Source organism: Deefgea piscis, assembly GCF_019665785.1.
In the GTDB taxonomy this organism is placed as follows: Bacteria; Pseudomonadota; Gammaproteobacteria; order Burkholderiales; family Chitinibacteraceae; genus Deefgea.
This window is the reverse complement of record NZ_CP081149.1, coordinates 2,419,610-2,534,952: the sequence shown is the minus strand read 5'-3', so window position 1 is coordinate 2,534,952 and position 115,343 is coordinate 2,419,610. Positions and strand designations below refer to the sequence as shown.

Below are 115,343 nucleotides of genomic sequence, written 5' to 3'. Positions count from 1 at the left end.
CAAGTGTTTATGGCCATGGGCACACAGTGGCGTATCGGCATGAATGGCAAAACGGGATTGGATTACAACGTCATACCCATGATGGAGCGGCGCTTTAAAGTCGAGCCAGATCAATCTGATGATCTATTTGAAGCGCTGCAAGTGCTCGAAGTGGAAACCTTAAACATCTGGTCGGAGCAAAACAATGGCTGACAATAATGTAACCATCAAAATCAACGCCGATGCGGGGGGCGTAGAGCGTGAAGCGCGTAAGGCATCGACTTCGATCAGCGATATGGCGCGCGGTATGGCCGGTAGCTTCACTGGTTCAGCAGCCGCTGCGGCTAATTTAAATGGCAGTTTAGGCCAAATGGCCAATTCAGCCAGCGGCGCGTTTGATGTTAAAAACATCGGCCTTTTCACTGCCTCACTGGTTGCTGCCGGTGTGGCCGCAGTCGGTTTGGCGGCAGGTTTTGGCGTCGGTAAATTAGTCAGCGTCGAGCGCGAGTTTGGCACGCTCAATGCCCAGCTTGAAACCGCCACCGGCTCGATGGATGCCGCTAAAGCCAAGTTTGCTGAATTAGAGGGCTTGGCCGGCACATTGCCCGAGTCGCTGCAAGACGTGGTCGGCGGCTTCGTTAAATTAAAAAACTTGGGTTTAGACCCTTCGTCAAAAGCCATTGCCAGCTACGCCAATACCGCTGGTGCGCTGGGTAAATCACTCAATGAAATGATTGAGGCCGTCGCCGATGCATCAACTGGTGAGTTTGAGCGCCTCAAAGAATTTGGTATTAAAGCCAGCAAACAAGGCGATAGCGTCAAACTGACGTTTCAGGGCGTAACGACCACCGTTAAAAATAACGCCCAAGAGATCGAAGGTTATCTGCGCAAATTAGGTGACGTTACTTTTGCCGGTGGCGCCGAAAAGCGCATGAAAACCCTAGAGGGTGAAATCTCTAATCTTGGCGACACGTGGGATGGTGTCTTTCGCAAAATCAACGGCGCAGGCGTCGGCAGTATGCTGGCAACGGGGGTTAATGAAATCACTGAAAGCCTAAAAAGTGCGGGGGTTGAGTTAGAAAGCGCAGCATCGAGCTTTAGCGGATGGGTGCAAGACAACGCCGAATCATTAGGCCGTGTTTGGGAGCAAACTAAAGGCTTGGCGGGTGATTTGTGGGATGCGGGTAGCGCGATTGTTTCGTGGGGCGCAGGTTTATCGGATGCGTTGGGTGGTGTTGATGTGCTGGGTTTCGCTATTTTTAGCGTGCGCCTAGGGGTGGCTGGCATCATTGACGGTTTCAATTTAGTCAGCGCGACTGTCGTTGGTATGGGCGGTGTTTTGATCGATGCGTTGGTCGCGCCGATTAATGCCGCGCTGCAAGGCATTGGCAATTTAGCCAGTGGTTTTGCCAAAGTTTTATCCGCTGGCGCATCAGTGGCCAGTGTCACCGGCGCGGATAGCATCGCGGCGGGATTTAATAAAGCCAGTAGTGCAGTCGGTAGCTTTAGCGTCGCCACGCTGGATGTGAAAAAAACCCTGGGTGGCTTAGGCCAAAGTGCGCGTGATTACGCCGATGGGGTGGTTGATTCATTTGGACGTGGTGATACGGCAACGCAGCGTTTAATCAATGGCAGCGATCTTGCCACCGAAGCGCTTAAAAAAACTGGCAAAGCCGCTGATGATGTCACTCAACCAATTAAAAAAACCGCCGATGCTTCCGATGCCGCCGCTAAAGCGATGAAAAAGGCCGCCGACGCGGCTGAAAACTTCGGCGCCTCACTCAGTAAGCGCCTTGCTGAAGACGGCCTTGATGAGTTCGGCAAACTACGTCTTGAAGCTGAAAAAATCGCCGCGCCGCTTAAAAATGGCGCTGTGTTGTTGGGGGCGTGGAATCATCAAATCGACCAATTAATGAGCGCTAAATTCGCGCGCGAAGAGATTGATCGCCTCAGTAAAGCCTTTGCCGATGCGGCCAAAAGCAATGCCGAATTAGTCAATTCAGCACGCGATGAAGCCGAACAGTTTGGTTTGAGCAAGGTGCAAATTGCTGAATTAACGCTGGCCAAAAAAGAATTGCTGCTGGTTGAAATGCAGCGCGAAGCCAATATGGGCGCGGGCATCAACAGCATGGACAATGAGCAAAAATTGCTCAAAGACCAGATCAAAGCAATGAAAGAAGCGTTGGGCTTTCAGCGTGATCTCGAAGGCAAAGAGGTCACTGCTGAATGGATTAAAAACCAAGCCGATGCCGCCCAAAAAACTCGCGATGAATGGCAAAAAACCAGCGACAGCATCAGCACATCGATCACCGATGCACTGATGCGCGGCTTTGAAGATGGCAAAGACTTTGCCAAAAACTTCAAAGACACACTGGTCAATATGTTCAAGTCCTTGGTCTTGCAGCCCATCATCAAAATGGGCGTGCAAGGTGGGCTTAGCGCTGTGGGGCTAGGTAGCTTAGCAGGTACGGCCAATGCCAGTGCCGGTGGCGTTAATTTAGGCGGCATGGATTTAAGCGGTCTCATTACCAAAGGAATCGGCGGTATCGCTTCTTTAGCTGGCGCTTCGGCATCCGGTATCGGCGGTATTGCCGCTGGTGCGTCAGTAGCCGGGCAAGGGGCGACACTCGCCGCCTCATCAATGGGCAGCTTGGCATCATCACTCGGTAGCGTGGCCTCAACATTGGGCACAGTGATGCCTTATGTCGGTGTGGCCATCGCCGCGTATACCATGTTTAAAAAATTTGAGGGGGGCGAAACCCGTAGCGGTACTGATTTGGCGGTGGATGCCGCAGGCAGTGTGCGTAAAGTCCAAGGCCCATCGGGCGGTGATTTCACGCAGGGCGGCGCGGCGAATCAGTTGTCAGCAATGGTCAGTAACGTGAACGGCATTTTGGCGGCGACGGGTTCGCAGCTCAAAGTCGCTAGCGGTTATGGCGCGCTTGAAACCAGTAAAAACGGCAAGGGCTTTGCGTATGCCGGCGGGGTGTTGTCGAATGGCGTTGGCTTTGGGAATGTTGGCGATAACGAGACGCTGCGGCAAGTTGGGCGCGGCAGTAAAACCGCCGAACAAGCCGCCGCTGAATACACTGCCCGGATTAATGATGCGATGGTGTCAGCCATCGCCGCCAGTGATGCCCCTAACGCGGTTAAAAAAATCATTGCGAATGGCGGCGCATCCGATGCAGTGATTGCCGCTATCGGTGAGCAAGCCAATGCAGTGGCAGGATTTGGCGCGGTGATTGGTTTACTGCCGATGGCGCAATTGTCGGCATTAACGTATGACGCTAAAGCAGGGTTACTTGGGTTTGCCGGTGGTTTAGAAAACCTGACTGGCTCGCTCAAAACGTATTACGACAACTTTTATACCGACGCTGAAAAATCCGCGAATGTCACGCGCAACATGACGGATGCGCTGAGCGCAGTTGGGGTGAAATTACCCGAGACTCGCGAGGCGTTTCGTGCGGTGGTTGAGGCGCAAGACTTAACCACAGAGTCGGGGCAAAAAGCCTATGCCGCTTTGCTGGGGGTGTCGGGCGCTTTTGCTGAATTACACCCGATTATTAATGCTGTCGATGAATCTGCGACTGCAGCCGCAGCGGCACTCGAACTGCAAAATCGGGCGGCTAAAAATGCGGTTGAAATTGCGACTGAGCGTTTTAATTTAGAGGGCCAGTTATTGGCCGCTCAGGGCAACACCGTTGCATTGCGTGAGCGTGAATTAGCCGCGATTAGTGCCAGTAATCGCGCTATTCAAAATCAGATTTACGCCTTGCAAGATCAAAAGGCGGCGACTGATGCGGCGATGACTGCGCTTGAGCAATCAGCCAATGCGGAAAAAGCCGCTGTTAAATCGACGCTCGATGGGCGTTTGGGAGTGTTGAACGAGCAAAAAAATGCTGAAGTTTCGGCATTTGAAGCGCAAAAGGCGATTATTGCCGCGCAAAATTCCGCGCGATTAGAAATGGCCAGCGCGCAGCTCGATGCCCAAAAAGCCGCTTATCAAGCCCAGATCGACGGGGCTAAATCGGCATTAAGCGCCTTAAAATCGGTGTTTAATGGCATTCAATCCGCAATTGATCGTTTAAGCGGCAGTCAGCAAGATTTGGCCGACATGCAGTATGAGCAAGCCAAAGCGGCGGTGGCTGGGGCTTTGCAGGCGGCCAAGTCGGGCACATTTACACCGAGCGATGCACTCAATCAGCAGCTAGACGTTGTGAGCCGCATTGATGCCAATCGTTTTAGTAGTGCCGCTGATTTTGCCCGCGAGCAGTTAGTCACGGCGGGGCAGTTGCGCGAGTTGGGCAGTCTGGTCGACGCCAAGATCAGTACGGCAGATCAGCAGGTGGTTTTACTTGAGCAATCGGTAGCCGCGATTGAGTCGCAAGGTCGCGACATGAAAGCGGCTTTTGAAGCCAGTGCCGCAGCGCAATTCACGCAGCTGGAAACGCAGCATAAAGACAATTTGGGCAAGCTTGATACGCAAATCGGGCTAGCGCAAAACCAATATGATGCCGACATTACGCGGCTCGATGGGATTGTCTCTGCTGCTCGCGAGCAGCTTGAAATCGCACAAGGCACTTGGACTGAAACCAAGTCGCTCAATGCATCGACGCAAGCGTTTAATGCGTCGCTCGCGGCTTTGCTGGCTCAGCAAGCGCAGCGTAGTGCGGCTAGTGATGCGCGGTTGGCCCAATTAGCCGCACTCAATGCCGAACTAATCAGAGAGTTACAAGGTTTACGCAGCGATCAAGCGGCGCAAAGTCGCGCTATCGCCGAATCAACGCAAAAAACCGCCAAGGTTTTAGCGCGCTGGGATGGGGATGGTCAACCTGAAGTGAGAGCCGTATGAGTTTAAAAATTGTACAGCCGCTCGTGCTCAGTGACGCGACGTTAAGCAGCAGCTCGGTACCGGAAGCTGATTATCCGGTATGGGCTGCTGCCACCGCGTATAGCGTAGGGCAGCGGGTGATCCGTGCGGCCACGCATCGGATTTATGAGCGCGTGGCCGCAGGGACTACCGCTGCTTTGCCCGAAGTGGACAAGCTCAATTGGATTGATGTTGGGCCGACTAATCGCTGGGCGATGTTTGATCAAGTCAACAGCACTAAAACCGTCAAGGCGGGGTCGATTGTGGTTGAAATCACCCCCGCCAAGGTCATCAACACGGTGGCGCTGCTCAATGTCGAAGCCGAATCCGTACTGATTGAGTTGATTGATCCGGTCGATGGGGCGGTATATAGCCGCCAAATTCAAATGCTGGATAACGGCATTGTGACCAGCTGGTGGCAGTGGTGTTTTGCGCCGATTAAACGCAAAACCATGGTGATCTTAACTGACTTGCCTGCCTACGGCACTGCCAAGATTCGGATGACCATCGCCAATTCGGCAGGCAATGTCGCGATTGGTACTGCGATTGTCGGCGTGCAAGTTGAATTTGGTGAAGGCATCGAAATGGGGGCTAAAGCCGGGATTCAGGACTTTTCGCGCAAAGAGCGCGATCAGTGGGGTAATTTTGTGCTGACCGAGCGCAATTTTGCCAAGCGCGGTGTGTGGCAAATGAAGGTACTCAATACCCAAATCGACGGCCTAATGGATTATTTATCCACGTTACGCGCCAAGCCCTGCTTATTTATCGGTTCCGAGCAATATAGCGCCACGGTGATTTATGGCTTTTATAAAGAGCTCGATATTGTGATCGCCTACGCCACTTTAAGTGAATGCAATTTAGAAATTGAGGGGTTAACTTAATGTCAGTTCCCGTTATTCCCACCTTACCCGCTGCGCCTTCGCGTGCCGACTCGGGCTCGGTGTTTGCAGAAAAAGCCGACGCTCATGTTGCCGCATTAGCCGGCTGGACCGCTAAAGCCAATGAGCTGGGTGATTTTCTGAACACCACTGGCGCCGAAGTCGCTGCGGATGCTGCAGCGGTCGCAGCTCAAGCTGATGCCGTGCAGTCTGCTGCGAGCTTGGCCAGTGCCGCCGCTGCAGCGGCACAAGCCGCAGCAGGTTTACCGCCCACGGCGCAATTTGGCCAAGTGCTGCATACCGAAGGGCTAAGTAATGTCATTAGTACCACGACCCAACTACAAACGGGCCGCGCGTATGAGTGCGACACCTCAGCAGCGGCTTTTAGCGTCCCTTTACCGCCAAATCCAAATGTCGGTGATTTTGTCTGGCTGAATGATCACTTAGGCACATTCGCAAAAAACAATTTAACTGTTTTGCGAAATGGCAAAAAAATCCTTGGTAAAGCTGAGGATTTTATTGTGGATCTGAATTATTTAAATTGCGCGCTAATCTATATTAGCGCCGCACATGGGTGGGCCATTAAATGAGAGCTAGCGCACTATTTGGAACTGGCGGCACGCCTCGCGCCTGCGGGCAATTACCCGTTTTTGGGCGCGGCGAATTTCGTATTTTCTTCAAAACCACGCCATTTGTGATCCCTGCTGGCGTGTCATCGGTACGACTCCGTGTTTTTGGCGCTGGCGGTGGCTCAATTGTCGCTGGTGCAGGCGGCGGTGGCGGTGGTTTCGCCATGGGCGTATTCGACGTGGTCGAAGGAGCAAGCCACACAGCAACTATTGGACTTGGCGTGGTTAGCGGTACGGGTGGCACGTCTAGCTTTGGTGCGCTGATTTCTGCAACCGGCGGTACGGCTGGCACGGCGACGGTTGGCGGCACGGGTGGCGTCGGTGTTGGTGGTGATTTTCAAGCTAACGGTGGCAAAGCGGGTAATGCTGCAGGCTCTGGCGGTGGTGGCGCAGGCTCGCAATTAGGGCGCGGCGGCAATACCGGCGCAGGCGTTTGCGGTGGCGGAGGGGTATCGCCGATGGGCGATGTGGCCGTGGGTGTAAGTACTGGTGGCTCAGCGTTTGGTGGTACGGATGCACACGGCAAATACAATAATTCAACCTCGGCACTTAGCGATTTATATAACTTACCGGTTATAAATTCACGGTTTTTGAGTGATTTTTTAGGTGGAGGTGGTGGTAATGGCAATCAAGTGAAGGGTGGTGTTGGTGGCGGTGGCAGCGGCGGTACTGGTGGTTATACGCAAGGCGGTTCAGGTGGCGCTTTTGGCGGTGGTGGTGGTGGCTCATCTAATGGCGACAGTGGCGGCATCGCCGGTGGCTGTGGCGGCAACATTGCTGGTCGCGGTGGTGACGGCCTAATCATTGTGGAGTGGTGATATGAAAGCATTAATCGAAAACGACATCGTTGTAGCAGCGTCAAATAATCCAGACCAAGACTTTCATCCGACACTCGCTGAAAAATTTATTGTTGTGCCTGACCATATTCGGCAGGGCTGGCGGCTGGTGAATGGTCAATGGCTTGCACCGCTAACTAACATCCTGACGTGGGATAACGCCAGTCGTGAGTATTTTCAAGTCGATATTGGCGCGTTTTACGACCGGTTCGGTAGTAGCAAATTAGACATTCTATCGAGCACCGATCCGCTGGTGATGGCCGTGGTGCGTGATTCGAGTGTGCGCCAGTACATCGATCTTAAAAACCCTGACGTTTCGGCTGGGGTGAACGCCTTGGTTACAGTTGGCTTGTTAAATGAAGCGCAAGCCGCAGCGGTAATCAATCTAGCAACCCAAGAAAACGAGCGTTTTGTTAAGGGCTTACCACAACCTGCTTAGTCGCCATTGCAAAACCAATAACCCGCCAAGATCAAAATGGCGGGTTTTTTTACGCCCTTCAAAAAGGAATCGGCATGCAAGAAGAATTGAAATCGTTTTGGGAAACCCTAGCGTTACTGTTCGTCGTTGGCGCCATTGTGCCGATTGCTCGGGCGCTCGCCAGTGCTGCACCGGACAACTGGCGCATGGTACTGGGGCGTGCGGTGCTCAACGGCATTTTGTCAGTGTCGGCGCTGGTGGTGTTGTTGTGGTTTTCGCCGCCATCGTTGGCGCTGGTGGGGGTGGCGTGCGCATTAGGTACGTTGGGCCAGTCGGGCGTCGAGCATTGGGCGCGGTTATTTATCGAAAAGCGCGGCTGGATTAAATCACGCAGCGACGATGCGGCTCAGTAAGCCAGCCGCATTGATACGCTAAATCAAACCACCCGCCACGGTCGCAGTCGGCGGGTTTTTTTATAGGAAAAATCATGTCGAGTCGAGAGCTCAAAGACTTACACGCCAGCATTCGCACGCTGGCAGCGCAATTTGTGGCTGAAGCCAATGCCACTTTGCAGCAGCAAAACCCAGCGCTCGAAGTGCGCTTGGTCTGCACTTGGCGGCCACAAGCTGAGCAAAATGCTTTGTATGCCCAAGGGCGAACTAAGCCAGGGCCAAAGGTGACATGGGTGACGCAAAGCGCGCATAACACCGATTTACCCGATACACCGGATGGCGACGCTGAGGCGCTCGATATCGGCGTATTTGAAAACGGTAAATACCTGCAAGGCAACACCGCCCGCGAGTTGGGGTTTTATTTAAGACTAGGACCGATTGGCGAGCGCTTTGGTCTGGTGTGGGGTGGGCGCTGGCAAACGCCTGATTACCCGCATTTTGAGCGCAAAGAATGGCGAACCGCAAAATAATCCACAGCGGCAGTGGGTAAGCCCAGCAAATCCAAGCCAAAAAGCTTGGGTTTATGGGCTTTGCACTGCATTGCACAAAAAGGTATCGAACGAATGTTCAAAATCTCTTTAATTCCTCTGCCCTACAAGATTTTAATTGGTCTTGTTTTATTGGCGGCGATGTCTGGCCTCGCTTATCGGCAGGGCTATCAGTTTGCCGATAAGGCATGGCAACTCAAGGACGCCATCCGCATTACTGCTGATGACAAAGCCAAGCGGCAAGCGAGTGAACTCAAGCAACAGCAAGCGCGTCAGCAAGCCAATCAAATCGCCGCGCTCGATGCGGCGTATCAACAGGAAATCGATCATGCAAAAAATGAGAATGAGCGTTTGCGGCGTGATATTCGCGCTGGCGCTATCCGCTTGTACGCAAAATCCACCAGTCCAGCCGGTCTCGCTATCAGTTCAACCGCCGCCAGCGGCGCTAATGCAGCCGCGATCTGCGAACTTGACCCAGCGACTGCTGACGACATTATCAGCATCACAAACGATGGCGACGCCGCAATCGAGCAATTGAGCGGTTTACAGGCCTACATCAAAACGCTGCTGCAGTTTTAAATAAAGGATTTCAAATGACTCAAAAACTCACCGACGCGCAAACTCGCGCGATCAAGTTTTGGAATAATCTTGAAAAATACCCTTTGATCGGCGATGTGGCCACCGCGCTGGGTGTGTCGCGGCAGGCGCTGGAAGCGATCCGCTTACGCATTCGCGCGGTTGACCCTCAGGCCTTAATCGAGCGGCCGCGTGTGGCGCCACAAAAAAAGCTTGAGGCGGTGAATGATCCAATTGCGCCAGCTGCACCGATTGCACCGGCGACGGTTGATGCCGAAGTGCGCACGCTGCGCGCTCAAATTAAAGCGATGCAAGCTGAAACGCTCGACGCTGATTTTATTAAGCGGCAAATCATCAAGCTGGCTGAAACCAGTATCGAGCCGCCAAACTGGCTAGTGAATGCACCGCAAGAAGAGGGCTCGCTCGGTGTGCCGACGCTATTCGCTAGCGATTGGCACTGGGCTGAGGTGGTCGATCCGCGTCAGATCAACGGCTGCAATGAATACAATTTAGAAATCGCCCATCGCCGCGCTAAAGCACTAATCGATAAAACCATTGGCCTGCTGCGTAACGAATTCACGCGGCCTTGTCATCAGGGTATCGTCTTTGCGCTCGGTGGCGATATGGTGTCGGGCGATATACATGATGAATTAATGGCGACCAATCAATGCGAAATCATGCCGACGGTGATCGATCTGCTAGAAATCCTCGCTTGGTGCATCAAAACATTGGCTGATGAATTTGGCGCGGTATTCGTGCCGTGTGTGTCCGGTAATCATGGCCGCAACACACACAAAATTCGTGCTAAAGGGCGCAACTTCACGTCATTCGATTGGCTCACGTATGTGATGCTGAGCAAACTATTCGAAAACGATAGCCGCGTGACCTTCCTGATTCCCGATGGCCCCGATGCCTACTATCGTGTTTTCGGCACTCGTTACTTGCTCACGCACGGCGATCAATTCCGTGGCGGCGACGGCATGATCGGCGCACTAGGACCAATCCTGCGCGGCGATCATAAAAAGCGCGGCCGTAATGGCCAGATCGATATGAGCTATGATGTGATGCTGCTCGGCCACTGGCATCAATATATCCACCATCAGCGCGTGATCGTTAACGGCTCGCTAAAAGGCTACGACGAATACGCTTTCGCTAACAACTTCGGTTTCGAGCGCGCGCGTCAAGCGCTGTGGCTGACGCACCCCAAACACGGCATTACATTCCCATTCGCGGTCAACGTCGACGACCAACAAGGCGAAATCGTCACCGACTGGGTGAGTGTGCCAGACACCCAAGCGGCATAGTTATGTCAGAAACCGAAGCCGCCGCCCTCGACATTCGCCTGGGCGAACTGATTGCTCTTGATCTAAAGGGGGAACTAAAAGACCGCACCGAGCTGATTCAATGCGCTGATGTTTGGCATCAGCTTTGGCTGGGGATATTGGCTGAAGATAGAAGCGGTATCGCCGATAAGGGTGGGCGCTATGTAACAAGCCAAAAATAAACCAAACCCACTCGTCATTTAGGCGGGTGGGCTTTTTTCGTTTCTGGGGCTGGTTTTGCGGTTTATTTGGGGTTTGTAGCGAGTGTTTGCGCTAAGTTGTAGTAAATTTTTGCAACTCAGTATTTTTGATGCTTCTAGTTTGTTGATTTATATGGTTTAAATTCTTGCAGTACACCCGTCGAGCATTGGCGCAATACAGAAGCGGCGGGAAGGGGTATTGGGTGTTTGAATTGACATTGCAGTATTTATATCGCGGTAGTGTCGGGCCAAGCCCTGAATCTGCATCATTTTACGCGTTTGCCGTCGCGCTGGCTTGTTTTAGTCAATCAGCGGCTTAAAGGGCGCTTGGATGCGGCGGGAAATAGTTTGATTGCCTTTCGTTTTATGCCGAGTATTGCCAGTGATCAAATATTGCTGAAAGCATCGCTGCTTTCCCTCTCCCTTGATGGAAGAGGGCGTAGGGTGAGGGTGAAACTACGGAGTGCAGCTCAACACCCCCATCCCAGCCTTCCCCCATCAAGGGGGAAGGAGCTACAGTCGAGCGAATCCAGCGTTTGCGTTGTAAGGTATCAACACAAAATTTGCACAAAGTCTGAATAAAACAAATTTATTCGATGTATAGCCATCCAGCCCATGCAAATCATGGCTTGTAGTCAAATACATCTATAGCAAAGCGATTTTTGCGTAGGGTGGGTTAGCCCTTGGGCGTAACCCACCAATCCAACACCAATCACCATCAGCGCCGCCATTCGCTGCTGCTGATTGAAACGAAGCTCACCGCAGCATCCTGCTCCGCAATCGCAAAGTACCAACAAGAAAAACTTGGCAATAATCAAACAGTACCTTTATTGGGTGAGTCATTTTCAATTATTAAATTGCAAGCACAAGATGACGAATGGATATTGCCGTACCATGCAGTCGCACTAGTGCACGCCTTAAGCCTCGATAATTGAATAGGAAGGATAAATGCAATTCATAGAAAACGGCCCAGACATTCCAGATGAGTTGCTGCAGGCACACGAGGATGGTCGTGTAGTTTTTTTTTGTGGCGCGGGCATTTCCTATCCGGCAGGCTTGCCTGGGTTTGGGGGGTTGGTAAATAAAATCTACGAGCTAATTGGTGAAGATCCTAGTGAAATTGAGGCTATGGCATTGAAGCGTCAGCAGTTTGACTCTGCACTTGATCTCTTAGAGCGGCGTATTGTGGGCGGGCGTTTAGCTGTTCGTAGTAAATTGGCTCAGGTATTGAAGCCTAAGCTACGTCGCAAGGGTGCTATTGATACGCAGTCTGCATTGTTGAGGCTGGGGCGTAGTCGTGGAGGTGCGCTGCGGTTAGTTACTACCAACTTTGATAATCTCTTTGATGTGGCGGCCAAACGCACGAGTCAAAAATTTCAATCTTACGCAGCACCAATGCTGCCAATTCCAAAAAATAGCCGATGGGATGGTCTGGTTTATTTGCATGGTCAACTGCCTGAAAAGGCGGATGAAGCGACTCTAAATCGTTTAGTTGTCACCAGCGGTGATTTTGGCTTGGCCTACCTGACTGAACGCTGGGCTGCCCGCTTTGTGAGCGAGTTATTCCGCAACTATGTGGTTTGTTTCGTGGGTTACAGTCTCAATGATCCGGTGCTGCGCTACATGATGGACGCATTGGCCGCTGATCGAATGCAGGGGGAGTTCACGCTGCAGGCTTGGGCGCTAGGTGATGTTGAGCCGGGGCAGGAGCATCGTAAAACTATTGAATGGTGCTCCAAAGGCGTTAGACCTATTCTCTATAAAGTGCCTGTTGATAGCTACGACCATTCGGCGTTACACCTTACCTTGCATGCTTGGGCAAATACTTATCGTGACGGAGTACAGGGTAAAGAGGCCATCGTTGTAAAGAATGCACTGGCTCGACCACAGGAAAGTACGCAGCAAGATGATTTTGTCGGTCGAGTGTTATGGGCCTTATCGGATAAATCTGGATTGCCAGCTAAATGTTTTGCCAATTTCAATCCGGCACCCTCACTTGACTGGCTGTTAGAACCCTTTTCTAAAGACCGTTTTGGGTGTGTTGATCTGCCACGCTTTGGTGTGTCGCCGAGCCGTGATTTAGACGGCAAATTTAGCTTTAGTTTAATTCGTAGACCAGTTGCTTATGATCAAGCTCCACGCATGGTATTGGCTTCAAGTGCCTTGCTAGGGAGTCAGTGGGATGACGTGATGCGTCATTTGGCTATTTGGCTCATACGTCATTTGGGCGACCCTAGGTTGATACTCTGGATAGCTCAAGGTGGAGGCCGGATACATCATGAATGGCGGGGTATGATTGAATTGAAGCTGAATCATTTGGCATCCCTAGAGAGAGAGGGTAACACCGCAGAATTAGATGAAATCCGGTTAAATTCACCCCAAGCTATTCCTGGCTCTTTGATGCGAACATTTTGGCACATATTGCTTAGTGGACGATTAAAATCAAAAAGACTTGGGCCTGATCTTTATGCTTGGGCTAAACGGTTAAGGCAAGAAGGCCTTACTTTTACGTTGCGCCTAGAATTGCGCGAACTGCTTGCTCCGCAAATCATGCTGAGGGAGTCATCTCGTTGGAGTGACGACAGCGAGAGTGTTGACGAGCGCACGCGGTTCAAACAATTGGTTAATTATGATCTCGTACTGGCGGCTGATCACGTCCATTTAACTCTGAGTGAGTTGGCTGATAATGCTGACTGGACATTAGCTTTGCCGCATCTGTTGGAAGATTTTCAGCAATTGTTGCGCGATGCACTGGATTTGTTTAAAGCGTTGGGCAATACGGATGAGCATGTAGATCGTTCATATCTTTATTTGCCCTCTATTGCGCCACACAAGCAAAATCAAGGTTTTGACGACAGGGCCAGTCTGATAGAGCTGTTGCGTGATTCTTGGCTTGCGCTTCGTGTCAATGACTGCCCGCGCGCGACGAAAATCGCGCTCATGTGGTTCGAGCTACCATATCCCATATTTAAGCGTCTGGCCCTGTTTGCCGCCAGTATGGAGGATCGCATTTTGCCAGAGCAGTGGGTCGATTGGCTTTTGGCTGATCGCGCGATGTGGCTATGGTCTACAGAGACGAGGCGGGAGGTGTTCAGGCTATTTGTTTTGCAGGGCCAACAGTTGGGTGAGTTTGATCAGAACCGTCTTGAGTCCGCAATTTTGTTGGGGCCGGATACGTTTCGGGGTCACTTGGACGATGGAGAGTTGCAGAAGTTGGTGGCCCACTCTATCTGGCGTCATCTTAGCAAGCTAAAAGCGTCGGGCCTCAATCTGGGAAAACTTGCAGCAGAACACTTGGCAGAGTTATCCGATGAAAACCCTGAATGGCAGTTGTCAATCAACGAGAGTGATGAGTTTTCATATTGGACAGGTGGGGTCGATGATTTAAGTCGCGATGATATTTGTGATGATGATATAGCACCCAGAAAGCGGGGCGAACTTGTTCAGTGGTTAATTAAACCACCCAAAAAACAATGGCCGTTTGGGGAGGATACTTGGCGCGAGGTTTGCCGCAAACATATGTTGAATAGTTTGTTTGCTCTGTGTGAACTGGCGCGTGATGGAGTGTGGCCAGTTGAGCGATGGCGTGAAGCGCTGCAAGTTTGGAGCGAAAAAGGGATGGTGCTGCGATCTTGGCATTATGCCGCACCCTTAGTTAGTCTCGTGCCTGATAAGCAACTTCAAGATGTTGCTCACCAATTGACGTGGTGGATGATGACTGTATCTAAATCAATCAATCAACATGAGGAGATATTACTAGATTTATGTCGCCGTGTTTTGACTCTGCCACTAGAAGCAAGTACGGGCATTTTAATTAATGGCAAACCGATTAATGAACCGGTAGAGGAAGCCATAAACCATCCCGTAGGACATGTCACGCAGGCGTTGATTAATCTTTGGTTTAAACGTAAACCTAACGATGGTGATTTGCTTGCAAATGAGTTCAAATCCTTATTTACGGAACTTTGCGATACAAATATTGATAGGTTTCGTCATGGACGAGTATTGCTGAGTTCGAGATTAATCGCTGTATTCCGAGTGGATCGAGATTGGACTGAGCAATATTTATTGCCACTATTTTGTTGGACTAATCCTGTTGAAGCAAAAGCAGCTTGGGAAGGGTTTTTATGGTCGCCGCGAATTTATCAGCCTTTATTGATTGCTTTTAAACCCCAGTTTCTTGAAAGTGCTAGTCATTTCGCTGATTTAGGAAAGCATCGGCAACAGTTTGCGGCTTTCCTGACGTATACAGCGTTAGAAACGCCGTCAGGTTTTACTTCCGAAGAATTTAGAGCTGCGATTAAAAGCTTACCACCAGAGGGGCTGGAGGCATGTGTTCAGGCACTTCTGCAAGCTCTCGGAGGTGCTTCTGAGCAGCGTGAGGAGTATTGGAAGAATCGTATCCTGCCGTATTGGCAAAACGTTTGGCCCAAATCGAAAGAATTTGTAACCCCACGAATTTCTGAATTATTGATCCGGTTAATTGTTGCGGCAGGGGATGAATTTCCTTCTGCGTTTGAAACTTTAAAGGATTGGCTCGGCCCTGTTGAATATCCGAGTTATATAATTCGCACGCTCTTTGAGTCGAGTTTATGTAAGCAATTCCCTGAGGAATTGTTGTTTTTACTTGATGTTATTATTGGTGATCTAAAGTATCTCCCTAGCGAATTGGAGCAATGCTTGGAGCACATTAAACAAGAGAAACCGATACTTGAAAAAAGTGATAATTTTATACGACTCAATGATTGCGTACGCCGTACTTTATAATTGAAGAGATTGAAGTCACAGATTTAGTAAACTCAAAGCTGGCTACGTTGCCAGCTTTTTTGTGCCTGCTCGGCTTGTTGGTCGATTCTTTGGTGAGGTCTGCGCACGAAGCGTGGGGCTTTGGCGCTGTCGGTGAGGCGGATGGCGGGAAAGGGGCGTTTGTTGCGCGCAGCTTGGCAAGCAATGGTTTTGAGTGCTATTTAAAAAATCCGGCCAGCAAATTCAAAAGCGGTAAATCCGCCAGCGTTGATTGATTTATTGATTTGGCCTTTTTTATAGGGATAAATCATGTCGAGTCGCGATCTCAAAGATTTGCATGTCAGTATTCGCTTGCTGGCTGAGCAGTTTGTGGCGGAGGCTAATGCCGCTTTGCAGCAGCAAAATCCGGCGCTTGTGGTGCGTTTGGTTTGCACTTGGCGGCCGCAATCTGAGCAAAATGCTTTGTACGCGCAAGGGCGAACTAAGCCCGGGCGTAAGGTAACTTGGGTAAGGCACAGCGCACACAATACCGATTTGGCCGAAACACCGCATGGCGACGCTGAGGCGCTGGATGTGGGGGTGTTTGAGAACGGCAACTATCTGCAAGGCAATACCGCCCGCGAATTGGCTTTTTATTTATGCCTAGGCCCAATTGGCGAGCGCCACGGTTTGGCTTGGGGCGGGCGCTGGAAAACACCCGATTACCCGCATTTTGAGCGCAAAAAATGGCGCACCGCACGCTGATGGGGCGCAGCAGCACTACACCACTGATTTGGGCAACAAAACTGATTTAATACGTACTATAATAGTTTTTATTGTATTTAATGACTGCTATAGCATGACTAGAAAACTTCTTCCGGTTGATGGTGCGGGTAAAAATGCGCTGGCCGAGTTGGGCAATCGCTTACGAACACTGCGTATTATGCGCAGTGATACGATGGCACAAATGGCGCAGCGCCTTCAGTGTTCATTGTCGACTTATGCTGCGCTAGAAAAGGGTGAAGCAACGACTCAAATCGGGCTATTGGTGAATGCTTTAGGTATTTTAGGGTGTTTGGATAGCCTATCGGCCGTTGCGCCCGTGCCGGTGGAATCATTGATCAAATCCGAAGCGATGCGCAAACGAGTGCGTAAGGTAAATCCAACGCTGCCTACGGATGAGGAGATTGATTTCTGATGGAATCTACACGTCACTACAGTTTGCTTTTGGGTGGGTATTTGCCTGAAGCAATTGCGCCGATATCGGTGGCATTACTCAAAGTGGAACGGCAAGGTGTTGTTGAAAGTGGCACGCTCAGCTATGGGCGGCAATATCAGCAAAATCACAATTTTCGCTTCCATCCCGATCCGGCTTTATCTTTGGCGATTAATCATTTGCCAGCCAAAAGGATGCGGGATGGTGGTGCATTGCCACCTTACTTGAAAGACTCACTCCCTGATGCATGGGGGCGCCTCGTTTTGGCTGCTGCTAATCAGGGGGCAGCCCTAGATGACTACGCGATGTTGTCTTGTACTAATCAACATCGCATTGGTGCTTTGGTGGTCATCCATGATGAGCCTCAGTTGCAGGCTGAAACGCCCCAGTTGTCATTGGATGTGCTGTATGAAATGGCGATGGCAATCCAATATGGCAAAGAAGTGCCGGTAGATATTCGCCGACTGTTGACGCAGGGGGGCTCATTGGGTGGCGCCAGACCCAAGGCCAGTATCGCTGATCAAGGCGCGCTATGGCTGGCTAAGTTCCCGCTGCGAGAAGATCCTTTCAATATTGAATTGGCCGAAGCAGGCGCAATGGCATTAGCAAAATTGTGCGGCATACAAACCGCAGAATTTCGCTGTGTTGAAATCAACCAAAGAAAAATTTTCTTAATCAAAAGGTTTGATCGCATAACGAGCCCTGATGGGGAGCAACGCATCCATTTTCTATCTGCGGCGGGTTTGCTCAATGTGGCCTATGAGTCAGGGCAGGGTAGTTATGTCGAATTGGCTCAAGCAATAAACCGTTTTGGTGCGAACCCTAAGCAAGATTGCCAAGAATTGTTTCGGCGAATGGTATTCAATATTTTGATCGACAATACGGATGACCATATTAAAAATCATGGTTTTTTACATGTTAGTGACAATCAATACCGGCTAGCGCCTGTTTATGATATTCACCCCCAAGGTACACATCTGCAATATATGGGTATGCCATTGGTGAATGAAAATACTTCACCCAGTTTGGTACAGTTGCTCGCAGAAGCGCATAATTTTCATTATCAAAGAGATGAGGCCAGCAATGTCGTGCGCGAATTGATTACAACGGTGAGTCAGGCATGGCGAGAACAATTGGCGGATGCCGGTATGAGTGATGCTGATCTGCGATATATAGCCGCGCATCTTGATCCACTTCACGCTCGATGGAGGGCGATGGATCAGGCAATATAAGCGCTGAAAGTACCGTTATTCTAGGCCCAATTGGCGAGCGCCACGGTTTGGCTTGGGCTGGGCGCTGGAAAACGCCAGATTACCCGCATTTTGAGCGCAAAAAATGGCGCACCGCACGCTGATGGGGCGCAGCTTTGTAGTCCAAAACATCACTCAAATTTGCGCTAGATGGGGGTTTTAAATCCACAAAAGCTGAGGTTAACGCTGTGGATAAACGGTAGATAAGCCACTCAAACCCAGTGCCAGTGCGGCTTATAGCGCGTGAGTAAAAAATAATCAAACAGTCCTTGCTGGCTCGACAAACTATCATTATTGCACCGCAGCACATTGATCCGGTGTGAGTTGGCTCGTTCTCATTGGGTAGGGAAAGGTGTAGTGCTTTTGCCGCATTATTCGCTTTTTGCAAATGGCGACCGATACGGTATTTAGTTCTAGCCTCGGTGTTGTCATGATGCTGACTCATGCTTTGCGCGATGGCTTGCGCGGTACGTTGGGTGGCATTCTTGGAATTGCGTTTGATACGCGATGCACCAGAGGGCGCATTGACTTGGCGATGTGATTGCTCATGCCATGCAGTGCTGCCAATGATGGCTATGTTATCTATTAACCCACGCCGCGCAGCGGTGATGATGCAACAGTTAGCACGCTTGGATACTTTTTATCTGTTACGGTTTTTTAAACCCGCTCGATGATTGGAGATGGTGATGGAATCAAGAATCTTTCCGGTATCAGAATATATTCGGCCATCAAACGGCGAACCCATACGCTCTGTGGTTCTGGAGACGAAAGACGCAGTGGTGGTGGTTTGGCACGCCCATCCTGGGCAAGAAATCGCCGCCCATATTCACCCGCATGGCCAAGATACTTGGACGGTGATTTCCGGAGAGGCAGACTATTACCAAGGCGGCGGTATTGTTGCGCAACTCAAGGCTGGAGATATTGCCATTGCAAACCCTGGGCAAGTGCATGGCGCTGTAAATACCGGCCAAGTGCCTTTGGTATTTGTCTCCGTCGTTGCACCGGGCAGCGCCGGTTTTGCTTTGGCGGAAAAATAGTCTTTTTCTGCTCAACAGGGGCAATCAGGCTGCGTTAGCTGGGTATATCTAAAAAACCTGGGGCGCTTTAAAGCCATTCATTCGATATTCAATCAAAGGGGGATTAGTGATATGGAAAATACCGAGCAAAAAAATATCATCGCGATTCTAGAAAAAATATTAGCCAATCAAGAATTGCAAATACAAAGACAGTTTGAAGCAATGGATTTACAGAAAAAGCATTTTGAAAATAGCCGTCCCTTGTTAGAGCAGGCCAAAAAAACGCAGCAAAAAGCGCAGTTATTGTTTTATGGTTTGTTGGCGATTACTGCGGTGTTGTTATGTTTGATTTTTTTACTGTAAATCGTGCGGGAACGAGCAAAAAGATGCGGGTATAACAACCGGTCGCTTCATTTTGCAACTGAGTGCGAAACAGTGTGTCCAAGTGCTGGTTATGCTGGTAGCGCTGCGCTCTAATAGTGGCGCGGCGGTTTGTCTGATGAGCCTGTGGGTTTGTGTGTTTGAGGTTGGATAGATGCAAAAAACGCTGTTGATTTTAGGGGCAACTGGTGCGGTGGGTCAGCAATTATTGCAGCAGGCTTTGGCGCACGCCGATGTAGCGCGGGTGATCGCGCCGACACGGCGCGCTTTAACGGCGCATATTAAATTACAAAATCCGATTGTCGACTTTGATGCGCTGCCGAATGACGCGGCATGGTGGCAGGTGGATGCGGCACTCTGTGCACTGGGCACAACGCGCAAAATCGCTGGCTCGGCGGTAGCATTTCGGCGCGTTGATTACGACTACGTATTGCAGGCAGCCCAGTGCTTGCATCAGGCAGCAACGCCAACTTTGGTGTTAAATTCCTCATTGGGTGCCAATGCACAGGCTAGCGGTTTGTATCTGCGCACCAAGGGCGAGGCTGAACGCGATGTGCGCGCCTTGGGCTTTCGCTCGTTGACTATTGTTCGGCCGTCTTTGCTCGATGCTGGCGTACGCCCCGATCGACGCCGAGCAGAAGAATTCGGCTTATGGCTCAATCGGCATTTTGCCGGCTTTATTCCGGCAGCGTGGCGGGCGGTGAAGGTGGAACGCGTCGCCGCGAGCATGTTAGCAGCGGCACTCAGCGCAGCGCCTGGGGTGAGTGTGATTGAGTCGGCGCAAATGGCGAATCAGGATTGATTTTTGGGCTTTGATGCTGGGCCGAGATTGCTTTTCTGCGGTATTGAGTTTGCGCATAATCAAATGAATGGATGTTGTTGATTATTTACCCTCTACCTCGATTGGGTTAGGGCTTTGCTGCGGGTTTTGGTGCAGATCAAGCTCAATGCTGAGTTTATGCTGAGGTCATATGCGGGTATTTGCTTAGCTAGGGTGAATGCTGGGATTTTACTGCGGATTGGCGCTATTTCTTTGGTGGTAGGTTTTTGCTTTTGGCGCCCTTGGGGCGCTTTTTTTTTGCCGTATAGTTGGCCGCATACCGCTGAAAGTAGGGTGCGGCTGGCAAATGAAAGGAAAAAAATCATGGCAAAAAGTGCGGTGTTAACGCGTTGGGAACCGGAAAATCCGGTGTTTTGGCAAGAGCAAGGTCAGTCGGTGGCCAAGCGCAATTTGGCGATTTCGATTCCCTGTTTGACTTTGGGTTTTGTGATTTCAGTGCTGTGGAGTGTGGTGGCGCTGAATTTAAATTCTGCTGGCTTTAGTTTTAGTAAAGAGCAGTTGTTTATGTTAACGGCGTTGCCGCAATTGTCGGGTGCCACGCTGCGGATTTTTTACTCGTTCATGCCTGCACGATTTGGTGGGCGTAAATGGACGGCGATTTCAACGGCGCTGTTGTTGATTCCGGCGCTGTGGCTGGGCTTTGCGGTGCAAGATCCAACGACGTCTTACACCGAGCTACTGGTGATTGCGCTGCTGTGTGGTTTGGGTAGCGGCAATTTTGCTAGCTCGATGGCCAATATTGGTTATTTTTTCCCGACAGCAAAAAAAGGCTCGGCCAATGGTTTGAACGCTGGCTTTGGTAATTTGGGCGTTTCTTTGGCGCAATTATTGATTCCGTTGGCGATCACTTTGCCCTTGTTTGGCGCTTTTGGCGGCGAGGCGCAAAGTTATCTTAAAGAAGGCGCAGCGCAATCACTTTGGTTGCAAAACGCGGGCTTTATGTGGGTGCCATTGATTGCGATCGCGTCAGTGGCGGCTTGGTTTGGCATGAATGATATTGCCGATGCGCGCTCGTCGTTTGCTCAGCAAGCGGTGATTTTTCGCCGCAAACACAATTGGCTAATGTGCTGGTTGTATATCGGTACTTTTGGCAGTTTTATTGGCTTTGCGGGTGCTTTTGCCTTGCTGACTAAGTCCTTGTTTCCAGATGTTGCTGTCATGAAATATGCCTTTTTAGGACCGTTGATCGGGGCATTAATACGGCCAGTGGGCGGTATTATTTCCGACAAAATTGGTGGTGCGAAGGTTACTCTACTTGTGTTTATGGCGATGGCATTTTCTGTGTTGGGCGTGTTGGCGTTTTTGCCTGAGTTGGGCGTCGATGGGCAGTTAAGTGGTGGTTCTTGGCCAGGCTTTTTTGCCATGTTTTTATTGCTGTTTACCTTTGCCGGTTTGGGTAATGGCTCGACGTATAAGATGATTCCAACGATTTTTGCCACGTTGAGAATGCGCGAGGCAAAGGGGAGCGATGAAGCGGCACAAAAAGCGGCGCGCTTGGGTGGGATGCAAGAATCAGCGGCAGCAGCGGGCTTTATTAGTGCGATTGGTGCCTATGGTGGTTTCTTTATTCCGCAAAGCTTTGGTTTGTCGATGCAAGCCAGTGGCGGCCCCGAGTTAGCCTTGTACGCGTTTATTGCTTTTTATGTGAGCTGCGTGTGGATGACTTGGCGTTATTACGCTAGCCCAAAAGCTGAATTGCCTTGCTAGTACGTATTGCCATCTAGGCTTTGTGTTTTTTGGCCTAGAGGGCAATACATCGAATAGATATACGATGTTCAGAATATGTGTTGATGGATTTAAGTGCCTGCGGCACCGCTGTTTACAGTCGCAGTCCGCGACGGGGGCTTACTTTCTTTGTGTCGCCAAAGAAAGTAAGCAAAGAAAGGCGACCCGAGCGCGCATCGGTCCCCGATGCCCTCGATTGTCGTGAGCCAAACGGTAAAACTGTTTGTCTCCCTTCCGCACTCGGTGCGCTTGGACGGGTTTTTAAGCCCCAGCCCAACGAGCGCGGCACAGCATCAACACCAAAACTGAGCATCACCAATAGATGTACGGCGCTGATAGGGCGTTGTGCGAGTCGATTGTGATGGATTGAAATCACCCGATGATGGGTGTGAGGAGTAGAAATGACGAAAACGCGTATCGTTGTCGTGGGCAACGGGATGGTGGGACACCGGTTTTTAGAAGAGCTGTGCGATAAAGGCAATGCCGCTGATTTTGACATCACGGTGCTGTGTGCTGAGTCGAGAACGGCGTATGACCGGGTGCATTTGTCATCTTATTTTTCGCACCACACCGATGAAGATTTGTCTTTGGTGAAACCGGGATTTTTTGAAAAAAATGGCATTAAAGTTTGCGTCGGCGAAGCGGTGAAGCATATCGATTCAGCGCAAAAAATTGTGCTGACCAATAAAGGCCAATCTCTCGCGTATGACAAGCTGGTGCTGGCGACGGGCTCGTATCCGTGGGTGCCGCCGATTCAAGGTAGCGCGCATCATGAATGCTTTGTATATCGCACCATTGATGATTTAGATGCGATTGAAGACGCTGCCAAATCAGCCAAAAGTGGTGTGGTGATTGGTGGTGGATTATTGGGCTTGGAGGCCGCAGGTGCGCTTAAAGCCTTGGGCTTGGCAACGCACGTGGTTGAATATGCGCCGGTATTGATGGCCGAACAGCTCGACCGTATGGGCGGCGAAATGTTGCGCCGTAAAATTACGGCGATGGGTGTAACGGTGCATACCGGTAAAAACACCACTGACATTCAAATGCATGGCGGGCAACACGCTGCGCATCGCTTGGTATTTGCCGATGGCAGTCATTTAGAAGCCGATGTGATTGTGTTCTCGACCGGGATTCGCCCGCAAGACAATTTGGCTCGCTATGGCAAACTGGAAGTCGCCGAGCGTGGTGGTGTGGTGATTAATGATCACTGCCAAACGTCAAACGCGGATATTTATGCCGTTGGTGAATGCGCAGCATGGCAGGGGCAGTATTTTGGTCTGGTTGCACCGGGCTACAAAATGGCGCAAGTGGCGGTGGATCATTTATTGGGCCGTGACAATGCCTTTACCGGCGCCGATATGAGCGCCAAATTAAAATTATTGGGCGTTTCCGTTGGTAGTATTGGTGACGCGCAAGGGCGCACGCCCGGTTGCCATAGCTATGTATTCCAAGACGATCAAGCTGGGATTTATAAAAAAATCGTCGTCTCACAAGATGGCACTACGCTATTGGGTGCGGTGCTGATTGGTGACGTGGATGATTACGGTCAATTATTGCAAATGATGCTGAACGCGATGCCCGTGCCCGAGCATCCAGACGCATTGATTTTGCCTGCTTATGCTGGGGCCAAACCGGCGTTGGGCGTGGATGCCTTGCCGGCATCCGCAGTGATTTGCTCGTGTTTTGATGTAAGTAAACAAAAAATTGCCGATGCCGTCGCGGCGGGGCATCACACGCTAGCAGCGATTAAGGCTGAAACGGGCGCAGGTACTGGCTGTGGCGGCTGTGTACCGTTGATTAGTCAGGTGCTGAATGCCGAATTGGCGCGCAATGGCGTTGAAGTAAAAAATCATTTATGCGCGCATTTCCCGCATTCACGCCAAGATTTGTACCACCTCATTAAAGTCGCTGGCGTAAAAACCTTTGACGAAGCGATCGCTCAGTTTGGGCATGGCTATGGCTGTGAAACGTGTAAACCGACCATAGGCTCGATTTTGGCCAGTGCGTGGGGCGACTATGTTTTGTCGCCAGCCAATACGCCGCTGCAAGACACCAATGATGTGTTTTTGGGCAATATGCAAAAAGACGGCACGTATTCGGTGATTCCACGTATGGCCGGTGGCGAGGTGACGCCAGAAGGCTTGATGGCATTGGCGGCAGTGGCCAAAGACTACGGTCTGTATACCAAAGTCACCGGGGCGCAGCGCATTGGTTTGTTTGGCGCGCACAAAGGTGATTTACCCGTGATTTGGTCGCGCTTGATCGACGCTGGTTTTGAAACTGGCCAAGCGTATGCCAAATCATTACGGATGGTGAAGACCTGTGTCGGCAGCACTTGGTGCCGTTTTGGCGTGCAAGACAGTGTGGGCTTGGGCGTTGATCTTGAGCATCGTTATAAAGGGATTCGCACGCCGCATAAAATGAAATTTGGCGTATCCGGCTGTACCCGCGAATGTGCTGAAGCGCAGGGTAAAGACGTTGGCATTATTGCCACGGACGCGGGTTGGAATTTATATATATGTGGCAATGGCGGGATGAAACCGCGCCATGCTGATTTACTGGCGTCTGATTTAGACCGCGAGACTTTATTGCGCTATCTCGATCGCTTTATGATGTTTTACGTGACAACTGCCGATAAATTGCAACGTACGGCCAGCTGGTTATTAAGCATGGAAGGCGGTGTGGATTATCTGCGTTCGGTGATTGTTGACGACAAGCTTGGGATTGCCGAGCAATTAGAGAACGATTTGGCGAGTATCCGCAGTCAATATCAGTGCGAATGGAAAACGACATTGAGCGATGCCGATCAATTGGCGCGTTTTGCCCACTTTATTAATAGTGAAGCGCACGACCCGAATGTGCAATTTGTGCCGGCGCGCGAGCAAATTCGCCCAGCACAATTGGACGAGCGCAAGGTCATTGCCATTAAGCCGATTATTTAAGGCGCAATATCGCTCAGCAGTGGGGCGTCGACATCGATTTGGATTCGACGCACTCGCACTGATTGGCGAGCGAAAGGAGAGAATAATGAATTGGAATACAGTCTGTGATTTGAATGCCATTTTGCCCGGTACTGGGGTGTGTGCCTTAGTGGGCGAGCGGCAGTTGGCGATTTTTCGGCCGTATGCCGATGAGCAAGTGTTTGCGCTGGATAATATTGACCCTTTTGCTGGGGCCAGCGTGTTATCGCGCGGTCTGATTGTTGAGCACGACGGCGAGCTATGGGTGGCAAGCCCACTTAAAAAACAACGTTTTCGTTTGCGCGATGGCGTTTGTTATGAAAGCACCGAGCGCTCAATTCAAAGCTTTGCCGTTCGGGTGCTTGGCCAGCAGGTTGAAGTGCAAATCTAAGGGTTAAGCAGCGTAAAAAAACCGCCATGCGATTGATTCTGCATGGCGGTTTTTATTTAGGCGATGACTTGGTGATAGGTTTCTACCTGATACGACTCAACCCATTGCGGCATGATGTGATGGAAATAATGTTGAATGGCCGGTTTGGCGCAGTGCTGCTCAAACGCGGCAAGATCGACAAATTTTTCGACAAAAGTCATGCGGCGTGGCTCATCGCGGCTGATATTGAGCTCGTAACGAATGCAGCCCGCTTCGCGGCGCGTATCGGCAATCAGGTCTGCCAGCGCAGCCAGTAGCTCGGTCTGATGGCCTTCTTTGGCTAAAAAGCTCGCCACACAAACCAGTTGCTGTGTGTTGACGACATAATTCGATTCAGTTGAGTTAGACATGGATTTTTATGCGGTGGATTTGAATCCACGCATTGTACGCACACGCTACCATCGCGGCCAATCTAGTGAGTTGAGGGCGTCGGTAGCGTATGCATGGTGTTGTTCAGATTACGTGCTTGTGGTTTTAAGTGCCTGCGGCACAGCATCAACACCTGATCTGAATATTGCCTGAATATGGGTATCTAGCGCTAGGCTTTATATCGAATCGATATCATCGTTATACCCGTCAAATTCATCTGCCTCGCCCACGACTTGGTAAATCACGTTCAGGCTAAATCCTCGGCTGGCGAGGTAGCGTAGCTGTTTGCCGCGTGCTTGATGATCAATCGGTGCCGCTTTGAATTTTTTTTGCCAAACCTGCCGTGCGGTGTCGATTTCATTATCGATGGCTTGCAGTAGGGCGCTGGCGATGAGCTCGGCGTTCACGCCTTTTTCTTGCAGTTCATGCCTTAATCTTTGCTGACCATAGCGTTGGCTGCGAAAGTAAACCCATTGCTCGGCAAAGCGCTCATCCGATTGCCAGCCGCGTTCAATAAAATCATCGAGTACGGCGTTAATTTCTTCTGGGTTGACGTCTGGATAGGCTAGCGCTAATTTTTGCGCTAGCTCTTGTCGGGAATGGTCGCGTCGGCCAAGGTATTGCAGCGCTTTATTGCGAATTGAAACCATGATGTACTCTTAAATCCTCTTTGCTGGCGCACTAAAAACAACAGCCCCACCTAAAAGGGTGAGGCTGTTTTGGCGTGCTGGCGCGAGTTTATTCGCCTAGTTCGTCACCATTATCCATTTCGATGGGTAATGGTGCACCGCTGAGTTTTTCTCTGACTTTGCGCGCGATTTCATCGGCCACTTCAGGGTTGTCTTTCAGGTATTGGCGTGAATTTTCCAAACCTTGGCCAATTTTATTGCCGCCATAGCTATACCAAGCACCGGCTTTTTCGACGATTTTGTGCGTTACGCCTTGCTCGATGATTTCACCTTCGCGGGAAATCCCTTCGCCATACATGATGTCAAAGTTAATCACGCGAAATGGTGGCGCAACTTTGTTTTTGGCGACTTTCACTTTGGTTTGGTTACCAATGATGTCTTCGCCTTTTTTGACTGCGCCAATCCGGCGGATGTCCAGACGAACTGAAGCATAAAATTTCAGCGCATTACCACCGGTGGTGGTTTCAGGGCTTTGGCCGGGCATCATATTGCCAATTTTCATGCGCAATTGGTTAATGAAAATAACCAATGTATTGGTGCGCTTGATATTGCCAGTGAGTTTACGCAGTGCTTGGCTCATTAAACGTGCTTGCAAGCCAACGTGAACATCGCCCATTTCGCCTTCGATTTCAGCTTTTGGGGTGAGCGCGGCTACTGAGTCGATGACGATGATATCCACGCCACCTGAGCGTACCAACATGTCACAAATTTCTAGGCCTTGCTCGCCAGTATCTGGCTGAGAAATCAGCATGTCAGAGACATTGACGCCGAGTTTTTGGGCGTAGATTGGATCGAGTGCGTTTTCGGCATCGATATAGGCAGCGACGCCACCGAGTTTTTGTACTTCAGCCACGACATGCAAGCACAGCGTGGTTTTACCTGATGATTCTGGGCCAAAAATTTCGACGATACGGCCACGGGGTAAACCGCCGACACCCAATGCTAAGTCAAGACCGAGTGAGCCAGTGGAAACGACTTGCAGATCACTTTCAATTTGATTGTCGCCCATTTTCATGATGGCGCCTTTACCAAACTGACGTTCGATTTGCGCTAATGCGGCAGTGAGCGCTTTGCTTTTATTGTCGTCCATGAAGTGGTTCCCAGTGAATTAGATTGAGTTGGCTTATTATAGAACAATCGTTCTTTTTTGCAAGCGTTCTGTGCGTGATTTATGCCGACTGTGCAATGCGGCTGTCTGGCAAGGTAAAATAAAAGGTCGCGCCTTCGCCTAGATTGGACTTCACCCAAAGATGGCCATTGTGGCGGCTGATAATGCGCTGCACGACGGTGAGGCCGATTCCCGAGCTGCGCGGCTCGTTTTGTGAGCGAAAAAAAGGTGTAAATAAGCGTCTGGATTGCTCAGGATCTAGGCCAAGACCTTGGTCGGCAATATAAAAAACCGGCTGTCCATTGATGGTATTGCGGGCAAATGTAATGTTGATGGCTTGCTCTGGCTTGGCAAATTGCCAGGCATTTTCCAAAAAATTGTACAGCGCAATGCGCATTAAATGCCGATCAGCAACGGCCACCATTTCGGCTTGGATGTGCAGGCTGATTTCTCGCTCGGTTTGCAATAGGCTGAGTTCTTCCATAATGTCGTTGGCCATTTCACTTAGGTTGATCTCTTCTGGCCGTAATTCATTGCGTGAGAGCTCTTGCAGCATCAGCAAATCATCGATGCGATTGCTCATGGTTTGGGTGCTGCTGCGAATGCGCAGCAGATAATTGCGGGCGTTACCGTCGAGTTTTTCGCGGTAGTCATCGATGAGCACTTGGCTAAAGCCATCAATCGTTTTGAGCGGCGAGCGTAAATCTTGCGCGATCGAGGCCATTAAAATTTCTAGCTCATGATTCACCGTGACTAAGGCTCGAGAGCGGCTTTCGACGACTTCTTCTAAATGGTGGTGATATTGTTCCAGTTGTTGCTCATTGTGCTTACGAGCTTGGATGTCAAATAAAAAGCCCTGTAAGTGCGCTTGGCCATTTTGATCTAGGCTGACGGTGGCAAAAAAATGCACCCAAATGGCTTTACCACTGGCCGAGAGTAATCGGCATTCAAATTCATGGGTTTGCCCCAGTATCATCTTGTCGGCAAATAGCGGGTAGGCGAGGTGTCGATCATCGGGGTGTAGATAGTTGCTTAAAAAAGCTTCGCTATACCAAACCGCAATCGGATAGCCCAATAGTTGCTCGGCTTGCGGGCCAACATAGGTAAATCGCCATTCATCTGGGCGGGCGTCCCAAGGAATAATTCGCGTGGATTCAACTAAGCGGCGAAAACGATCTTGGCTAACGCGCAGCGCGGATTCAATTTGTTTGCGGCTAATTAAATCGGCTTCGAGCTGCACATTTTTTTGCTCTAAAGTGCCAATTAAATCATGTAAGGCTTGCCGAGTGCTTTCTAAGGATTGGCCTAAATGCCCTAATTCATCATGGCGACGCCAGATAAATGCTTGATTGAGCTGACGATCTGCCAGTCGTTGCGATTGCACGGTGAGTTTTTTAAGTGGCCGTAAAATACGCGAGTTCAGTAAGAATAAAATCAAGGCCAAGCTCAAAACAACTTGTACGATCACAGCGAGTAAGTAAATTTGTAATTTTCGCTTGATGTGTTGCGTGCTAATGCCATCAGAAAACTCAACGGTGGCGATCCCAATGGTATTGCCTTGTTTGATGACTGGGCGCGAAAGCGAGGCGGTATGACCTATTTTGCGCTCAGGCTGATTGGCCGATAAAAATGGCCCAAGTTTTTGATCGTTAATGGTAATGCTGACGGTGCGCTCGTCGCTCATTAAGGAATCGAGCAAAGGGCGCGCTGATTCTGGGGCCAGATTCCAAAGGGGTTCTTGCATACCAAGAGCAAGGACGTCGGCGATACGTTGCTGGTCACGCGAGATTTGATTTTGGGCGGCTTGCTGCTCGTACCGCAGGCCGATATAACCGGTGATGGTGGCGGGCAAGCATAGGCCAATCAAGATCGCGAGGATGACTGCGGAACGTAAAGACAGATTCATTAATGCATTTTCTATGGGTGGCTTGCTAATGGCATACAGTTTAAAGCAGACCACTCAGATTACACATGCTTGCGGCATTTTTGCAGTCTGTGTCCAACACTTCTGGTTTTGATCTGCAACATTAAAAATGCATAATCTAACGCTGACGAACGGTAGTACAGGGCATAATGACTGACAAATAGATCGCCTTGGGAGGATGTTCGATGCGTGTCATTATTCTTGGTGCTGGTGTGATCGGCGTAACAACCGCGTGGTTTTTAGCGCAAGAAGGCCATGCAGTCACGGTCATAGAACGGGCACAAGAGCCCGCGCGCGAAACCAGCTATGCCAACGGTGGGCAAATCTCGGTGTGCCATGCCGAGCCGTGGGCCAATCCCAAAGCGCCGTGGAAAACCTTGCAATGGTTGGGCGAAGAAGACGCTCCGTTATTATTCCGATTAAAACTCGATTGGAATCAATGGCGCTGGGGCTTACGTTTTCTTGAGCAATGTACCAAGGCCAAAGCCAAAGCCAACTTACAAAATTTAGTGCGACTGGGCTTGTATAGTCGCGAAACATTGCAATCGGTACGGCTGGCCACTGGGGTGGCCTATGATCAGCGCACCGAAGGGATTTTGCATTACTACACCGACATCGCAGAGTATGAATCGGCGATTCCAGCAGCGGCCTTAATGCGCGAAGTGGGCTTGGATCGGCAGGTCAAAACGGCGGCAGAATGTTTGGTGATTGAGCCGGCACTGGCGCAATCGCGTTACCCCATTGTGGGCGGCACTTATACGCCCAGTGATGAATCGGGCGACGCGCGAGAATTTACCAATCAATTGGCCGAGCGCTGTATGGCGATGGGGGTTGAGTTTCGCTATGACTGCAGCATTGAAGCCTTAGAGCGGGTAGGGGACGATGTGAAAGCGGTGCGCGTTATCAGCGAAGAAAACGGCGCTGAACGCTTGGAAGCGGATGCGATTGTGGTGTGCTTGGGGAGTTACAGTCCGATTCATTTGCAGCCCTTGGGAATTACCTTAGATATTTATCCTGCCAAGGGCTATTCAGCAACAATTCCGGTGATCGACCCGCAGCATGCGCCAACGGTAAGCTTGACCGATGATGGTTATAAATTAGTTTTTTCTCGCTTGGGTGATCGTTTGCGAGTGGCCGGAACGGCTGAATTTAATGGCTATAACTTGGATTTAAATGCGATTCGTTGTAAAGCCTTGATTGATCGAACCAGCCAAATCTTTCCGGAAGGGATGGATTATGCTGCGGCAGAATTTTGGACCGGTTTACGTCCGGCAACGCCGGGTAATCTGCCATATATTGGCCAAACTCGATTCCCGAGTTTATGGCTCAATACTGGCCACGGCACGCTAGGTTGGACTGAATGCTGTGGCTCGGCAAAAGCCATTGCCGATTTGATCGCCGGCCGCCAGCCTGAAGTAGATTACCCATTTGTAAAGGGTATTTAAATCTGAGTATTGTGGCTTTTGGGCTAGGTGGCAATACCCATCGTTACGATGGCGTTGTTCAGATTACGTGCTTATCGTTTTTTAAGTGCCTTCGGCACATTGCTTTACAGTCGCAATCCGCGACGGGGACCCTCTTTATTTGACTCGTCAAAGAAAGAGGGGGAAAGAAAGGCGCCCCGAGCGCGCATCGGTCCCCGATGCCCTCGATCGTCGTGAGCCAAACGATAAAACCATTTGTCTCGCTCCTCACTCGGTGCGCTTGGACGGGATTTGAAGCCCCAGCTCAACGAGCGCGGCACAGCAAACGCCCGATCTGAACATTGCCATTACGATAAGGCAGTCAACGATATCAGCCGTTTTTCCGACCTGAATGACTGTATTTTTATACGTAAAAAAACCATCTCAGAAAGATCGGAGATGGTTTTTTTATTGCCGAATCAATTAAACCGCAACAGGCGCTTTAATCGCTGGGTGGGGATCGTAGCCTTCGAGGGTGAAGTCAGCAAATTCAAAGTCGAATAAATCGGTTTTAGCCGGATTGAGCTTCATCGTTGGCAAGCTGCGTGGCGAGCGTGACAGCTGCTCTTTAACTTGTTCAAAATGGTTGCGATAAATATGGCAATCGCCGCCAGTCCAAATAAAATCACCCGGTTGTAAATCACACACTTGCGCCAGCATCAATACCAAGGTGGCGTAAGACGCGATATTGAATGGCACGCCTAAAAATAAATCGGCGCTGCGCTGGTACAGTTGGCAGGATAATTTGCCGCGCTGATCTGGATCGTCTTTTTGCGCCGGGGCCACATAAAATTGGAAAAAAGCATGGCAAGGTGGTAGCGCCATGTTTTCAATTTCACCGACATTCCACGCTGAAACGATAATTCGACGTGAGTCAGGATTGGTTTTTAATGCTTTGATCACATCGGCAATTTGGTCGATATGGCGGCCATCACGCGTTGGCCAGCTGCGCCATTGGTAGCCATAAATGGGCCCCAAATCACCTTCAGGGCTGGCCCATTCGTCCCAGATTTTAACGCCATGCTCGTGCAGCCATTGGATATTGGTGTCGCCACGTAAAAACCACAGTAATTCATTGATGATGGATTTAAGGTGGGTTTTTTTTGTGGTGACTAAGGGAAAACCTTCGGCCAAGTTAAAGCGCATTTGATGGCCAAAAACCGAAACGGTACCGGTGCCAGTGCGATCTTCTTTGGCTACGCCTTGATCGAGTACGTGTTGCAGTAAATCTAAATATTGGCGCATCGCGGCAGCTCCAGCAATAAACCCTGCTGGCGCAGGGTTTGAGAATGAGTAAATGAGGATGGATTTTACAGGACAGTGGCGTTGGTGTCTGTGTGATCTATTTCGGTACTCAAAGGTAAGGTAATAATAAAGCGCGCCCCGTGGCCAAATTGGCTTTCGCAGCGAATTTCGCCATTCATTGCTTCAATCAGCCGTTTTGAAATCGACAAACCCAATCCGGTCGTGTGTTCGCCGCCCGTGGGGCGCGCGGAAAGGCGGCTAAATTTTTTGAATAACAACACCATTTCATGCGGCGCCACGCCCGGACCTTGGTCGCTCACGCAGATTTCGATGTGATTGCCGATGTTTTCGGTACTAATGACAATCGTGCTTTCATGCGGCGCATATTTCACCGCATTAGAAATTAAATTATCCAAAACTTGCCACAGTGCCGAGCGGTCGGCGGTTAATCGCAAATGATTGCCTTGATAATGACAATGCTGTTGTTTATGCGTGAGCCTTTCTTGCCATTCATTCATCACGTCTTCAATTAAGGCATCGATGGCAATGGGGGCAAAAACCAGCCGAACGGACCCAGTTTCTAGGGCGTTGTGATCGATTAAATTGCCAATGATATTTTGAATGCGTCCGGCCAATTGATTAATGCCGCTTAGGCGGTTTTGAATTTTCTCGCTTGGCCATTCGTGCAGTCGATCTTTGAGTAAGACTGACATGCCTTGAATGCTGGCGACGGGGTTTTTTAAATCGTGCGCGGCAATGGTGAGTAATTCATTTTTTTCATGATTAAGGTATTTGAGCGCTTCATTGGCCGCTTGCAGTTGCAAATTACGACTGGCTAATTCTTGCGTTCTTTCATTGACTAGTTCTTCAAGATGATGGCGGTGTGACTGCACTGTCTGTGCCATGTCTCTAAAACTGCGTGCTAATTCACCAATTTCATCGTCGCGATGCGTGTCGAGTTCGGTTGAGGTTTTGCCGTTGGCTAACGCTTGAATTGCATTTTTAAGTCGAGTGAGTGGCTTAATAATATCGGTTTTGAGAACCCAAGCTAATAAACCTAGTTCTAAGGCGAGGGCGATCATGCCGAGTAATAAAATAATACTGGCTGATATTGCGGCTTTGGTTTGCAATATTTTTTTTGGGTAGACCGTCACAAATAACCAATTGGTGCTTTTGATTGGCGCAATACCTAGCCAGCTTTCTTGATCTTTAGTCTCAATAAAACGATCGAGTGGCTGAGCGGTTTTGATGACCGCAAATAAGTCCTTGAGCGGGGTTGAGCTATTGGCGACTTGGAATTTACCGTGTTGTTGCTGAATTTGCTGCATGTAATTGGGGTGAGAAATCAAATGACCATCACGGCTGATAATAAAATTATAAGTACCAGGAATATTCACTGTATTGGTGCGGGTAATTAATTGCGTTAATAACACGTCTTGACCAACGCTACCGATGTATTTACCTAAGTAATCAATCGGCGTAACAATCGATACCATCCATTCCAAAGCTTGTTTATCGTAATAAATGCCAGTCCATTGGCTGGTTCTTTGTGGATTAGCTGCCGGTGTAGCAATGATTTCCGGTTCGACAGTTTCAGCAAAATCGGCCAGTGAGCCACTGCGCGCGTAATTGAGCTGTGGCAAATACATTAAATTGGCATCGGAAATATTCAGATCAATAAAAGTATCGTAATAGTTGTTGCTAAATGCTGGTCCATATTGTGAAAGTAAGTCATAGGCTAAAACCACTTGGCGTTTAAATTCGGGCGAGCGCTTGGCGGTGGGTAAGATGGCAATGGTGGCGCGATGTTCAAAATCATCTAATTCATATTTAATACGCCACATGCCGTCTTTATCTTGGCGTAATAATTGATCGAATGCGGCGCTGGCATTGGTATTTTGTTCTAAGCCGTAGCGGCGGATGAATTCATCACGAACCAGCCGCGTATTGCCTTCGGCATTAATAAATAGACTGCTTTCAATTTGGCTGCGAGCGTCGATATATTTAGCTAAATGAATCAGCGCTTCTTCTTGTAAGCGCTGGTAGCTGTAGTAATAACTAATCGCTGAAATTGCAAACGCCGCTAAGGTAATGCGCAACGCCATATTGCGCAAAACGCGACGAAATAAATGACCTGATGATGAATTGAATATCCGCATGGCGCGACAATACAATAGTCTTTTGCATGAGGGAAAACAATTAGAACAATGGCATTGGATATGTTGGTTTTTTACGTAAAAGCGCGCGTATCACACTGCGTTGATATGCTGATGATGGCGTATGTCCGCTAGATTGTTTGGCATAGAAGCAGCCAATTTATTCTGGGCGGACAATCTCAATGTAACGAATTTGAGTGACTTCGAGCTCTTCGACCCCAGTTGGGGTGCGTAATAAAACGACATCGCCTTCTCTGGCTTTGAGTAAGGCTCGAGCTACGGGCGCCGTCCAGCTAATGTGATTGAGCGTGAGATCGGTTTCATCCACACCGACGATGCTAATGGTTTCGCTGTGACCATCTTCGCGCTCGTAGCTGACGGTGGCGCTAAAAAAGACTTGGTCGGTGTTTTCTCGAGTGCAAGGGTCGACGACTTCGGCGATTTCTAAGCGTTTGGTTAAAAAACGAATACGGCGATCAATTTCGCGTAGGCGGCGTTTACCATATTGATAATCGGCATTTTCTGAACGATCACCATTACTTGCTGCCCAGTTGATTAGGTGGGTGAGCTCGGGGCGCTCTTTGGTGACGAGTTGATAGAGTTCGTTTTTTAGGCGTTGCCAGCCATGTGGCGTGATGTAGTTTTTGCTGCCTGAAGGGATGATTAAATCCGCAGGGATTACGTCATCATCGTCGCCAGTGGATTCGGTGGTGAATGCTTTGCTCATAATTTATCTTGGGTATAGTTCGCTAGGCTTTATCAATTAAAACCTAGCGCTAAATACCTAGCTTTTTACCTGACCCATCATTGTGAGGCCAGCCCATTTGGTTGCAGCCAAAACTTCGGTTTCTGAGAGTTCGTAAAACTCACCGCGTTTGAGACGACCCGGCAAGCTAAACATACCAAAGCGAATCCGCGTTAGACGGCTAACCATGATGTTGAAGTGTTCAAACATCCGGCGAACTTCACGGTTACGACCTTCTTTGATCACCACGTGATACCAGTGATTGCTACCTTCGCCGCCACGATCTTCGATTCGGGTAAAGTGGGCTTCACCGTCGTCAAGTTTTACGCCTTGGGTGAGCTCTTTCATTTGCTCTGGGGTGAGCTGGCCATGAACGCGCACCGCGTATTCGCGTTCAACTTGAAAGCTCGGATGCGTCATCCGGTTGGCCAATTCGCCAGAGGTGGTGAATAGCAAGAGGCCGGTGGTGTTAAAGTCCAAACGACCAATGGCAATCCATTTGCTGGAATAAACGCGGCGCAAACGATCAAAGACGGTTACGCGGCCTTCTGGATCATCACGGCTGACCAATTCGCCTTCTTGTTTGTGGTACATAATGATGCGCACCATACGGTCTGGCCATTTAAGCGCCACACGTTTGCCATCAATACGCACTTCATCGCCTGGGCTGACTTTGCAACCCAATGTGGCGATACGACCGCCGATGGTGACGCGTTCGGCTTCGATGACTTCTTCCATATCACGGCGTGAACCTAGGCCGGAATAAGCCAAAACTTTTTGTAAGCGATCATCGTCAATTTCGGTGCTAGCAAGACGTTTTTCGCGCAAGATTTGCTGAAATGCTAGCTCTTGTTGTGAGCCTTGGCGTTGCTTCATGCGTTTGGCGCGTTTGACGTTTTTATTGCTTTTATCACCATGGTGAACAATGGTGGTTTGCGTGGTTTCTGCTGCTTCAGTTGGCGTTTTGATGCCTTGTACTTCGCGAGCGCCAGTGGTTTTGGCGATTGCTTGGGCAATCATGCGGCTCATGCCAACGGTGGAATTGCCACGCTTACGCGTACCGGTGGCTGGCGTTGAAGAGCGCCCAGTGTCGGGCAAGTTTTTGGCGCGATTACGCGCGGCTTCGCTCGCTGAGACGGGTTTCTTTTTAGTTGCGCCAGTTTTAGCAAAAGGCGTTTGCAACGGTTGAGCAGCGGATTTACCACGACTGCCCGCCTTATTGGCGCTTCGTTGCTGGTCGGCAGCACGGCCTTCACGGATCGCGGGCTGCGGACGGCGGGCTTTAACTGTTTTCATCGGGCATTCTTTCTTTGTTCTATAAGCGTTAATTATAACTGGTTTACTTTATCGATGCTGATAAATGCCAATGGCCGCGCTAGGCGGCCATTAGACTGGGTTTGCTGCACTTAGTTGGCCGTTTTTAAAGTAAAAAACGCAATGCCGCCCAAGCTGGTTAAGCCAAAATTAAAGACTTGTTGGTCGAGGTCTTCATCACTTTCTGCTAATTCGAGTTTTCTTTGAATCTCAAATAAAACTTCTAATTCTTTAAACCATTTAAGCAAGCGGGTATTTTGATTGAGGTAGCTTTCAATTTCGGCTTTGTTTGGATGATCGCCAACGACTTGAATTTTACCTTCAGCAGCGCTTTGTAATTGAAAAGCAGGAGGTACTTTCACTGAGGTATAGGCTTGTAAGTGGCTGGCTAAATCCTCACCAAAGCGACGTACTTCGCTGGTTGCATTTTGGGTTAACTCAGAAAGCTGCATGCCGGTTTCGGCGTCTGGGCTGCTGCTTAACTGCGCAATATCCAAAAGCGCAGTGCCGAGTTGGTCTCTCATTGCTTGGGGGGTCTCTGTAGCCACAGTACAATCCTCTCTGCTTAGAATAATTTTCATGCCGTAAATCTAGACGTTTTGCGGCGGATCGGTAGTGTAAAAGTTTACATTTGTTGATCTAAATGAGTGCTTGTAAACGATAAATTAATGCCAGTGCGTCACGTGGACTGAGCTCGTCCGCATTGATGTCTTGTAGTGCTTCGACAGCGGGGTGCAATTCAGGTTCAGCCACGTAGTCAAAATTATTGACAGCAAACAAATCAGCTTGTGGCCCATTTTGTAAGCTATTTTGTTCTAAGTCCAGTAATTTACGTTTGGCTTGACGAACTACGTCACGCGGCACGCCGGCTAGGCTGGCCACGGCTATCCCGTAGCTTTGTGAGGCAGGGCCTTCTTGGACGGCGTGTAAAAACACGATTTTGTCTTTGTGTTCAACCGCATCCAAATGCACATTGCTGACTTGCGGGTAGTCTTGCGCGAGTCGAGTCAGTTCAAAATAGTGTGTGGCAAATAGGGTATAGCTGCGATTTTTTTCGATTAAGGCGCGAGCGATGGACCAAGCCAGTGCTAAACCATCAAACGTCGATGTGCCACGGCCAACTTCATCCATAAGCACCAAGCTGTATTCATTGGCATTATTCAAAATATTGGCGGTTTCAGTCATCTCGACCATAAAGGTCGATCGGCCACCGGCTAAGTCATCACTCGCCCCAATACGGGTAAAAATACGATCGACTCGGCCGATTTGGGCGCTTTGTGCTGGCACGTAACTGCCGATGTGCGCCAGCAAAACGATGAGGGCCACTTGTCGCATATACGTCGATTTACCACCCATATTCGGGCCGGTAATTAGCAGTAATTTGCGCGCTAAATGGAAGTCGGCACTATTGGGGATAAAGTCATCAATTTGCGCTTCGACCACAGGGTGGCGACCGGCTTCGATGTGTAATACCGCGTCGTCACAAAAGTGCGGGGCAATATAGCCGCTCAGCTCAGCGCGCTGTGCTAAGCAAACCAGTACGTCGAGCGTGGCCACTGCTTGGCCGGCCAGACGCAGCGTACTGAGGTGGATTTGCAGCGCTTCGATAAGGCCTTCATAAAGCTGTTTTTCCAGCGCCAAAGCTCGCTCATTGGCTGACAGGACTTTTTCTTCAAACTGTTTTAATTCCGGCGTGATGTAACGCTCGGCATTTTTCATCGTTTGCCGACGACGGTAGTCTTCGGGTACTTGGCTTAGGTATGAGTTGGTAACCTCAATAAAAAAGCCCGCTACCCGGTTATACTCCACGCGCAAGCTGGCAATGCCGGTGCGTTCGCGTTCGCGTAATTCCAGCTGGGTAAGAAAGTCACCACAGTTGCTTTGAATATGACGTAACTCATCCAGATCGCTCGAATAGCCATCTGCAATTACGCCGCCTTCACGAATTAATACGCCCGGTTCGGCTTGAATTGCCGCTTGTAGCAAGCTGGCAATGGCGGGTTCTGCATTCAATGCGGCTGCTAAACCGCGAAATAAACCCGTGTGTGGGAGTTGATCGGCCAGTTGCGGCAATACCTGCAAGCTGCTGCGTAAACTCGCTAAATCACGAGGGCGGGCGCTGCGCAGTGCAATGCGGGAAACGATGCGCTCGATGTCGGCGATTTCACGCAGGACTGGATACAGCGTTTCGCAACGCGCTTGCTCAATCAGCGTGCTAATGGCGTCTTGCCGTTCGATAATTTTGCTGTGCTGACGCAATGGATGATGCAGCCAATGCGCCAAGAGGCGCGAGCCCATGCCTGTTGCGCATTGATCAAGTAAAGAAAACAGCGTGGGTGCGGTTTCGCCACGAATGGTTTCGGTAATTTCAAGATTGCGCCGTGTGGCGGCATCAAGCTCAATGTATTGCGTGGTGCTTTCTACCCGTAGACCATCGAGTGCCGGTAGCGAGCCACCTTGCGTGCTGCGAACGTAATCGAGCAAGGCGCCAGCAGCGCCGAGTGCCAGCATGTCGTTGCTCACGCCAAAGCCGCTCAAATCATGGACGCTAAAATGCCGGCTTAGATTGCGCTGGGCGCTGTCGTTTTCAAATTGCCAGCCGGCAATCCGCCGCACCGGAATGCGTAGTTGATCGAGTAGCGCCAGCTCAGTGCCTTCGGGGACTAAGATTTCAGCCGGGCGCAGTCGCTCTAGTTCGGAGCTGATTTTTTCAACGTCAGAATCCATCAAAGCAAAGTCGCCCGACGCCAATGACAGCCATGCCATGCCCAGTTTGCCTTTGACAAAACGTAGCGCTAACAGGCGGTTTTCTTGTTTGTCGTCCAGTAGCGCCGCATCGGTCAAGGTGCCCGGCGTGACTACGCGCATGACTTTACGTTCGACTGGCCCTTTGCTGGTGGCTGGATCGCCAATTTGTTCGCAGATGGCAATGGATTCGCCGAGTTTGACCAATTTAGCCAGATACGGTTCGAGCGAGTGAAATGGAATGCCGCACATTTTGATTGGCTCACCGGCGCTACTGCCGCGGGTGGTGAGGGTGATATCGAGCAAGCGCGCCGCTTTGACCGCGTCCTCATAAAATAACTCGTAAAAGTCCCCCATGCGATAGAACACCAGTTTGTCGGTGTGATCGGCCTTGAGTGAAAAATATTGCGCCATCATGGGCGTGTGGGTTGGGGCGGCGGACGTTTTGCTGCTTTTGGCCATGATGTGTTCCGTATTACGAGTATATGAGTGGACGTCTTGCTTGTAATGCTTTAGCGGGCAATACCCAAGTTGGGGTGATTGGCTTGCCAAATGGGCAACCAGCCGATTTGATCGGCGCCAACTTGAAAATCAGCGTGAACGCCAAGACCGGGCACGGCGGCTAGTTGACCGTTAAGGTAAATCAGCGGCGTCGTTTCGCGCAGCCAAGGCGCAATCCCCAGTGCTTGGCAATGGGCTTTGAGTGAGCGCGTTGGACGATTGGCTGCCAGCCTGAGGCTTTCGCCACCTGAGCGACCGGCAATGCGATAGCCTTGCTGTAAAAAGCGTGGATCGATACCGTGCTCTGCTTCAATCCAGCGTAGTTCACCATGCCAATCGGCAATCTGCGGCGCGTCTTGCCATTGGCGATCTAGTTCGGGACCCGGATTTAAGCTGGCGCGAGTGATATGCAATGCGCCACGATAGCGGCGAATCGCGGCATTACGCCAAACTAGCGCTGGGCAAGTGTCGCTGGCCGCGTCAAAAGTGACGCGCAATAATTCATCAAAAGCACGTAATTCAAGCGTGATGCCGTGGGTATCTAGCCAATGATGTAAGGCATTGCGTTGCCGCGCAGCGCTGAGCTGTTGAAATGGCGCAAGTTGCAAAGCTTGCTCTTGCATGCAGAGAACGAGGTCTTCTTGGGCACGCTCTAATAAAATGGCTGCAGCATCGCCTTGATGTATTGCGCTACGCGCAATAGTTGCTATGGCTTTGGGGTTAATACCCTCAAGTAAAGGGATGAGCTCATGGCGGATTTTATTGCGTTTAAAGGCCGTATTTTGATTGCTTTCATCTTCCACCCAAGCCAACTGATGGGTATTGGCGTAGTCCAGCAAGGCCGAGCGTGGCAACTGCAATAAGGGACGTAACACGTCGGTATTGGCGTTCAGCGCCCGCAAGGATTTCATTGCCGACAGGCCCGCTGGGCCGCTGCCGCGCAGCAAATTGATTAACAGCGTTTCGCTTTGATCGTTTTGATGGTGGGCGAGTACGATGGCATCACAAGCTTGCTCAGTAAACGCACGATAACGCGCGGTGCGGGCGTTGCTTTCAACGCCGAGTCCAGTATCTTGCGATACGTTGACGTGTGCGATCTGGCATGGGATGTGGAGTGCTTGGCAAAAAGCGCGGGCATGTTCGGCCCAAACGTCAGCATTGGGCGATAAACCGTGGTGAACATGAATGGCGCTTAAACTAAAGCCCAGTTCAGCTTGTTGTTGACTGAGCCAGTGCAGCAGTACGCTTGAATCCAATCCTGCCGAGAAACCCACGCATAAGCGGATGGGAGGGCTGGATTGAAAACGGGGGCGTTGGCCCCCGTTGCAGCAAAAGTCACGAAGGGCGGCTGATGCGGCAAGCCAGCCCTCGTGATTGAATGTCGTTTTAGGCGACGGATTCTTCTTTAAATTTGCCATATTCCATTAGACGCTCAAAGCGATCATCGAGAAGTTGATCAATCGATTTGGCTTGTAAGTTTTTAAGCCCATCGGCAATTGATTTTTTCATTGCGCTCATCATCAGTTGATAATCGCGATGTGCGCCGCCAACCGGCTCATTAATTACTTTGTCGACCAAACCGAGTGTTTTTAAGCGTGTTGCGGTGATGCCAAGGGCTTCGGCCGCATCGGAGGCACGTTCGGCGGTTTTCCACAAAATAGTGGCGCAGCCTTCAGGAGAAATCACTGAATAAGTTGAATATTGCAGCATTTGTACAATATCGCCGACGGCAATCGCCAGTGCACCGCCCGAACCGCCTTCACCGATAATGGTGCAAATGGTCGGGACACGAAGTTTGGCCATTTCAAATAAATTGCGACCAATCGCTTCTGACTGTCCACGCTCTTCGGCGCCGATACCCGGGTAAGCACCCGGGGTATCGATAAAGGTGATGACAGGAATGTTGAATTTTTCTGCCAATTTCATCAAACGCAATGCCTTGCGATAGCCTTCTGGGCGTGGCATACCGAAATTACGCATGATTTTTTCTTTGGTATCACGCCCTTTTTGGTGGCCGATGACCATGACACTTTGACCATTAAAGCGAGCCAAACCACCAACAATGGCCAAGTCATCGGCAAAAGCGCGATCACCGTGCAATTCTTGAAAGTCAGTAAAAATACCGGCGATATAGTCGTAGGTATACGGACGCTGCGGATGGCGCGCCACTTGAGAAATTTGCCACGGCGACAGTTTGGCGTAGATCGTTTTAGTGAGCTCTTGGCTCTTTTTTTCTAAATGCGAAATTTCAACTGAGATATCTACTGCCGAATCGTCCTGCACGTAGCGCAGTTCTTCGATCTTGTTTTCGAGTTCGGCTACAGATTGCTCGAAGTCGAGGAAGGTCGTTTTCATGCTCTTCATACTCCAGAAGCGCCACTTACAAATAGCGCACGCGCGCAACTAGCCAGTATGGCCAGCGCGTAAAATGGCGCAATCATACAGCAAGCACGGCCGCACTCCAAGATGCCAGCGGCTTTGTCGTTGTCAATTGCCGATGGCGTCAGTGCTGTGTTAGGCATTGCGAAAAACAATATCGGCTTTCACGTCTAGTTTTTGTAAGCCTTTGCGACTTTGCAAATTAATCACCAAAGGCGCATTGGTATTGGCGCTAATGGCTTGGCCTTCAGGGCGCGACAAAATCAAAAACAACTTGGCATCATTGGCGGCGGTTAAATCAATTTGCTGGCATTCCTCGTCCGACAAAGTCAGGGCATAATTGAGTCCCAAACGCTCGGTTTCTACTAAAGTAAATAACACGGTAGCATCGTCGAGTGATTGCAGCCACAGTACTTTAGGGTCGGGCTTTTCTTCGTGGAGTAGTTTGTAATTTTTGCAGTCTTCAAAGCCGGGAATGCCCAGCGGAAACTGAATAATGGTATCGGGGTCGACTTCAATTTGGCCAAAACGGCTAGGATATACTTGCATTTAACGGGCTCCGCCAAGAATATGAAAGGCTAGACTCCTAGAATAACGTATTCATTCTTAAAGTGGTTGGCTTGGGTCTATGCTGTTGTAATTTCAGGTGGCTTGTGTTTTAGCGTTTACTGATAAACAATTGAATTACTAAAGAATTTCAAACTTGCGTCGATAATTGGCATAATGGAAGAAATTGAGTGTGCGCCATTAAATTGGCATAGGAAGCAATCATGAAAATTGACAACTCTGGCAAGCCTCTGGCGAGCGTGACCACGCGGCCACTAGAAGGGCGCACGGCAGCGAAAGCAGAACAAACTGCGGAAAAAAACAGCGTTAGCATTAATCCTTTGGCTGCTCAGCTCTCTAATGCTGCCGGTGTTGGTAAAAGCGATTCCCCTTTTGATACCAATAAAGTCGAAGAAATTCGCCAAGCGATTGCCGAAGGTCGTTTTGCAATCAAGCCTGAAGCGATTGCAGACGGTTTATTGTCTAGCGTGAAAGCACTGCTTGCGCGGCCATGATGTCTACTCGTGATTTAGACCAAGCCATCACCATTGAGCTGCTCGAAGTTGAGCGGCTTGTGGCGTTAATGCAACGAGAACAAGATATTCTGACGACGCGTCAGTTTGATCAAATTAATGATTTACTCACATTAAAAACGCGTGCAGTTCAGCAATTAGAAATCGCAACGCAATCTCGCATGCAATGCGCGCAGCAATTGAATTTACATACTGCATCGCAACTGAATGATTATTTGTCGGTAGATAGCAAAATCGGCCCGCAATGGTGGCATTTACAACAGCAAGCCAAGCTGGCGGAAGTGCTCAATCGCAGCAATGCTCAACTGGTGCAATGCCATGAAGATGCCAATCGGCATTTATTAAGCTTGCTATCGCAAGAAAAAAACCAGGAAATTGCCTATAGCGCCAATGGCCGGTTACGCCATCAGCAAACTTTAGGCCGCCCACTCGATCGCGCTTAATTGCCGCTTGATTTATGGTGTATCCCGTCCCATCTGCCTGCTAAATTCATCTCTGTTATATCCCTTGTTTTGCCCGCTTAAAAATCAAACCGTTGGTGCCCGACGGTTTGATCATCACGATGTTGCCTTTTGGCTAAACCTCCCTTGTATTTACGCTGCCCAATCTATGTTGTGAGCGATCTCTGTGCTGCTATTGATTCGTCAGTATTCATTATTACCATCATTAATTACTGAAACCAAAAGCTAACGTAAGTATAAAGTTGGCATGTGTTTACGGTTTTTATTTTAAATATCGTTTTTTTTTGTAAATAATCGGTAGCGTGATCGCGCGCGTTCATCAATTTAAAGGTGGGTGTGATGCGGCGATGGCTATTTTGTAAACATGGACGATGATTAAACATCACTCACAATTGAAATAAGGAGTTGGTGATGACGATGACGCCGATTGCACCACGGGTGGCTTTATTTATACCTTGTTTTATTGATGCAAGCTTTCCTGAGATCGGGGTTGCCACGCTGCAATTACTCGAGCGTTTGGGATGTATTGTTGAGTATCCATTTAATCAAACCTGCTGCGGTCAGCCGCTCGCCAATGAGGGCGATCAAAAAAATGCTGCGGCTTGTGAAGCATTATTTGTGCAGAACTTTGCAGGTTACGACTATATCGTCGGTCCATCAGCTAGCTGTATCCATCATATTCGGCAACACTTGGACGCCATCGAACAAACCACTGAAGTGACGCAAGTCAGAACGCATGCGTATGAATTGGTCGAATTTTTGCACGATATATTGCAAATACGCGATTTTCCTTGGGCATCATTCCCGCACAAAGTGGCCTTGCACAATAGCTGTACTTCATTACGCAGTCTGCAGCCACCGTTGGCATCAATGTCAGAAATTCGTGGGCCGGCTTTTTCTAAACCTAAAAAATTATTGGCCAATGTGCCTGGTATTGAGTGGGTTGAGTTAGAGCGCGCCGATGAGTGCTGTGGTTTTGGTGGCTTGTTTTCGGTTTTTGAGGAGGGCGTGTCGGCCAAAATGGGGTATGACAAGGTCGATGATCAACGACGAGCTGGGGCTGAATATATCGTTTCTGCTGATATGAGTTGCTTAATGCATCAAAAAGGCTGCGCGCAGCGTTTGGGTTATGGACAAAAGTACATTCATATTGCCCAGATATTGAATGGAGATACAGCATGAAACCGGTAGATCAGTCGGCCGCTGCGGATGTATTTATCGCCGATGTGCAGCATGAACGTTTTCATGATCATCATTTGTGGGACTTAAGAAAAGGGCGTGATCAAGAGCGAGATCATATTCCTGAATGGGAAACACTGCGCCAGCTCGCGTCTGATATTAAAGCGCATACGCTCACGCATTTGGCAGATTATCTCGAAGAGTTTGAACGCAACGCAACGGCCAATGGGGTGCAGGTGCATTGGGCACAAGATGCCCAAGAGCATAATCGCATTGTTGGCGAGATTTTTGCGGCGCGGCAGGTTAAAACCGTCATTAAAAGTAAATCGATGCTCACTGATGAGTGCCAGATGCGACCATATTTGGCCGAGCGCGGTATTACGGTGATTGAATCGGATTTGGGTGAGCGTATTCAGCAATTGGATGATGATCAACCACCGAGTCATATTGTGGTGCCGGCAGTGCATAAATTGCGGGGTGATGTTGCCAAATTATTTGCTCGCACCATCAACTCTGATCCCAATAATGACGATCCTAAAGTGTTGAGTGAGGCAGGTCGGCAAAGCCTGCGACCGCACTTTTTAGCTGCCGATGCGGGAATGACCGGGGCCAATTATTTAATCGCAGAGACGGGTAGTTTTGTAGTGTGTACCAATGAAGGCAATGCCGATATTAGCGCCAATTTGCCGCCTTTGCATGTCGCGTCAGTCGGGATTGAAAAGCTGATTCCGCGGATTGAAGATCTGGGGGTGTTTATTCGCCTGTTGTCGCGCAGTGCTTTAGGCTCGCCCATTACGCAATATACCTCGCATTTTCGCGCACCACGCGATGGCGGTGAAATGCATATTGTGTTGGTCGATAACGGCCGTTCGGCGCGGTTGGGGATGGCTGACTTTTGGACTTCACTCAAGTGTATTCGCTGCGGGGCGTGTATGAATACTTGCCCTGTGTATCGGCGTAGTGGTGGTTTGAGTTATGGCAGTGTGTATCCAGGGCCCATTGGCGTGATTTTAAATCCTGCGATTGATTTACATCGCTACCGTGCTTTGCCCTATGCATCCACCATGAATGGCAGTTGTACTAGCGTGTGCCCAGTCAAAATTAATATCCACGAGCAAATCTATCAGTGGCGGCGAATTATCAGTGAAAAACAAGAGCTGCCGCTCTTGCGTCGAGGTGCGCTCGATGTAGCGGCTAAAGTCTTGGCGAGTCCAGCATTATTTCGTCGTGTCATTGCTGGTGTTGACCAAATTAGTCGTGAGTTTCCTCGGGCTCTGATTTATAACCCGCTTAATGCTTGGGGCTTGCAGCGTGAAATCCCCGATGCGCCGAAAGCCACATTTCATCAGTGGTGGGCTAAAAACCGAGGAGCAGATCATGAGTAGTCGCGATATTATTTTGGCGCAAGTACGCGTCAATCAACCGCCAGCGAGTGATTTACCCAAAGTGCCGTTGTTTGATGCTGATTTGCCAAGCCCATGGCCGCAATTTCAAGCGAGCTTGCAACGAATGGGGGGGCAAATTTTAGATTGCCCTGAAGGTGTGCATTTGAACGCTTTGCTCGCCCAGCATTTTCCGCAAGCTAAAATTATTGCTTCAGTCGTTCCCGAAGTTGTTGGTAATTTTAATGTTTTGCAAGGCGAAGATCCGCATCGCTTGGCAGAGGTTGATGTCGCCGTCGTGCGCGCGCGTTTTGCTGTGGCTGAAACCGGCAGTGTTTGCTTTACCGAGCAAGAATTGGTGATTAATGCGCTGGCGTATCTTGCCCAGCATTTGGTGGTGCTACTGGATGTAAATGAGATTGTTGGCAATTTGCACCAAGCGTATCAACGCCCTGAGTTTCAAATGGCCCAGTACGCAGTCCTGCATAGCGGGCCTTCGGCCACTGCCGATATCGAAGGTACTTTGGTGCACGGCGCACAGGGCGTGCGTTCATTGTCGGTGATTGCTTATCAACGCACACCCTGTGTGGTGTGATTAAACTCACCCAAGATCAAAACTATGCTGACAGCCGTGTTCGGTATTAAGCTTTAGCAACGTTTTTTATCACAACAGACTCTAGGGGATATGATGGATATTGCCAGCTTTACTGATTTATTGACTGCTGCTCGTTCCCAGCCGACACCGCAAAGGTTGTTGTTTGTATTTACGGGTGCGGGCCTGCCTGAGAATGCGACAGCTGAGCAAATTGCCCAGTTTTCTACCCAGCAAGCCGGTGAGTTAACGCCCTTGATGTATGTGGATAAATCGCCGCTAGAACTCAGCACATTCGCGGCGTTAACTGCTGAATCCATGCAGCTCGTTCCCGATTGGGATGTGGTGTTTGTGGCTGGTTTAGGTGGCAAAGGATTGCTAGCGCCGACCCATGATGAAATTGAGAGTGCATTTCAACGGATGATGGCTGCAATTCAATCGGGGGCGGTACAGCAATTTTTAGCTTTTCGCCGCGACGGTGAGTTAGTGCAGTTAGTCGTTTGACTGGTGAGTTGGATATTGTGGATGACGTTTTACCAGCCCAATACATGGAAAACACCGTGTGATTGGGTTTGGCACTGATCCTGATGTTTCCATTTTGAATGTTGGGTAAGTTAGGTAGCCTAGCCCTCGTATTTTCCAATCTAATTCCATTTTATTGAGAGTGTCTGCATGCTTAAGTTTTTAATGTGTAGTATTTACGTTTCATTTTGAGCGCCACATTCACCAAAGCAATCAGTACTGGCACTTCAACTAAGGGGCCAATTACCCCCGCAAACGCTTGATCTGAACTTAGGCCAAACACCGCAATCGACACCGCAATCGCCAGCTCAAAATTATTGCCGGTCGAGGTAAACGCGATCGACGCATTTTGTTCATAGGGCAATCCTATTTTCTTGCCGATGAAAAAGCTCACGAAAAACATCAGCATGAAATAGATGACCAGCGGGATGGCGATTTGGATTACATCCATCGGCAACTCAACAATCATTTCACCCTTCAAGCTAAACATCAGCACGATGGTCGCCAGCAAAGCAATCAGTGTGATTGGCGAAATACGCGGGATAAACACTGTGTTGTACCAAGCTTCGCCCTTCGCGGCGATTAGCCATTTTCGGCCCAAATAGCCTGCAAAAAATGGAATTCCAAGGTAAATCAGCACGCTTTGCGCAATATCCAAAATCGTAATATCGAGCGCAAAACCTTGCAGGCCAAACAGCGGCGGCAGCACGGTAATAAATAGCCATGCCATAAAGCTATAAGTCACAATCTGGAATATGCTATTGAGCGCAACTAGTGCAGCGCCGTATTCCTTACTACCGCCGCTAAGGTCATTCCAAACCAACACCATCGCAATACAACGCGCCAGCCCAATCAAAATCAGCCCGACCATATAGCCCGGCTGATCACGCAAAAACGTAATCGCCAGCACAAACATCAATATCGGGCCAACAATCCAGTTCATCACCAAAGACAACGTAATCGCCCGCTTATCGCGAGTGACTTCACCCAAAAGACTGTAATTTACCTTCGCCAGCGGTGGATACATCATTAAAATCAGACCAATCACCAGCGGAATATTGGTCGTGCCGACCGACATCGCTTCATTGAACTGCGCTACTTGTGGAAAAACCACGCCGATCCCAACACCAACTGCCATCGCCAGAAAAATCCACAACGTCAGGTTGCGATCCAAAAAACTCATTTTGTGCGATGTCGTTTCATCGGCGCAGGCTTTAACGTTCATGCTGAATACTCAAATAGTTTGAATTAAAGAGAAGATGTTGATGGGCGACCGTGTTCAGCCAGCTTTAAAAGTCGCGGCACACCAATAGGCTCGTCTCTCAGCAAAGGTATGACGGCATAGCGCTATGCGTGCTGATTCACCACTAAATCGATTTCACGCAATTCATTTTGGGCGCGTTGATGTAGCAAGGGCGACTTGGCGCCGGCCAATGCGATGCTGTTATTAATCACCCATGCCCAGGGATTAATCCCCGCGCGTTGCAAATCAGCCTGCAAATTGGCCGCTTCCAGCACGGGCGTGGTTTCGGCCAAGGTAACGAGCAGCACTTTGGTTTGCTTCGGGTCTTGCAATTGCATCATCGGCGTCAGGTAATGCAGCTTGGCTTGATCCATTTTTTTGCCGACTTCACGGTGATACGCGCCCGTGGCATCGAGCAATAGCAGCGTGTGGCCGGTCGGTGCAGTGTCAAAAATGATGTGATCAAAATCAGCGGTTTGTTTCGAGTCAATAAATAGCGCAGTGAACTCATCAAATGCGGCAATTTCCGTCGTGCAAGCGCCCGAGAGCTGCTCCTCAATGCCGCGCACGACCTCATTGGGCAAAACACGCCGCGCACCTGATCAACGATCCGATTGCGATAGACTTGCGCCGCCGCTTGCGGGTCGATTTCGAGCGCGGATAAGTTGGCTACTGCAGGAATGTCGGTGATTTGATTGCCAATCTTAATGCCGAATACTTGGCCGACATTGGATGCCGGATCGGTACTCTCTAATAAAATTCGCTTCCCAGAGGCCGCCAATTCAATTGCGCTGGCACACGCAATCGACATTTTACCAACGCCACCTTTGCCGGTAAAAAATAGAAAACGCGGTGGATTTTGTAAAAAGTTCATGGCTGTTCCTTGGAGGAATATGCACTAGAAAAAAGACGTCACCAGATAACCCATCATAACGGCCATACCCAAAATCACCGCTAGGAAGGCCGCAATCATTGGCGTTTTAAACATCGACTTGAGCAGAATCACCTCGGTAAGGCTGGCTCCTGCACTGCCAATAATCAGCGCCATCACTGCACCAATCCCCATGCCTTTGCCCAATAATGAAGAAGCTAAAGGAATTACCGCTTCTGCTCGGATATACAGTGGAATTCCAATCACCGCGCTCAACGGCACGGCAAATGGGTTGTCTGAGCCTGCATGTGCGGCAATCCATTCAGCGGGTACAAAGCCGTATATAAATGAACCCAATAGCACACCCAGTGCAAGATAAGGCAAAACTTCCTTGAATTGCTGCCATGCATCCAAACCCGCTTGGCGATAATTCAATCGTGAATGCTCGACTATGGTTTGATGCTGGCTATGCTCACTCTGTGAGCTAGAAGTTACTATTGAGTTACCCTTCACAGGCTTGCCAGTGCATCTTGAAGTCGATGCGGATGATTTATCAGGTACTGCGGGTGCGGTGCAGCATGAGGTTTTACGCTTGTTATCAGTAATCACATATCGCTCAAATCCCAATTTATCGAGCAACAAGCTGGCAAATAGAGATACACCTGCAGCAATAACGATGTAGGTGAGCGTAATTTCCCAGCCAAAACTCACCCACATCAAGCCGACGATAATTGGATTAAGCAAGGGTGATACAAATAGGAAAGTCAGTGTGGGGCCAAAACCCGCCTTGGCCGATAATAAACCGCGTAACATCGGAATCGTTGAACAGCTACAAAATGGGGTCAGCGAACCCAGTGCGGTCGCAATCAAATAACCTTTACCTTGACGTTGCCCTAGTACCTGCTGAATTTTTGCATTCAAAAATTTTTGGCGAGCCAGAGCGACGCCAGCACTGATGATTAAGAATAAAACCGATAACTCGACAGCCAGAAATACAAACATGTTTGATGCATCTGATAGCATCGTTGCCCACTCATTCATTTAACTTTACCTCTTTGCTGGCAATATTTATTCACCAGCAATTTAATTCATTAACAACTTCGCGAGCCGGAACAGCATTTTTTTGGCGGCTGAGCAGTAGTCTCAGGTAAATCAAGACCTGAAAAGCGCGCCAACTCTGCCCGAGTCGGATAACGCCCCTACCAAAGCTATTTCGCCATCGACCAGAACGACAGGAAGTGCTTCAGCGCCAGAGCGCACTAAAAAAGCTTTCACAAGGTCATTTTCTGCAAACGCCATCGGCTGAAGCATTCACCAAAGCTTGGTCCACATCCTCACCGCACACGCCAGAGCTACAACACAAGGAAGGGTCAAAAATTTGTATCTTGCTCATGATTTTTCTCCAAATAGCATTTGTGAAACGCGGCCGACAGACTACTCAGTTTTAGCTTCGGGGCAGCACAGCGAAGGCAAAGCAGCGGGTGAGCAGCTCGATTGATTGCGTAACTCAGCACATTGTTCGGGCTGCCCTTCACAACACTCCTCAGTTAAATAGGCGATCAAATCCAGCATCAAGCTGAAATTGGCGCGGTAACGCATATAGCGGCCCTCTTGCGCTACCGTCACCACATTGGCCTGCGCCATGGCTTTGAGGTGAAACGACATATTGGTTGGCGGCACACCGAGTGCATTCGCAATTTCGCCAGCTACCATGCCAGCATGACCTTGGCGCACTAATAAACGGTAGGCATCCAAGCGGATACCCGATGAAAGTGACTCGAAAATCGTCGTCGCAATTATTTTTTCCATAATTCAACTATACAACAATGTTTGAAATATTGTATTGTTAATATCAACAGTATCAACTTAAATCCGAGGACAGCACAAATGAGCATCAAAGTAGGCATTAACGGCTTTGGCCGCATGGGGCGTTTAACACTGCGCGCGGCTTGGGGCTGGCCAGAGATTGAATTTGTGCAGATTAACGATCCGGCGGGTGATGCGGCAACCTTGGCGCATTTGCTCAACTTCGACTCTGTGCACGGCCGCTTTGCGCATGAAGCCAGCACGGATGGCGATGACATTGTAATTGGGAATTCGCGCATCAAAACCACGCGCAACAAAGTCATCGGCGAAACCGACTGGTCGGGCTGCGATGTGGTCATTGAAGCATCAGGCAAAATGCGCACGGTGGAACTGCTGCAAGCTTACTTAGATCAGGGCGTGAAACGCGTCGTTGTCACCGCGCCAGTGAAAGAAGCGGGCGTACTCAATGTCGTCGTCGGCGTGAATGATCACTTGTTTGATCACGCCATTCACCGCATCGTCACGGCGGCGAGCTGTACGACCAACTGCCTCGCGCCAGTGGTGAAAGTGATTCACGAGCAGCTTGGCATCCGCCACGGCAGCATGACGACGATTCACGATTTGACCAATACGCAAACCATCATCGACGCGCCGCACAAAGACCTGCGTCGCGCCCGTTCGTGTGGCACGAGTTTGATTCCGACTTCGACGGGATCTGCGACTGCGATTACCGAAATTTTCCCCGAACTCAAAGGCCGCCTGAATGGCCATGCCGTGCGCGTTCCGCTGACCAACGCTTCGCTCACCGATTGCGTATTTGAGCTAGAACGTGCCACCACGGTGGAAGAGGTGAATGACCTACTGAAAACCGCGTCGGAAACGTATTTGAAAGACATCTTGGGCTATGAAGAGCGCCCGCTGGTGTCGGTCGATTATCGCGGCGATGCTCGATCAAGCATCATCGACGCACTATCGACGATGGTCATCAACGGCACGCAGCTCAAACTGTATGCGTGGTACGACAATGAATGGGGTTATGTGAATCGTACGGCCGAGCTTGTTCGACAAGTTGGCTTAGCTGATCAATAAGTTGTAGCAAATATTCTATCTGGTATTGCCCTGTATCTATTTTAAATAAAAGACTACAGAGCAATACCCATCACATGACTTGGGTTCTCATCATGCTTTCCAGCCTTTCGCCTGCTATCCGCCAATACCTCATCATCACCGGCAACTACTGGGCATTTACGCTGACTGATGGCGCTTTGCGGATGTTGGTGGTGCTGCATTTTCATCAGCTCGGCTTTAGTCCGCTCAATATCGCGCTGCTATTTTTGTTTTATGAGGTTTTTGGCGTCGTCACGAATCTGGTCGGTGGCTGGCTGGGTGCGCGCATCGGTTTGAATAAAACAATGAATATTGGCCTTGGGCTGCAAGTGATTGCACTGTTGGCACTCACGGTACCGACCGCAATGCTCACTGTGCCGTGGGTGATGGCGGCGCAGGCTTTATCGGGCATTGCTAAAGATCTGAATAAAATGAGCGCGAAAAGTAGTATTAAAGCGTTGATTCCGGCTGGCAGCGCTGCGGCCGAGGGTAAATTGTTTCAGTGGGTGGCGCTGCTAACGGGTTCTAAAAACGCGCTCAAAGGCGTCGGCTTTTTCATGGGCGGCGTGTTGCTAGCGACTTTGGGTTTTGCGGGCGCAATGTGGGTGATGGCGCTGGTGCTGTTGATGGTGTGGATTGCTAGTCTGTTGAGCCTGAAAGCGGATTTGGGTAAGGCAAAAAATAAACCCAAGTTTGGTGATATTTTTTCGAGTAGCCGTGCGGTGAATATTTTGTCAGCAGCCCGCTTGTTCTTGTTTGGCGCACGCGATGTGTGGTTTGTGGTGGCGCTGCCGGTGTTTATGGCGACGACTTTGGGTTTGGCTGATTGGGCCGTGGGGACGTTTTTTGCCTGCTGGGTGATTGGTTACGGTGTCGTGCAATCGATTGCGCCGTATTTGACAGGTAAAAAAACTGGCAAAGTACCCGATGGCCGCGCTGCCATGCTGTGGGCGATTCCGCTAGCCGTATTAACTGCAGGTATTGCCTTGGGCGTTAATTCAGATCATGGCTTGGAGGTCATACTGCTTGGTGGGCTGTTATTATTTGGCGTGCTGTTTGCGATTAATTCATCATTACATAGCTATTTGATTGTCAGCTATGCCAAAGAGGACGGTGCATCGCTCGACGTTGGTTTTTACTATATGGCCAACGCAATGGGGCGGCTGATTGGCACGGTGTTGTCGGGGTGGGTTTACCAAACGGCGGGATTGGCAGCGTGCCTCTGGATATCGGCGGCTTTTATTGCCTTAGCTGCGCTCATTTCATTGGGATTGCCTCGGCATTCAACAATTTAAACGATGAACTGTGCTGCTAAATACGGATACTTAAGCGCTTAGATGTCCTCGAAGGCCGAGTCACTCGGACAGAGACGCACCATGATGAAGGCCGCGACCTCAGGGTTTGCGGCCATTTATTTTCGAACGTTGTCATTAAAGCATCGGCTAATGCCGATACAAACACGCCGAAAAATGAAGTAGCAAATATATATCACTCAGCGTGTTAGTTGCTTTGATAGAAAGGCTGAGGATAAAGGGCAAAGACCAGAAAACTGGCTTGTGGCCTGAATATCTAGTGGAGCCATATTGCGTTCAGTGGCCTGATAGCGGGCATTAAGAAAAAACATCTCAGCCGTATTCGTTAGCAGATAGAGCGTTTTTACACCCTGCTGTCGGGCTAGATCCTCAGCGTATAAGACAAGTGAGCTAGCCAATCCTTTGTCACGAAAGTCTGTGGCGACGGCCAACGAGCGCAACAGGCCTACCTTATCGAAAAACTCTAAACCAATAAGTGCAATCAACTCATTGCTGTATTGTATTCCATAGAAAAAAGGTGGATTGTCTGCCGAGATATCACCACTTTTTAAATTGCAAGACGCCAGTAGTTGCGTAATTTCTGCCAAATTATTTATCGGTTTTATTTGCATGGTGGTTTTCCAAATTGAATAGTTGAACTTAAAAAAACCAAAGCCGGCTTAATTTTAATTAAGAAATGTTGTCTTTTTTCGAGCACCTTGCTCTAAAGCAGGTCTTCTCCAATGCATGTATGAACGTACCAACTCTGGTCGACAATTTCGCGTATCACTAAAATATCAGCTACGGCTGGAGTGTCGATGCCAAGGCTAAAAATCGAAAGGCCGCAATCTATCAGGTTGCGGCCTTAATGATTTGTGATGAATTCTTGTGCTGCTCGGGCAACGCAAAAATCAGAAACACAATAATCCTAAAGCTTTCTTGTACGTACTTATGCCCATGAACTGCCACCATTTAGATGCAGTACTTCACCGTTTATATTTGGATTGCGCATTAAAAACAAAGCCGCATCAGCAAAATCCTCAGGCATGCCCAGGCGTTTTAAGGGTTGGGCGTTTGCTAGTTCATTAATTAATTCGCGGTTGTTGCCAAGCATGTCGGTGAGCAAGGGGGTATGCATTGGACCTGGGTTGATTACGTTGATACGACGGGGGGCAATTTCACTAACTAGGCTATGCGCTAGCGTTTCTACTGCTCCAGCAGCGACCGCTGCCAGTGATTTTCCTGCTTGTGGGCGCTGGGTCACCATGCCTGAAGTCAGTGTGATAGACCCCGTGCTGGCAAGACGTGGCGCTGCGGCTCGTAAGCTGTGTACGCTGCCCCAGAAACGGCTATCCAGATTGGCTTGCAGTGCTTCAATAGGGGCATCGAGTAGCCGCCCTGGTCGAATAACTGCCGCAGTAATTAGTAAATGATCAAGTGACGGAATCGCAGCAAAAAATTGTTGAATTGATGTGGGGTCTAGCACATTAAGTGTACGTCCAGTGGCATGCTCTCCAAGTTCGGCGAGTGCCGCTTGCAGTTTTTCCTTATCTGCACCGCCAATAATGACCCGAGCTTTTGACTTAATGGCCGCGTGTGCGGTGGCCAGCCCCAGCCCTGAACTGCCGCCGATAATGACGATGGTTTGATTGTGTAAAGTAGTTGAGGTCATGACTTTCTCCAGACATAAGGGGAAAGATCATGTTAATGCGTTGATTGATTCTTAAGAAGTGAGTTTATTTCCCATATTGAGGAATTAAATTCCCTAGTTAGGATTTAATTTGCGCTGATTCACCAAGGGTTTGCCTGGCAATGTGTAATGAGATGATTGATGGTTAATCTTAGTCGGGCAGGCAGGTAGGGCCGAGCGATCCAAAGTAGATGAATCGGTCGACCTGGGGGTGTGCTTGATGTCAGCAAGGGCTGTAATTGGCCAGTTGCGATAGCATCTGCTGCCAGCCAAGTTGGCAGGCGAGCGACGCCCAAGCCAGCCACTGCGGCGTCTAGAATGGCCTGTGCGTCATCCAGTGCCAAGGCTTCAAACAAGGGGAAATCTTCTAATTCGCCATACTCATTGCATAACAGCCAGTGCTGGCCCGGATGGCTGACGATGCAGCGGGTTTCACTTAGCTGTTTGGGCGAAAGAATCGGTGATTGTTTAGTTAAAAATGCAGGAGATGCATACAGCTGCACGGTTTGTATTCCCAATGGTCGGGCGATCAACTGCGCCGAGTTGGGTAGCTGGCCAATTCTAACTGCGAGATCGATACCATCTTGTTGTAAATGCTGCAGTTCATTGGAAAACTGCAATTCTAATTGTAAGCCAGTGTGGGTATTTGCTAATTCCAGTAATGCGGGGAGAATCCAACACCTGCCAAATAAGGTAGGAAGGGCAATACGTAAAGACCCTGTCAGGCCGTTTTTACTATCCAGTAGCGCTGCTTCGGCCATTTCAAGTTCGTTCAGTGCTTTTAGCGTGCTCTGGAAAAAACGGGCGCCTTCCTGTGTGAGCTTCACTGAGCGGGTGGTGCGTTCCAGTAGCTGCACGCCAAGACGTTCCTCAAGGCGACGGACAGCTTTACCGACAGCTGATCGGGTGAGCGCCATACGCTCGGCTGCCGCAGTAAAGCTGCTGCATTGGGCTACCTCAATGAAAGCCCGGATGCCTTGTAGCCGTTCAGAAGAGATATTCATGAGTATTCCCTAGTTTGGGACCACTTTTGGCGCTGCTATATTTTTAAGGCGCTTTGTATATGCAGGCCCGTAAAACGGTGTGTTAATCAACCTGGGTCTGGCAGATAAATTCAGCTTTCACGTGTGTTGAGGCGTACTGCTTTTCTCCTCTTTTTTACAAGCTTTAAAATAATTCGTCGGCGCTGCTTGGCTGCTCTTTTTGTCGCTCTCTTTCCTGTATTTTAAGTTTGGCACTGGCGCTACTTTGCTTAAAGCGCCATGACTCATTACCTGTTTCGATGATATGGCAATGGTGCGTCAGCCGATCCAGTAAGGCCGTGGTGAGCTTAGCGTTGCCGAACACATTAGGCCACTCCGCAAAGGTCAAATTGGTGGTGATGATCACGCTGGTGCGCTCATACAATTTGCTCAGCAAATGAAACAGCAGCGCACCGCCCGCTTGTGAGAAAGGTAAATAGCCCAATTCATCCAGAATCACCACGTCCATATGCATCAGGCTATACGCCAATTTACCTTGCCTACCTGCAGCCTTTTCTTGCTCAAGTCGGTTGACCAATTCCAGCGTGGAATGGAACCGTACCCGTAATTCTTGTTGTTGGATGCCTGTGATGCCTAGCGCCGTCGCCAGATGCGTTTTGCCCGTTCCTGTACCGCCAATCAATACGATGTTATGGGCTGCTGCGGCGTATTGACCTTGGGCGAGCTCACGAATTAAGCTTTCATCAACTTTGGATTGGCTAAAGTCAAAGCCCGCGGTAATCCCCCCACTTTTAAGCTCACTTAAAAGTAGAGGTCAGGCATGTAATGCCAGTTTTTGTTTCGGGGTGATGCCACCCAAACCCATGTGCGGGCGCTCGTTGTTGTAGCTCCAAAGCCATTGCGTGGCAACCTCTTGCACTTCAGCAAGACTTTCAAAGTCATCGCAAGCCAGCCATTCATGCCGCACGGTCCGATTATAGCGCTCGATATAGGCATTTTGCTGGGGATTGCCCGGCTGAATATACGCCAATTCAATTGAATGTTGTTCCGCCCAGTTTTTTAGCAACTGGCTAATATATTCAGGCCCATTATCTGAGCGAATCCGTTTTGGCTTGCCTCGCCATTCAATGATTTGATTCAAACTACGCACCACGCGCTCGGCCGGCAAAGAGAAATCAACATCAATCGCTAAACCCTCCCGATTAAAATCATCAATCACATTAAACAGGCGAATGCTGCGGCCATCGGCTAATTGATCGTGCATAAAATCCATCGACCACGTTTCATTGATTTTCTCAGGCACTGCTAATGGTGCTGGCGTTGCACGAATTAAGCGTTTATTAGGCTTAATTCGCAGATTTAATTCTAAATCGCAATAAATCCGGTAGACCCGTTTGTGATTCCAAGACTTTTTCTTGACGTTTCGTAGATGCAAAAAGCACAGACCAAAGCCCCATGTGCGATGAACTTGGGTAAGTTGCAGTAACGAATCGGCAATTTTTTCATTTTCTGCGTCTAGTTTTGCCACATAGCGATAACAAGTCGTGCTGATCATAAAGCTAGCGCAAGCTGCACGAATCGAAACGGCCTTTGATTCAACGGCCCAGCGCGCCATCTCACGCCGCTGAGATGGCTTCACCACTTTTTTGCCATGGCTTCCTTGATGATGTCTGCCTGCATTTGAGCTTCGATATACATCTTTTTAAGGCGCTTGTTTTCATCTTCCAGCTCTTTCATGCGCGTCATCATCGAGACGTCCATGCCGCCAAACTTAGCGCGCCACTTATAAAAAGAGGCCGAGCTCATGCCGTGTTCACGGCATAAATCAGGAACAGTGGAGCCGGCTTCGGCCTGCTTTAAAATCGCCATAATCTGGCTGTCAGAATAACGTGCTGCTTTCATGTAGAAGCTCCTCAAAGACTGCGAGAAAATTCTACTTAAAAATGAGCTGGTTTGGTGGGGGGATTACCCTGCAGAAAAATTTAATCAATCGCTTTTCGATTTACGTGAATATGTGAAGCGTGCTGACTTCAAAACACGCTGTGATCAGTGGTTTACGCAGTCAAGTAATAGTTTTCGCAGCACAAAGACGTATATCGAGTATTTATTTGAACGATATGCACGCTTGTTGGTTATTCGATTGGATTTTGGTTTTCGGGTGGGTAGCGAGCTGAGATCAGATCTTCTTCAGTGTCGGGAGTGCTTTCAACGGATGCTGAATAATCGAGAACATAACTCATTGTTTAAAAATCAGGTTGGCTATATCTGGCGCTTGGAGTACGGCGAAAAGAAAGGCTGGCATTACCATTGCATTTTTTTCTTTGATGGTTCGAAAAGTCGGCAAGACATTACGCTGGGTGATGAAATCGGAAGCTACTGGATGAATGCGATTACAAAAGGACAGGGAACGTATTGGAATTGCAATCGCCACAAGGAGCGTTATGAGTTATTTAAAACGTTGGGTGTTGGCATGGTTTATTACAAAGATGAGTTAAAGCGCGAAAAGCTGCTGCAAGCTGCAGCGTATCTTTGCAAAATTGATCAATTTTTACGGCAAGCATTACCAGAAGGTGTCGAGGGGGTACGTACTTTTGGTCGAGGTGAAATTTCAAGTAGGGCCGCGAATCAAGGACGCCCTAGGTAAGAGCAGCAAGAGCCTGAGGCAGTATAAAAAATACTGACATGGGGAATGATCTGAGAGGTATTGCAATTCGTTTTTAGCTAGCCAAAACAGCGCGTGAAAACACGCTTTGGCCGCTTGCAAGCCGCTCTCCATCAACCCCTGTAAGGAGAGAGCTATGTCTGCTCAGATCAACCAACCTATTCGCTTTATTCGTTTGCCAGAGCTTTTGAAAATGGTATCCATGGGGCGCACTACGCTGTATGACAAACTTGATGAAAAATCAAAACGCTACGATGCCACTTTTCCAAAACCAATCAAAGATGGCAGTCGGGTTATGTGGATCGAGCATGAAGTTCAGGCTTGGATTGAGAACTTAATTCATCGGTCTCGTGCAGGGTGCTAATGGTGTACAAATTAATCAAATCTGAGCTGAATTACGTACTTCTGAAGGGATAGCCATTCGTATTTATCCGATTCGCCACCAGTAACTAAGTGGATCGCCTCCAGATCGTTTGACTGTAGAAAACAACAAGCCTATTTAAATCATGGGCTTGCAGTTGCCATCATTCAAACTGAGTGAGGCGACCGTACTTATCTAGCAACTTGAAGACCCCCGACCCACTGCCTAAGCTAGTTTATCGACAACATGGGTCACGGGATCCAACCGCAGTCGCATAGTGATTGAGAGATTTATTTGGAACTTCCCATTGATAAGGTGCGAAGAGTATTGTTAATAACATCAACCCTATAATTATCACTCAACCGATAAAAACCGCTCTCAAATGCCCCTGTAGTTATTTCGCCCCACCTTTTTTTGATTTTGTCATCCATACTGCGGAACGCATTAGGGGTATTAGGCGCATCGATCACTAACATGGCTAATAGAGCCTGAGATCCAAACGGCAAGTCGCTTGCAAAATCTTCAAAATTAAAATGACCTAACGATTGAGCAACAGCCTCTGGTGAATATGACCCCTTTAGAAAACTCTGGGCTAGCGCAAGAAGGAAGCAAGCACAATAAATCGCGTAAACATATAGCAATAGGTAACCGAAAATAATTTTGCTATCCTTGTTGCCTAACCCCCTGTTATTGGTGAGTACCTGATATATTTCTAAATATTTGACAAACGTTTCTACTTCGCGAAGTGACTGTTCACGAGCCGTAATGAGACTTTTAACTACATTCAGGACGCCATCTTCAGCTATCCCGCTGTCCTGCAGCAATTTACTGCCTAGTACCAAGTTTACAAAATGGGTTTGCGCAGCCAAACCTTTATCAACTCGATATGGGTCTTTATGTTCAGCTGGTAGCCTGAAGCTGAAAGCGATAAATTTGTCGAGGTAGCGCTGTGAATCGCACCGGGTTTCGCGGAGGCTGTTTGGTTTGAGTCAGACCAACATGGCCTGCTCGCTTTGATTACGATAATAATTTGCTTCTGCTTCCGCAGGTGGAATGTGGCCAATCGACCCAAGCAAACGATGCTGATTGAACCACGAAACCCATTCTAATGTCGCTATCTCCACAGATTCTAAACTTTTCCAAGGACCCAAACGATGAATCACTTCAGTTTTGTAGAGTCCGTTAATCGTCTCGGCCAGCGCATTGTCGTAGCTATCACCAGTCGTGCCCACTGATGGCTCGATACCCGCTTCGGTTAATCGCTCGGTATAGCGAATCGAAACGTATTGCGAGCCACGGTCGCTGTGATGAATCAATGCTTCGCGCTCTGGCTGGCGCGCCCAAAGGGCTTGCTCCAATGCATCCAGCACAAACTCGGTTTGCATGTTGCGACTAACTCGCCAGCCCACGATATAACGAGCGAAGACATCAATCACAAACGCCACATACACAAAGCCCTGCCAAGTCGACACATAGGTAAAATCCGACACCCAGAGCTGGTTTGGTCGTTCAGCCACGAATTGTCGGTTTACATGGTCAAGCGGGCACGCAACAGCAGGGTCTGGACGTGTGGTGCGCACCGTTTTACCACGCGATATGCCGCGCAAACCGAGGCTGCGCATCAAACGCTCAACGGTACACCGCGCGACAAGATGCCCATCGCGCTTGAGTTGCCGCCAGGCTTTGACGGCACCATACACCTGGTGATTCTCTTGCCAGACGCGCGTAACTTCACCGCTCAGTTGCTCGTCACGAATGGCGCGCTGGCAACGCAATGCGGGATTACGCAACCGAGCGGCATACCGTCGATAAGCAGACGGAGCGACCTGTAATAGCTTGCAGATCGGCTCGACCCCGTGCTGCTCACGGTGGGTATCGATGAATCCTCTTACGATTTCAAGCGGCGGTCGAGCTCCGCCTGTGCGAAATACGCGCTGGCCAGGCGCAGAATTTCATTGGCCTTTTTAAGCTCGCGCACTTCGCGCTCTAAGGCTTTGATGCGTTCGCTCTCTGCGGAGTTTTTGTTGGCTTGAACGCTATCGCCACCTTGTCGACGACACCAGGTGCGCAGCGTTTCGGGTGTGCAGCCTATTTTGCTGGCGATGGAAACGAGGGTTGCCCATTCAGATGGATATTCGGCAAGGTGCTCAATGACCATGCGAACGGCCCGCTCGCGGACTTCAGGGGAAAATGGGGTAGATTTTTTCATGGCACTATTCTCTCAAGAGTTAGTGCCTCCGCGAAACCCGGTGCGATTCACTGTGCATCGACCTCGTTGCCATAGCAATGATTGATTGCGGCCTTTAATTGCTGAGTGTTCGTGATTAACACAAATTGCACCCCATCAATGTCAAAAATATGTTTGATTATTTCCAGCATTGATAGAGCAAAGTCAGGGCGACAACGATCTAGTTCGTCAATGAATAGGACGATGGGTTTATCAGCAGCTATTGCAGCAAGTGCGTCTTGCAGAGTGCGTATGCTTTGCTCTGCCTTCATGTGATCTTGAAGTAAAGATTCTGTTGTTTTGTCTACAATAGTTTCTCCTGTCGTTTTCAGAGCATCTTCCAAGTCCTCTCCAAGTTCCACTGCATCTTGTTTGAGCGCCCAGCCAATCAATGCCTTACCGGCGGTTTTCATCCCGAAGCGTAATGCGGGTAGTGCCTTGCTGATTAAAGCGGGTCTTTCTGTCTCTGGCAACAGAGACAGAATGGCCGCTAGTAGGGTCATTAATGGCTGATCAGCATGATCAGCACGAAATGCGTAAGCGCTCAGCCGCTCCACCGCCTTGACGCTTAAGTTTCTGCTAGCGCTCTTAGCGGTAATAATTCGTCGATGCGGCTGTTCGGCCAAGTGGGGAGCTTTTCTAGGGTGTCGGTGAGCCAGGCCATCGGGTCAAGGTCGTTGAGTTTGGCGGTGCCCAGTAGCGTTTGAATTGCGGCAGCGCGTTGACCGGCGCGCTCGCTCCCCGCAAATAACCAGTTCTTTTTGCCAATCGCAATCGGCCGAATGCTGTTTTCGACCGGATTGTTATCGATTGGCGCGATGCCGCTTTGGGCGTAGCGTTCAAGCGCCGTCCAACGCCGTTGGCTGTAAATGATCGCTTTCGCGAGTGCGCTATTGGGCGCAACTTTGCTACCGGTTTCATCCAGCCAAATTTTGAATTCGAGCAGTTTAGGTTGCGCTTGTTGCTGCCGTAGCGCTCGGCGTTGTTCGGGGTTTAAATCTTTGGCCTGCGCTTCTAGTGCATACAATTCGCCAATTCGACGCAGTGCCTCTGCGGCAATCGGGCTGCCGTTGGCTTGATGCAATTCGAAGAATTTGCGCCGTGCGTGCGCCCAGCAGCCCAGCTCAATCACGCCGGTTTTGAACAGCGCTTTGTAGCCGCCATAGTCGTCGACCATCAATTGACCTTGCCAATCGGCGAGGAAATCTCGGACGTGTTGACCCGAGCGACCACCTTGATAGTCGAACAAAATGATCGGCGCACTGCCACTCAAAGGCGTATTGCGATACGCCCATAAATACGCGGTTTTGGTTTTGCCTTTGCCCGGATCAAGCTGTTTGACTGGCGTTTCATCGGCATGCAGCACCGTTTCGCCTTTCAATCGTTCACGCAATCGATCCGCCAATGGCTGCAACCACCAGCCAACGGTGCCTACCCAGCTGGCCAGCGTGGTTTCCGCTAACGGCACTTCGCTGCGTTCAGCGATTTGTCGTAGCCGATACAGCGGTAAATGATCAATGTATTTGCTGACCATCACCCACGCCAAAGTGGCCGCAGTGGGTAAACCGCCATTGATGATCGCCGCCGGAATCGGCGCAGCGCTCATCGTTTGGCAGCTGCGGCAAGCGTATTGCGGGCGAATGTGGCGCAACACGCTAAACACCGCCGGTTGCACATGCAGTTGCTCGCTGATGTCTTCGCCGACTTTAACTAAACCCTGACCACATTGGCCGCAACTGCATGATTCAGGCTCGTGAACCATATCGGTACGCGGCAAATGCGCCGGTAAGGCTTGGCGACCTGCGCGAATGCGTGGCTTTTTATCGCTGACCTCGGGGGTGTTGTTGGCTTGCTCGGCGGCGAGTTTGGCTTCCAGCGCCGCCATATCGGCATCGAGGGCTTCTTCAAACAAATCTCGCTGCTCGCGATTCATCACTTCGGTCTTAGCGCCATAACGCATGCGGCGCAGATAGGCCAATTCCATCGTTAGCGCTTCGATGGTTTGCGTTTTATTTTGGATGTCGGAGACGTATTGTTTGAGTTGTTGATCTTGCTGAGTGACTAATTCAGTATGCTGAGCAAGGAGTACCGACTGCGCCAAAATCGCCGCGCGGACTGCGGCGGGTAGGTTTGAATTGGCGAGTTCTTGAGCGAGATCCATGCTTTGATTTTACTGGGTATTGCCATACAAATCATATCCTTCATGATTTATAGGGTAATACTGCGACAACTATTTTATCCATCCGCAGCGTGAATTAGTAGACATATTCTGGCAGCGGTGGCGGCGCTAATCGCTGCCAGTCGACACCGCTCACCAACCATTGCCACTGCGCCGCATCCAGCGTAAACACAGCATCGCCCGATTGTGGCCAAATAAATCGACCGTGATGCAAACGCCGTTGCGCCAACCAGACGCCAGAGCGATCCCACAGCAACACTTTGAGGCGATTGCTGCGCTGATTGCGAAACGCATACGCTGCACCTTCGACGGGTGAACGCTGCAAACAGGCGTGAATCTTGGCCGACAAACCCTCGATGCCAAGGCGCATATCGACCGGTTCGACGACCAATTGCAGCGAAGTGAATGGCGGCATCATGCCAAACCGCGCAATAACGCCGCGACCCAAGCCGGATCGGTCGCCGCAGGCAAAGTCAGGGTCACGCCGGAGGGGAAATTCAACTGCAACTGCGCCGCAACGGGTGCGGGCCATTGTGCGGGCACGATGCTTGAAGCCGATGGTTTCGGAGCGATCTGCGGTTCGGTGATTGCAGCTGAAGATGCGTCGGCAGATTCGAGGCGGCTACGGCGCAGCCAACTGGAAAAAGTAGTGCGTTTAAGCTGGTGCACTCGGACAAACTCGGCTTGAGTTAAACCACTAGTCTGCCAACGTTGAACCCATTGCAAAGCATCAATCCACCGTCCCATGCTGCGCTCCAAAAAATCAAAAGCGCAGCATGCCTGAATTAAAACGATAATTGAGGTGGAACGGCTAAGCCCTTACCGAAATGCATCAATATAGACAGGTAGAAACGGTGCTATTTCATTATTACTTTCGACCAATGTGATTAACTTTTGGCAGAACTCAGTTTTCCCTGTACCCCAACTGCCATCAATGATCATTGGTGAAACTACGATATCAGAAGCAAGTAGTTGAATTATCTTTTCTGCGATTGGACGGCGCTGGTACTCATCGCGTGTATCAAATGAAATATTTTTTTGCATATAGGTTCCACATTGTGCGAGGTCTGTAAATTGGGGTACGAGCTGTGTGATGATGAGCGGATACCTGATTTTGACACTAAATTAGCAAGCCGAGTATCGACGTTCGATGAGTTTGTTTGGAAAACTTGAGTCAGATTCGGCATGAATAATTACACGCAGTTGTCGTTCAATTTTTCTATGGTCAGCGTACAATGTAATCCATTGTACTTCTTCGACATCCAGTCCCTTCGGTGGCACATTACGTTTAGGCAAGGAGGCGCTGTGACTGATGAAATCCTAACGATTAAGCAAGTTGCTGACTATTTGAAAGTGAATGAGCGAACGATTTACCGGCTTGCCGGTAATTCGGAAATCCCCGCGTTTAAGGTGGGTAATTCCTGGCGTTTCAAACGCTCAGAGTTAGAGTTGTGGATTGCGACTCAACAAGATCAGTATAAAACAACCATCGCTGTTAAAGCCGCCGACGCCTAGCCGCGTACGGCTGTGATGGCTTAGCCCCACAAGAATACGAAAAGGAAATGTATTTTGAATAAACAACAGTTAGCAGCCAAAATTTGGGAGTCTGCTAATCAGATGCGCTCAAAAATTGAAGCCAATGAATACAAAGACTACATTTTGGGGTTTATCTTCTACAAATACCTGTCTGATCAGCTCGTCCAATTCGCCAAGCAGGAAGGCATGTCCGATGCTGAAATCTCAGCACTGAGTGAGAGTGAGGGGCAAGAAAAAATTGTTGCCTACATCAGCGAAAAGTTGGGTTACTTTATTGCCTACGATAATTTGTTTTCTACTTGGCTGGCTAAAGGCAGTGATTTTGATGTTTCGAATGTGCGTGATGCCTTATCTGCGTTTGAGCGTCTGATCCACGAGAACCACAAAAAACTATTCGACGGCATTTTCAATACGCTGCAAACTGGCTTAAGTAAATTAGGTGAGAGCGCCGCCAAGCAAACCAAAGCCATCAGTGACTTGCTGCAACTGATCAAAGTCATCCCTATGGATGGCAAGCAAGACTACGACGTGCTGGGGTATATCTACGAATACCTGATTGAAAAATTTGCAGCCAATGCCGGTAAAAAAGCCGGTGAGTTTTATACGCCGCATGAAGTCTCGCTATTGATGTCCGAGATCATTGCGCATCACGTTAAAGATAAAGAAAAAATCGAGATTTATGACCCGACCAGTGGCTCAGGCTCATTGCTGATCAATATCGGTAATTGCGTCGCCAAATACATTGATGGCGACAACAAAATTAAATACTTTGCGCAAGAACTCAAAGCCAATACCTACAATTTAACGCGTATGAACTTAGTCATGCGCGGTATTAAACCCAACAATATCATTACCCGCAATGGCGACACACTCGAAGACGATTGGCCTTACTTCGATGAGAATAACCCAACGGATTACGACCCCTTGTATGTTGATGCCGTGGTTTCCAATCCACCGTATTCACAGCAATGGGATTCTGATCACAAAGAAAACGATCCGCGTTACTCGCGCTTTGGATTAGCGCCTAAAACCAAAGCCGACTATGCTTTTTTGCTGCACGATCTTTACCATCTCAAACCCGACGGCATCATGGCGATTGTCTTACCCCATGGCGTGTTATTCCGTGGCGGTGAAGAGGGGGCAATCCGCAAGCAACTGATTGAACAAAACCACATTGATGCCATTATTGGCTTGCCTGCCAATATCTTTTTTGGCACCGGCATTCCTACCGTGATTATGGTACTCCGCCAAAAACGTGAGCCGACCGATGTGCTCATCGTCGATGCGTCTAAGCACTTCATCAAAGTGGGTAAAAACAATAAGCTGCAAGCCTCAGACATCAAACGCATTACCGATGCAATAATTCATCGCAGCAACAATCCAAAGTTCTCACAGGTGGTTAGCAAAGAAACACTGCGCCAGAACGACTACAACCTGAATATTCCGCGTTACGTTGATTCTGCCGAAGCCGCTGAAAGCTGGGATTTACACGCCACCATGCTGGGCGGTATTCCTGTGAGCGAAATCAATCAACTTGAACGCTATTGGCAAGCCTTTCCGGCATTACGCGTTGCTTTATTCAGTAACACAAACAGCCACTATGCCCAGCTGGCCATTGCCGCCAGTGACGTCAAAGCTACCATCACGCAACACAGCGAAGTGAAAGCCTTTGCGCAGACCTATATCAACGCGTTTGCAGGTTTTGATACTGATCTAAAAACCGAACTGATTACGCAATGGCAAGCAGTCAGTATCGCTAAACAAGAAAGCCTTTTGAGCCACGCGCTTGTTGCGCGTTTAGCCAATACGGCACTTAATGGCGTTGCCTTAATCAATCATACCAAGCCTACCAACTGCTCAATAACCACTGGCAAAACATCGCCGCTGATTTGGAAATGATGCAAACCGAAGGCTTTGCTGCTTGCAAGCAGGTTGACCCAAATATGGTCATCAAAAAGGTCAAAGGCGTAGAAGCAGAAATTCAAGATGGTTGGATTGGTCACATCATGCCGTTTGCCTTGGTGCAAACCACCTACTTAAACGACGATCTACAAGCGCTACAGCGACAAGAAAACCGCCTCGCTGAAATCAGCGCGGAAATTGAAGGTGTTCTCGATTCGCTTTCCGAAGAAGAAAAATCTTTCGACACTGTTAACGATAATGGTGATGGCTTTGTTAATGCCGCCGTGACCAAAGCCGCCAAGCGTCTGAAAGCAGATCTCAAAGCAGCGGCAAAAACCGCCAAAGTTTTTGATGAAGAGAGCTACGAAGCAAAAATCATCAAAGTGGATTTCTTGATCAACCAAGAGAAAACACTGAAAAAAGCAGTTAAAGACGCCGCTGAAGCTCTACACCTTAAGACCAAGGCCACGATTGAACAGTTAAGCGACGATCAGGTGAATCACTTGCTCGAACTGAAATGGATTACACCTTTGCTGAGCGAGTTAAGCCAGTTGCCTAGCAACTTGATCCAGCAGCTCAGCCGCCAAGTACAAACCCTGGCCGATAAATACGCCGCCACTTATGCCGACGTCGCTAAAGAGATTAAACAAACCGAGCAGCTACTAGCTGGTTTAATCGACGAACTGACAGGCAACGAGTTTGACCAGCAAGGCTTGGCCGAATTAAAAGCGTTTTTGGTGGGCAAGTAAGATGAGCGCAGAAAATTTAGTGCCTGCGATTCGTTTCAAAGGATTTAGTGGGGAATGGGAAGAAAAAAAATTCAAGGATATTGTAGCTAACTTGTCCGGCGGTGCTTCTATTGCACCGAGTGATTACCAAGATAAAGGAATAAGGACAATTCCAAAAGGAGCTGTTAATTCTACGGGAATAGCAGAGTTGTCTGGCAGCAAGTATGTATCACTTGATTTTTATGAAAAGAATATTTCAAGTAAAGTTTCCTCTGGAGATTTGGTAACATCTTTACGTGATCTAGTCCCTACAGCTCCCAATATGGGAAGAATCGTAAAGGTTAAAACCCCTAAAGAAGATTTTTTAATGCCGCAGGGCGTTTATAAGATAGATCTTGAAGATGGTATCGATGAATATTTTTTAATTTCATATTCGAATAGTGAAGTATTTAGAAAAATAATTTCTAGTGAAAAAAATGGTTCAACTCAAGTTCACATTAGAAATGGTGAGTTTTTAAGTATTGAAATAATTAAACCTAAATCTGAAGAGCAAAAAGAAATAGGCCGTTTTTTTCAAAAGATAGACACGTTAGTTGCCCAGCATCAGCAAAAGCACGATAAATTGTTAAGCCTTAAAATATCCCTGCTCGAAAAGATGTTTCCTAAGCAAGGTAAAAAGGAGCCAGAGATTCGATTTAAGGGGTTTAGTGGGGAATGGGAAGATCAGGCGTTAGCGGATGTTGCTGATTTATATGACGGAACACACCAAACACCTAAATATACAAGTTCTGGTGTAATGTTTCTTTCTGTCGAAAATATTAAAGATTTGAAGTCAAATAAATATATTTCAAACGAGGATTTTGAGAAAGGATTCAAAGTTTTTCCAAAGAAAAACGATGTGTTAATGACACGTATTGGAGATGTTGGAACGGCAAATGTGGTTGATTCAGATGAGCCGAAAGCTTATTACGTGACATTAGCTTTATTGAAGCATAAAGTGCTTGATCCATATTTCTTAAAGAGCAGCATAGCTTCAGAACGGGTAAGGAAAGATATTTGGCACAGAACTTTACATATTGCATTTCCAAAAAAAATAAATATGAATGAAATTTCTAAGGTGATAATTCCTACTCCGTCATCAGAAAAGGAACAAGAAAATATTGGTCATTATTTTCAGCAGCTAGATGCATTAATTAACCAACATCAAGCTCAAATAAATAAACTCAATAGCGTCAAGCAAGCCTGCTTGGAGAAAATGTTTGTTTAACTTAAGTTGGATTGCGTTAAGTAGGGTATTTGATTGCGGGGCTTTTTTTTAAGTTGCTACAATCAAATACCCATGATGTATGGCTTGCGCCGCAATGAAGCGTAAAGTCTATTTGAGCCATACCCTGAAAGCGATGGAGCATACGAATGACCTTAGAAAATAAACTTTGCATCACCGATGTAGTCGAGCTGGCTCGCGTTGAAGAAAAATTTAGTAAAGCACAAGCCCATAAGCTGATAAAGATGATTGTTTAATGGAGATGGAGCGCAGCCATGTAAAAGACATTGAAATCAAATATTTTTTACAGCAAGCGCTGAGTGATCAAATCAATAATGCCGAAGTTTATATGAAAGGCATTGATGCCAGCTATTACTACGAGGGCTGCACCCTCTACAAAACCGAAGATGAAGGTGACCAAGCATGACCTTTACTACCGAAGCCGCTTTTGAAACCGCCTTAATCAATGAGTTAAAAAACAAAGGTTGGGAAGATCAAGTCTTAAGAAATCCGACTGAAGCGGATTTGCTGCAAAACTGGGCAGATATTCTATTTCAGAACAACCGCGATATCGACCGACTAAATGATGTGCCGTTGACTGATAGCGAAATGCAGCAAATTGTTGAGCAAATTCGCGAGCTAAAAACACCGCTCAAGCTCAATGGTTTTATCAATGGCAAAACCGTATCGATTACCCGCGACAACCCGAAAGACCCATTACATTTTGGCAAAGAAATTAGCCTAAAAATCTACGACCGTCACGAAATTGCCGCAGGGCAAAGCCGCTACCAAATTGTGCAGCAACCCAAGTTTGCTAAATCGTCCAAAATCCTAAATGACCGCCGTGGTGATCTGCTGTTACTGATTAACGGCATGCCCTTGATTCATATCGAACTCAAGCGCAGCGGTAAGCCGGTAAGTAATGCTTATAACCAAATCGTAAAATATTCTGCTGAGAGCGTATTTACTGGTCTGTTTGCCTTGGTTCAGGTATTTGTAGCTATGGAACCGTCTGAGATGGTTTACTTTGCCAACCCTGGCATGGATGGCCGATTTAACAAAGATTTTTACTTTCATTGGGCTGATTTTGATAACGAGCCAGTGAATGATTGGAAAGGGATCGCATCGCGTTTTCTGTCTATTCCGATGGCGCACCAATTGATTGGTTTTTACACCGTGGCTGATCATTCTGATGGTGTGCTGAAGGTGATGCGTAGTTATCAGTATTACGCGGCCAACGCCATATCAGACAAGGTTTCCAAAACCAACTGGGCTGATCGAGATCGTTTAGGTGGTTATGTGTGGCATACCACAGGCTCCGGCAAAACGATGACCAGCTTCAAATCAGCACAGCTGATTGCTCATTCAAAAGACGCTGATAAAGTGATCTTTTTAATGGATCGAATCGAGCTGGGAGTGCAATCCTTGCAAGAATACAAAGGCTTTGCTGGTGAGGGTGAAACAGTACAGGCGACTGAAAATACTGGCGTGCTGATCAGTAAACTTAAAAGCACCGATCCAGCGAATACCTTGATTGTTAGCTCAATTCAAAAAATGAGTAACATCAGCGCCGAGGCTAATGACGATGGCGTGAGTTTACAAAGCCATGATATTGCGTTGATCAATAATCAGCGCATCGTTTTTATTATGGATGAAGCGCATCGCTCGACCTTTGGCGATATGCTGATCACTATTAAAAAGACCTTTCCTTCGGCGATCTTTTTTGGCTTTACCGGCACGCCGATTCAAGATGAAAACCAAAAAAATCTCAATACGACAGCAACCGTGTTTGGTAATGAATTACACCGCTACAGCATTGCCGATGGCATCCGTGATAAAAATGTACTTGGCTTTGATCCGTACAAGGTGATGACTTATACAGATACAGATTTAAAAACAGCTGTGGCGCTGCACAAAGCCAAAGCGAAAACAGAAAGCGAAGCCTTGGCCGACCCAAAGAAAAAGGCGGTGTTTAACCGCTATATGCGTGATGTCACTATGGCGGGTTACTTTGAAGACAATGGCATTTATGTGAAAGGCATTGAGGATGAATTGCCTAAGTCGCAATACACCCAAGCCACACATCAAGAAGAAGTGGTTAAAGATATTGTTGCCAATTGGACGAACCTAAGCCAAAACAGCAAGTTCCACGCTATTTTTGCCACCAGCAGCATTAAAGAAGCCATTGAGTATTATCGCCACTTAAAACTAGCTGCGCCCACATTGAAAATCAGTGCCTTGTTCGATCCCTATATTGATGAAGACAGTGACTATGAAGATGGCCCTGCGTTTAAACAAGCCGGTTTGGTTGAAATTATCACCGACTATAACGCGAAGTATGGGCAGGATTTTAACTTGGGCAGTCATGCTCAATTTAAAAAAGACCTTGCCGCTCGGCTCGCCCATAAACGTCCTTACTTGCGCCTAGAAAAAGATCCAGAGCAACAAATTGATTTGTTGATTGTGGTGGATCAAATGCTCACGGGTTTTGATTCAAAATGGCTCAATACCTTGTATCTGGATAAGGTATTGAGATATGAAAATATCATTCAAGCTTTTTCACGTACCAATCGCCTGTATCTAGAACACGAAAAACCATTTGGCACGATACGCTACTACCGCTACCCGCACAGCATGGAACGCTATATTGAAGAGGCGATCAAGCTGTATTCAGGTGACAAAGCAATCGGGCTGTTTGTCGATAAATTGCCAAGCAACTTGAAAAAAATTAACGACTTTTATGATGACATTGCTGAGTTATTTCGCAATGCAGGCGTCGCTAACTTTGAAAAACTACCCGCTGATAAATCGGTATGCGGTCAATTTGCCAAGCTGTTTGCACAGCTGAATCAGCATTTAGAAGCGGCCAAAGTTCAAGGTTTTACTTGGGATAAATTAAGCTACCCGAGTGCTGAACACCCAATTGAAATCACGCTAAAGCTTGATGAAAATACTTATTTAGCCTTGGCGCTTCGTTACAAAGAACTATCCAGTGGCGGCGGTGGGGGCGGCGGCACTAGTGACGTGCCGTTTGATATATCAGGCCATTTAACCGAAATCGATACCGGAAAAATCGACGCGGATTACATGAATTCGCGCTTTGAAAAATACCTGAAGACGATTCAGCGGAATGGTGTAGGTGCTGCAGACATTCAAAAAACAATGGATGAACTACATAAATCTTTTGCTACCTTGACCCAAGAAGAGCAGAAGTTTGCCAATATTTTTCTGAATGATGTGCAACGCGGTGATGCCACGCTAGAAGAAGGCAAAACCTTTCGAGATTACATTACTGAATATCTAGCTAACGCAAAAAATGAGCAAATTACCGAGCTTGTTGAGTTGCTGAGTAAGACGACAGATATTGCCGTGTTTACCGACAAATTAAACCGGATGATGAATGCTGGAATCACTGCTGCCAATATCAATGAGTTTGGGCGCTTAGATACGTTAAAAAGCTACGTCGATAAGGCTAAAGCCAAAGCCCATTTCGAAGAGACCGAAGGCGCAATTTTTACGACATTTCAGATCAATATGAAAGTCGATAAATTGCTGCAAGACTTCATTATGAAGGGTGGTTTTGAACTAGAGCAGGCCAGCACTTGCACGGCATAACACGTATGGCACTAGATCGCAGCGTGAGCTGCGATCTAGTAGTGGCTATTGCGTTGAGAGATATAGGCTATGTCGCAGAGTTGTAGGTGTTTGAAGTAGCTTCTTGGAAGATTGTCACTAATTTATATTTATATTGGCGGAGAATGCTTTTTTGAGTTGGTTGTTTCTGCTTGAATAGTTTTGACCTACTCTTGAAACCAAAGAGGATAGAGGTATGTTGAGGCGCATTGAATATTAACCAGCAAAACGCCATTTTGCGCAGTGAATTTTGACCAGGGTAACTAATCTCCAAACTCGTTCAACGAGCTAGGAAATTGAAGGTGATTACCATGGTAATCCCCCCACCAAACCAGCTCATTTTTAAGTAGAATTTTCTCGCAGTCTTTGAGGAGCTTCTACATGAAAGCAGCACGTTATTCTGACAGCCAGATTATGGCGATTTTAAAGCAGGCCGAAGCCGGCTCCACTGTTCCTGATTTATGCCGTGAACACGGCATGAGCTCGGCCTCTTTTTATAAGTGGCGCGCTAAGTTTGGCGGCATGGACGTCTCGATGATGACGCGCATGAAAGAGCTGGAAGATGAAAACAAGCGCCTTAAAAAGATGTATATCGAAGCTCAAATGCAGGCAGACATCATCAAGGAAGCCATGGCAAAAAAGTGGTGAAGCCATCTCAGCGGCGTGAGATGGCGCGCTGGGCCGTTGAATCAAAGGCCGTTTCGATTCGTGCAGCTTGCGCTAGCTTTATGATCAGCACGACTTGTTATCGCTATGTGGCAAAACTAGACGCAGAAAATGAAAAAATTGCCGATTCGTTACTGCAACTTACCCAAGTTCATCGCACATGGGGCTTTGGTCTGTGCTTTTTGCATCTACGAAACGTCAAGAAAAAGTCTTGGAATCACAAACGGGTCTACCGGATTTATTGCGATTTAGAATTAAATCTGCGAATTAAGCCTAATAAACGCTTAATTCGTGCAACGCCAGCACCATTAGCAGTGCCTGAGAAAATCAATGAAACGTGGTCGATGGATTTTATGCACGATCAATTAGCCGATGGCCGCAGCATTCGCCTGTTTAATGTGATTGATGATTTTAATCGGGAGGGTTTAGCGATTGATGTTGATTTCTCTTTGCCGGCCGAGCGCGTGGTGCGTAGTTTGAATCAAATCATTGAATGGCGAGGCAAGCCAAAACGGATTCGCTCAGATAATGGGCCTGAATATATTAGCCAGTTGCTAAAAAACTGGGCGGAACAACATTCAATTGAATTGGCGTATATTCAGCCGGGCAATCCCCAGCAAAATGCCTATATCGAGCGCTATAATCGGACCGTGCGGCATGAATGGCTGGCTTGCGATGACTTTGAAAGTCTTGCTGAAGTGCAAGAGGTTGCCACGCAATGGCTTTGGAGCTACAACAACGAGCGCCCGCACATGGGTTTGGGTGGCATCACCCCGAAACAAAAACTGGCATTACATGCCTGACCTCTACTTTTAAGTGAGCTTAAAAGTGGGGGGATTACCCCATGGCCACATTTGCTAAAGTCCGCCGCATGTATTTCCGCGATCGGCTCTCCATTAGTGAGATTGCACGACGCACTTCACTCACTCGTAATACCGTCAAGAAATGGATTCGTACCGAGTCCAGCACTGAACCCTGTTATCAACGCAAGTCCGTTAATACCAAACTCACGCCGTTTCACGCGCAGCTCATCAAGGCATTACAAACCGATTTGCATCGCCCGAAACGCGACCGTCGCACGGCCAGAGTCTTGTTCCAAGAACTCGTTCTCGCTGGCTTTGATGGCGATTATTCCTGCGTCACCGCATTTATTCGCCAGTGGCGTTTAGAAACCATGGGGCCCTCGTTGAAATCCGCTTTTGTACCGCTCAAGTTTGCACTGGGTGAAGCGTTTCAATTCGACTGGAGCGAGGAATCGCTGCTGATTGGCGGCATTCATCGCAAGGTGTTGTTGGCGCATCTGAAACTGTGCGCTAGTCGTGCATTTGCCTTGATGGCCTATCCGACCCAAAGTCACGAGATGTTGTTTGATGCACATACTCGTGCGTTTCAAATGCTGGGCGGTGTGCCGACTCGCGGCATCTACGACAACATGAAGACCGCCGTGGATAAAGTCTTGCCAGGCAAATCAAGGGTCGTGAATGCGCGCTTTCATGCCATGACGGCGCATTATTTGTTTGATCCCGATTTCTGCAATGTCGCTTCCGGTTGGGAGAAAGGCATTGTTGAGAAGAACGTGCAAGATCGGCGGCGGCAAATTTGGCAGGCGGCACAGCAAGTACAGTTCGCCAACTTTGATGAGCTCAATCTCTGGCTCGCCGAGCGCTGTCGCGCCGCATGGCAAGAGATGCATCACCCCGACTATCCAGAACTCACTTTGGCTGAGTTGCTGCAAGACGAACAAGTGCAGATGATGCCGTTTCCAGGTGCGTTTGATGGTTATACCGAAATCTTAGCGCGGGTTTCGAGTACCTGTTTGATCACCTTTCAGCGCAATCGCTATTCAGTGCCGTGCCATTTAGCCAATCAAATGGTGAGTATTCGACTCTATCCAACGCACATCGTCATCTATGCCGATCAAGATCCAGTGACACAGCATCCGCGTAGCTTTGATCGCCGCCGCATCTTTTATGACTGGCAACATTACGTTCCTTTGGTTGAGAAGAAGCCAGGCGCATTGCGCAATGGCGCGCCATTCAGCGAAATGCCTGACTATTTGCAACAATTGCAACGGCGCTTGTTGCGACATGACGGCGGGGATCGAGTCATGGCCAAAGTGCTTGGCTGTATTCCTCGGCATGGCCTCACTACGTTGCAAGTGGCCGTTGAGTTAATGCTGGAAACGGGGCAAGTCAGTGCCGAGCATGTTCTCAATGTACTGACGCGGTTACACGAAGCGCCACAGCCAGCGACATTAGAAACGGCGTTGCAACTGAAAGACCCGCCGCTTGCGGATAGTGGGCGTTACGATCAGCTGCACCAAAATAGCGAGGTGTAGCATGGAGCTCGACATCCACACTGAACTAAAACAGCTGAAGCTCCACGGCATGGCATCGACGTATACCGACATACGCCAATCCAGCCCTAGCCATGAGGCCAATACCCTTGATGCTTATCTGCGGCAGATGATTCGCGCCGAACATGCCGATCGGCATGTGCGCTCGATTAGCTATCAAATGCAAGCCGCTCGCTTCCCACATCATCGTGACTTGGCGGGCTTTGACTTTAGCCAATCCAAAGTTGATGAAAGCTTAATTCGTGAGCTCGCCCAAGGTCAATACGCCGCAGCAGCCCATAACATTGTATTGATTGGCGGTACAGGAACGGGCAAAACGCATCTGGCGACGGCGCTAGGCATCACAGGCATCCAACAACAAGAATTACGGGTACGGTTCCATTCCACGCTGGAATTGGTCAACCGACTTGAGCAAGAAAAGGCTGCAGGTAGGCAAGGTAAATTGGCGTATAGCCTGATGCATATGGACGTGGTGATTCTGGATGAATTGGGCTATTTACCTTTCTCACAAGCGGGCGGTGCGCTGCTGTTTCATTTGCTGAGCAAATTGTATGAGCGCACCAGCGTGATCATCACCACCAATTTGACCTTTGCGGAGTGGCCTAATGTGTTCGGCGACGCTAAGCTCACCACGGCCTTACTGGATCGGCTGACGCACCATTGCCATATCATCGAAACAGGTAATGAGTCATGGCGCTTTAAGCAAAGTAGCGCCAGTGCCAAACTTAAAATACAGGAAAGAGAGCGACAAAAAGAGCAGCCAAGCAGCGCCGACGAATTATTTTAAAGCTTGTAAAAAAGAGGAGAAAAGCAGTACGCTAAAACCAGTCATCCATGCCGTGGATGACGCTAACGCCTGGTTAAAATTCAACGCGCATCGCTGGTCAAAATTCAGTACGCCTCAACACAGCGTACCCTATGCGCCGTTTCTATAGCTCCGCGCTCTTCTATGCGGCGCAAGCATGCTAGTAGTTCTGGAGCATCGATAGTGGATATCTCTCTTTTGCCAAGCCAAGGAAAAATATCACTTTCAAGGCGGTTGATTGTACGGTCTCTATGGCTTTTAGACTTGGCAGCCATCGCTCTTTCAAACCACTCACGAGCGATAATTTCAAAGCTACAAATATTTTCTGTTCGAGCCGCTTCTTTTTTTCTATTGCGTTCTTCAATGGGGTCTAGGCTGTTGGCAAGCAATGACTTGGCTTCTTCACGAAAGCCACGGGCATTGGCTAGAGTTACAACGGGGAACTCGCCGAAAGACATCAGGGTTTCTGTACCATTAGGCTTGGTGTATTTGAAGCGCCAAATCTTTGAGCCATTACTTTTGACTAAAAGAAATAATCCGCCGCCATCATAAAGGCGATAGTCTTTTTCTTTAGCCTTAGCGCTAGAGCATTCTGTTGAGCTTAGGGGTTTAGTTTGACGTGCCATAGGGGTACGGCCTCGCTATTGAATGGGGTATTGGCATACTGTACCCCTAAACGTATCCCTAAAACAACTGGGTTGGGTCGGACGAGTTCGGATGTGGTGGGTAACAAAAAACCCGCTAAAGCTAGGCTTTATGCGGGTTTCAGGACTTTTACGTACTTGGTGGAACGAGTGTTTGGTGGAGGCGGGGGGAGTCGAACCCCCGTCCGGAAGCACTCTACGAAGAGTTCTACATGTTTAGCCTTATCTTTTGGATTTTAACTCCCTTTCACGCCGATGGGCAGGCTTGAGGAGAGCGAGTTACCTAAATTTAACCCCAACCCAAGTAACCCGAGTTAAGGCGATTCCATCTTAATGACTCTACTGCTGGTTTGACCCAGCCCACCCGATGGACCCTGTGGTGTAGAGTCTAGCGCGATTAAGCGGCTAGAGCGTAAGTTTCGTCGTTTGCGACTATATAAATACAGTGTTTAACGGGAATCTGCGATCCCGACATGCCCTCACCCGCTTTGCAACCCCCGTCGAAACCATGGCGCCCCCGATCGGTAGTCTTCAAGTTGGACAAGAAGAAGGGCGATTATACCTGCTTATGCTTGCTTTGGGCTAGCAGTTCACGCGCTAACTGATTGGACTTAAGCCTAGGGGCGTTGATATCAAAGGTTTATTTCTTTGTTTATGTGCATTTCATTGCGAATGGAACCGAGGTTCTGTGCTTCTTGAGGTCAATTCTGTTTGTTTCTTACTTTAATTTTGCGTTTGTTGACTAGGTCTTGTTGTATTGCTGCCTTTAAAAGTGACAAATTCTGACTACACTAACTAAGTGGTGGTGGTGCTATTCGCTTTGCCGTGTGATTTGATATTTGACATGCCATAGGTGGCTTATGAAGCAGATTATTTTGGCGCTTGAAAATGCGCTTGAGTTACTCGAGCATCTGAGTGTTTATCATGCCGATGGCAATTTTCACGGTGCGATTACTTTGGCTAATTTGCGCTTTAATGGGGATCGTTTAGTTGGTTTGATTGCGCCGCCGGCAATGCGATCTGAGCTAATTAGTGTTGAGGATTTATGCTTTGCATCGCCCGAGCAGGCTGGGCGGATGTGGGATAAAGTCAGCCCGCGCAGTGATTTATATTCAGTGGGCTGTTTACTGTATACCTGGCTTAATGATGCTCCCCCCTTTGTTGCTGATGATTTACTGGCGTTAGTACATGCTCATCTGGCGCTACCACCTGCAACAATGCCCAATGCTCAGGCTGTGCCGCCAATATTGCGCCGCATAGTACTAAAGCTGCTTGAAAAACCAACGATGGGTCGTTACGCCTCTGTTGCGGGATTAAGTGCTGATTTACGTGAATGCTTGCAGCGCATGCAATCGGGTTCGGTTGAGGAATTTTTGCTGGGTACGCACGATGAATCAGGCCGTTTTATTATCTCTAACAAGTTATATGGACGTGATGCTGATGTAGCACAACTACAGCAACTTTTTGAGCAAGCCTGCCAAGGTAAGGGGGGGTTATGCACCATTGGCGGTTATTCGGGTATCGGTAAAACTACGTTGGTGCGTAGCTTGCGGGGCGCTGTTGCCGCATCGCGCGGTGCGATGGTGGAGGGTAAACATGATCAATTTCGTCGACAAGTGCCTTATTCTGCGCTGATCGAAACGTTTACCGCTTTATTGCGGCGAATTTTATCGGGCGATCGAGCGCATTTAGCGCGATGGAGAGAGGTTTTGCTTGAGGCGCTTGGTGAAAATAGCGCCGTGATTGCTGAAATAATTCCTGATATTACGCGAATTATTGGTCCGCAAGCTAAGCCTTGCGTTTTGGAAGGGCTAGCAGGTCAACATCGCTTTAATATGGCATTTACCGCGTTATTAAAGGCATTTGCGAATGAAAATCATCCCTTGGTATTGTTTTTAGATGATGTGCAATGGGCTGATTTTGCCTCCTTGGCTTTGATTCAAAGCTGCCTTTCTGAAGGAAATGTGGGTCATTTATTGGTCTTGTGTGCTTATCGCGACAACGAAGTCGATGAGCAGCATCCATTGGCTTTGATGTTTGCTGAACTTAAAAAGAAAGGCGTGGCGATTCAAACCGTAAGCGTAGGGCCTCTTGCTACTGCACATTTGGCTGAATTGGTTTGTGATAGTTTTCCGGGCTTAGATGATTTGCCACTGTTTTACGATATGTTAATGCGTAAAACACAAGGTAATCCGTTCTTTTTACGGCAGTTTTTGCAGGAGTTGTATGATGAAAAAATCTTGTCATTTCATCCGCAGCGCCGCTGGTGGGTTTGGTCTAAATCCCGCGCCTTAGCACTCACTCATACTGAAAATGTCATTGATTTAATGGTTCGCCGTATTCGGCGTCTACCGCCAGAAACGCGCAACATTTTGAATATTGCGGCGAGTATTGGTAACCGTTTTGATTTGGCAACGCTGTCAATGATTGGCGAGTTCGATCAAGCTACGATTTTGACTATGTTAGCACCAGCGCTGCAAGAAGAAATTGTACTGCCCATTACCGATGGTAAAGATAAGCATGAATTTAAGTTTTTGCACGATCGAGTACAGCAAGGCGCTTATGTTTTAGAGTCGGATGAATATACCAATGAGCTGCATTTGCGAATTGGCCGTTTGATGCTTGAACGAATGATAACAAGTGATATTGAGCCTAAATTATTTGAAATCGTTGATCACCTCAATGCAGCCCAGCATTTAATTAGTTTGCCGAATGAACGTTTGCAGCTTGCAGAGTTAAATTTCCAAGCTGGGCTGAAAGCTAGGCAAGCAATGGCTTATCAGGCTGCGCTTAATTATTTAGAAACTGGCATTGCTTTATTGGGCGACGCGTTTTCGGAGAATAATTTTGAATTGTCATTTGCGCTGTATTTAAATGCGGCGCAAGTTTTTGAATTGGCAGGGTCATTTGATCGATTTACTGATTATATTCAATTGCTTGAGCAATATGCTCAAACGCCTTTGCAGCAAGTCGAGCTGTATTTTTTACGCATTGCCAATTTAAATCACGATAGTCGCTTGGCAGAAATCAATGAGTTGGGTCGCGAAGCCTTGGCTTTATTTGGCATTGAAATTCCGCCGCTGAATGATGCTGCTGCATTGATGAAAAGATATCAGCAGGAGCTTGAGCAATTTGAAGCAACGATGCATACGCAATCTTATTCATCACTTGATGATGTGGCAGTGAGTGACGATGCGGCGCATGATGCGGTACTTAAAGTGTTATCGCAGGTTTCTGAGCCGGCTATTTTTGTGAATTTCCCGTTCTTTTCGGTGATTGCGGTCATTGGTGTTAATCGATCGATACGCTATGGCTATACGCGGGTTTCACCGATGTTTTTTACATTGCTGGGTATTGCATTAATTGCGCACCATCGCCGATACCAAGATGCCTGCAAAATAGCCGATGTGGGTATTCGCTTACTTAATAGCAATAGCAAAACCTATGATTTATATGGCTATGAACGCTGCTTAGCCTATCACGGTTGGAATATTACGCATTGGGCCGAACCTGCTCAGCGAGCTGTTCCGCTACTCAATGAAGGATATAGCGTTGCATTGCGCGCGCATGATCCGCTGTATGGTGGCTATATGTTGGTCGGCATACCTTGGGTTAGTTTGTTTTTATGCCGAGACGTGACAGATTTACAATCCACCGCCCAAAGAACACTCAATTTTTGTGCCAGTAATGAGCTGCCTTTTGTGAGTAGCTTGAGTTTGCCATTTGCTGCAACCGCCGCCGCCTTACATGGAGATACCGCTGGCTTAGGTGTATTGGACCATAGTGATTTTTCGGAGGCGGCTTTTATCGAAGCATGGCAAGCAGTACCGATTACGATTGCGGGCCTCAATATTTGTCGAATGATGTTGTATACCCTGGAAGGGCGTTTCGATGATGCCATTCGTTTATATACCAGCGTACGAACTGCGTGGCCGGCAACGTATTTGTTGAGCTTGCACCATCCGTTTTGGCATGGTGTGGCTTTGGCAGGGAACGCTAGAGCCGCTGAGTCAAATAGTCGAGCGCAATTAATATCTGAATTAAAAGAAATAGAGGATTTTTATCAGTCGGTTTATGCAGCAGGCTGCGCTGAAAATGTTGAAGATAAATTGTTTTTCTTGCGTGCTTTACTGGCGGATTTAGATGGCGAAGAAGAGCAAGCCATATCATTGTGCCAGCAAGCGATTCATAGTGCGCAACATCATTGTTTTTTGCTGAATCTGGGTTTTTTCAATGAAACAATGGCGCAAATGCACCAGCGTCGGCGCAATACTGCCGCATCGACATTAGCACTAGAGCAAGCACTACAAGCCTATGTTGAGTGCCAAGCATTGGCGCTAGCGCACCGAGTGAAATCTCGCTTATCGCCAAAAATAGAATTGGCGAGAACCGCCAATACGGTGAGCAATGAATTTGGTTTGGACGCTATTGATGTCTTGGCCATTTTACGCGCAGTGCAGACCATCTCCAGCGAAAGCAAGCTCGATGGCTTGTTGTCTCGATTGTTAAAAATCATTTTGGAATCATCCGGTGCCGAGCAAGGTTGCATTGTCTTAGATTTGGATAATCGTTTGTCTATCGAAGAATCTGCCGGTTCCATGCCAGCAGATACGGGTTTGGTCGAGTCGGTGATTCGCTTGGTTAACAACACGCGTGAAGCAATTGTTTTAGAAGACGCCAGCCAAGCGCTTGAGTTTGCCGATGACCCACAGATACATGCCCGAAAAATTAAATCTTTGCTTTGTATGCCGATTGGTCGGCAAGGAAAAACGCAGCGTGTACTGTATTTAGAGCATGGTTCGGTTGAGGGCGTTTTTTCAGTGAAACGTTGCCAAGCCATTAGCTGGCTCGCAGCGCAAGCTGCGATTTCGATTGAAAATCTAACCGCGTATGCAGAATTAGATGCATATAAAAACAACTTAGAAGCCTTGGTTGAAGAGCGTACCGGCGAGCTAGAAATTGCCAAAGATGCTGCCGAAGAAGCGACTCGCGCTAAAAGTGATTTTTTAGCCAATATGAGCCACGAAATTCGTACTCCCATGAATGCGATTATCGGCATGTCACATTTGGCTTTAGAGTTGCCACTCGAAGCCAAGGCGCGTAATTACGTGAGTAAGGTGAATAAAGCGGCTGAAAATCTTCTGGGCATTATCAATGATATTTTAGACTTTTCTAAAATCGAAGCCGGCAAACTGGATATGGAATTAGCTGATTTTGGTTTAGAGGATGTGCTCGATCATTTGGCTAATCTGGTTGCCGATAAGGCATCAGATAAAGGGCTTGAGTTATTGTTTGAAGTGCCGATGGATTTGCCGATGTCCTTGGTGGGCGATTCATTACGGTTAGGTCAGATTTTAGTTAATTTGGGGAATAACGCGGTTAAATTTACCGAAAAAGGACAGGTTGTCGTTGGGATAGAAAAAATCAGTGCCGACAGTGAATTGATTGAGCTGCATTTTTGGGTACGTGATTCGGGTATCGGGATGAGTGCCGCCCAGTGTGACAAATTATTTCAATCGTTTAGTCAGGCCGATAGTTCCACCAGCCGTAAATATGGTGGTACGGGCTTAGGCTTGGCGATTTCCAAAAAACTGGTTGAATTAATGAATGGCCGGATCTGGGTAGAAAGCCAAGAAGGCGTCGGAACAACGTTTCATTTTCATGCCTTCTTTGGTTTACAAGCGAGCCAAAAAATACCTAAACGGATGTTTCTCGCTGAAGAATTATCTGGTTTACGCGTGTTAATTGCCGATGACAATCCAACTGCCAGAGAAATTTTGGCGCGCATGGTGGGTAGTTTTGGCATGCAAATAGATCAAGTGAGTAATGGTCATTTAGCGATTGGTATGATCGCCAATTCAATGACTGGTGGTCAGCCTTATCATTTGGTCTTGATGGATTACAAGATGCCGATGCTCGATGGTTTGCAATGTATTGTGCAGCTGCAATCGGCGTTTGCCAGTGGCCTGCCCCCGATGATTTTAATCTCTGCCTATGGTCAAGATGTGACTGCAATGGCAGAGCAGTGTGGTGCGCGTGTGCGGGGAGTGATGAGTAAACCAGTATCAAGGTCGTCTTTATTAGAGGCCATAGGTTTGGCTTTAGATAAAGGGCAGCTGGCTGAAACGCGCTTAGAGCAAAGAGCCGAAACGCAAAGTGAGGCCATGCTAAAACTGCACGGCGCTAGGGTTTTGTTGGTTGAAGACAATGAACTCAACCAAGAGCTGGCGATTGCGCTACTAGAAAAAGCCGGCATCGAGGTGTGCTTGGCAGAAAACGGTCAGATTGCTTTAGATATTTTGGCTAAACAGTCTGACTTTGATGGGATTTTAATGGACTGCCAAATGCCGATACTAGATGGCTACGCCACGACGAAAATCATTCGCAATCAACCAGCATGGTCGCATTTGCCAATTATTGCCATGACGGCCAATGCCATGGCGGGGGATCGCGATAAGGTCTTGGCTGCAGGGATGAATGACCATATTGCCAAGCCGCTCAATATTGCCGAAATGTTCGCCACCATTGCGCGCTGGATTAGTCCGCAAAAAAATCGCATGTTGGCGGATCCTGCCGGGGTGGAAGATGCGGTTGTTCCTGCTGCAACGGCTCCGTTACGCACCATTTATGATTTGCCGGGGATTGATGCGGCCAGTGGTTTGGCATGCTGCATGTCCGATGAAGGCTTGTATATGAAACTATTGTTGTTGTTTTCCAATAGCATTAGTCAATTTGCCACTGATTTTGCCACGGCACAAATGGCGAGCGATCCGAATGCGGCGATGCGCTGCGCGCACTCTTTAAAAGGTATGGCCGTTAATTTAGGTGCTCGCCAGATTCAACAGCTCGCGGGTGAGCTTGAGCAAGCGTGTATTGAGCAGCAATCCAATGAGCAGATTGCTAAGCAGTTAGCCATCGTGGTGGATGCGTTGCAACCAGTGCTGATTGGCCTGCGGCAATTGCAGGCCACACAGCAAGAGAGTGAGTTGATTCGTTAAATGGCTTTCGCTCAGCGGTGCTGTTGATTCACCGCTGAGTCGAGCGCTATTGCGCTTATCGTAGCGGCGGTAAGTAGTTGAGTAATTCAAGCGGGTGTTCAATCTGGATATCTGCGCCCCAGCTTTGTGGCTGATCAGACGCGCGTATATAGCCATAATTGGCCAGTACCGTTGTCATGCCTACATTGCGTCCCGCTTCAATATCACGTTCGGCATCGCCAACATATAGGCAATGGGCCGGATCAATGCCCAGTTGGGCCGCAGCATGCAGCATAGGTTCAGGTGCTGGCTTGGGTATGCCTACCGTATCCCCAGAAATACAGGTCTCTGGCGCAATAGGTAAGGGGAGTAATTGAATCAATGGGTCGGTAAAGCGCATCGGCTTATTGGTGATAATCCCCCAAGCTAAACCTCGCGCGTTAATCTGCGTGATTAACTCGCTCATCCCATCAAATAACACTGTGTCTTGGCAAACATAGTTCTGGTAATGATCGAAAAAACGCGCGAGTAAAGGCGCATATTCGGCGTCATCCGGTGTAAAACCAAATCCTAGCTCCAAAATGCCGCGTGCGCCGTGGCTGGCTAAGGGGCGAATCGCCGCATAAGGCTGCGGCTCACGGCCTTCTTCCAGTAGTAGTCGATTGAGTGCGCCAGCCAAATCGGGCGCGGTATCGGCCACGGTGCCATCGAGGTCAAATAAAACGGCGCGGATCATGCATTTTTCTGCGTGGCGACGATGTAATTGACATCGGTGTCATCGCTTAGTTTGTAAATGTCGGTGATTGGGTTGTACGTCATACCGGTAATGGCGACGGTATTTAAGCCCACGGCGCGGGTCATGCGCGCCAATTCGGACGGTTTAATAAATTTTTTATATTCGTGTGTCCCGCGCGGCAACATATTGAGTACATATTCAGCGCCAAGCACGGCGAGTAAATAGGACTTTGGATTGCGATTGAGTGTTGAAAAAAACACCCAGCCACCCGGTTTAACTAAGCGAGCGCAAGCTTCGATAATGCTGGCGGGCGATGGCACATGCTCCAGCATTTCCATACAAGTGACCACATCAAAGCTTTCTGCTTGCTCAGCGGCCAGTTGCTCAACGGGGATGTTTTGGTAATTAACGCTTAAACCCGACTCAAATAAATGCAATTTTGCGACTTTAAGTGATTTTTCGGCCAAATCAATGCCCGTCACGATGGCGCCGCGTTCGGCTAAGCCTTCAGATAAAATGCCGCCGCCACAACCCACGTCCAGCATGGTGAGGCCTTTGATGCCGGCGTATTGCTCAATAAAACCGACGCGCAATGGGTTGATTTCATGCAAGGGTTTGAATTCGCTGCTTTTGTCCCACCATTTATGCGCAAGAGCAGAAAATTTCTCGATCTCAGCTTGATCGACATTAATATGGGTATCGGTCACAACGGTATTCCTTATGAGGCTTAGATAGCAATACTTACCAAAGCTATATCAAACAGTCGGCAATTGCATCGATTAAATACTGGCCGGCAAATTCAAAGCGATTGGTGAAAACAAATAGATAGCGAATCGTAGCATGCCTAGGCGCGCGCGTGCAGTATGGTGCAGGGGAGGCATTGCGGTATTTCTTACAGACGTAAAAAAACCGACCTAAAGGTCGGTTTTTCTATACTGCGAAGAGCTAATTACTTAGCTTCAACAGCAGAAGCAACGTCAGAAGCTGCTTGAGCAACGTCAGAAGCTACAGCGTCAACAGCAGAAGCTGCAGTTGCTTCAACAGCAGAAGCTGCTTCAACAACAGCAGAAGCAGCATCAGCAGCTACTTCTTCTTTTTTACCGCAAGCAGACAAAGCAACAGCCAACAAAGCAGCAACGAGTAGAGTTTGTTTCATTTTTAAGACCTTTTAGCTAAAAAGTGAGGGTAATTTCAAAGCAAAACAGCAAACTATTTTGCTGACTTGATTCAAATAAATTTCTTAAGTTGTTCACACAACCGACAGGACGAATTCTAAGCACTGCAGAACAAAATGGCTAGTGCCCAAGCGGCAAAAACAGGGGGTATTTAGATTGAATCTCGCTACTTCGTGTAACCGCGTGTACAGCCTTATAAATAAAGGCGTTGCAGGCTATCTGCAGGGCTAGCTTGCTCCCAGAGTAGGGCAAAATCGTGTTGCAAATTCGCGACGACGTGCGGGTTTTCCCCAGTCTCGCCACGAAAGTGCGAAAAATGATGTCTTTGCATAAAAAATTGTCGGTCAGCGATGACAAAGCCTTTTTCTTGCCCGTAAGAAAAAGTCGTGACTTGCCGTATTTCAATTAAATGTGAAAATCGATCACGCAATTGCAATAGGCGCGGGCAGCGCGTGGCCAAAAAATCGGCGTTTTGCACCAAGATTTTTAATCGCCCGGGTGAGGGCGCAGTAAAAAAAGCCCACAGCGCATCATGGCAAGCGCGACTATCAATATCGCTTTCGCAATAGTCGCGCTCACAAAGAATCAGCTCGCGCTGCGCTAAACGTAAAACGTTGAGCAGTGCTGTTTGATAATCCAGCTTGCGATCAAACGGTGTCAGTGCCGCTCGGTTTGAGGGTGATGTAGCCATATTCATAATAAGTGAACAAGGTTTCTATAAGACCTTCAGTATAAACACCAGCTTCAAGCTGTCTATTATTTGCGAGTGTTTGTAATTCATTAATTGCCTCAGCAGGACACTCTAGTAATTCACCATTAATAAACATGGCCTCGTCGCTGTAGAGCATTTGGCTTTTTAGGTCGAGCATCACGCCCGATGTCGCCACTGCGGCAGCAAAATCATCAAAATCGAGCAATTCTTCGGTTTGATCAAAAAACACATGCGGTGGCGGCTCTGTAAAGTAGCGACCAATAAAGTCTTTCACGCGCTCATCATTCCATTGAATGTTTTGCAGCATTTGGCTGATGCGATCGGTAAATTGCTCGTCAATTCTTGCCGGTACATTGGTTACCGTTGCATCAGGGTCGGCGTACATACCGTCAAGGCAGATTTCGTCTTGCAGATACTCTAAAAATTTGACGGCGATTTCTTGTGTCTTTGGCGCGCGAAAACCAATCGAATAAGTCATGCCCGGCTCAAGTGCCACGCCGTAATGCGCGTATTGTGGCGGCAGATACAGCATGTCGCCATGCTCTAAAATCCATTCTTGCTCAGGGTTAAAATCTTTTAGCACGCGAATCGGCGCGTCTTCGATAAAGCCGCTGGCATCATCGCTGGAAATTTGCCAGCGCTTTTTGCCACCCACTTGCAATAAAAACACATCATACGAATCATAATGTGGGCCAACCGTGCCACCGGGCGGCGCATAAGAAATCATTAAGTCATCAAGACGCGTGTAAGGTAGGAAATTAAAGCGGTACAATAATTCAGAAATATGCGGAACTAAATGATTCACGCTTTGGACCAAAATAGTCCAATCAGTTTCGCCAAGTCGCTTTAGGCGAGACGGAGTAAATGGCCCGCTTTCGAGTTTCCATTGCTCATTTTTGTATTCGATTAATCGCGATTGCACATCGTCGCGCTCGGCCAGTTCGGCTAGGCGAGCGTAGTCGATGATTTCTGGGAAGTCAGCCCACGCTTGGCGAATGAGCAAAGGTTTTTTTTGCCAATATTCACGTAAAAATTCTTCGGGTGAGATGGCGCCTAATAGTGTTTTACGCATGGCTGATGACTATAACGGAAAATAAGAAGTCTAATTATCGCACTGACTGGAGTATTTATGCTGAATTCTGGAGATGTTGCACCACAGTTCGCTTTGCCGGACGCACAAATGAATACGGTACAACTGGCTGATTTTTTGGGTAAAAAAATTGTTATCCTGTATTTTTTTAATGGCGACAAAACGCCAGGCGGTATTTTAGAAGCGATTGAGTTTTCTGACCGTGTTGCAGCATTTGCGAAATATGGCGCTGTTATTCTCGGTGTGAGCCGAGATGACTGTATGGCGCACGAGTCATTTATTGATGAGCACGGGCTTGAATTTGAGCTGCTCTCGGACGCCGAGAGCGAAGTGATTGCCTTGTATCATGCGCAACACCGATGGGAAGCAAAGGGCATGGTAAGATACGGTATTGACCGCTCGACGTTTGTGATTGATCAAACGGGCATCATTCGGCATGCTTTCTACCACGTGACCCCCAAAGGCCATGCGGCTGAAATACTAGAACTCGTCAAACAGATCGAGATTCATTAACTATCAGGACTAAATACAATGCAAATTGCAAAAAATTCCGCAGTGACCATTAACTATGAAATGTACAACGCAGAAGGCGTACAAATCGACAAAACCGAAGAGCCAATTGCTTATTTGCACGGTGGCTACGACAACATCTTGCCTTTGGTTGAAGAAGCTTTGCACGGTAAAGCCGTTGGCGACACTGTTGAAGTAACTATGTCAGCTGAAGACGCTTTTGGCGAATTCGAGCCAGAATTGGTGCGTGAAGAAGACAAAGACGTGTTCCCACCAGAAGTTGAAGTGGGCATGATGTTTGAAGCGGATGATCCTGTTTCTGGCGATGTGATTTTGTTCCGCGTAACTGAAATCAACGACGGCACTGTCACTGTTGATGGTAACCACCCATTTGCTGGCATGAGCATTCGCTTTGTCGCTTCAGTAGTTGATGTTCGCGATGCAACTAGCGAAGAATTGTCGCACGGCCACGTACACGGCGCGCACGGTCACCACCACTAAGATTTAAATGGTTTGGTGATTTAAATGAGAAAAGGCAGCTTTAGCTGTCTTTTTTTGTACCTACGGCGGCATGAGTTCATTTATTGGCTAAGTAGTCGATGTTCGCGATGCAACTAGCGAAGAGTTGTCGCACGGCCACGTACACGGCGCGCACGGTCACCACCACTAAGATTTAAATGGTTTGGTGATTTAAATGAGAAAAGGCAGCTTTAGCTGTCTTTTTTTGTACCTACGGCGGCATGAGTTCATTTATTGGCTAAGTAGTCGATGTTCGCGATGCAACTAGCGAAGAATTGTCGCACGGCCACGTACACGGCGCGCATGGTCACCACCACTAAGATTTAAATGGTTTGGTGATGAATGAGAAAAGGCAGCTTTGGCTGTCTTTTTTTGTACCTACGGCGGCATGAGTCCATTTATTGGCTAAGTAGTTGATGTTCGCGCGATGCAACTAGCGAAGAATTGTCGCACGGTCACGTACACGGCGCGCATGGTCACCACCACTAAGATTTAAATCATTTGGTGATGAATGAAGAAAAGGCAGCTTTGGCTGTCTTTTTTTGTGTCTGCTGATTTATCAATGAGTATCAATGAGTGGGCGGGACTGTTCTTGTTGCAAACTTGCAACCCGCTGTCTGTATGCTTTTTGTTTGCTGCGCCAATCAAATCAAGCCATACAAGGATTTTGATTTTTATTGCCGCCATTGATCGACTAGCACAGAGCAGGCCACTTGCACCAGATCCCCTCTTTACCCTAGTATTTGTGTCTATAAGCAGAGGGCAACACAAGATGTAGTGTTTTCTGCACAAATAACCCACAAAATTATCCACAAGCAGCGTGGCGAGCTTGATTTAGCCGCTAGCTGCACGACTGGTGAACGAATGACTGATACAGCGAAACTTTCTCACATCACACTTGATGCCGCGGCCTACGCAAATTATAAAATTATTCGCCGCAATGGCTCGGTGGTGGCGTTCGAACCATCGAAAATCTCGGTCGCCTTAAGCAAAGCATTTATTGCTGTGCAAGGCAGCCATGCCGCGTCGAGTGCCGCCGTGCGCGATCAAGTGCATCTGCTGACGGATTCTGCCGTGTCGGCCTTGATGCGTCGCAAGCCAGAAGGTGGCGCGATTCATATCGAAGACATCCAAGACCAAGTTGAATTGGCTTTGATGCGCTCAGGCGAGCACGACGTTGCCCGCGCTTATGTGTTGTATCGCAGTGAACGCCAGCGTGAACGCGCCGCTGCACGTCACGAGAGCGAGCCAGAACACCAAATTAATGTTTTATTTGAAGACGGCAGCTTGCGTCCGCTCGATTTAGACAAAGTCAAAGCCTTAATCGCCTCGGCATGTACCGGCCTTGAGCAATACACCGATCAAGCCGTTATTTTGGCTGAAATGCTCAAAAACGTGTACGACGGTGTGTCTGCCGATGAATTGCGTAAATCAGCCGTATTGGCAGCGCGTACTTTCCTTGAGAACGATCCAGCCTACGGCTTGGTAACGGCGCGTTTATTGCTCAATACCATTCGTCGTGAAGTTTTGGGCGCTGAAACCAGCCACGAAGAAATGGCTGAACGCTACGCCACGTATTTCCCACAATTTATCAAAAAAGGGATTGCGGCTGAATTACTCGATGAAAAACTCGGTCAGTACGATTTAAGCAAAATCGCTGCCGCCTTGGATCATAATCGCGATTACCAGTTTGGCTACCTTGGCCTGCAAACGCTATACGATCGTTATTTCTTGCATATCAATGATCAACGCATTGAACTGCCGCAAGTGTTCTTTATGCGTGTGGCCATGGGCTTGGCGCTGAACGAAGTGAATCGTGAAGAGCGCGCCATTGAGTTTTACAATGTGCTGTCGAGCTTTGACTTTATGTCTTCGACGCCAACGCTATTTAATTCCGGTACCCGCCACAGCCAAATGTCGAGCTGCTACTTAACGACTGTGCCAGACGATTTGGACGGTATTTTTGAAGCGCTAAAAGAAAACGCCTTGTTGTCTAAATTTGCCGGTGGTTTGGGCAATGACTGGACTTCAGTTCGCGCCATGAATAGCCACATCAAAGGCACCAACGGTAAATCACAAGGTGTCGTGCCCTTCCTTAAAGTAGTCAACGACACTGCTGTTGCCGTGAACCAAGGTGGTAAACGCAAAGGTGCAGTCTGCGCTTACCTTGAAACTTGGCACGCCGATATCGAAGAATTCCTTGAATTGCGTAAAAATACCGGTGACGATCGCCGCCGCACGCACGATATGAATTCGGCCAACTGGATTCCTGACTTGTTTATGAAACGAGTGATGGATGGTGGCGAATGGACTTTGTTTAGCCCATCTGAAGTGCCTGATTTGCACGACAAAGTCGGTAAAGCCTTTGAAACCGCTTACACCGCCTACGAAGCCAAAGCCGCACGTGGTGAAATGCGCGTTGCTAAAACGATTTCGGCGCTGGGCCTGTGGCGCAAAATGTTGACCATGTTGTTTGAAACTGGTCATCCATGGATCACCTTTAAAGACCCTTGTAATATTCGTAGCCCACAGCAACACGTTGGCGTCGTGCATTCAAGTAATCTGTGTACTGAAATCACGCTGAACACCAATGAAGAAGAAATCGCCGTATGTAATCTCGGTTCGATCAACTTATACAACCATTTAAAAAATGGTCAGCTCGACGCCGAAAAACTCTCGCGCACCGTGAAAGTGGCGATGCGTATGCTCGATAACGTCATCGACATTAACTTCTACCCAGTTCGCAAAGCACGCACGTCGAACTTGAAGCACCGTCCAGTGGGCTTGGGCATTATGGGCTTCCAAAATTGCTTGCACGAATTGAGCATTCCATACGCTTCGCAAGCGGCGGTTGAATTTGCTGACGTATCAATGGAAACCGTGGCGTATCACGCTTACTGGGCGTCAACTGAATTGGCGCAAGAGCGCGGTATTTACGCTTCGTACAAAGGCAGCTTGTGGGATCGCGGCATCTTGCCACAAGACTCATTGCGCTTACTCGAAGAAGAACGCGGCGGCTATCTAGAAGTGGATCGCAGCTCACGTCTGGATTGGACGATGTTGCGTGATCGCATTGCCGCCTACGGCATGCGTAACTCAAACTGCTTGGCGATTGCGCCAACAGCAACGATTTCAAACATTGTTGGCGTGGATGCGTGTATTGAGCCGACTTACCAAAACTTATTCGTGAAATCGAATTTGTCCGGCGAATTTACCGTCATCAACGAGCATTTGGTGCGTGACTTAAAAGCCCTTGGTTTGTGGGACGAAGTGATGGTCTCTGACTTGAAATACTTCGACGGTTCAGTGGCACAAATCGATCGTATTCCACAAGAATTCCGCGAGCTGTATGCAACGGCGTTTGAAATGGACCCGAAATGGTTGGTTGAAGCGGCAAGTCGCCGTCAAAAATGGATCGACCAAGCGCAGTCGCTCAATATCTATATGGCCGGTGCATCGGGCAAAAAATTGGACGAGTTGTATAAATTCGCTTGGTTACGCGGCCTAAAAACCACGTATTACCTCCGCACTTTGGCAGCCACATCGGCAGAGAAATCAACCGGTCGCGGTGGCGAATTAAACGCCGTCGCCGTGGATGGCACCAGCCACCCAACGCCAGTGACTCAAGCGGCGGAAGTAGTGGATAACACCCCAGCGACGGATGCGAAGTTCTGCTCGATTGATAATCCAGATTGCGAAGCTTGCCAATAAAACTGGGTGGGTTATCTACCCACCATGGGTGAAATGGGTTTAAGTGCCTGCGGCACCTGTTTTTAGGTGTCGCTACCCGCGGCGGGGGATACTTTCTTTGCGTCGCCAAAGAAAGTATCAAAGAAAGGCGACCCGATACGAACCCGGCTCCGCCGTTCCCTCGCGTGGCGCGAGCCAAACGATAGGGCTGTTTGTCTCCCTTCGTGCTCGGTGTTCGTTTTAACGGGGTTTAAGCCCCAGACCAACGAGCGCGGCACAGCAGGCTTGTGTAAAGTCACTAACTGTAGGATGGCTTAGGCCGAAGGCCGCGTACCCACCGGGTCGTAGAGGTTGGCCCCACCAGTTCGCGGATGTTTATTGGTGAGTATCTGTTTGTAGATGTCTTTAGAATTAGCTTTGAGCAATATACCCTCGGTGCCGCTTTGCGGTGCCGATATTTAAATGGATTGATCAGTGCATTTAAATATCGGTGATCCCGTATTGAGAATAAATAGGAATGATTGTGAACCAACACCCGCTCGACCAATTGATTATGGCTTTGCCAAAAACTGAATTGCATTTGCATATCGAGGGCTCGCTTGAGCCGGAGATGATGTTTGCCTTGGCGCAAAAAAACGGCGTGGCGTTGCCGTATGCCGATGTGGATGCGGTGCGGGCGGCGTATCAGTTTGATAGTTTGCAATCGTTTTTGGATTTGTATTACGCCGGTGCATCGGTATTGATTACTGAGCAAGATTTTTACGATCTTACTTGGGCGTATGTGCTGCGCGCTCACGCGGACAATATTGTTCACACCGAGATTTTTTACGATCCACAAACGCATACTGCGCGTGGTATTGATTTTGCTGTGCCGCTGGCGGGGATTCGCCGCGCTTTGGCCGATGCCTTAACGCAATTTGGCATGACGTCCAAATTGATTTTGTGCTTTTTGCGCCATTTAAGCGAAGCCGACGGCTTTGCCACGCTAGAGCAAGCAATGCCTTATTTGGCGCAAATCGACGGGGTGGGTTTGGATTCGAGCGAATTGGGCCATCCGCCAAGTAAATTTGCTGCGCTGTTTGCCCGTTGTGCTGAGCTGGGCTTGCCCGCAGTGGCGCATGCTGGCGAAGAAGGTCCGGCAGCGTATATTTGGGAAGCGCTGGATTTACTCAAATCAACGCGAATTGATCACGGCGTTCGCTGCACCGAAGACGCCGCTTTGGTGGCGCGTTTGGCCGCTGATCGCGTGCCACTCACCGTTTGCCCCTTATCGAATTTAAAGCTGTGCGTGGTGGATGATTTGGCGGCGCATAATCTACGTACGCTACTGGATGCCGGATTGTGCGCAATGGTCAATTCGGATGACCCCGCTTATTTTGGCGGTTATCTGAACACCAATTTGCTCGCCTGCCGCGCGGCGCTGGATTTAAACAAAGCTGAAATCGTGCAGTTGATTTTAAATAGCTTTGAAGCCAGTTGGCTCAGCGCTGAGCAAAAAGCCGCTTGGCAGCAAAAAGTGTTGGCCATCGCCGATGCGGCGGCTTGTTGAGACTGGCAGGTGCTTGCTGATGTTTTGCTAGTCGGCGCAGATCTAAGTCTGGCATTGAGTAGCGAACTCGTTACCCATTGAAATGTAGCGCAAGCTACGAGCCAAAGGAGTTAAGCCATGCGCCGTCTATTTGCTCTATTTGTTTGTGTTTTATTCACCGCTTGTGCCAGCCCATTGCCGCTGCAAGACGGGCGGTTAAATCCACCCACAGGGCAGGGCATGGTGCTGTTGTCGTTAACTGGGCAAGCTAATTATTTAATGGGCGCATCGCTGAGCCTTGATATTACTGGCCCCGCACCGCAACAACTCACTACGCGGCTGGGTAGCGATATGATTCAAGCGCCCGGTAGCGAGGAAAACCCAGCGGGTAAACTCTTTGCGCTGACTTTGCCGGCAGGGGAATATCGCACCAGCCAGGTGCGCGGTAGCTTTGTTGTTGTTGGCGTGCATTCGGGCGAAGCGCGTTATGTGACTTTGCCACTGAATACGGATTTTCGCGTAGTGGCTGGGCAAGTGGTGTATTTGGGTAATGTGAATGTGGCGCTCAATTTTGCTTCGACACTGCGCTTGAGCAACACCGCAGCGCGTGATTTTTATGATTTAAAACAGCGTGATGGCGTGACCGATACGCGCAATATTTTGATCGAACCTTTGCGCATCGCGCAGTAAGGAGACGGCCATGTTCAGATCGTTCAAATTAATATTGAGTGCCATGCTGGTGCTGCTATTAAGCGCCTGCGCCAATCTGCAGCTGCCAGTGGTCAATGGCCAGCTTACGCCAGCGGCAGGGCAAGGCTTGGCGATTGTTGGCCTCACGGCGCAATCGTTTAATAACGACACCGCCAGCGCCAATTTAGTGCTGCAAGGCCCAAGTGGTAATATCAGCCTGTATACGCGGCTAGTGACCGATTTTATTCGTGCACCGGGCGATACCCCGAATGCAACAGGCAAACTATTTGTCGTGCCTTTGCTGCCGGGCCAATATCGAGTTGTCGCTGCCGATGGGCAATGGCGGCAAGACAGCGCCAATTTAATGATGAATATGTACCAATATGTGACCGTGCCGCTCAATCTGCCATTTCAAGTTAAAGCCGGTGAAGTGGTGTATTTGGGCGACGTGCACCTGAATATGAATTATGACTCGAGCGTGAATTTGAGTAATGATCGCGCCCGAGATTTTTTTGATCTGCAAGCCCGCCATGGTGTGAGCAATTTTAGCAATATCGCAATACAGCCGCTCAATCGCGGCCTGAGTCAATAAAGGAAAAATAATGATTAATTTTGATGACGAAGTAATCGCCAGCCCCCGTGCCACTGCCGCCGCGACCCCGGCTGCGAGCAGCAAACGCATTAGCGCCGACGATAAACGCGTAATCAATGGCACCACCGACGTCAACCAATTGGTGCCATTCAAGCACAAATGGGCGTGGGAAAAATACCTCGCGCAATGCGCAAACCACTGGATGCCGCAAGAAGTGAATATGCAGCGCGACATCGAGCAATGGAAAACCGGCCAATTGTCTGAAGACGAAATGCGTCTGGTTAAGCGTAACCTCGGCTTTTTTGTTACTGCCGACAGCTTGGCTGCCAACAACATCGTGCTCGGTACGTATCGCCAAATTACTAGCCCAGAATGCCGCCAATTTTTGCTACGCCAAGCGTTTGACGAAGCCATTCATACGCATGCGTATCAATACATCGTTGAGTCGCTCGGCCTAGACGAAGGCGAAGTATTTAATGCGTATAACGAAGTGGCCTCAATCAAAAATAAAGACGATTTTTTAATCCCATTTATTGATGTATTGACCAACCCCGAATTTAAAACCGGCACATTAGAAACCGACCAGCAATTATTGCGCTCGATTATTGTCTTTGCCTGCATTATGGAAGGCTTGTTCTTCTATGTGGGCTTTGTGCAAATCTTGGCACTTGGTCGTCAAAACAAAATGACTGGCGCCGCTGAGCAATATCAATACATTCTGCGCGATGAATCAATGCACTGCAATTTTGGTATCGATTTAATCAATACCATTAAAATGGAAAACCCAGAATTATGGACCGAAAGCTTTAAAGCTGAATTGGTCGGCCTATTCCAACGCGCAGTTGAGCTTGAATACGCTTACGCTGAAGACACCATGCCACGCGGTGTATTGGGCCTAAATGCTGCGCAATTTAAAGAATACCTACGCTTTATCGCCAACCGCCGCATGCAACAAATCGGCCTAAATGAATTATTCCCCGGCGTCACCAATCCATTCCCATGGATGAGTGAAATGATTGATTTGAAGAAAGAGAAAAACTTCTTTGAAACTCGGGTGACTGAATATCAGACGGGTGGGGCGTTGAGCTGGGATTAAGGTTTACATTTCGGATGGTAATCCCCCCACCAAACCAGCTCATTTTTAAGTAGAATTTTCTCGCAGTCTTTGAGGAGCTTCTACATGAAAGCAGCACGTTATTCTGACAGCCAGATTATGGCGATTTTAAAGCAGGCCGAAGCCGGCTCCACTGTTCCTGATTTATGCCGTGAACACGGCATGAGCTCGGCCTCTTTTTATAAGTGGCGCGCTAAGTTTGGCGGCATGGACGTCTCGATGATGACGCGCATGAAAGAGCTGGAAGATGAAAACAAGCGCCTTAAAAAGATGTATATCGAAGCTCAAATGCAGGCAGACATCATCAAGGAAGCCATGGCAAAAAAGTGGTGAAGCCATCTCAGCGGCGTGAGATGGCGCGCTGGGCCGTTGAATCAAAGGCCGTTTCGATTCGTGCAGCTTGCGCTAGCTTTATGATCAGCACGACTTGTTATCGCTATGTGGCAAAACTAGACGCAGAAAATGAAAAAATTGCCGATTCGTTACTGCAACTTACCCAAGTTCATCGCACATGGGGCTTTGGTCTGTGCTTTTTGCATCTACGAAACGTCAAGAAAAAGTCTTGGAATCACAAACGGGTCTACCGGATTTATTGCGATTTAGAATTAAATCTGCGAATTAAGCCTAATAAACGCTTAATTCGTGCAACGCCAGCACCATTAGCAGTGCCTGAGAAAATCAATGAAACGTGGTCGATGGATTTTATGCACGATCAATTAGCCGATGGCCGCAGCATTCGCCTGTTTAATGTGATTGATGATTTTAATCGGGAGGGTTTAGCGATTGATGTTGATTTCTCTTTGCCGGCCGAGCGCGTGGTGCGTAGTTTGAATCAAATCATTGAATGGCGAGGCAAGCCAAAACGGATTCGCTCAGATAATGGGCCTGAATATATTAGCCAGTTGCTAAAAAACTGGGCGGAACAACATTCAATTGAATTGGCGTATATTCAGCCGGGCAATCCCCAGCAAAATGCCTATATCGAGCGCTATAATCGGACCGTGCGGCATGAATGGCTGGCTTGCGATGACTTTGAAAGTCTTGCTGAAGTGCAAGAGGTTGCCACGCAATGGCTTTGGAGCTACAACAACGAGCGCCCGCACATGGGTTTGGGTGGCATCACCCCGAAACAAAAACTGGCATTACATGCCTGACCTCTACTTTTAAGTGAGCTTAAAAGTGGGGGGATTACCGGATGTTTGATATAAGCCCTGCTTTGCAGGGCTTTTTTTATTGTAATTAAATCAAATAGTATTTAGTATCTGGATGTTGATTACTTAAAAAGAAAGGTTTTCCGGTGGATAATGAAGAATATAGCCAGGTTGGCTTTGTTAAATATTCTGGTTCGCGTCATCCATCTGGAGTTATAGATGCAGGAAGTGCAGGTAAAGCACTTGTTGGTCTTGATGAGGTTATCCGGTTTTTTAATTCAAGACAATCTCCAGCATTTCATAAAATTGAATATGATGTTCCGATTAAAACTGAAGCTGGCTCATGGGTGGCAATACTCATGGCTGGAGGGGCCGCTATTGGTGGTGCTTTTGCATTGGGATATGCAAAAAAAAGCAGGTGAAAAAATGGCTGAGAATGATTTTAAAGACATAGGTTTGAAAAATGTTATGTCTAAATCAATATCGGCTTTGTTGTATTTAGTAAAAATTGTAAAGCATACGAAGCGAGTAAAAAATTGGGATGTTGAAAAAATTGAGCCAACCTTGAGTGAGGATTTTGTAGTTATTGTTAATAATGAAAATAAAGAGCTAATGGTTCCATATGCTTATTATGAGTGGTTTCAGCATTTGCCACAAAAATCATTAAATAAAATGGTGTCAGTGATTGAAGAAAACAGAGTGCTTACAATTGGAGTTTATGGGGATAGTCCCGATCAAGTGTCAGTTGATAATACTGAAAAAATCTACTTTGATCAATCATTGGAAGTAGATGAGGATGAAGAATTTTTATTTCCTGAGTTTGTACAAGGAGATAATGTTTTACTAGAGGGAAAATTAATTCGAGGTAGTGAAAAAACAAATAGTCTTGGTTTGGAGTATAAGGGGCATATCATAAATTGCGTGCCTGTTGTTGGTAATGTAAGGCAATTTAAATCGGCGCTTTTTCTTAGGTGCAGAGTGGTTGGTATTATTTCTAGACATATAAAAGAAAAATTTGTTGCAGAGAAAAGGCCTACTCTTATTATTCATGAAGTAATACCACTCGAAAGTGATGAGCAGTCTATTTTTAATTTTACGTAATCCTCGAAGGCATTACGCCGTATCAATGGGGCTGGTGTATTGCCGCTGCGCGTCGAATACACCCTACGGTTTGACGTTACTATTGTCGGATATGGATTGGCGGGTTACGCCTTTGGCTAACCACGCCCTACGCTGTGAAATCAAAACCGCCAAATTGATGCTAGCGGTTTTGTTTTATGCGGCGCACTTGCGTGGGCGGCGCAGGTTTGCAGGAAGTAAAAAGCCCACCGATCAGTCATGATGGTGGGCTGAGTTTGGCTTAAACAATCCGGTGATTATTTGCGCTTATCAGTTTCAGGTTGTTGTGCCGCTTCACGAGTTACCCAGAAATCAGCATCGGCAATGCCGAGTTTAACAGGGTCAAACGTCGGGTCTAGCCCTTGCGCTTTTTGTGCTTCGTAGTCTTTGAGTGCAATCAGGGCCGGTTTTTGTAATAGCAAAATGGCAATAATATTGAGCCACGCCATCATACCCACGCCAATGTCGCCTAAGCCCCACGCTAGATCAGAGGTGCGTACCGCGCCGTAAACCACGGTAGTGAGTAGCATACATTTGAGCAAGAACAGCGCAGTGCCGCTACCACGGCGCTTTTGCAGCAGGTAGGTCACATTGCTTTCGGCGATGTAGTAGTAGGCAATAATGGTGGTGAAGGCAAAAAACAGCAGTGCCACACCGACAAACATTGCGCCAAAGCCAGGGAAAACGCTTTCTACTGCCGATTGCGTGTAGCCCGTGCCAGCGGCGATATCCGGTAGACCATGAAACAAGAATCCGCCTTCTTTGTTCGGATCAGCCACATTAAATTTGCCGGTGATCAAAATCATAAACGCTGTGGCTGAGCATACGATCAAGGTGTCGATATACACCGCAAACGCTTGCACGATCCCTTGTTTGGCAGGGTGAGACACTTCAGCCGCCGCTGCCGCGTGTGGGCCAGAGCCTTGACCGGCTTCATTGGAATACACGCCGCGCTTCACGCCCCACATAATCGCTAGGCCAATCATGGCACCAAAGCCAGCATGGAAACTCAGTGCTGAGCTTACGATTAGCGTGATGACTTCGGGGACCAGGTGAATATTGAGTGCAATGATGACCAGCGCCATCAGGATGTAACCCAAAGCCATAAAAGGCACCACCACTTCAGCAACACGGGCGATGCGTTTTACGCCGCCAAAAATGATCGTTGCCAAGACCAGAACCACACCAAAGGCGGTGGTTTCTGGTGGAATGCCAAAGCCATTGCTCAGTCCACTGGCGATGCCGTTGGCCTGCATGCCGGGCAGCAAAAGGCCGCAGCCCAAGATGGTGGCCAAGGCAAAGGCAATGGCGTACCAGCGCATTTTTAGGCCGCGCTCGATGTAATAAGCCGGGCCGCCACGGAATTGGCCGTCGATGCGTTGTTTGTAAATTTGCCCCAAGGTGCATTCTACATACGAGGTGCTGGCGCCCAAAAAGGCCATCATCCACATCCAAAACATCGCACCCGGGCCACCAAAGGAAATGGCGGTGGCAACGCCGGCGATATTACCAATCCCGACTCGGCCCGAGAGTGTCATCGATAAAGCTTGAAACGAAGACACGCCTTCGCTTGAGGCTTTGCCATCAAATAACAAGCTGAACATATCGCGGATGAGTCGCAACTGCATAAATCGCGTACGGATTGAAAAATACACGCCCACGCCAAGGCAAAGATAAATCAATGCCGGGCTCCAGACGTAACTGTTAATCAGGTTGACCCAATCTTGCATTTGTTTAATTCCCTAGAGGGTTTTTTAGTCGTAGCAAGATTGTGTCCATCTACCGTAAGTAAGGCTATTGGGTATATCGGGTATATTACTTACAAACTGGCTCTGTTAAACGCTGCAATACCATTAGCGCCAGCATGGCTTAGGGTTGGCGAGCGCCGATAGGCTTTGAGAGGGCTGGTGTCGTGATTTGGTGCGCAAAAGCTGAAGGCAATGCACACCCTGCGGCGGTATTGCTTTGTGGGCTTTTTATTTTAATGCTTTGATGGAAATACCCCGTGGCAGCTAGGGTGGAATAAGCATCGCGCATTCCACCGTTTCGTGATGCCCAAGGTGGAATGCACTGCGATTATTCAAACCCTACGCATTATTGCACCTTACTCACGATTTGAATTGATCGCGCCTTACGCGGTTGCACAAAGCCATAGCCCAAATGCTGGCGATTGGATAAAATCGCCGGCTTAAAAATAATTAAATAATTCGAGATACTTATGAAAGCATTCCGCTGGATCGTTGGGCGATTGATTTTGATTTTAAATGCGATTTTTGCGCCGAAAAAAGCGCAGCATCCGGCTGAGCATCAAGCATGGTTGGATCAGCAAACTCAATCGTTGGCGCTGTATGAATACGAGGCTTGCCCGTTTTGCGTGAAGGTGCGCCGCGCACTGCGCCGCCAAGGTTTAAATATTCAAACCATCAATGCCAAACAAGCTGAGCATAAAGCCGAGTTGGCAAAAATGGGGGGCAAGGTGCAGGTGCCGTGTTTGCGCATTGAAGAAAACAACCAAGTGCAATGGTTGTATGAATCGAAAAGTATTATTCAATACTTAGAACAACGCTTCGCCTAATCCTTAGCGCGTGCTGCTGCTTGGCGCGCTGCTTTATCTTTCACCGAATAAAACCGCCCGATTCGTTTTCTGGCGGTTTTTTTATGCGCTGCGTCGGCATGGATTGTTGGCGCAAGGCGACGGGCTTAATCTTGCTGAGGGGTATTGCGCTGTAGCGCTTTGTGTTTTTTGCTTCAGTAGCAATACCTAGTCATCGATTGGCGCTTGCGCATTGAATTATGTTGTCGATATCGTTGCGAAAAGGCGGTTTAGGCTTTGGCACAGCGTGCGATCTTTTTTTGTTTGGCGTGGGATTTTCGCTGCTTGGCAAGGCAATGCGCGGCGTGATGGTGTTTGGGGTTTAGGCGTTTGATTTATTTTAGTATTCGTCAGTTAAATCGTGTTGTATGCGCAGATAAAAACCACTATTGTTAGTAATGTTAATGACAATTTGAGGTGAGAAAAATGTCGGCTTTTCAAAGGAATCTATTGGGCTCAGTATTGGGCTTGATTGCCTTGGCTTTGTTGTTTGCCTTTTATGTTGTTGCTCAAAACAAAGTCGATCGTGAGAATGAGCTGCGCTATCAATCGTATTTACTCGCTGATGAGTTGCGGCAATCGTCGGACGATTTAACGCGCTTGGCGCGAACGTATGTGGTGAGTCGCGACCCAAATTATGAAAAGCAATATATGGATATTTTGGCGATTCGCAATGGCGAAAAGCCGCGCCCCGAGGCGTATAACCGGATTTATTGGGACTTTGTTGCCGCCAACAATCAAGCACCACGCCCTGATTCGTCGGTGAAAGTGCCATTGCTGGACATGATGAAATCGCTGGGCTTTACCGAGGCTGAATTTGCCAAGCTCAATGAAGCAAAGAAAAACTCCGATGGTTTGGTCAATACCGAAGTTGAAGCGATGGGTTTGGTGAAAAAAACCGGTGAGGGCGCCGAAGAAGGCTATGCCAAAGCGCGAGCGATGATGCACGACGCGACGTATCACAGTAATAAAGCCAAAATCATGCAGCCGATTGATGATTTTTATCAGTTGTTTGAGCAGCGCACGCAAAAAGCCGTGGCCGATGCCGCTTTTGTCGCCTCGATGATTGAAATGGGTTTTTTGGTGGTGGGTTTGGCAACGCTGTTGATGCTGTGGCTCACGTATCGCAGCTTAATCAATGTGATTGGCGGCTCGGTGAGCGAAGCCAAAAAACACATTGCCTATTTGTCTGAGGGGGATTTTTCTCATCCGATTGTTCCAGAGGGCAGCGCTAGCGACAGCTTTATGGCCTTGATGGCGGTGATGCAGCAAAAACTCAGCCGCATCGTATTGCAAGTGACGATGACTGCGCGTGAGATTGAGCAAGGTGCGGTAGAGATTAGTTCGGCGTCCAGCGAAGCCGAGCATTTGGTGCAAGGGCAAACGGATTCAATGTCGAGTATGAGCGCGGCGATTGAGCAAATGGTGGTCAGTATTAATCATGTGTCGAGCAACGCCAGCAGTGCCTCAGAGCGAACTCGCTCGTCGAATCAAGCTTTGGATCGCGGTGAACGGGTGATTAGCGATACGGTCGATAGTATTCGAGTGATTGCCACCTCGGTGCAAGATGCATCCAATAGCGTCGCCACGCTCACTGGGCAAACGCAGCAGATTTCGCAGATTGTGCAGGTGATTCGCGATATTGCCGATCAAACTAATTTATTGGCGCTCAATGCCGCGATTGAGGCAGCGCGCGCTGGTGAGCAAGGGCGGGGCTTTGCGGTGGTGGCCGATGAGGTGCGTAAGTTGGCCGAGCGCACGGCACTCTCGACGCAAGAAATCACCGAAAAAATTCGCAGCATTCAGTCGGGTACCGAGTCGACTGCGGTGTTTATGAATACCGGCGTGAGTAAAGTCGCAGTTGGGGTGGACTTGGCCAGCCAAGCAGGCGGCGCATTTGGCTCAATCCGGCAAGATGCTAATGATGTGATGGGCGTGATTGATGAAATTAGCAGCTCTTTACACGAACAATCACAAACGGCCAACCAAGTGGCCAATAATATTGAGCAAGTGACGCAAATGGCCAGCGCCAGCTGTACGGCGGTTGAGCGGGCGGCGAGTATTTCGCGGCGCATGGGCGAGCTATCAAAATCATTGAGTATGGAAATGAAAAACTTTCAGCTGACTTAATCAGTATTGTTGCGCGCAAGCCTGCTTGGGTTAACTCAAGCAGGCTTTTTTGCGTCTGAAACGGCAGTTTAAATCAATGCTTGCGCGTTGATGATGGCTGGCTTGCGGTAAAATTCAGCACTCTTTTTGCTGATTGCTGCGATGACACTCCTGTATTTCTTGCCTTTTGCCGCGCTGTTTGCTGCGTCTTTGCTGGCAATTTTGGGCTTTACTTGCCGTTATTACCTGCCTTTGTTGGTGTTGGCGTATGGCGCAGCGGCGCTGCTTGGTTTGCTTGATGCGTGGGCCTTATTGCCTATGGTTTTACTGGGCTTGGCGGGCTGGGGTATGCGCGGAACGCGGCGATCGATTCGGCTATTGGCGCATCTCGTTTTTGTCGGTACGGCGCTGGGTTTGATGCTGCATCGCTTTGCTGGATTTAAAAACCCCTTGGTGTTTGCTCCGCAAGCCTTGTCGGTCGATGCGCTGCCGTTTTCGCTGTATTTAAACCTAGATAAGCCGCTGATTGGTTTTGGTTTGCTGCTGTGTTTTCCACTGCTGGCGCAGCGAATGGGCCTAGGGCGAACGCTAGTCGCGGCGATTATTCCGTTGATTGCGGCTATCGCATTGATTGTGCCTGTGGCTTTGAGTTGGCAGGTGCTGGCATGGCAGCCTAAATGGCCAGATATTACTGCGCTGTGGTTATTGAATAATTTTTTGCTGGTGTGTATGGCCGAAGAAGTGTTTTTTCGCGCTTATATACAAGGCCATTTAAGTCGCTGGCTGGCGCATAGGCCTTATGGTGCGGGTATTGCGCTGGGTTTGGCGGCGTTATTGTTTGGCTTGGCGCATATGGCGGGCGGTTGGCTTTGGGTGGTATTGGCAACCATTGCCGGCGTGGCCTATGGCGTAGCGTATCGCTATGGTGGTTTGCTGGCGGCGATGCTAGCGCATTTTGGCCTCAATGCGCTGCATTTTACCTTGCTGACTTATCCGATGCTCCGTTAGGCCATGATACGCAGTAGATGCACCAGCATCGTAGCGCTTTGCTCAAGCGCGGCAACGCACCAGTTGCTGACCGCCATATGGGCAGGGCGAATCCATAGATCGCCCGGTCTTTGTAGCGCCACCCATAAAAAATACCCTACACCGAGCCAGCAGCCGCGATAAATAAAATGCTCCATTGGGCCATCGGCTTTAAAAATATTTAAAGAGAATTTTTTGCGGATGGGCCAGAGCAGTGGCACGCCTGATGGGGTGAGCAAATCGCCGATAATGTGCGAAAAATAGCCGATGACCAAGGGCAAAACGGGGATGTTTTGCTGCTCGCGATAGGTGAGCAACAGCCAAATAATCAATGCGACCATCAAAAAAGAATGCGTAAAGCCGCGATGACCAAACACTTTGGCAATCGGTATCGATATATACGGCACGATACGGCCAAAAGTCGATTTGGGATGATCCAAATCGGGCAGTAGGCCGGCTGCGCCAGCGAGGGCGACTTCATGCACTTGCGGCATCCGCTGCAAAATGCCAACACTGCAGGCCACCATCATCAAGGCGGCAAATGCAATGTGGGTCCGGGCCATCATGGGTAATACCTTGCAGAGCAAACGATGGGTGCCATACCGATATATGGTATTGGCATGAAACCCTTGTAAACAAAGGGGGCTGTGAAGATACCAGAAAAACTAAGCCTTGGTATAAGAAAATGCAAGGGGTTTGCCGTTCGGCTTACCGCGCTTACAAATGGCTTTCTACTGCCAGACTGCTTGACTGATTAATCCGCCGATTTGACTGCATTGCCTTGGCAAAGTTCGCCGTGAAAGGGGCGTTTTTTGCGCTGGGATGGCCAATCGGGCAGCGGTTGCGGCGGCTCGGGTCGCAGTCTTTATCGTGGGCTCACCAATTAATCCAAAAATCCGGCATTTCAAGCGCCAAAACCCCGCTTTATCGCAAATTTACGCAGCGCTACCCAAACGGCATACAGTGTAATTCTCTGCCTTGAATTGAGAACGACCATGTTGCCAGTCACCTTACAACAAGTGAATAAACGCTATCAGCTCGACAGTGTGGCAGTGCCCGCTTTGGCCGATATTAATTTAGAGATTTTGCCGCAGCGGTTTACTGTGCTCTCCGGCCCATCGGGTAGCGGCAAAACCACCTTGCTTAATTTGATTGGCTGTATTGATTTGCCCGATAGCGGTGAGATTACGGTGGCCGGTGAAAACGTGCAGCAAATGAGCGATTCGGCTTTGGCGGACTTTCGTTTGCGCCATATTGGTTTTGTGTTTCAAAACTTTAATTTATTGCCGGTGTTATCAGCGTTTGAAAACATCGAATACCCTTTGCTTTTGGCCAAAGTGGCGCGGCCAGCGCGGCATAAACGGGTAAAAATGCTGCTCGACGCCGTCGGCTTGAGCGAAAAAAGCCAGCATTTACCCGGGCAACTGTCGGGCGGGCAACGGCAAAGGGTGGCGATAGCACGGGCTTTGGCGACGCAGCCGCAGTGGGTGTTGGCCGATGAGCCAACGGCCAATCTAGACAGCCATACTGGCGCGTCGATTATTGCGCTAATGCGGCAAATGCAGCGCGAGCTGGCGGTGTCGTTTGTTTTTTCTTCGCATGACCCACAAGTTTTGGCCGCAGCGGATGATGCGGTGATGATTCGGGATGGCCGTATTGTGGCGATTGAACGCAAAATGGCGGTGGCATTATGAGTGTTATAACGTTGGCGCTAAGAAATTTATTACGCAATCGTCGTCGCTCTTTAACCACCTTGCTGGCGATGATGATTGGCGCGGTGGCGATTCTGATTTTTGGCGGTTATAGCGGCAATATCAATTTGGGTTTGCAAACCAACTTTGTGCGCAGCGCCGGGCATTTGCAGATTCAGCATAAAGACTATTTTTTATACGGCAGCGGCAATCCAGCGGCGTATGGCATTAAAAACTACGCCAGTTTGATTGAAGTGCTACGCCATGATCCAGAGTTAAAACCGCTGCTGACGGTGGTAACGCCAACGCTGAGCCTAGGGGGTATTGCCGGCAACTTTAGCGCTGGTGTGTCGCGCACGGTGATCGGTACCGGGGTATGGGTGAGCGATCAAAATCAAATGCGCCGCTGGAATGAATTTGATTTTCCCGGCGAGGCCAAAACGCTGGCCTTAACCGGCACGGCGGGCAATGCCGTGGTGATTGGCAATGGTGTAGCGCGGGTGCTGCAGTTATGCGCGCCGTTGCAGCTCAAAGATTGCCCGGCCAGCCAAGCCAAAGTCAACGATGGCCCTGCGGCGCCCGATGATATCAGCGCTTTGTCGCAGCAAGCCAATGCCGAAAATCCAAAACAACAAACCAGCGCTGTACCGCAAATTGAGTTGTTGGCCGCTAATGTGCACGGCGCGCCTAATGTGGCGACTTTGGCGGTGGTGAAAGCGCAAGGCTTTGGCGTAAAAGAGCTCGATGACATTTCAATGCTGCTGCATTTACCGCAAGCGCAGCAATTGGTGTACGGCCAAGAAACACCACAAGTGACGGCGATTGTGTTGCAGCTTAAGCACAGCGCTGATTTAGCTAAAGCACAGGCGCGGATCAATACGCTATTGACCACTACGCTCAAAGATCAGCCCTTGGCGGTGTATGACTATGCCACGCTGAATCCTTCTTTTGGCCAAATCACTGGCATGTTTACCGCGATTTTTAGTTTTATTTCGCTGCTAATCGGGGCGATTGTGCTGTTTACTGTTGGCAATACCATGAGCATGGCGGTGATGGAGCGCACGGTGGAAATCGGTACGTTGCGGGCGATGGGCGTGCGGCGTAATGGCATCTGGCGCTTATTTGTTTGCGAGGGCGCTTTGCTAGGGGCCATTGGCGCGATTTTCGGGGTGGTATTGGCGCTGGTATTGGCATGGGTAATTAATCATGCCGGTTTAACTTGGTTGCCGCCGGGCAATACTGAGCCGGTGCCACTCACAGTGCGGGTGTGGGGCGAAACGCGGATGTTATTTGGTACGGGATTGATGTTGGTGGTATTGGCGGCCATCTCGGCTTGGTGGCCAGCGCGCCGTGCTGCCAGAATGAATATTGTCGATGCATTGCGTCATGTGTAAGCCGTCATGTGTCAATACCAGAAGGATAGAATGATGCGACATAAGTATTTTTCTGCGCTGCTGTTGGTTGCGCTCGGGCTGTTGTTTTTGGCGCATAACTTTGGCTTTGTACCCAGCTTTGGCCAAATGTGGGCGCTGTGGTGGCCCTTGGTGCTGATTATTGTGGGGGTGAATTTATTGTTTCGCCGCCCGAAAGACAAGGACGACAAAGATGAATAAAGCGATGCAGCAAAGCTGGGCGACGATGCCCGCAGCAGGTGAACGCGCGGCTAATAACACCGCCCAGCGCTCACTTAAAACGCTGTGCCGGGTATTAGGTGCGAGTGTAGTGCTGGCCTGCTGCGCATCAGTGGGTGCGGCACCGAGCGCGCAGCAAATCTTAAGCGCCAGCGACGCGATACGTAATCCTGAGCAACCTTTTGGCGTTACCAGCACCTTGATTGAATATCGCAATGGCAAGCAAGTGGAAACCAGCACCTTGGCGGTGTATGCGCGCGCTGATTCGCAGAGCGGGCAGTTTCGCAATTTAATTCGCTTTGTCGCACCGCAACGCGATGCTGGTAAATTGCTGCTGAAAAATGGCAATGATTTATGGCTGTATGATCCATCCAGCAAGGCCAGTATTCGGATTTCGCCGCAGCAGCGTTTGCTGGGCCAAGCGGCCAATGGCGATGTGGTGACGGTGAATTTGGCGGTGGACTATGCCGCAAGTTTGCTTGGTGAAGAAACGATTGCCGATGGTGAACGGCAAAATCGCGACACGTATTTGCTTAAGCTCAATGCTAAAACGCCGGATGTGACCTATCACCGCATCGATTATTGGATCGACCGCAATAATAATCAGCCGGTGAAAGCCAAGTTTTATTCCAGTAGCGATCATTTATTAAAAACGACGTATTACCGCCGCTTTCAAAAGCAGCTTGGCGTGTCGCGACCCACCGAAACGGTGATTATTGATGGGCTAGATCCGCAGTGGGTCACGGTGCTGCGCAGCAGTGATTTTGCGTTTCGCGACGTACCCGAGAGCTGGCTGCAGCGGGATTTTTTGCCCCGCTTTAAGGCCGAATGATGGTGTACTGGCATGGCATGAGCAACACTCGCGTGATGCAGCAGGCGTTTGGCCGCGATGCGCAGGCGCAAAAGCAATCCAGTTTGGCGGGGATGGTGGCCGTGTTTATCGCGCTACTTGCTAGCCCGTGCTGGGCGAGCGATGCCGATGCGCTGTCTTTGGCCGATCAAGCGTCAGAGCCAGCGGTAGCTAGATCGGACTGGCAGATTTTTACTGAGGGTATGCTGGGGCATGTGAATCAGCGTGCGCCTTTGGACGATATACGCATTGGTCGTGCCTCGGTGGATGTGTTGCTCGATACGGCGATTAATCCAGAGTGGCGATTTACACTGGCCAATCGTGTTGATTGGCTGGGGCAAGGTGGGCAGGATGAGGTGGTGAATACCTTTAAAGAAGGCTATGTCAGCTGGCAAGCCAGCCCCAATGCCGCGCTCGATCTGGGGCGGGTTAATTTACGCAGTGGTGTGGCCTTGGGCTACAACCCAACCGATTATTTTAAAGTCGGCGCTTTGCGCTCGGTGGTGTCGATTGCGCCATCGAGTTTGCGTGAAAACCGCCTCGGCGTGGGCATGCTGCGCGGGCAGTGGGTTTGGGAAGGCGGTGCAGTCAATGCGGTGTTTGCGCCTAAATTGGCAGATCAGCGGCAAAGCGCAGCGTTTTCGCCTGATTGGGGTGCGAGTAATTCGGTGTCGCGGTATTTGTTGACTAGTAGTGTGCAATTATTGCCGGGCTTTGCGCCGCAGGTGTTACTTTTGGGTGAACAAGGGCAGTCGCCACAGGTGGGTATGAATGCATCGATTTTGGCGGGTGACGCTTTAACCCTCTACGCCGAATACAGTGGTGGGCGCAGCGCAACCTTGTTGCCTGCTGCACCCGTAACGTGGCATTCGCGCTTGGCCGCTGGCGGCACGTATACCTTTGCCAATAATTTATCGCTGAGTTTGGAATATCACTATGATGGCGCGGCGCTCAATCAAAGCCAATGGCGCGATTTGTGGCGCAACCCTGCCGATTATTGGGCGTATCGCAGTGCGGTGTTTAATGCACAAAGCTTGCCCACACAACAGGCGGCAATGAGTTTTATCACGTGGCGCGACGCGGGATTGAAGGCCTTGGATTTAAATTGGATGCTGCGGCGCGACTTAGTCGATCAAAGCTGGCAAAGCTGGTTAGAAGCGCGTTACCATTTTGAGCGCATGGATTGGGCGCTGCAATGGCAGTATCAAAACGGCGCACCGGGTAGTCAATACGGCGCGTTGCCACAACGGCATAGCGTACAAGCTGTGGTGAAATACTTTTTTTGAGTGATCAATTGATGCAAGCACAAGCCAAAACCATCTCATGCCGCTACCGACAGGACTTGCCGATTTTACTCTTGGTGAATGCGCTGATTGCCGTGCTATTGACCTTAATCGACGAGCGAACTGCGCTGGTCGATAATCTGGTGATTTCCAACTGCATCGGTTTTTGTATTTGGCTGTGTAATTGGGCGATGGATCGCATGATGGGCGATGCTTGGCCACGGCCTTGGCGGATGTTGATTAGTACGCCGCTGGGTTTGTTGGCAGGCTTTGCGCTGGCTGCAGCCTTGGGCGCATCCAATGTGATCGCGATTTTGCTGCATGCGCCCAGTCAAGCTTGGCGCTGGGTGGCGATTGCGGTGCTGATTTCAGGCTTTGCCAGTGCTTTTTTTTGGGTCTTATTTCGCGCGCAGCGTGATCGCGCTGAATTAGAAGTGCAGCGCCGGCATGCCGCCGAGGCGCAGCAAGCACAAACCGCCGCGCAATTGGCGATGCTGCAAGCGCAAATTGAGCCGCATTTTTTATTTAATACGCTGGCCAATTTACACAGCCTGATTGCGCGCGACCCCGCTTTGGCGCAAATCATGCTGGAGCATCTCAATGATTATTTACGCGCCAGTCTTAAGCGTACGCGGCAATCGACAACCTGCTTGGCTGAAGAACTCGATTTAGTCAGCGCGCTATTGGCGATTAATCAAATTCGTTTGGGTGAGCGTTTAAGCTATCTAATTCGCGTGCCGGCGGCTTTGCGCGGCGCTCAGTTGCCGCCGTTATTATTGCAGCCCTTGGTGGAAAACGCTTTGCAGCATGGCATTGAGCCGGCCATCGCCGGCGGCGTGATTGAGATTGAAGCCGAAAAAATCGGCACGCAACTCTGCCTACGGGTGATCGACAGTGGCATGGGCCTGAATTTGAATGCGCCAAGCCAAAGCGGTATCGGTTTAGCCAATGTACGCGATCGCTTGATGTATTTGTATGAAGGCCAAGCTACACTCAGTATTGCTGGCAATACCCCGTCGGGTGTGGTGGCCGAATTGCGGATTCCTTTTGCCGAGTAGTTGGGTTGAGTGGTTTTTTAGAAACCACACCATCCTAATTGTAGGTGTACAAACTGAGGTCAATTTTAACGATGCCAACTGCCCTGATTGCCGATGACGAGCCGCTCTTAATGGCGGCGTTTGCCAGTCGCCTTGCTGTGGTGTGGCCGCAATTGCAGATTGTAGCGCAGGCCAAAAATGGCGTTGAAGCGGTGGCGCTACTGAGCCAATGGCAGCCCGATTTTGCTTTTTTGGATATTCGTATGCCGGGGCTCAATGGCTTGCAAGTCGCAGCTACTTGGCGCGATACGCGGGTGATTTTTGTTACCGCGTATGACGAATACGCGGTGGCGGCCTTTGAGCAATCGGCGGTGGATTATTTATTAAAGCCAGTGAGCGAAGCGCGGTTGGCGCAATGCGTGCTGCGCTTGCAGCGTGAGGTTAAACCCAGCGTTGATTGGAGCCAGCTCAGTCGTGAGCTGATCGCGCCCGCGCCACCGACTTATTTGCAATGGCTCACCGCCAGCCTAGGCGATAGCACCCGGCTGATTGCAGTGGACGAGGTGCGGTATTTTCAGGCAACCGATAAATACACCGAAGTGGTGACGGAGAGCGGGCGGTTTTTGATTCGCACGTCGCTCAAAGACTTATTGCCGCAACTCAATCCACAATTTTTTGCCCAAATTCACCGCAGCTACTTGGTGAGTTTGCCCGCCATTGCCAAAATCGAAAAAGACCTACTCGGGCGCCAGCAAATCTATCTAAAAAACAATTTCGCCATCTTGCCGCTAAGCCGCAGCCACGCCGCACAATTTAAACAAATGTAGGGGTATGGCTATGTGGTTGTTTTTTAGTGAGGCTTCTATAGTAATACCTGCATATAAAAGCGAGCCCTGTAGATACCGTCTTGCCGGTCAAGCATTTTGATACTCAGCTTGATACTTTTTCTGCGTTTTCAGCACGCCGAAGCACAGGTGAACTAATTTGCGCATGCAAGCACCGAGCGCCGACATTTTGCTCTTGCCTCGGGCCAGTAAACGTTCAAATAAAGCTTTAACGTGGGGGTTGTACCTAGTCGCGACGACCGCCGCCATGTAGAGCACGGCGCGAACCTTTGCAGGACCAGCTTTAGACCGTTTGGCGCGCCCAAGAATCGATGACCCCGATTGCCGCTCGACGGGCACCAAGCCCAAATAGGCCGACAATTGTTCGGCCGTATTGAATTGATGCGTATGCATCACCGCCAATAATTGCGTGCCACTTTGTGGGCCGATTGCTGGGATGGTTTGCAGTAAATTGAGGTCGTTTTTCAGGCCAGGATGACGGTCGATATGGTCGTCGATTTGGCTTTGTAGCTTTTTGAGCTGAGCATTTAGAAAGACAATACTGTCGTTAATCGATTGATGAATCAGCTCGGTCGTCACCGTAGATTCAGCTTTTTCTTGCCGATTTTTTTCGCGGAGCAAGTCTTGCAAAATCGCTTCTCGACGAGCCAGAAGTCCTTTTAGAATGCGGGCTTCAGGCGGAGGTGGCAGCCACGCAGCAGGCTTGATCATCGCGCAGTAACGCGCCAGAACTTGGCTGTCGACGCCATCAGTTTTGGTGCGCACTGCGAGGCCTTGGCCGAAATGCTTCACCTGCGCGGGATTGGCAATCGACACGCAAACGCCTGCATCATGCAGTAGGGTGGCGGCCAGTTCGTGATACACGCCAGTGGCCTCCATCGTGACGTGCAGCTGGTCATGCGGAATGTGATTTTTAGTCAGCCAAGCCAGCAAATCAGCAAGGCCTTTGGCTGTATTGGGTACGACCTTGGCCTTGCCTTTGAGTGGGTCAAGTTGAGTTAACAAGTAACAATCGAGCTTAGCTTTAGCAACATCAATACCGAGATAAAACATGAAGATTCTTCCTGTAAAAATGCCTAATTCGCCCACTTGCCTTGTGCATACAGGGTCAAAGCCCTTGGCTACCGTTCAGTGTCTGATTTGGCGAAAGAAGTGAGGACGAAGGGTTTAATCTACATGGCAAGGTCGATGCCTTAAGGGTGGAACCAAACTCACTTCGCCTCATGTGGTAGTAGCTAACCACCACGGAGAGAAAGATACAAGGGTGGAATAAGCAACGCGCATTCCACCGGCTTCGTGCAATAAGACTTGTGCCGCTCCAGCATTATTTCGCAATCAGTATTTGTATTTTGTCCTGAGTACCCGATGTTTGGCGACCTGTTCTGAGGTGTCAGGTGGAATGCACTTCGTTTATTCCACCCTACGTTTGGGCTTGTGGGGTATAGCTTGCTGGTTGTTTATGAATGTCCTGCCTAGGGCAATACCTGCTTATAAAAAGCGCGAAAGTAAGCGATCGACTCGGATTCGCGATAGGCGAGTGAGGAGTTTTTTTACTTTTTCTGGGTAGTCAGCCAAGGTTTCTAGCTCGGTAAAACTCGCGATGCGCCGAGTGCGTTGGCGGATGTGTTGCAGCTCGGCAGCGGTGCTGGTGCTGAGCTCGCCGTGTGGGTCGTGAATTAAGAGCGCGTTTTCTAAATCTAAATTAAACGCCCGTGGGTTGAGATTATTGCCGGTGATCAATTGATAATCGTCGTCGACCCAAATGCCTTTGAGGTGAAAACTATGGCCGATGTCGTGCCACAGTAAAATATTCAATTGCCCAGCTTGCATGGCTTTTTGCTGCACTTTGGCAAAGCGGCGCAAATTGGCTTCGTATAAATACGGTAGCGCGCCAATGGTTTTAAATGACTCGCTCGGCGGGATGTAAAAATCGTTCGCTGTTTTATCACCAATGATTATTTCAACCTGCACCCCTTGTTTGATCAGGCTGTTGAGCGCCTTGGTCACGCTGCGTGGCAAATTAAAATACGGCGTGCAGATGACGATTTTTCGCTCGCTGGCACTGATCAATTTTAAAATTAAACGATTAAGCGGATTGCGCTGGCCAACGCCAACCCAAGGCGTAATCGCCAGCCCCGTTTCGGTATTACTGCTGCCTTGTAGTGAGTAGCGCGCCGCTTTTAAGTGCTGCCGGAAGTGGCGAATTTCGCCACGAATGGTTTTGGTGTTGGGAATATTAGGCCGATCAAGACGATGCACTGCGGTTTGGCTCAGTAGCGCCGTTTGAAAAAACTGCACCATGCTCTCGGCGAGCGCGGGGTTGTGCAGCACATGGTAGCGATCGTAGCGATAGCGATCGCCAACGTGTAAATACACATTATTCAGGCTGGCGCCGCTATAGATCACCGTGTCGTCAATGACAAAGCCTTTTAGATGCAATACGCCAAGTAATTCGCGGCTTTGCACCGGCACGCCATAAATGGGGACTTCCAGATGCTGTTGCTGCGCACGTTGTTGATACCAAGCGGCGTTGCCTGATTCGGCCTTGGCGCCAATTAGGCCGCGCTGCGCGCGATGCCAATCGACCAAAACGGCGATTTCTAGTTGCGGTTGCCGCGCTTTGACGGCATAGAGCGCCGACAAAATCAGATCGCCCGCTGCGTCGTTTTGTAAATACAGCGCGGCAATGTAGATACGGCGTTGTGCTTTGGCGATGTGCTCGAGTAATTGCTCACGAAATTGAGCGCTCGAGGTTAAAGCCTCAAAGGTGTCAGCTGATTGGGAAAAACGCGGTAAGGCACTTAAAAAAGCGCGAGGAGATTCAAACAAAATGCCAGCCTAAATGTAGAGCGATATTGTGTAAATATGGGGCTAAAGGCCGTTAATACAAGATATCGATCGATGATGTGGGTTAAAGCGCGTGGCTTTAACTTTGCCAGACCTGCAGTGTAATGATCAAGGTTTTTTTTGGCGGTTTTGCTGATATTGATTGACCTCGCGTGGCGGTTTTATGTTGGTATGGGTTTGCGTGTTTTGATTTTTAATATTGTTTTTATAATCAATTGGTCAGCATGTATTTATTTTAAAGAAAGTTTCAGTGGTTTATTGCTCTGCATGTGCTTAAATTTCAGCGAGAGAAAGGAGTTTATTCATGTCGCCGATGGATCAAGTGCCACAAATTTTGCTGGTCGACGATAGCGCTGTACAGCGGCAGTTGATGCGTGCTATTTGCAGCGAACTACCCGACTTGCAAATTTTTGAGGCGGCCGATGGCAGGCAAGCGCTGAATCTAATTTATGAGTTGGGCAATGTTGATCTGGTGGTGGTGGATTTAAATATGCCAGGCATGGATGGCATTGAGTTATTGCAGCATTTGGCCAAGCATGCCCAGATCCCTGCGGTGATTTTAATTAGTGGCTACGCGCCTGAATTACTTGAGAACTGTGGGCGAGCCGCCAAAGCGCTGGGTATTGCGTCGATTGCGTATCTGGTCAAGCCGATTCAGCCAGAAGCATTGCAGCGCGTGGTGACCGAGTTATTACTGAGCGCCAAGCTAGAAACCCATCAACAAGTGAGTGATGCTGAGGTGCCGCTGATTGAGATTGTGAGCGCTTTGGCGCAAAACCAATTTACCGCGTATTTTCAGCCGATTTTAAGTCTGAAAACCGGCGCAAT

103 protein-coding genes, 1 other RNA gene, 3 pseudogenes and 1 other annotated feature (2 of these 108 running past the window's edge) are annotated in these 115,343 nt (G+C 48.9%); of the genes and pseudogenes, 65 read left to right on the top strand and 42 right to left on the bottom strand.

The window, feature by feature from the left end; genetic code table 11:
- The 23 genes from K4H25_RS11630 to nirD form a co-directional block, all read left to right on the top strand.
- Positions 1-192: the 3' portion of a DUF1799 domain-containing protein gene (locus tag K4H25_RS11630; RefSeq protein ID WP_221020658.1), read on the top strand. 93 nt of this gene lie to the left of the window's left edge; 192 of the gene's 285 nt are visible here — the last part of the coding sequence; the start codon falls outside the window, past its left edge; its stop codon occupies positions 190-192.
- A complete protein-coding gene (locus K4H25_RS11625) occupies positions 185-4,831 on the top strand; it encodes a tape measure protein (RefSeq protein ID WP_221020657.1) in 4,647 nt (1,548 codons plus the stop codon). Before K4H25_RS11630 ends, K4H25_RS11625 begins: the two co-directional genes overlap by 8 nt.
- Complete coding sequence (locus K4H25_RS11620; protein ID WP_221020656.1) at positions 4,828-5,730, top strand: hypothetical protein; 903 nt, start codon at positions 4,828-4,830, stop codon at positions 5,728-5,730. The genes K4H25_RS11625 and K4H25_RS11620 overlap by 4 nt, the downstream gene beginning before the upstream one ends.
- Entirely contained in the window at positions 5,730-6,317 is a 588-nt protein-coding gene (locus tag K4H25_RS11615) for a hypothetical protein (protein WP_221020655.1), read from the top strand. The genes K4H25_RS11620 and K4H25_RS11615 overlap by 1 nt, the downstream gene beginning before the upstream one ends.
- Positions 6,314-7,174: a hypothetical protein gene (locus K4H25_RS11610; protein WP_221020654.1), complete on the top strand. Its 861-nt coding sequence runs from the start codon at positions 6,314-6,316 to the stop codon at positions 7,172-7,174. Before K4H25_RS11615 ends, K4H25_RS11610 begins: the two co-directional genes overlap by 4 nt.
- Position 7,175: 1 nt before the next feature.
- Positions 7,176-7,631 carry a hypothetical protein gene (locus tag K4H25_RS11605; protein ID WP_221020653.1) on the top strand — a complete coding sequence of 152 codons (456 nt, stop codon included), beginning with the start codon at positions 7,176-7,178 and terminating at the stop codon, positions 7,629-7,631.
- 74 nt (positions 7,632-7,705) lie between these two features.
- Positions 7,706-8,023, top strand: coding sequence for a phage holin family protein (locus K4H25_RS11600; RefSeq protein ID WP_221020652.1), 318 nt, complete (start codon positions 7,706-7,708; stop codon positions 8,021-8,023).
- Between the two features lie 74 nt (positions 8,024-8,097).
- Entirely contained in the window at positions 8,098-8,532 is a 435-nt protein-coding gene (locus K4H25_RS11595; RefSeq protein ID WP_221020651.1) for a M15 family metallopeptidase, read from the top strand.
- A 93-nt stretch (positions 8,533-8,625) separates the two neighbouring features.
- Complete coding sequence (locus K4H25_RS11590; protein WP_221020650.1) at positions 8,626-9,129, top strand: lysis system i-spanin subunit Rz; 504 nt, start codon at positions 8,626-8,628, stop codon at positions 9,127-9,129.
- 14 nt (positions 9,130-9,143) lie between these two features.
- Entirely contained in the window at positions 9,144-10,430 is a 1,287-nt protein-coding gene (locus K4H25_RS11585; protein WP_255587576.1) for a hypothetical protein, read from the top strand.
- A gap of 2 nt (positions 10,431-10,432) precedes the next feature.
- Positions 10,433-10,630, top strand: a complete 198-nt coding sequence (locus tag K4H25_RS11580) for a hypothetical protein (RefSeq protein WP_221020649.1) — start codon at positions 10,433-10,435, stop codon at positions 10,628-10,630.
- Between the two features lie 966 nt (positions 10,631-11,596).
- Positions 11,597-15,415 (top strand): anti-phage defense-associated sirtuin Dsr1, encoded by a 3,819-nt coding sequence (gene dsr1, locus K4H25_RS11575; RefSeq protein ID WP_221020648.1) that lies wholly within the window; start codon positions 11,597-11,599, stop codon positions 15,413-15,415.
- Positions 15,416-15,462: 47 nt separating this feature from the next.
- A complete protein-coding gene (locus K4H25_RS11570; protein ID WP_221020647.1) occupies positions 15,463-15,669 on the top strand; it encodes a hypothetical protein in 207 nt (68 codons plus the stop codon).
- A 34-nt stretch (positions 15,670-15,703) separates the two neighbouring features.
- On the top strand, positions 15,704-16,138 hold the full coding sequence (locus K4H25_RS11565) for a M15 family metallopeptidase (RefSeq protein ID WP_221020646.1): 435 nt from the start codon (positions 15,704-15,706) through the stop codon (positions 16,136-16,138).
- Between the two features lie 94 nt (positions 16,139-16,232).
- Positions 16,233-16,571 carry a helix-turn-helix transcriptional regulator gene (locus tag K4H25_RS11560; protein WP_221020645.1) on the top strand — a complete coding sequence of 113 codons (339 nt, stop codon included), beginning with the start codon at positions 16,233-16,235 and terminating at the stop codon, positions 16,569-16,571.
- The gene (locus tag K4H25_RS11555) at positions 16,571-17,821 is read left to right on the top strand and encodes a type II toxin-antitoxin system HipA family toxin (protein WP_221020644.1); all 1,251 of its coding nucleotides are present in this window, start codon (positions 16,571-16,573) and stop codon (positions 17,819-17,821) included. The genes K4H25_RS11560 and K4H25_RS11555 overlap by 1 nt, the downstream gene beginning before the upstream one ends.
- The gene (locus K4H25_RS17135) at positions 17,794-17,943 is read left to right on the top strand and encodes a M15 family metallopeptidase (RefSeq protein WP_221020643.1); all 150 of its coding nucleotides are present in this window, start codon (positions 17,794-17,796) and stop codon (positions 17,941-17,943) included. Before K4H25_RS11555 ends, K4H25_RS17135 begins: the two co-directional genes overlap by 28 nt.
- A 582-nt stretch (positions 17,944-18,525) precedes the next feature.
- The gene (locus K4H25_RS11545) at positions 18,526-18,876 is read left to right on the top strand and encodes a cupin domain-containing protein (RefSeq protein WP_445347052.1); all 351 of its coding nucleotides are present in this window, start codon (positions 18,526-18,528) and stop codon (positions 18,874-18,876) included.
- A gap of 111 nt (positions 18,877-18,987) precedes the next feature.
- Positions 18,988-19,218 (top strand): hypothetical protein, encoded by a 231-nt coding sequence (locus tag K4H25_RS11540; protein WP_221020641.1) that lies wholly within the window; start codon positions 18,988-18,990, stop codon positions 19,216-19,218.
- Between the two features lie 172 nt (positions 19,219-19,390).
- Entirely contained in the window at positions 19,391-20,038 is a 648-nt protein-coding gene (locus K4H25_RS11535; protein ID WP_221020640.1) for an NAD(P)H-binding protein, read from the top strand.
- 342 nt (positions 20,039-20,380) lie between these two features.
- The gene (locus tag K4H25_RS11530; protein WP_221020639.1) at positions 20,381-21,784 is read left to right on the top strand and encodes a NarK family nitrate/nitrite MFS transporter; all 1,404 of its coding nucleotides are present in this window, start codon (positions 20,381-20,383) and stop codon (positions 21,782-21,784) included.
- A gap of 419 nt (positions 21,785-22,203) precedes the next feature.
- Positions 22,204-24,744, top strand: coding sequence for a nitrite reductase large subunit NirB (gene nirB / locus K4H25_RS11525; RefSeq protein WP_221020638.1), 2,541 nt, complete (start codon positions 22,204-22,206; stop codon positions 24,742-24,744).
- Positions 24,745-24,829: 85 nt separating this feature from the next.
- The gene (nirD, locus tag K4H25_RS11520; RefSeq protein WP_221020637.1) at positions 24,830-25,153 is read left to right on the top strand and encodes a nitrite reductase small subunit NirD; all 324 of its coding nucleotides are present in this window, start codon (positions 24,830-24,832) and stop codon (positions 25,151-25,153) included.
- A gap of 56 nt (positions 25,154-25,209) precedes the next feature.
- Here the strand turns inward: nirD and K4H25_RS11515 are convergent, their stop codons facing one another.
- From K4H25_RS11515 to K4H25_RS11500, 4 genes are all read right to left on the bottom strand, one after another.
- On the bottom strand, positions 25,210-25,542 hold the full coding sequence (locus tag K4H25_RS11515; protein WP_221020636.1) for a putative quinol monooxygenase: 333 nt from the start codon (positions 25,540-25,542) through the stop codon (positions 25,210-25,212).
- A gap of 195 nt (positions 25,543-25,737) precedes the next feature.
- On the bottom strand, positions 25,738-26,211 hold the full coding sequence (gene recX / locus K4H25_RS11510; RefSeq protein WP_221020635.1) for a recombination regulator RecX: 474 nt from the start codon (positions 26,209-26,211) through the stop codon (positions 25,738-25,740).
- 88 nt (positions 26,212-26,299) lie between these two features.
- Positions 26,300-27,340: a recombinase RecA gene (gene recA / locus K4H25_RS11505; RefSeq protein ID WP_221020634.1), complete on the bottom strand. Its 1,041-nt coding sequence runs from the start codon at positions 27,338-27,340 to the stop codon at positions 26,300-26,302.
- 79 nt (positions 27,341-27,419) lie between these two features.
- Entirely contained in the window at positions 27,420-29,264 is a 1,845-nt protein-coding gene (locus K4H25_RS11500; protein ID WP_221020633.1) for an ATP-binding protein, read from the bottom strand.
- Positions 29,265-29,467: 203 nt separating this feature from the next.
- Between K4H25_RS11500 and K4H25_RS11495 the strand changes: the two genes are divergently transcribed.
- Complete coding sequence (locus tag K4H25_RS11495) at positions 29,468-30,727, top strand: D-amino acid dehydrogenase (RefSeq protein WP_221020632.1); 1,260 nt, start codon at positions 29,468-29,470, stop codon at positions 30,725-30,727.
- 441 nt (positions 30,728-31,168) lie between these two features.
- Here K4H25_RS11495 and K4H25_RS11490 read toward each other — a convergent pair whose 3' ends face one another.
- The 9 genes from K4H25_RS11490 to fliW form a co-directional block, all read right to left on the bottom strand.
- On the bottom strand, positions 31,169-31,990 hold the full coding sequence (locus tag K4H25_RS11490) for a thymidylate synthase (RefSeq protein WP_221020631.1): 822 nt from the start codon (positions 31,988-31,990) through the stop codon (positions 31,169-31,171).
- A gap of 65 nt (positions 31,991-32,055) precedes the next feature.
- Positions 32,056-34,149, bottom strand: a complete 2,094-nt coding sequence (locus K4H25_RS11485) for an ATP-binding response regulator (protein WP_221020630.1) — start codon at positions 34,147-34,149, stop codon at positions 32,056-32,058.
- 157 nt (positions 34,150-34,306) lie between these two features.
- Complete coding sequence (gene greB / locus K4H25_RS11480; RefSeq protein WP_221020629.1) at positions 34,307-34,873, bottom strand: transcription elongation factor GreB; 567 nt, start codon at positions 34,871-34,873, stop codon at positions 34,307-34,309.
- Between the two features lie 57 nt (positions 34,874-34,930).
- A complete protein-coding gene (locus K4H25_RS11475; protein ID WP_221020628.1) occupies positions 34,931-36,187 on the bottom strand; it encodes a pseudouridine synthase in 1,257 nt (418 codons plus the stop codon).
- A 110-nt stretch (positions 36,188-36,297) separates the two neighbouring features.
- Positions 36,298-36,753 (bottom strand): hypothetical protein, encoded by a 456-nt coding sequence (locus K4H25_RS11470; protein WP_221020627.1) that lies wholly within the window; start codon positions 36,751-36,753, stop codon positions 36,298-36,300.
- A 91-nt stretch (positions 36,754-36,844) separates the two neighbouring features.
- Positions 36,845-39,412 (bottom strand): DNA mismatch repair protein MutS, encoded by a 2,568-nt coding sequence (gene mutS / locus K4H25_RS11465; RefSeq protein ID WP_255587573.1) that lies wholly within the window; start codon positions 39,410-39,412, stop codon positions 36,845-36,847.
- Between the two features lie 50 nt (positions 39,413-39,462).
- Entirely contained in the window at positions 39,463-40,869 is a 1,407-nt protein-coding gene (gene tilS / locus K4H25_RS11460) for a tRNA lysidine(34) synthetase TilS (RefSeq protein WP_255587571.1), read from the bottom strand.
- Complete coding sequence (locus tag K4H25_RS11455) at positions 40,838-41,806, bottom strand: acetyl-CoA carboxylase carboxyltransferase subunit alpha (protein WP_221020625.1); 969 nt, start codon at positions 41,804-41,806, stop codon at positions 40,838-40,840. Before K4H25_RS11455 ends, tilS begins: the two co-directional genes overlap by 32 nt.
- A gap of 159 nt (positions 41,807-41,965) precedes the next feature.
- The gene (fliW, locus tag K4H25_RS11450) at positions 41,966-42,379 is read right to left on the bottom strand and encodes a flagellar assembly protein FliW (RefSeq protein ID WP_221020624.1); all 414 of its coding nucleotides are present in this window, start codon (positions 42,377-42,379) and stop codon (positions 41,966-41,968) included.
- 221 nt (positions 42,380-42,600) lie between these two features.
- Here fliW and flgM point away from each other — a divergent pair, with 221 nt between their 5' ends.
- The 6 genes from flgM (at position 42,601) to K4H25_RS11420 (ending at position 47,027) form a co-directional block, all read left to right on the top strand.
- Complete coding sequence (flgM, locus tag K4H25_RS11445) at positions 42,601-42,891, top strand: flagellar biosynthesis anti-sigma factor FlgM (RefSeq protein WP_221020623.1); 291 nt, start codon at positions 42,601-42,603, stop codon at positions 42,889-42,891.
- Entirely contained in the window at positions 42,888-43,352 is a 465-nt protein-coding gene (locus K4H25_RS11440) for a flagella synthesis protein FlgN (RefSeq protein WP_221020622.1), read from the top strand. The genes flgM and K4H25_RS11440 overlap by 4 nt, the downstream gene beginning before the upstream one ends.
- Before the next feature lie 429 nt (positions 43,353-43,781).
- Complete coding sequence (locus tag K4H25_RS11435) at positions 43,782-44,552, top strand: (Fe-S)-binding protein (protein WP_221020621.1); 771 nt, start codon at positions 43,782-43,784, stop codon at positions 44,550-44,552.
- Positions 44,549-45,934: a lactate utilization protein B gene (locus K4H25_RS11430; RefSeq protein ID WP_221020620.1), complete on the top strand. Its 1,386-nt coding sequence runs from the start codon at positions 44,549-44,551 to the stop codon at positions 45,932-45,934. Before K4H25_RS11435 ends, K4H25_RS11430 begins: the two co-directional genes overlap by 4 nt.
- Positions 45,927-46,526 carry a LutC/YkgG family protein gene (locus K4H25_RS11425; protein WP_221020619.1) on the top strand — a complete coding sequence of 200 codons (600 nt, stop codon included), beginning with the start codon at positions 45,927-45,929 and terminating at the stop codon, positions 46,524-46,526. Before K4H25_RS11430 ends, K4H25_RS11425 begins: the two co-directional genes overlap by 8 nt.
- Before the next feature lie 90 nt (positions 46,527-46,616).
- Positions 46,617-47,027 (top strand): ribonucleotide reductase subunit alpha, encoded by a 411-nt coding sequence (locus K4H25_RS11420; RefSeq protein ID WP_221020618.1) that lies wholly within the window; start codon positions 46,617-46,619, stop codon positions 47,025-47,027.
- Between the two features lie 172 nt (positions 47,028-47,199).
- Here K4H25_RS11420 and arsB read toward each other — a convergent pair whose 3' ends face one another.
- The 6 genes and pseudogenes from arsB to K4H25_RS11395 all read right to left on the bottom strand — a co-directional run bounded on the left by arsB (position 47,200) and on the right by K4H25_RS11395 (position 50,968).
- The gene (gene arsB / locus K4H25_RS11415; protein ID WP_221020617.1) at positions 47,200-48,270 is read right to left on the bottom strand and encodes an ACR3 family arsenite efflux transporter; all 1,071 of its coding nucleotides are present in this window, start codon (positions 48,268-48,270) and stop codon (positions 47,200-47,202) included.
- 122 nt (positions 48,271-48,392) lie between these two features.
- Positions 48,393-48,857, bottom strand: coding sequence for an ArsA-related P-loop ATPase (locus K4H25_RS17195; RefSeq protein ID WP_445347051.1), 465 nt, complete (start codon positions 48,855-48,857; stop codon positions 48,393-48,395).
- 74 nt (positions 48,858-48,931) lie between these two features.
- Positions 48,932-49,099 (bottom strand): annotated as a pseudogene (locus tag K4H25_RS17190) (ArsA-related P-loop ATPase); the annotation flags it as partial.
- An 87-nt stretch (positions 49,100-49,186) separates the two neighbouring features.
- On the bottom strand, positions 49,187-50,200 hold the full coding sequence (locus tag K4H25_RS11405; RefSeq protein WP_221020616.1) for a permease: 1,014 nt from the start codon (positions 50,198-50,200) through the stop codon (positions 49,187-49,189).
- 111 nt (positions 50,201-50,311) lie between these two features.
- Positions 50,312-50,552 (bottom strand): annotated as a pseudogene (locus K4H25_RS11400) (arsenic metallochaperone ArsD family protein).
- Between the two features lie 41 nt (positions 50,553-50,593).
- A complete protein-coding gene (locus tag K4H25_RS11395) occupies positions 50,594-50,968 on the bottom strand; it encodes an ArsR/SmtB family transcription factor (RefSeq protein WP_221020615.1) in 375 nt (124 codons plus the stop codon).
- A 78-nt stretch (positions 50,969-51,046) separates the two neighbouring features.
- On the opposite strand from K4H25_RS11395, the gene K4H25_RS11390 reads away from it, so the two are divergent.
- Complete coding sequence (locus tag K4H25_RS11390) at positions 51,047-52,054, top strand: ArsJ-associated glyceraldehyde-3-phosphate dehydrogenase (RefSeq protein ID WP_221020614.1); 1,008 nt, start codon at positions 51,047-51,049, stop codon at positions 52,052-52,054.
- Positions 52,055-52,146: 92 nt separating this feature from the next.
- Positions 52,147-53,367, top strand: a complete 1,221-nt coding sequence (gene arsJ, locus K4H25_RS11385; protein ID WP_221020613.1) for an organoarsenical effux MFS transporter ArsJ — start codon at positions 52,147-52,149, stop codon at positions 53,365-53,367.
- Between the two features lie 197 nt (positions 53,368-53,564).
- Here the strand turns inward: arsJ and K4H25_RS11380 are convergent, their stop codons facing one another.
- From K4H25_RS11380 to K4H25_RS11360, 5 genes and pseudogenes are all read right to left on the bottom strand, one after another.
- Positions 53,565-53,996: a GNAT family N-acetyltransferase gene (locus K4H25_RS11380; RefSeq protein ID WP_221020612.1), complete on the bottom strand. Its 432-nt coding sequence runs from the start codon at positions 53,994-53,996 to the stop codon at positions 53,565-53,567.
- Positions 53,997-54,313: 317 nt separating this feature from the next.
- Complete coding sequence (locus K4H25_RS11375) at positions 54,314-55,036, bottom strand: SDR family oxidoreductase (RefSeq protein WP_221020611.1); 723 nt, start codon at positions 55,034-55,036, stop codon at positions 54,314-54,316.
- Between the two features lie 119 nt (positions 55,037-55,155).
- On the bottom strand, positions 55,156-56,058 hold the full coding sequence (locus K4H25_RS11370; protein WP_221020610.1) for a LysR family transcriptional regulator: 903 nt from the start codon (positions 56,056-56,058) through the stop codon (positions 55,156-55,158).
- A gap of 163 nt (positions 56,059-56,221) precedes the next feature.
- Positions 56,222-56,827: pseudogene (gene istB / locus K4H25_RS11365) on the bottom strand (IS21-like element helper ATPase IstB); the annotation flags it as partial.
- A 24-nt stretch (positions 56,828-56,851) separates the two neighbouring features.
- Positions 56,852-57,939, bottom strand: a protein-coding gene (locus K4H25_RS11360) for an IS3 family transposase (RefSeq protein ID WP_221020586.1) whose coding sequence is annotated in 2 segments (ribosomal slippage) — positions 56,852-57,687 and positions 57,687-57,939 — 1,089 coding nt in all. Because the reading frame shifts where the segments join, the coding sequence is not laid out codon by codon here.
- A 112-nt stretch (positions 57,940-58,051) separates the two neighbouring features.
- Between K4H25_RS11360 and K4H25_RS11355 the strand changes: the two genes are divergently transcribed.
- Both K4H25_RS11355 and K4H25_RS11350 read left to right on the top strand, forming a co-directional pair.
- Positions 58,052-58,681: a YagK/YfjJ domain-containing protein gene (locus K4H25_RS11355; RefSeq protein WP_255587569.1), complete on the top strand. Its 630-nt coding sequence runs from the start codon at positions 58,052-58,054 to the stop codon at positions 58,679-58,681.
- Between the two features lie 154 nt (positions 58,682-58,835).
- Entirely contained in the window at positions 58,836-59,063 is a 228-nt protein-coding gene (locus K4H25_RS11350; RefSeq protein WP_221020608.1) for a helix-turn-helix transcriptional regulator, read from the top strand.
- Between the two features lie 287 nt (positions 59,064-59,350).
- Here the strand turns inward: K4H25_RS11350 and K4H25_RS11345 are convergent, their stop codons facing one another.
- From K4H25_RS11345 to K4H25_RS11315, 7 genes are all read right to left on the bottom strand, one after another.
- Positions 59,351-59,929, bottom strand: coding sequence for a hypothetical protein (locus K4H25_RS11345; RefSeq protein ID WP_221020607.1), 579 nt, complete (start codon positions 59,927-59,929; stop codon positions 59,351-59,353).
- 120 nt (positions 59,930-60,049) lie between these two features.
- Positions 60,050-61,269, bottom strand: a protein-coding gene (locus K4H25_RS11340; RefSeq protein WP_374706346.1) for an IS3 family transposase whose coding sequence is annotated in 2 segments (ribosomal slippage) — positions 60,050-60,990 and positions 60,990-61,269 — 1,221 coding nt in all. Because the reading frame shifts where the segments join, the coding sequence is not laid out codon by codon here.
- Positions 60,878-60,994: a sequence feature (AL1L pseudoknot), on the bottom strand. It overlaps the preceding gene by 117 nt.
- A 47-nt stretch (positions 61,270-61,316) precedes the next feature.
- Entirely contained in the window at positions 61,317-61,913 is a 597-nt protein-coding gene (locus K4H25_RS11335) for a KAP family P-loop NTPase fold protein (RefSeq protein WP_221020605.1), read from the bottom strand.
- On the bottom strand, positions 61,856-63,448 hold the full coding sequence (gene tnpC, locus K4H25_RS11330; protein WP_221020604.1) for an IS66 family transposase: 1,593 nt from the start codon (positions 63,446-63,448) through the stop codon (positions 61,856-61,858). Before tnpC ends, K4H25_RS11335 begins: the two co-directional genes overlap by 58 nt.
- A 94-nt stretch (positions 63,449-63,542) precedes the next feature.
- Entirely contained in the window at positions 63,543-63,884 is a 342-nt protein-coding gene (gene tnpB / locus K4H25_RS11325) for an IS66 family insertion sequence element accessory protein TnpB (protein WP_221020360.1), read from the bottom strand.
- On the bottom strand, positions 63,881-64,213 hold the full coding sequence (gene tnpA / locus K4H25_RS11320; protein WP_221020359.1) for an IS66 family insertion sequence element accessory protein TnpA: 333 nt from the start codon (positions 64,211-64,213) through the stop codon (positions 63,881-63,883). The genes tnpB and tnpA overlap by 4 nt, the downstream gene beginning before the upstream one ends.
- Before the next feature lie 72 nt (positions 64,214-64,285).
- Entirely contained in the window at positions 64,286-64,510 is a 225-nt protein-coding gene (locus tag K4H25_RS11315; RefSeq protein ID WP_221020603.1) for a P-loop NTPase fold protein, read from the bottom strand.
- A gap of 261 nt (positions 64,511-64,771) precedes the next feature.
- Here K4H25_RS11315 and K4H25_RS11310 point away from each other — a divergent pair, with 261 nt between their 5' ends.
- The 9 genes from K4H25_RS11310 to istB (K4H25_RS11275) all read left to right on the top strand — a co-directional run bounded on the left by K4H25_RS11310 (position 64,772) and on the right by istB (K4H25_RS11275) (position 76,338).
- Positions 64,772-64,981, top strand: a complete 210-nt coding sequence (locus K4H25_RS11310; protein WP_255587567.1) for a helix-turn-helix domain-containing protein — start codon at positions 64,772-64,774, stop codon at positions 64,979-64,981.
- Positions 64,982-65,035: 54 nt separating this feature from the next.
- On the top strand, positions 65,036-66,901 hold the full coding sequence (locus tag K4H25_RS11305) for a type I restriction-modification system subunit M (protein ID WP_255587566.1): 1,866 nt from the start codon (positions 65,036-65,038) through the stop codon (positions 66,899-66,901).
- Complete coding sequence (locus K4H25_RS16955) at positions 66,898-67,653, top strand: hypothetical protein (RefSeq protein ID WP_255587565.1); 756 nt, start codon at positions 66,898-66,900, stop codon at positions 67,651-67,653. Before K4H25_RS11305 ends, K4H25_RS16955 begins: the two co-directional genes overlap by 4 nt.
- 1 nt (position 67,654) lies before the next feature.
- A complete protein-coding gene (locus tag K4H25_RS11300) occupies positions 67,655-68,899 on the top strand; it encodes a restriction endonuclease subunit S (protein WP_221020602.1) in 1,245 nt (414 codons plus the stop codon).
- A gap of 259 nt (positions 68,900-69,158) precedes the next feature.
- Entirely contained in the window at positions 69,159-69,323 is a 165-nt protein-coding gene (locus K4H25_RS11295; protein ID WP_221020601.1) for a hypothetical protein, read from the top strand.
- A complete protein-coding gene (locus tag K4H25_RS11290; RefSeq protein WP_221020600.1) occupies positions 69,320-72,511 on the top strand; it encodes a type I restriction endonuclease subunit R in 3,192 nt (1,063 codons plus the stop codon). The genes K4H25_RS11295 and K4H25_RS11290 overlap by 4 nt, the downstream gene beginning before the upstream one ends.
- Before the next feature lie 399 nt (positions 72,512-72,910).
- Positions 72,911-73,998 (top strand): IS3 family transposase gene (locus K4H25_RS11285; protein WP_221020586.1). Its coding sequence is split into 2 segments (ribosomal slippage): positions 72,911-73,163 and positions 73,163-73,998, totalling 1,089 coding nucleotides; the frame shifts between segments, so codons are not numbered across the junction.
- Positions 73,999-74,039: 41 nt separating this feature from the next.
- Entirely contained in the window at positions 74,040-75,533 is a 1,494-nt protein-coding gene (istA, locus tag K4H25_RS11280; RefSeq protein ID WP_221020599.1) for an IS21 family transposase, read from the top strand.
- A 1-nt stretch (position 75,534) separates the two neighbouring features.
- Positions 75,535-76,338 (top strand): IS21-like element helper ATPase IstB, encoded by an 804-nt coding sequence (istB, locus tag K4H25_RS11275; protein ID WP_221020598.1) that lies wholly within the window; start codon positions 75,535-75,537, stop codon positions 76,336-76,338.
- A gap of 104 nt (positions 76,339-76,442) precedes the next feature.
- On the opposite strand, the gene K4H25_RS11270 is transcribed toward istB (K4H25_RS11275), so the two are convergent.
- Positions 76,443-76,982: a phage integrase central domain-containing protein gene (locus tag K4H25_RS11270; RefSeq protein ID WP_221020597.1), complete on the bottom strand. Its 540-nt coding sequence runs from the start codon at positions 76,980-76,982 to the stop codon at positions 76,443-76,445.
- 173 nt (positions 76,983-77,155) lie between these two features.
- Positions 77,156-77,519: a transfer-messenger RNA gene (gene ssrA, locus K4H25_RS11265) on the bottom strand.
- 341 nt (positions 77,520-77,860) lie between these two features.
- On the opposite strand from ssrA, the gene K4H25_RS11260 reads away from it, so the two are divergent.
- Positions 77,861-83,998, top strand: a complete 6,138-nt coding sequence (locus K4H25_RS11260; protein ID WP_221020596.1) for a trifunctional serine/threonine-protein kinase/ATP-binding protein/hybrid sensor histidine kinase/response regulator — start codon at positions 77,861-77,863, stop codon at positions 83,996-83,998.
- Between the two features lie 55 nt (positions 83,999-84,053).
- Here K4H25_RS11260 and K4H25_RS11255 read toward each other — a convergent pair whose 3' ends face one another.
- The 5 genes from K4H25_RS11255 to K4H25_RS11235 all read right to left on the bottom strand — a co-directional run bounded on the left by K4H25_RS11255 (position 84,054) and on the right by K4H25_RS11235 (position 87,672).
- Positions 84,054-84,713, bottom strand: coding sequence for an HAD family hydrolase (locus K4H25_RS11255; RefSeq protein WP_221020595.1), 660 nt, complete (start codon positions 84,711-84,713; stop codon positions 84,054-84,056).
- On the bottom strand, positions 84,710-85,420 hold the full coding sequence (gene ubiG / locus K4H25_RS11250) for a bifunctional 2-polyprenyl-6-hydroxyphenol methylase/3-demethylubiquinol 3-O-methyltransferase UbiG (protein ID WP_255587562.1): 711 nt from the start codon (positions 85,418-85,420) through the stop codon (positions 84,710-84,712). The genes K4H25_RS11255 and ubiG overlap by 4 nt, the downstream gene beginning before the upstream one ends.
- Positions 85,421-85,662: 242 nt before the next feature.
- Positions 85,663-85,869 carry a hypothetical protein gene (locus K4H25_RS11245; RefSeq protein ID WP_173534475.1) on the bottom strand — a complete coding sequence of 69 codons (207 nt, stop codon included), beginning with the start codon at positions 85,867-85,869 and terminating at the stop codon, positions 85,663-85,665.
- Between the two features lie 212 nt (positions 85,870-86,081).
- A complete protein-coding gene (locus K4H25_RS11240) occupies positions 86,082-86,585 on the bottom strand; it encodes a DUF7931 domain-containing protein (RefSeq protein WP_221020594.1) in 504 nt (167 codons plus the stop codon).
- A complete protein-coding gene (locus K4H25_RS11235; protein WP_221020593.1) occupies positions 86,536-87,672 on the bottom strand; it encodes a cupin domain-containing protein in 1,137 nt (378 codons plus the stop codon). Before K4H25_RS11235 ends, K4H25_RS11240 begins: the two co-directional genes overlap by 50 nt.
- Positions 87,673-87,729: 57 nt before the next feature.
- Between K4H25_RS11235 and K4H25_RS11230 the strand changes: the two genes are divergently transcribed.
- The 10 genes from K4H25_RS11230 to K4H25_RS11185 all read left to right on the top strand — a co-directional run bounded on the left by K4H25_RS11230 (position 87,730) and on the right by K4H25_RS11185 (position 98,585).
- Entirely contained in the window at positions 87,730-88,203 is a 474-nt protein-coding gene (locus K4H25_RS11230) for a peroxiredoxin (RefSeq protein ID WP_173534472.1), read from the top strand.
- An 18-nt stretch (positions 88,204-88,221) separates the two neighbouring features.
- Positions 88,222-88,701: an FKBP-type peptidyl-prolyl cis-trans isomerase gene (locus K4H25_RS11225; RefSeq protein WP_221020592.1), complete on the top strand. Its 480-nt coding sequence runs from the start codon at positions 88,222-88,224 to the stop codon at positions 88,699-88,701.
- A gap of 882 nt (positions 88,702-89,583) precedes the next feature.
- Positions 89,584-92,430, top strand: a complete 2,847-nt coding sequence (locus tag K4H25_RS11220) for a ribonucleoside-diphosphate reductase subunit alpha (protein WP_221020591.1) — start codon at positions 89,584-89,586, stop codon at positions 92,428-92,430.
- A 532-nt stretch (positions 92,431-92,962) separates the two neighbouring features.
- Entirely contained in the window at positions 92,963-93,958 is a 996-nt protein-coding gene (locus K4H25_RS11215) for an adenosine deaminase (RefSeq protein ID WP_255588205.1), read from the top strand.
- A gap of 117 nt (positions 93,959-94,075) precedes the next feature.
- Complete coding sequence (locus K4H25_RS11210) at positions 94,076-94,627, top strand: hypothetical protein (protein ID WP_221020589.1); 552 nt, start codon at positions 94,076-94,078, stop codon at positions 94,625-94,627.
- 10 nt (positions 94,628-94,637) lie between these two features.
- A complete protein-coding gene (locus K4H25_RS11205) occupies positions 94,638-95,219 on the top strand; it encodes a hypothetical protein (RefSeq protein WP_221020588.1) in 582 nt (193 codons plus the stop codon).
- 10 nt (positions 95,220-95,229) lie between these two features.
- Entirely contained in the window at positions 95,230-96,315 is a 1,086-nt protein-coding gene (locus tag K4H25_RS11200; protein WP_221020587.1) for a ribonucleotide-diphosphate reductase subunit beta, read from the top strand.
- Positions 96,316-96,399: 84 nt separating this feature from the next.
- A protein-coding gene (locus K4H25_RS11195) for an IS3 family transposase (protein WP_221020586.1) occupies positions 96,400-97,487 on the top strand; the annotation gives its coding sequence in 2 pieces (ribosomal slippage) (positions 96,400-96,652 and positions 96,652-97,487; 1,089 coding nt in all).
- Positions 97,488-97,630: 143 nt separating this feature from the next.
- Positions 97,631-97,906 carry a hypothetical protein gene (locus K4H25_RS11190; RefSeq protein WP_221020585.1) on the top strand — a complete coding sequence of 92 codons (276 nt, stop codon included), beginning with the start codon at positions 97,631-97,633 and terminating at the stop codon, positions 97,904-97,906.
- Positions 97,887-98,585 carry a hypothetical protein gene (locus K4H25_RS11185; protein ID WP_221020584.1) on the top strand — a complete coding sequence of 233 codons (699 nt, stop codon included), beginning with the start codon at positions 97,887-97,889 and terminating at the stop codon, positions 98,583-98,585. Before K4H25_RS11190 ends, K4H25_RS11185 begins: the two co-directional genes overlap by 20 nt.
- Before the next feature lie 275 nt (positions 98,586-98,860).
- Here the strand turns inward: K4H25_RS11185 and K4H25_RS11180 are convergent, their stop codons facing one another.
- Positions 98,861-100,333: an alanine/glycine:cation symporter family protein gene (locus K4H25_RS11180; RefSeq protein ID WP_221020583.1), complete on the bottom strand. Its 1,473-nt coding sequence runs from the start codon at positions 100,331-100,333 to the stop codon at positions 98,861-98,863.
- 488 nt (positions 100,334-100,821) lie between these two features.
- Between K4H25_RS11180 and K4H25_RS11175 the strand changes: the two genes are divergently transcribed.
- The 3 genes from K4H25_RS11175 (at position 100,822) to K4H25_RS11165 (ending at position 104,313) form a co-directional block, all read left to right on the top strand.
- Positions 100,822-101,178, top strand: a complete 357-nt coding sequence (locus K4H25_RS11175) for a glutathione S-transferase N-terminal domain-containing protein (RefSeq protein ID WP_221020582.1) — start codon at positions 100,822-100,824, stop codon at positions 101,176-101,178.
- Between the two features lie 444 nt (positions 101,179-101,622).
- Complete coding sequence (locus K4H25_RS11170) at positions 101,623-103,326, top strand: methyl-accepting chemotaxis protein (protein ID WP_221020581.1); 1,704 nt, start codon at positions 101,623-101,625, stop codon at positions 103,324-103,326.
- Between the two features lie 141 nt (positions 103,327-103,467).
- Complete coding sequence (locus K4H25_RS11165) at positions 103,468-104,313, top strand: CPBP family intramembrane glutamic endopeptidase (RefSeq protein WP_221020580.1); 846 nt, start codon at positions 103,468-103,470, stop codon at positions 104,311-104,313.
- Here the strand turns inward: K4H25_RS11165 and K4H25_RS11160 are convergent.
- Complete coding sequence (locus tag K4H25_RS11160) at positions 104,310-104,897, bottom strand: metal-dependent hydrolase (protein ID WP_221020579.1); 588 nt, start codon at positions 104,895-104,897, stop codon at positions 104,310-104,312. The two genes, K4H25_RS11165 and K4H25_RS11160, sit on opposite strands and share 4 nt — an antisense overlap.
- A 429-nt stretch (positions 104,898-105,326) precedes the next feature.
- Here K4H25_RS11160 and K4H25_RS11155 point away from each other — a divergent pair, with 429 nt between their 5' ends.
- The 7 genes from K4H25_RS11155 (at position 105,327) to K4H25_RS11125 (ending at position 111,650) form a co-directional block, all read left to right on the top strand.
- Positions 105,327-106,025, top strand: a complete 699-nt coding sequence (locus K4H25_RS11155; RefSeq protein ID WP_221020578.1) for an ABC transporter ATP-binding protein — start codon at positions 105,327-105,329, stop codon at positions 106,023-106,025.
- On the top strand, positions 106,022-107,416 hold the full coding sequence (locus K4H25_RS11150; RefSeq protein ID WP_221020577.1) for an ABC transporter permease: 1,395 nt from the start codon (positions 106,022-106,024) through the stop codon (positions 107,414-107,416). The genes K4H25_RS11155 and K4H25_RS11150 overlap by 4 nt, the downstream gene beginning before the upstream one ends.
- A gap of 30 nt (positions 107,417-107,446) precedes the next feature.
- Positions 107,447-107,635 (top strand): LiaF transmembrane domain-containing protein, encoded by a 189-nt coding sequence (locus K4H25_RS11145; RefSeq protein WP_221020576.1) that lies wholly within the window; start codon positions 107,447-107,449, stop codon positions 107,633-107,635.
- Complete coding sequence (locus K4H25_RS11140) at positions 107,628-108,485, top strand: outer membrane lipoprotein-sorting protein (protein ID WP_255587556.1); 858 nt, start codon at positions 107,628-107,630, stop codon at positions 108,483-108,485. The genes K4H25_RS11145 and K4H25_RS11140 overlap by 8 nt, the downstream gene beginning before the upstream one ends.
- Positions 108,482-109,789 carry a hypothetical protein gene (locus K4H25_RS11135; RefSeq protein ID WP_221020575.1) on the top strand — a complete coding sequence of 436 codons (1,308 nt, stop codon included), beginning with the start codon at positions 108,482-108,484 and terminating at the stop codon, positions 109,787-109,789. The genes K4H25_RS11140 and K4H25_RS11135 overlap by 4 nt, the downstream gene beginning before the upstream one ends.
- Positions 109,786-110,844, top strand: coding sequence for a sensor histidine kinase (locus K4H25_RS11130; protein ID WP_221020574.1), 1,059 nt, complete (start codon positions 109,786-109,788; stop codon positions 110,842-110,844). Before K4H25_RS11135 ends, K4H25_RS11130 begins: the two co-directional genes overlap by 4 nt.
- A gap of 71 nt (positions 110,845-110,915) precedes the next feature.
- Positions 110,916-111,650: a LytR/AlgR family response regulator transcription factor gene (locus K4H25_RS11125; protein WP_221020573.1), complete on the top strand. Its 735-nt coding sequence runs from the start codon at positions 110,916-110,918 to the stop codon at positions 111,648-111,650.
- A gap of 87 nt (positions 111,651-111,737) precedes the next feature.
- Here the strand turns inward: K4H25_RS11125 and K4H25_RS11120 are convergent, their stop codons facing one another.
- The gene (locus tag K4H25_RS11120) at positions 111,738-112,721 is read right to left on the bottom strand and encodes an IS110 family RNA-guided transposase (RefSeq protein WP_221020572.1); all 984 of its coding nucleotides are present in this window, start codon (positions 112,719-112,721) and stop codon (positions 111,738-111,740) included.
- A 435-nt stretch (positions 112,722-113,156) separates the two neighbouring features.
- Positions 113,157-114,497, bottom strand: coding sequence for a CDP-diacylglycerol--serine O-phosphatidyltransferase (gene pssA / locus K4H25_RS11115; protein WP_221020571.1), 1,341 nt, complete (start codon positions 114,495-114,497; stop codon positions 113,157-113,159).
- Between the two features lie 322 nt (positions 114,498-114,819).
- Between pssA and K4H25_RS11110 the strand changes: the two genes are divergently transcribed.
- Positions 114,820-115,343 carry the start of an EAL domain-containing response regulator gene (locus tag K4H25_RS11110; protein ID WP_221020570.1) on the top strand. Its footprint extends 688 nt past the window's final position, so the window shows 524 of its 1,212 coding nt (coding positions 1-524); its start codon is at positions 114,820-114,822; its stop codon lies off the right edge, out of view.

Bases quoted from the DNA above. Each gene is read 5' to 3' on its own strand.
- K4H25_RS11610 (WP_221020654.1), top strand. From the start codon at position 6,314: ATGAGAGCTAGCGCACTATTTGGAACTGGCGGCACGCCTCGCGCCTGC.
- dsr1 (WP_221020648.1), top strand. From the start codon at position 11,597: ATGCAATTCATAGAAAACGGCCCAGACATTCCAGATGAGTTGCTGCAG.
- fliW (WP_221020624.1), bottom strand. From the start codon at position 42,379: ATGCAAGTATATCCTAGCCGTTTTGGCCAAATTGAAGTCGACCCCGAT.
- K4H25_RS11390 (WP_221020614.1), top strand. From the start codon at position 51,047: ATGAGCATCAAAGTAGGCATTAACGGCTTTGGCCGCATGGGGCGTTTA.
- tnpA (WP_221020359.1), bottom strand. From the start codon at position 64,213: ATGGGACGGTGGATTGATGCTTTGCAATGGGTTCAACGTTGGCAGACT.
- K4H25_RS11535 (WP_221020640.1), top strand. From the start codon at position 19,391: ATGCAAAAAACGCTGTTGATTTTAGGGGCAACTGGTGCGGTGGGTCAG.
- K4H25_RS11245 (WP_173534475.1), bottom strand. From the start codon at position 85,869: ATGAAACAAACTCTACTCGTTGCTGCTTTGTTGGCTGTTGCTTTGTCT.
- K4H25_RS11555 (WP_221020644.1), top strand. From the start codon at position 16,571: ATGGAATCTACACGTCACTACAGTTTGCTTTTGGGTGGGTATTTGCCT.
- K4H25_RS11580 (WP_221020649.1), top strand. From the start codon at position 10,433: ATGTCAGAAACCGAAGCCGCCGCCCTCGACATTCGCCTGGGCGAACTG.
- greB (WP_221020629.1), bottom strand. From the start codon at position 34,873: ATGAGCAAAGCATTCACCACCGAATCCACTGGCGACGATGATGACGTA.
- K4H25_RS11270 (WP_221020597.1), bottom strand. From the start codon at position 76,982: ATGGCACGTCAAACTAAACCCCTAAGCTCAACAGAATGCTCTAGCGCT.
- istB (WP_221020598.1), top strand. From the start codon at position 75,535: ATGGAGCTCGACATCCACACTGAACTAAAACAGCTGAAGCTCCACGGC.
- K4H25_RS11595 (WP_221020651.1), top strand. From the start codon at position 8,098: ATGTCGAGTCGAGAGCTCAAAGACTTACACGCCAGCATTCGCACGCTG.
- K4H25_RS11150 (WP_221020577.1), top strand. From the start codon at position 106,022: ATGAGTGTTATAACGTTGGCGCTAAGAAATTTATTACGCAATCGTCGT.
- K4H25_RS11540 (WP_221020641.1), top strand. From the start codon at position 18,988: ATGGAAAATACCGAGCAAAAAAATATCATCGCGATTCTAGAAAAAATA.
- K4H25_RS11290 (WP_221020600.1), top strand. From the start codon at position 69,320: ATGACCTTTACTACCGAAGCCGCTTTTGAAACCGCCTTAATCAATGAG.
- tnpC (WP_221020604.1), bottom strand. From the start codon at position 63,448: ATGGATCTCGCTCAAGAACTCGCCAATTCAAACCTACCCGCCGCAGTC.
- tilS (WP_255587571.1), bottom strand. From the start codon at position 40,869: ATGGCAAATTTAAAGAAGAATCCGTCGCCTAAAACGACATTCAATCAC.
- K4H25_RS11225 (WP_221020592.1), top strand. From the start codon at position 88,222: ATGCAAATTGCAAAAAATTCCGCAGTGACCATTAACTATGAAATGTAC.
- K4H25_RS11565 (WP_221020646.1), top strand. From the start codon at position 15,704: ATGTCGAGTCGCGATCTCAAAGATTTGCATGTCAGTATTCGCTTGCTG.
- K4H25_RS11530 (WP_221020639.1), top strand. From the start codon at position 20,381: ATGGCAAAAAGTGCGGTGTTAACGCGTTGGGAACCGGAAAATCCGGTG.
- K4H25_RS11145 (WP_221020576.1), top strand. From the start codon at position 107,447: ATGATGCGACATAAGTATTTTTCTGCGCTGCTGTTGGTTGCGCTCGGG.
- K4H25_RS11545 (WP_445347052.1), top strand. From the start codon at position 18,526: ATGGAATCAAGAATCTTTCCGGTATCAGAATATATTCGGCCATCAAAC.
- K4H25_RS11135 (WP_221020575.1), top strand. From the start codon at position 108,482: ATGATGGTGTACTGGCATGGCATGAGCAACACTCGCGTGATGCAGCAG.
- K4H25_RS11160 (WP_221020579.1), bottom strand. From the start codon at position 104,897: ATGATGGCCCGGACCCACATTGCATTTGCCGCCTTGATGATGGTGGCC.
- K4H25_RS11255 (WP_221020595.1), bottom strand. From the start codon at position 84,713: ATGATCCGCGCCGTTTTATTTGACCTCGATGGCACCGTGGCCGATACC.
- K4H25_RS11420 (WP_221020618.1), top strand. From the start codon at position 46,617: ATGATGGATATTGCCAGCTTTACTGATTTATTGACTGCTGCTCGTTCC.
- K4H25_RS11560 (WP_221020645.1), top strand. From the start codon at position 16,233: ATGACTAGAAAACTTCTTCCGGTTGATGGTGCGGGTAAAAATGCGCTG.
- K4H25_RS11165 (WP_221020580.1), top strand. From the start codon at position 103,468: ATGACACTCCTGTATTTCTTGCCTTTTGCCGCGCTGTTTGCTGCGTCT.
- K4H25_RS11405 (WP_221020616.1), bottom strand. From the start codon at position 50,200: ATGAATGAGTGGGCAACGATGCTATCAGATGCATCAAACATGTTTGTA.
- K4H25_RS11235 (WP_221020593.1), bottom strand. From the start codon at position 87,672: ATGCGTAAAACACTATTAGGCGCCATCTCACCCGAAGAATTTTTACGT.
- K4H25_RS11585 (WP_255587576.1), top strand. From the start codon at position 9,144: ATGACTCAAAAACTCACCGACGCGCAAACTCGCGCGATCAAGTTTTGG.
- K4H25_RS17135 (WP_221020643.1), top strand. From the start codon at position 17,794: ATGGAGGGCGATGGATCAGGCAATATAAGCGCTGAAAGTACCGTTATT.
- K4H25_RS11515 (WP_221020636.1), bottom strand. From the start codon at position 25,542: ATGTCTAACTCAACTGAATCGAATTATGTCGTCAACACACAGCAACTG.
- K4H25_RS11425 (WP_221020619.1), top strand. From the start codon at position 45,927: ATGAGTAGTCGCGATATTATTTTGGCGCAAGTACGCGTCAATCAACCG.
- K4H25_RS11440 (WP_221020622.1), top strand. From the start codon at position 42,888: ATGATGTCTACTCGTGATTTAGACCAAGCCATCACCATTGAGCTGCTC.
- K4H25_RS11210 (WP_221020589.1), top strand. From the start codon at position 94,076: ATGCGCCGTCTATTTGCTCTATTTGTTTGTGTTTTATTCACCGCTTGT.
- K4H25_RS11230 (WP_173534472.1), top strand. From the start codon at position 87,730: ATGCTGAATTCTGGAGATGTTGCACCACAGTTCGCTTTGCCGGACGCA.
- K4H25_RS11155 (WP_221020578.1), top strand. From the start codon at position 105,327: ATGTTGCCAGTCACCTTACAACAAGTGAATAAACGCTATCAGCTCGAC.
- K4H25_RS11215 (WP_255588205.1), top strand. From the start codon at position 92,963: ATGGCTTTGCCAAAAACTGAATTGCATTTGCATATCGAGGGCTCGCTT.
- K4H25_RS11170 (WP_221020581.1), top strand. From the start codon at position 101,623: ATGTCGGCTTTTCAAAGGAATCTATTGGGCTCAGTATTGGGCTTGATT.
- K4H25_RS11605 (WP_221020653.1), top strand. From the start codon at position 7,176: ATGAAAGCATTAATCGAAAACGACATCGTTGTAGCAGCGTCAAATAAT.
- K4H25_RS11220 (WP_221020591.1), top strand. From the start codon at position 89,584: ATGACTGATACAGCGAAACTTTCTCACATCACACTTGATGCCGCGGCC.
- K4H25_RS11260 (WP_221020596.1), top strand. From the start codon at position 77,861: ATGAAGCAGATTATTTTGGCGCTTGAAAATGCGCTTGAGTTACTCGAG.
- K4H25_RS11455 (WP_221020625.1), bottom strand. From the start codon at position 41,806: ATGAAAACGACCTTCCTCGACTTCGAGCAATCTGTAGCCGAACTCGAA.
- tnpB (WP_221020360.1), bottom strand. From the start codon at position 63,884: ATGATGCCGCCATTCACTTCGCTGCAATTGGTCGTCGAACCGGTCGAT.
- nirB (WP_221020638.1), top strand. From the start codon at position 22,204: ATGACGAAAACGCGTATCGTTGTCGTGGGCAACGGGATGGTGGGACAC.
- K4H25_RS11475 (WP_221020628.1), bottom strand. From the start codon at position 36,187: ATGAAAACAGTTAAAGCCCGCCGTCCGCAGCCCGCGATCCGTGAAGGC.
- K4H25_RS11295 (WP_221020601.1), top strand. From the start codon at position 69,159: ATGGAGCGCAGCCATGTAAAAGACATTGAAATCAAATATTTTTTACAG.
- nirD (WP_221020637.1), top strand. From the start codon at position 24,830: ATGAATTGGAATACAGTCTGTGATTTGAATGCCATTTTGCCCGGTACT.
- K4H25_RS11375 (WP_221020611.1), bottom strand. From the start codon at position 55,036: ATGACCTCAACTACTTTACACAATCAAACCATCGTCATTATCGGCGGC.
- K4H25_RS11200 (WP_221020587.1), top strand. From the start codon at position 95,230: ATGATTAATTTTGATGACGAAGTAATCGCCAGCCCCCGTGCCACTGCC.
- K4H25_RS11140 (WP_255587556.1), top strand. From the start codon at position 107,628: ATGAATAAAGCGATGCAGCAAAGCTGGGCGACGATGCCCGCAGCAGGT.
- K4H25_RS11315 (WP_221020603.1), bottom strand. From the start codon at position 64,510: ATGCAAAAAAATATTTCATTTGATACACGCGATGAGTACCAGCGCCGT.
- K4H25_RS11180 (WP_221020583.1), bottom strand. From the start codon at position 100,333: ATGCAAGATTGGGTCAACCTGATTAACAGTTACGTCTGGAGCCCGGCA.
- K4H25_RS11615 (WP_221020655.1), top strand. From the start codon at position 5,730: ATGTCAGTTCCCGTTATTCCCACCTTACCCGCTGCGCCTTCGCGTGCC.
- istA (WP_221020599.1), top strand. From the start codon at position 74,040: ATGGCCACATTTGCTAAAGTCCGCCGCATGTATTTCCGCGATCGGCTC.
- K4H25_RS11370 (WP_221020610.1), bottom strand. From the start codon at position 56,058: ATGAATATCTCTTCTGAACGGCTACAAGGCATCCGGGCTTTCATTGAG.
- K4H25_RS11380 (WP_221020612.1), bottom strand. From the start codon at position 53,996: ATGCAAATAAAACCGATAAATAATTTGGCAGAAATTACGCAACTACTG.
- recX (WP_221020635.1), bottom strand. From the start codon at position 26,211: ATGGTTTCAATTCGCAATAAAGCGCTGCAATACCTTGGCCGACGCGAC.
- K4H25_RS11350 (WP_221020608.1), top strand. From the start codon at position 58,836: ATGTCTGCTCAGATCAACCAACCTATTCGCTTTATTCGTTTGCCAGAG.
- arsJ (WP_221020613.1), top strand. From the start codon at position 52,147: ATGCTTTCCAGCCTTTCGCCTGCTATCCGCCAATACCTCATCATCACC.
- arsB (WP_221020617.1), bottom strand. From the start codon at position 48,270: ATGAACGTTAAAGCCTGCGCCGATGAAACGACATCGCACAAAATGAGT.
- K4H25_RS11300 (WP_221020602.1), top strand. From the start codon at position 67,655: ATGAGCGCAGAAAATTTAGTGCCTGCGATTCGTTTCAAAGGATTTAGT.
- K4H25_RS11205 (WP_221020588.1), top strand. From the start codon at position 94,638: ATGTTCAGATCGTTCAAATTAATATTGAGTGCCATGCTGGTGCTGCTA.
- K4H25_RS11435 (WP_221020621.1), top strand. From the start codon at position 43,782: ATGACGATGACGCCGATTGCACCACGGGTGGCTTTATTTATACCTTGT.
- K4H25_RS16955 (WP_255587565.1), top strand. From the start codon at position 66,898: ATGATGCAAACCGAAGGCTTTGCTGCTTGCAAGCAGGTTGACCCAAAT.
- K4H25_RS11500 (WP_221020633.1), bottom strand. From the start codon at position 29,264: ATGAATCTGTCTTTACGTTCCGCAGTCATCCTCGCGATCTTGATTGGC.
- K4H25_RS11620 (WP_221020656.1), top strand. From the start codon at position 4,828: ATGAGTTTAAAAATTGTACAGCCGCTCGTGCTCAGTGACGCGACGTTA.
- K4H25_RS11590 (WP_221020650.1), top strand. From the start codon at position 8,626: ATGTTCAAAATCTCTTTAATTCCTCTGCCCTACAAGATTTTAATTGGT.
- recA (WP_221020634.1), bottom strand. From the start codon at position 27,340: ATGGACGACAATAAAAGCAAAGCGCTCACTGCCGCATTAGCGCAAATC.
- K4H25_RS11125 (WP_221020573.1), top strand. From the start codon at position 110,916: ATGCCAACTGCCCTGATTGCCGATGACGAGCCGCTCTTAATGGCGGCG.
- K4H25_RS11495 (WP_221020632.1), top strand. From the start codon at position 29,468: ATGCGTGTCATTATTCTTGGTGCTGGTGTGATCGGCGTAACAACCGCG.
- K4H25_RS11240 (WP_221020594.1), bottom strand. From the start codon at position 86,585: ATGAATATGGCTACATCACCCTCAAACCGAGCGGCACTGACACCGTTT.
- K4H25_RS11430 (WP_221020620.1), top strand. From the start codon at position 44,549: ATGAAACCGGTAGATCAGTCGGCCGCTGCGGATGTATTTATCGCCGAT.
- mutS (WP_255587573.1), bottom strand. From the start codon at position 39,412: ATGGCCAAAAGCAGCAAAACGTCCGCCGCCCCAACCCACACGCCCATG.
- K4H25_RS11625 (WP_221020657.1), top strand. From the start codon at position 185: ATGGCTGACAATAATGTAACCATCAAAATCAACGCCGATGCGGGGGGC.
- K4H25_RS11485 (WP_221020630.1), bottom strand. From the start codon at position 34,149: ATGCGGATATTCAATTCATCATCAGGTCATTTATTTCGTCGCGTTTTG.
- K4H25_RS11175 (WP_221020582.1), top strand. From the start codon at position 100,822: ATGAAAGCATTCCGCTGGATCGTTGGGCGATTGATTTTGATTTTAAAT.
- K4H25_RS11600 (WP_221020652.1), top strand. From the start codon at position 7,706: ATGCAAGAAGAATTGAAATCGTTTTGGGAAACCCTAGCGTTACTGTTC.
- K4H25_RS11185 (WP_221020584.1), top strand. From the start codon at position 97,887: ATGCAAAAAAAAGCAGGTGAAAAAATGGCTGAGAATGATTTTAAAGAC.
- flgM (WP_221020623.1), top strand. From the start codon at position 42,601: ATGAAAATTGACAACTCTGGCAAGCCTCTGGCGAGCGTGACCACGCGG.
- K4H25_RS11490 (WP_221020631.1), bottom strand. From the start codon at position 31,990: ATGCGCCAATATTTAGATTTACTGCAACACGTACTCGATCAAGGCGTA.
- K4H25_RS11395 (WP_221020615.1), bottom strand. From the start codon at position 50,968: ATGGAAAAAATAATTGCGACGACGATTTTCGAGTCACTTTCATCGGGT.
- K4H25_RS11120 (WP_221020572.1), bottom strand. From the start codon at position 112,721: ATGTTTTATCTCGGTATTGATGTTGCTAAAGCTAAGCTCGATTGTTAC.